Here is a 100,925-nt window from a genome sequence, read left to right on the forward strand (position 1 = left end):
TGAAACTATCATCAATTCCTGTCGTAAAACTACCTTTAGTTGATGTCAGTACGGATCCACTTGATTTACTCGTGGCAGGTTTAGCGCTTCGTATGAAACAGCTTGCACGTACTAGCCCTAAATTCATTGAATTGGTTCATGAACGTCAATTCCGTATTCAAATCGGCACGGATTTAGGTGTTGCACGTCAAATTATTGTAAATAATGGACAGATTGATACTGTTTCAGGCGATGCTGAAAAAGCAGACTTTATTTTGCAATTTGCGGACAGCGAACAGGGCGTAAAAACCCTGATGAAAGGTGACCCAACTGCATTCATGACGGGTATGCAAAATGGCAGTATTAAAATGGAAGGTGATTTTGGTCTACTGGTTTGGTTTAACCAAGTGGCGAAGTTAATTCCACCTAAACTTCCAAAACCGGTTAAAGAAAAAATCAAAATCGCACGTGCGTTTATTAAAGAAAAAACAGGTAAGTAAGATTTACGCCTTGTTCTCCTCCTTTAGGGGGAGAATTTAAAAAAAGCCCTCTTGTGAGGGCTTTTTTTAATGCTTCAGTGGTTATTCAACTTCTAAATTAAAGGTCACTGGACCGTCATTGACCAAATGCACTTTCATGTCGGCAGCAAAGATACCTGTTTGTACATGGTCATATTGGCTCTTGGTGTAATCGACCAGCTGTTCATACAGTGCTTTGGCATCGCTTGGCGGCATGGCAGGGCCAAAATCAGGGCGCAGGCCTTTTTGCGTTTGTGCCATCAGAGTAAATTGAGACACTAAGAGGATACCGCCGCCAGCTTGACTGACATTCCAGCCCATCTTGCCTTGTTCATCATCAAAAAAACGGTATTTCAAGATCTTATCGATCAGTTTTTTGCCCTTTTCTAAATCGTCAGCTTTACCAAGTCCTAAAAACACTAAAATACCGTGATTGATTTCACCCGTGATCTCACCATCGACCACCACTTTGGCTTCCAAAACACGTTGTAACAAGGCCCGCATAAATTCTTCCGAGTAGAAAATTGAACATAGGGCAGGGATTGTAGCAAAGACAGCATTCTTTCGAAGCGATGTTTAGAAAATTTTGGGCTCAACCATTTGAAAATGAACTGTATATTTTTTATGAATCTAATAATACGATTAAATTTATGAAAATAATCTGTTTTATCTATTTATTAAATATCAGTATCTTTGCGGGGCAGGAAAGGTATTTAACAGAGAGATCAAGACGATGTTTAAGCGTTCTTTATTGGTTGCGATGTTAGCAACAGCAACAGCGGCGACTCAAGCAGCGCCATTAACTAAAGACAATGGTGCACCAGTAGGTGACAACCAAAATTCTATTACAGCAGGTCCTAACGGTTCTGTATTACTACAAGATGTTCAACTCATCCAAAAATTACAACGTTTTGGTCGTGAGCGTATTCCTGAGCGTGTGGTACATGCCCGTGGTACAGGTGCTTATGGTGAATTCGTTGCAACTAAAGATTTATCTGATCTCACCATTGCTTCATTGTTCAAAGCAGGTACTAAGACTCCAGTTTTCTTACGTTTCTCGACTGTAATTCACGGTAAAGGTTCTCCAGAAACTTTACGTGACCCGCACGGTTTTGCGATCAAGTTCTATACACAAGAAGGCAACTGGGACTTAGTGGGTAACCAAACTCCAGTATTCTTCATCCGTGATGCGATCAAATTCCCAGACTTCATCCATGCCATGAAGCCTAGCCCAATCAACAACGTTCAAGACGCAAACCGCGTATTTGATTTCTTGTCTAGCCAGCCATGGGCAACCAACATGTTGACTTATGTGTATGGTAACCAAGGCGTGCCTACCAGCTACCGCGAACAAGACGGCTTTGGTGTACATGCGTACAAGCTTTATAACGACAAAGGCGAATATAAATACGTGAAGTTCAACTTCCGCTCTAAACAAGGCGTGAAAGGTCTGAACGTTAAAGAAGCTGCTGAGCAACAAGGTAAAGATTTTAATCACTTGACTAACGATCTTTATAACAACATCAACGCTGGTAAATTCCCGAAATGGGATCTTTATATCCAAGTGTTAGATCCTAAAGATTTAAACAGCTTTGATTTTGACCCGCTTGATCCAACAAAAATCTGGCCGACGAACCTAATTCCAGAAACTAAAGTCGGTACGTTAACGCTGAACCGTATGCCGAAAAACTTCTTCAATGAAACTGAACAAGTGGCATTGGCTCCAGGTAACTTAGTTCCAGGTATCGAGCCTTCAGAAGACCGTCTATTACAAGGTCGTATCTTCTCTTACTCAGATACTCAAATGTACCGTTTAGGCGCGAACCACCAGCAAATTCCAGTCAACCGTCCATTAGTTGCTGTAAACAACAACAACCAAGATGGTTACATGAATGTTGGCGGCACTTCATCAAATGTGAACTACGAGCCAAGCCGTATTGAGCCAAAACCAGCGACTGCGAAAGCGCGTGCGGTTGAAACACCGCTTTCTGGCACAGTTCAGCAAAAAGGCGTGAAAGAGCAAAACTTCAAGCAAGCGGGTGAGCTTTACCGTTCATACTCTGCGAAAGAGAAAGAAAACTTGATCATGAACTTGGCGGCTGACCTTGGCAACGTAAAAGATTCGGAAACGAAACACATCATGCTGTCTTACTTCTACAAAGCAGACGCTGACTACGGTACGCGTATGACTAAAGCAGTAAACGGCAACATCGCAACTGTGAAAGCAAAAGCAGCACAACTGAAAGACTAATTTCGATCAGTCTAAAGGATTGGTAACTAGGGTCTAGAACGTTACCTCAAAAAAGTCCTATGAAGCTCCATACCTTTCCTGCACCCTAGGGGGAGTTTCATAGGCACTCCTTAAATATTCATTTTTATGAAATGAATTATTTCTAATTCAATTCTACATTCGATTTCTGTTGGAGTTCATCATGAAAGTTATGCAGCATTTGACTTTAGCCAGTCTTCTTGCGTTTGGTTCCGCATTCGCAAACGTGGCAATCGCGGAAGATATCTCCCCCGCTAAAGCGTCTGCAAGCGATCAGATGACCTCACAACAGGAATTGATCGCAATATTTTTTGCCGCAGCCAAAACTGGCAATGAAGAAGTGATTAATGAGTTTCTCAAGCATGGTTTTCCAGTCGATGTACGTAATGCCTCGGGTTTTACACCACTGATGATGGCGACCTATTATGGTCATCAAAATATTGTGACTCGTTTGCTAGAACAAGGTGCAGACCGCTGCGCACGTGACAATAAAGGCAACACTGCATTGATGGGTGCCATGTTTAAATTAGAATGGGCGATTGCAAAGCAATTACGCCAAGTGAATTGCGATGCAAATGCCAAAAAAATGGGGCAAAAGACTGCAGAACAGTTTGCGCGTGAATTTGGTCAAGAAGAAAAATATCGACAGTTACTCAAAAAATAGTGAGCTTGATCGCGCTCAGCTTCAGCAAAAAAATTGAAAAAAGTCGATGAATCGCGGTGATTTATAAGTTATTCCACTAAATCAATCGGCTTTTTATCAATAAAGTATGCTTTAATGCAAAGAGTTGATAAAAACTGAAAGTCTTTATGTCTCCAATCATCCAATCCTTATTAGACACAGATCTGTATAAATTCACCATGCTTCAGGTGGTGTTACACAAATTTCCGCAAACCCATAGTGTGTATCACTTTCGCTGCCGTAACTTGGATGATACAGCCTATCCACTGGTTGAAATTTTGGATGATTTAAACATGCAGCTCGACATGCTTTGTCAGTTGAAGTTTAAAGAAGATGAATTGCAGTATTTACGCAGTTTACGTTTTATTAAAAGCGATTTTGTTGATTATCTTGAATTATTTCAGCTTAAACGCCGTTTTATTAAAGCGGGTATTGATGATGAAGGTCGACTCGACATTTGGGTCGAAGGCCCAATGGTTCAAGCGATGATGTTTGAAATCTTTGTTTTAGCCATCGTCAATGAATTATATTTCCAACGTATTCGTACACCCGAAGTTTTAGCCGAAGGTGAGCGCCGTTTACAACATAAGGTTGCCTTGCTGAAGCAGTATGAAGCACGGCAAAATCCAAATGATCCACCATTCTTGGTCTCTGATTTTGGCACGCGTCGTCGTTATAGTTATGCATGGCAAAAGCATGTAATTGAAGAATTAAATCAGGCTTCACCGTATATTTTCCGCGGTACAAGTAATGTTCTGATTGCCAAAGACTTGAACATTACTCCAATTGGTACGATGGCGCATGAGTTCCTACAAGCATTCCAAGCGCTTGATGTTCGTCTACGTAACTTCCAGAAGTCTGCGCTAGAAACATGGGTGCAGGAATACCGCGGTGACTTAGGAATAGCCTTAACGGACGTTGTCGGTATGGATGCGTTCCTACGTGACTTCGATTTGTACTTTGCCAAACTATTCGACGGTTTACGTCATGACAGTGGCGACCCGTATGAATGGGGCGATAAAGCCTATGCACATTACAAAAAGCTTAAAATTGACAGTAAAACCAAAATGCTGACTTTCAGTGATGGCTTGAACATTGAAAAAGCTTGGGATTTACACAATTACTTTAAAGACCGTTTCCAAGTGAGTTTTGGTATTGGCACCAACTTGACCAATGATATGGGACAAACTGCACTGAATATCGTGCTGAAGTTGGTTGAATGTAATGGTCAATCTGTGGCAAAAATTTCAGATAGTCCGGGTAAAACCATGACGGATAATGATACTTTCTTAGCGTATCTACGTCAGGTGTTTGACATCTCTGAGGTTAGCGCTTAAACACAGCATTAGATAAAACTAAAAAAGCCGAATCAATGATTCGGCTTTTTTATATCTAAAATATTGCTAAAGGAATGCAAAAATTCAGAATAATAGTGAAAATGACTTATGCTAAGATCGAATTTAATCGCACAAAATACAACACGAACAACGATGACAGCATCTACACTGAATTTTGGTCTACTGATTGAAGCGGAAGAATTGGTTCCACATCTTGGTAATGAAAAACTACGGATCGTCGATTTGAGTCGTCGTTCGGTTTATGACCAATTGCATATTCCACATGCACTGCATGTGCAGCCGAAACTGTTAGTGCGCCAAGAAGAACAAGCGATGGGGCTTTTACCTGATCAAGCCGGTTTAGAACAGCTCATCAGCTATCTGAGTATCAGTCCAGAACATCATGTAGTAGTTTATGACGATGAAGGTGGGGCATGGGCTGGTCGACTGATTTGGAACTTACATTGCCTCGGTTTTGAAAATACCAGTCTCCTCAATGGTGGCATCCATGCTTGGCTTGGGGCAGGCTTACCGACCTCGTCTGAAATTGAGAAATTTGAACCCGTAAGCCCATTGGTTGAAGTAAGTGCAGAGGCGCGTGCTCAGTATCAAACAGATTATGATGAGCTATTGGCTCGTGTGCAGCAGGAGCAGATCCAAGTATGGGACTGCCGTACCGAAGATGAATATACAGGCTTACGTTTAGCAGCGCGACGCGGCGGTCACATTCCGGGGGCACGACATTTCGAATGGAGTACTGCCCTTAACCGAGAAAATCATTTAAAATTGCATCCTTTAGAACGCACACAACAACGCTTAGAACAATTGGGATTCAATTTAAACGAACCTGTGGTGGTATATTGTCAGTCCCATCATCGGTCGGGCCTAGCTTATATACTAGGACGTTTACTCGGTTGGAATATTCGAGCTTACGATGGTGCGTGGAGCGAGTGGGGCAACCGACTCGATAGTCCTGTGATCACCGGAGAGTTGCCGTCTTGAGCCTTACATCTCAGTTAAAAAAACAAATTTTTATTCAAGCTCAGCGTGTTGTTCCACAGCACAAATTATCACGTATCGTCGGTAAATTGGCTGCAAGCGAAAACCCTGTGGTGAAAAATGCTGTGATTACCGCATTTAAAGCACAGTATGGCATCGACATGTCGATTGCTGAGCAAAGTAATGCCCTGAAATTTAAATCATTCAATGAATTTTTCACTCGTTCTTTAAAAGAAGGCGTACGTGTAGTTGATGCAAATGCCAACAGTGTTGTTTCACCCGCAGATGGTGCGATTTCACAACTGGGTAAAATTGAAAATGGTGACGTATTTCAGGCCAAAGGGCAGAAGTTCACCGTTGAAAACCTGATTGCCGATCCACAATTGGCAGAGCCGTTTAAAAATGGTCAGTTTGCTACGGTTTATTTGTCACCAAAAGACTACCACCGTGTACATATGCCATTTGCAGGAACATTGACAGAAACCCTGTATGTACCGGGTGAATTGTTCTCAGTAAACCAGACCACTGCTGAAAATATTCCGGGTTTATTTGCCCGTAATGAACGTATGGTCTGCTTATTTGATACAGAAGTCGGACGTATGGCGGTTGTATTAGTGGGCGCAATGATCGTGGCAGGTATTGAAACCGTGGCTACAGGTAAAGTTAAACCGACAGGGCGTTTGGAACTCAATCAACACGATTTATTCTTAGAAAAAGGTGCAGAATTGGGCCGTTTCTATTTAGGTTCAACAGCGGTAGTGTTGTTTGAAGAAAACAAAATGCAATGGGATGCGACCTTTAAAGCCAACTCGACTGTGGTGATGGGCGAAGCTTTAGGGCATACCATTTAATGAATTCCCTGTCCCTTTAGGAGAGGGTTAGGGAGAGGTTTTTGAGCTAAGCTGATGTATTCAAAAAAGAATCCCTTCTAACCTCCCTTTATTAAAGGAATGAATAAAAAAAAGCGCCATCAGGCGCTTTTTTTAATTGCAAAATTTAGCGTTTTACGACAATCGAGTCGATACTGCTATGACGTAAAGTTTGCTGTGCAATCACAGCAGCTTCTTGTGAATCATAGGGGCCAGACACGACGCGATACCAAACTTTGCCATTTTCATTACTTTGGATCACATCGGCAGATAAGCCATTTAAAATAATTTCCGCACGACGGGCATCGGCTTGGTCAGGGTCATCATAGCTACGCACTTGCAAAATATAGCTTGCAGGGGCAGGTGTTGTTTCTGTGGCTTCAATACCCGGCTCAGTCGGTGCAGTGGTAGCCGTTTCAGGTGCTTCAACGATCACCACGGTTTCTTTGGTATCTGTTTCAGGCACAGCTTGATCTGGAATCGGGGTGACTTGTTGCTGAGGCAACAGATCATAAAAACGGTAATCTTTATTGGTTTCTTCTTGGTAGTGCTCAGAGGTAATTTGACCTTTCGGTTTTACCGGCTCCCATGGTTTCCATAACATCAAGGCCACCAAGAAACTCAACACGATTAAAATGATCACAAGTGTACCTAACCATGCAGGAATCAATGGTTTTTTAGGCTGATTTGGCCGCTCTGATACACCGCGTTGCGTTTTTCCAAACACGAGGAAACCTCTTTAATTGTAATTGTTACGAACCTAGTGGGAACTGACCCAAAACCAAGTTCTGATTATTATATATTACATGACTGTCATGCTGTTTATGTTTAATTTTCACAATTTCAACATCTTCAAGTTTTCATTTAAAGATGACTGAATATCCATGAAAATACAGGCTCATAAAGAGCCTGTATATGCGTCAATGTATATGGTTCATACATGGACGGATTCTAACGTATAGTAAGAATGGCTTACATTGATTCAGGCGCACTCACACCCAATAATTCAAGACCATTGCGTAAAACTTGCTGTACGTTTACAGACAGTAATAAGCGCGCTTGAGTCAGTTCTGCATCATCACCCAAGACTTTATTTTCGTTGTACCAACCATGGAATAACGCCGCTAATTCTTTCAAGTAGTTACCCACTTGGTGTGGTTCATAGCTGTTTGCTGCACGAATCACAATTTCAGGGTAAGCTGCAAGTTTAGCAAGAACTTCAGTTTCAGCTTCTAACTCAAGTTTAGCTGCAAATTGACGTGCAGCTTCAGCAGAGAATTGAACGTCTGTCGCAGCGGCTTTTTCGAGCATACGGCAGATACGTGCGTGTGCGTATTGGATGTAGTACACCGCATTGTCTTTGCTTTGAGACACAGCAAGGTCTAAGTCGAAGTCAATGTGTTGTTCTGATTTACGCATGACGTAGTAGAAACGAGCAGCATCGTTGCCTACTTCTTTACGTAAGTCGCGTAAAGTCACGAATTGACCTGAACGTGATGACATTTGAACCATCTCGCCGCCACGCCATAGGCTCACAAATTGAACCAAAAGCACCGTCAATTTTTTAGAATCATAGCCAAGCGCATCAATCGCTGCTTTCACACGTGCGATATAACCGTGGTGGTCTGAACCCCAGATATCCACGATATCGGTATAGCCGCGTTGTAGTTTATTTAAGTGATAAGCAATGTCGGATGCGAAGTATGTAGTTTGACCATTACGACGTTTCACAACACGGTCTTTTTCATCACCAAATTCAGTTGATTTGAACCAGATGTTGCCATCTTTTTCGTATAAAAAACCACGTTGATCGAGCATTTCTAATGCTTCATCAATTTTTTCAGTCAAGGTTGCTTCGCTGAACCATTGATTGAAAGTCACGCCAAATTCACCGAGGTCATCTTTAATGTCATCGAGAATGGCTTTCAGCGCAGCTTGATGGAACACACGGTAACCCGCAGCCAAATGGTTTTGTGAATTATGAATCAAACCATCAATGTGTTTTTCTTTATCGCCTGAAACAACGACTTTATTGCCTTCGCTATCGAGTTCAGCAGCATATTGCACATCTTCAGGAACATCTTTGTAGATGTCGGCAACAGGGCGTACATAAGCATCACCATCTTTGTTGATAATGCTTTGTGCGATTTCTTTAACGTAGTCGCCTTGATATGCATTTTTAGGGAAGACCAGTTGTTGACCGGTCAATTCTAAATAACGCAAGTAAGTCGATGTCGCCAAGATATCCATTTGACGGCCAGCATCGTTGACATAGTATTCACGGTCAACTTTAGCACCTGTTGCCTCAAGGAGATTGGCAACGGTCATACCGTAAGCTGCGCCACGACCATGACCCACGTGTAGGCTAGACGTTGGGTTGGCTGAAACGAATTCCACTTGAACACGTTTTTCAGCATTGGCCTGTGTGCGACCGAACTGATCTTTCTGAGCTTGAATTTGGTCTAAGACAGCAAAACGTTGGTCAGCATTTAAAAAGAAGTTAATAAAGCCAGGACCTGCAATTTCTGCTTTGCTGATATCTGCGACTTCTGGAAGATTTGCCAGAATTTTTTCGGCTAAATCACGCGGCTTCATACCTGCAGCTTTAGAGGCAATCATGGCAATGTTTGACGCAAAGTCACCGTGGCTTCGGTCTTTGGTTCGGGTCAAATTGCTAGTATTGTTCCAGTCAGTTGGGAGTACACCTTCAGCTTGAAGGGATTGCACTGCATGATCGAGCGCTGCTTGTATTGCCGTATTCATAATCAGTCGAAAAATAAATGTCGCAGAAAAACGGTAAATATAGCAAATTTCAGACTCTTTAGGTGAACCCATTTGTTGCGAATAAAAAATATTCGATAAAAGTGAAGCATTGCTTATATCGAAGTAAAACGATATAAGTAGTCTAGCGATTCAGGATCACTGCTTGAGTATATGGACATGTCACAACCCACCCCTAAAATTTTTGGCAATGTGCCGAAGTTAGCTGCACGCTGGGCGCTGATTATCGTGCCGTTTATTTTATCCTGTCTCATGAGCGGTATTATTTCGTTTATTAATATGCTCAGAAATTTAGGCTGGTTTGAGGGATTTCTGACACTATGGCTGCATAATTGGATGATTTCATGGGCAATTGCTTTTCCCATTGTACTGATTTTATTGCCATTTGTTCGAAAGTTTACAGGCCTGCTGGTTGATATGTCAGGGCCACAGCCACCTGCAAAATAAGACTGCATGTAAGTCACAGTTGAGTAAAACGGTGACTTACTGCATTTCGCTTTAAATATTTATAGGATATCGCGACAACTTACTGCTTTAGAGAGTAATTCGGCTTTGTTGTTTTGGAAGGTATAGAGTTTTGAGGAATTAAACACTTTAATGACTTTGGCCTGAGCGACAGCGGTTTTAAAGCTTTGGAACTTTTGCTGATGGGCTGTCTCAAACGGATTTCCAAAGTTTTTATTGTCGAGCAGAATTTGAATTTGCCCCACATTTGTATCATGTGCTTTTAGGATCTCTTGGCCATCCGCGTTGCTTATACTGAAAGTTGGGCGCTGAGTGCTGATTTTGCAATTTAATTTGAGGCTCAAGGTGAAATTGTCTGCCGATTTATTTTTGAGGGTAGATGTGCCTTGTTGATCATTTTCAATATAGACCCACTGATTTTTCGGCATATTGGTCAGCAGAGTTTCTAACTGTTGTTGGGTACTTTTGCTGATATCGACAGTGCCTTTTTTATCGATTTCAGGGGCTTTTTCTTTACCGAGCATGCCCATCACTTTGTCGCTGACTGTGCTACTGGTTTTGGAAATGGTCTGGCAAGCGCTTAAGCTACTGATGATTAGAATGAATGGTAGTGTATAGATGGCAGGTAAATGCATAGATTTTATTGTTCTATTAAATTTTCGGATCGGCAAAGTTTAACGGTTCTACGCATAAAGCTCAAACCTGCGGCCAATCTCCTTTGAGGAGGACTGCTGCAGGCGGCTAAAGCAGCCATTCTACACAGGCACGAATAATCCCCAGTGCGAGGCCAATAAAACCACCGACCACGACACCATTGACTCGAATCATATGCAAGTCGCCACCGACTTCGTTTTCGATCTTATCGATCATTTCACGTGAATCCCATTCATGTATACGTTCACTGATAAACCGAATGACTTTTTCGCTATATTGATCGGAGAGATTGATGGCAATATCACTCATTTTTTCATTCAGCAATTGGCGTACAGCAACGTTAGAGACAATATTTTCGCCCACTTGTTGAATGGCGACGCGTAGGTTTTGTGCAATCCCAGAGTCGGGTTTTTCTAAATCAGAACGAATCGCGTCGCATAAAATCACAACAGCGCCGCTTAAAAAGTTAAGCATTTGTGGGCTGTCTAATAAAGCGTCCTTGGTGCTATTCAAACGTTGGCTGGCTACACTTTGATTGTCTGCCAACTCATGCATGAGTTGCTGTGCCATTTCTTCAATTTTTCGACGCCAAGGATGTTCATGGTCAGCAAGCATGGACTCGACACGACTGACCAGTGAATCAATGGTGCGCTGCTGTACATCAATACCAATCCAGCTGGCGCCTTTAGCTAACTTCCATACCCCAAGTTCTTTAAACAACTGGCGTGAAAGGTCGCGGGTTTGTTCTGGATGCTGTGTGACCCAATCATGGGCTAAATCCAGTCCACGTTGCAGGACATCTTGATGGAAGTCATTTTCTAAAACTGCCCGTAGCATTTCACTGGCAAGATGGTTGACTTGCGTATTGCGTACCCATTGCACGCTGTTATTTTGGATAAATTGTCCAATTTGTTCCTGACCGACAAATTCGAAAATTTTCGGTACCGTTTGCTGAATGACTTGGGTCACTTGAGCATTATTGTGCGGATTGGCCAACCATTTCCCGACGGCAAGAGAGAGATCCGTCTCCGCTAAGCTTTTTTCAACCACTTGTGGTGAAAGAAAATTCTCCTGAACAAAGCGGCCCATTGACTCGGCAATGCGTGCTTTATTACGAGGAATAATTTCTGTGTGGTCACGTAAAAATTTAGGAATCGGAATCCGACCAAAGGGATTGCGAAATAAAACGGTTATCGCATACCAGTCTGCCAAACCACCAACCACTCCAGCTTCTGCTGAAAGCATTAAAATATGAATGAGCCAGACGTATTCAGGCAGCAATTTAGCTGCGATCATCAATGCAATCCACGCCAGCACCGCCACCACCAAAGCAATGGTGGCGAAGCGTTTACTGCGTTGCAGACTAGGTGAAACAGCGGGCTGTTCAGTTGGGCTCATCAATGATCGGGTCTCTATGGGTTGACTTATTTAGAGGTGGGCTCAGCGGCTACAGGCAAAGGATTTCCTTGGCTGTCTAAACCATATTTAGCTCCGAGTGACTGCAAAATCAAGCGAGCATCAAAGGCATCCTGAGGGGCTTTGGCACGATCTTTATAGCAAGTAATACTGTAGGAAACTTGAGTCGGATCGAGTGTGACCACCTGTGGAACGTCATAAAACGGGCCTGGCCAAAATCCGGGATGGCGACGATAATAGCCATATGGATAAGGCATAGGGTCTGGGTAAATCACCGCTTGGCGCGGCGGTTTTTGACTCCGATTACTCGGGTCATCCATGACTTTAAAATATTGAAAGCCATTGTGTAGGGTGGTTTGAGCGGCTTTAACCAAGGTGATTTCTTCGGCAGTACCATAGCTCATATTGGGTCTAGCTTGGAAGCTAATCCGATAGCTTTGAGCATTTAATGGTGTCGCAGAATATTGACCGAGTTGTTCAAAGGTCAAAGGTTTTGATGGGGTTGTGGCACAGCCAGTTAAACCGAGTGCTGCGGTTATGGCTGCTGCGATAATGAGTTTGTTCATGCGCATACTCCTGTTTAATCGGTTCATGGCAAGGGGAGATACTGGCCAAAAGCCGTCAATTAAAAGCTAGAATTGGGCTGGGTTAAAAATTCCAATTCCTCTGCTGTAGATGTTCTGCCCAATACCGCATTGCGATGCGGGTAACGTCCAAATCGATCGATAATCACTTTATGCTTTTTTTCAAATTCTAAGTTGATCGGATTGCCCAGTTGCTCAAATAATTTTAACGCGCTTTGATGGATTTTTGTCGATTCGCTATGCATAAAGGGCATATATAAAAATGAGCGCTGTTCAGGGCTTAATTGTAGATCTAAACCCTGCGCGATGGCTTCTTGTGCAAGCGCCAAAGCCAGTGCATCTTGGGCAAAAGCCAAGCCAGAGTCACGGAATAAATTTCGCGAAAACTGATCTAAAACAATAATTTCAGCCAAGCGACCTTCGGCTGTGGTGCGCCATTGCCACAGTTCTGCTTGACTGGCCGCTTGATGGATGTCTTTAAACTTTTTTTCGATTAAAACATCAAAATTATTGCTTTTAGCGAACCAATTAGGCTGATTTTCTGGGTTAAACCAAAATTCGAGAATATCTTGATAATTCATATGTTTTAAGCATTATTAGCATATATTTGTTTATAAAATCACAAATTTCAAATGTCATATAGAGTAAGTTTGTGATAAAAAATTGCCAAAATAAAATCACGGTTTGTCTCAAAACTATACAGTGGGTCATATGCCCACTTCAAATCGCGTTATACTGATATAAACTGATGATTTTATTTTAGTAGTTTCTTCCATTTAAGCGAGATAGCAATGAGTCAACCCGAATCGACCTCTCAAGACATTTTACCGACTTGGGTAGATTCTTCGCTGATTAAAGGAATGTTGCGCGGTATTGAGCGTGAAAGCTTACGTATGCAAAGCAACGGTTTCTTGTCTCAGGCCGACCATCCCCAAGCCTTGGGTGCGGCTTTGACTCATCCGCATATTACGACAGACTATTCTGAAGCTTTGATGGAATTTATCACGCCACCAAAAGAAACTATTACAGAGGCGTTGAACTATCTGCAAGATATTCATGCTGTTGCGCATACGCATTTAGAACATGGTGAAAAACTTTGGCCGTTGTCGATGCCATGCATGTTGGATAAAGATGAAGACAGTATTCGTTTAGCGCAATATGGCAGCTCGAATATAGGACGTTTTAAAACCTTGTACCGTCGTGGTTTAGGGGTGCGTTATGGTCGCCGGATGCAGACCATTTCAGGGGTGCATTATAATTTATCCTTCCCAGATCATTTCTTTGAAGCACTGCAACAACATGAAACTGACGACGCCCTCAAGGCATTGAGCTTACAGGATTATCGCAGTCATCGTTATTTCGGCCTGATCCGTAATTTTATTCGTTTAACGCCATTGGTGATGTTTTTGGTTGGAGCGAGCCCGTCGGTGTGTAAATGTTTTATGACTGGACGAGAACATCAGCTGTTACCGCTCTTAAAAGGCACGCTATTTTTACCTTATGCGACGGCACTGCGTATGGGAAATTTTGGCTATCAAAATTCAGCACAAAAACAGTTAGGGATTCACTACAACGACATGCAGGCGTATTTGGAAGGTTTGCAAAAAGCGGTGCATACCCCGTATGCCGCATTTAGTCATTTAGGTTTAAATGATGAACACGGTGATCCGATTCAAATTAATGACCATGTGTTGCAAATTGAAAATGAGTACTACAGTTTGGTTCGTCCGAAACAAGTGCCGCAGGATGGTGAAACACCGTCTGAAGCCCTGCAAAATCGTGGCGTAGGTTATGTTGAATTACGCGCGGTAGATGTCAATCCTTATAGCCCGATTGGGATCAATGAAGACACGGCAGGCTTGCTCGAAGTGGTGGCTTTGTACTGTTTATTGCAAGACAGTCCAGCGTTGTTAGATGCCGAACAAAATGAAATTGAGAAAAATCAGGCGGAAGTAGTGAACCGTGGTCGTGCGCCAAATGCGGTGATTTTACAGCAAGGTCAGGCAATTCCAATTGAAACATGGTGTCGTACACATGTTGCAGCGATGCAACCGTTGGCTGAATTGCTGGATGATTCTTACAATACAGATATTTACACTCAGGCAATGGCTGTGATGCAATCACGCATCGATGAAGTCGATGAAACATTGTCGGCACGTATGATTAGCGATACTTTAGAACAAGGTGGAACTTGGGGCTTTGGTAGCTTTATGGCCTTACAACATGCTGAAGTGTATGAGCAGCATGTCTTGAACCCTGAAACTGCAGCATACTTTGCACAAGCTGCTGAGCAGTCTCTAGAAAAACAGGCTCAACTTGAGCAAGACTGCACCTTGAGTTTTGAAGAATATTTGAAAAACTTTAGATAAAAAATTTAAGAGGATTTACCATGAAATGGAGTTTCCGCTTCGTGAGTGGTTTGTTGTTTTTAGCCAGCGTGATCGGTATGTCTTTTGCGCTGTTTTTAGAACATGTACAAGGCTTAGAACCTTGTCCGTTGTGCGTATTCCAACGTATTGGTTTGATTGGACTTGGCATCATTTCATTGATTGCATTGATTCACAATCCAGCATCGAATTGGGGTAAACGCATTTACGCATTGTTGGGGACACTATCAATTCTTTGGTCTGCTGGGGTGGCTGCGCGTCATATTTGGCTGCAAAACTTACCGCCAGACAAAGTACCGAGTTGTGGTCCGGGACTGGATTATTGGGTAGAAACGCTGCCTTTAAAATCGGTCTTTGAGCAAGTACTGACGGGTTCTGGTGAATGTGCCAAAGTGGATTGGACGTTCTTGGGGCAATCGTTACCGGTTTGGTCATTGGTGTTTTTTGCGGTATTAACCTTGCTCAGTCTTTGGCAGTTATTGCGTAAATATCCAAGCAAACCAGTGCCACGTTTACGTGATAAATTTTAATTTAGTGATACATAAAAAAGCCCTCAGTTGAGGGCTTTTTTATGAGTCTCAATGGGGGGTACGTTAGGTTAGGGCAATGCCTTCCACACTTTCCAAGTCCATCATAAATTCATAGATATGATCACAAGCTTTATCGTCATTATTTGGATAGAACCAATGCACGATTTGCTCAGCCACTTGCGGATGATGCTGAATTTCGAAATGGTTCAAGCCATAAAAAATTGCTTTATGTGAATCTGGCACTTTCAGTTGATACCGTGCATTTGGGTGTTCTCCTAACGCACTTTTCACACTGACCAAGTAATCTCCAATCACATGTCGCGTTTTATTGCGACGATGTTCATATTCGATGGTCCCTGCCACGAAGTAGGTATTGATATGCGATGGAATCGGGGCTGGTTTACGGTTGTCGTCCATGAGTCCAATACGGACATCATTATGTTCCCAATCATCATCACGTACGCTGCCATAGCGCAAATCTAAAATGCCGTTACTGCGAATATTCACCACGTGGCCCACGATTTTGACCAAAGGGAAACGCCCCAATTGATCTTGCAGATGAAATCCGATACGTTCAAGCACAGCACCATGATGCGGTGAGCCTAAGCAGACTAGATTTTCGACTTGATGAATCCATTGATACATATTTTGTTTGCCATAAAAAATGGCACTACGGGACACTAAGCCCCCCATACTATGACCAATTAAGTCGATACTAGTAATACCCGGGTTGCGACGGACCAAATCTTCTAATGTATTGGCAAGGCTGCGACCATTGGTCGAGATACGACGACCCGTGTTGTAATTTAAATACAGCATGGTGTTGTGGTCACGTTGTGACAGCAATTTTTCACCAATGCCGCCATATTTGGCTGTCGACCATGACAGATGATTCATGCACAGCCCATGAATTAACAGGGTAATACGACCGTTTAATTCGCCTTTTTGTACCGCACCATAATGGTCGTAAATCACCATCGGTAAGGCCATCGGGTTGTGATATTTCAGTAAATAGTCGCCCAAGACCCCATTCAGTGCGCCCACTAAAAAATGTAAAGACGGGGTGAGGGGTTTGTCGTGTAAGCGTGGGAATTTTTCAATAATGCTACGCAGCGTTGGTGCAAGTAAATAATTGCCATAATTGAAAAAAGTGATGTAAGAAAATTCGTAAATCCGTGCAATGGTCGGCTGCTTATGAAAGGCTTTCGAGCCTTGTTCGCTCATTCCAAAAATACTGATTAAAATTTCACGTTGAATGTTTTTGATCAAGTCATGCACGACATCACTAAAACGCATTGTCACGAGTTGTGCCAAACCTTCCAGCACATCTGCTTGACTGGGTGGCGTGCGGTCCCATTTACAATAGGTTTCATGCAATGGTGTTAAGCTAGGCATAATGTTCCTATCCTTACATTCAATGCTATCCCTCGATTGTATTTATTACTGGAATAGCCTGAAGTTTCATTGTTTATTTTATAAAATTCTCACGAACAGCTTTTACAATACCGATAACAGACCTGTCGGTGAATGCCTTTTGTCTGACAATTTTACTAAAAATTCAAATTTAGAAAATGTGACGCAGTTAGCATTTATATGCCACTTTTAAAGCAATTTAAAGATCAATTTGGAATCAAAATGATGAATATTGTGTATTTGCATGGTTTTCAAAGTAACTCAAATTCAGTGAAAGGGCAGATATTGCGGCACTATTGCGCAGACTTAAATGGTGTGCACGTGCATTTGCCAGATTTGAATATGCCACCGCTACAGGTAATGCAGCAGATGTCAGAGCTGATTGAAGGTTTGGATAATGTGGTTTTGGTCGGTAGCAGTTTAGGTGGCTTTTATGCGACGCAGTTGATGACACGCCATCACATTCCTGCGGTGCTCATCAATCCTGCGGTCTATCCATGGCAATTATTTCGTGATTTATTTGGTGAGACGGCATTGCCTTATCAGGTGACTGAAACGTGGTGCTTGGATGATGCACAGCTCAATCAAATGCAGGCTTTGGCTGTATCTAAGGTTGAAAATGCAGATCAACTGTTGGTCTTGCTCCAACAAGGTGATGAAACCTTGGATTATCGTGATGCCACTAGGTTTTATAGTGCGGTTCAAGCCGGCACGGCTATGCTGATCACTGAGGTGGGTGGAACGCATGGCATGGATAACTTTGCAGAAAAAATACCCATGCTCTTGCAGTTTTTGGCAGATGCTGTAAAAAATAAGCGGGCATAAGAAAAGCGAAATCAGTTTAATCATACAAAAAAGCAGCTTTACGACATGAATTGACGCATAAATTGACTAAGAAAATGGCGGCTGATCGCAAGAGATATGCAATTTATTAAAAAAGCATATACTGTAGCGCTCGAAGAAATGTTTTAACCAAAAAGCAGGGAATTTTGCAACGTGACGCAATATACGGCTCAATCACTTGAAGTTTTATCTGGCCTGGATCCGGTACGTCGCCGTCCGGGTATGTATACAGACACTACACGACCAAACCATTTGGCGCAGGAAGTGATAGATAACGCCGTCGATGAAGCGCTTGCAGGTCATGCCAACAAAATTACTGTGACGGTTTATAAAGATGGTTCTTTATCGGTAGAAGACAATGGACGCGGTATGCCTGTTGATATTCATCCTGAGTATGGCCAAAGCGGGATTGAAATTATTCTGACCAAGTTACATGCCGGTGGTAAGTTCAGTACCGATAACTACCAATTCTCAGGTGGTTTACACGGTGTGGGTATTTCGGTGGTGAACGCACTGTCAGATCGTGTTGAAGTGGAAGTTCAGCGTCAAGGTAATCTATATAAAATGGCCTTTGAACATGGCGTTCCTGTGGCACCGCTTGAGGTGTTGGAAGGTAAATGCGCTAAACGTGCAACGGGTACTACCGTGCATTTTTGGCCTGAAGCTAAATATTTTGATTCGCCTAAATTTGCGCTGAAAGCCTTAAAACACAACTTAAAAGCCAAGGCTGTTTTGGCGGCAGGCTTGCAGATTATTTATATCGATCAAATCAACAACGAAAAGATCGAATGGCAATTTGAAAATGGTCTGGTCGACTATTTGATGGATGAGCTGCAAGACCGTGACATCGTTCCTGTTCCTGCATTTGTGGCGACTGGTGAAGCTGAACGTGCTAGTGCTGAATTTGCCATTTGCTGGAACGTTGAAGGCGGCGAACAGATTCAAGAAAGTTATGTCAATTTGATTCCAACTGCGCAAGGCGGTACCCATGTCAATGGTTTACGTTCGGGTGTGACAGATGCGATTCGTGAATTCTGTGAATTACGGAATTTATTGCCACGGAATATGAAGCTGTCTGCCGAAGATGTGTGGGATGGCGTCAACTTTATTCTGTCTTTGAAATTCCAAGAGCCACAATTTTCGGGTCAGACTAAAGAACGACTTTCAAGCCGTGAAGCCTCTGGTGTGGTGTTAAATATTGCCAAAGATGCTTTTGCACTGTGGCTAAATCAAAACTCCGATATAGCCATGCAACTGGCTGAAATGGTGATTGCTAAGGCTGGTCGCCGTTTAAAAGCTGCGAAAAAAGTTGAACGTAAAAAGATCGTTTCAGGTCCAGCCTTACCGGGTAAATTGGCCGACTGCGTGGGCCATACCCTCGAAGAATCAGAACTGTTTATTGTGGAAGGGGATTCTGCAGGTGGTTCTGCCAAGCAAGCACGTGATAAGAACTTCCAAGCGATCATGCCGATCCGCGGTAAGATCTTAAATACTTGGGAAGTGTCTTCTGATGAAGTCTTAGCATCGCAAGAAGTACATGATATTGCGATTGCGATTGGTGTTGATCCGGGCAGTGACGACTTGTCAGAACTCCGTTATGGCAAGATTTGTATCTTGGCCGATGCCGACTCGGATGGTTTGCACATTGCAACTTTACTCTGCGCACTGTTCGTCAAACATTTCCATACTTTGGTTGAGGAAGGACATCTGTTTGTGGCGATGCCACCGCTGTTCCGTATAGATGACAATAAAGATGTGCACTATGCCTTGGATGAAGATGAACTAGAAAGCATCTTAAAGAAATGTAAAACCAAAAATCCTCAAATCACACGATTTAAAGGATTGGGCGAGATGAACGCGAGTCAGCTGCGTGAAACGACTATGGATCCCGATACACGTCGTTTAGTGCAACTGGACTTGGATGACGTACAGTTTACTTCAGGTTTACTCGACAAATTATTGGCGAAGAAGCGCTCTTCAGACCGTAAATATTGGTTGGAACAGAAGGGTAATTTGGCCGATTTAGCGGTTTAAAATTGCAACAAGGAAAAAACCACGCAAGTGGTTTTTTTTTGCTTCAAATTTAGGAAAAGCTGCATGATTTGTGTGCCAAAACACCGTGTTTTTTGAAAAACGTCGCAAAATTGTTCAATTATAGGTCAAATGTTGGATACAAGTTTGTATGCATCTTTGCGGTGATTTTACGATTTTTGAATCGACCCATAAAAAATTAAAAGCAAATTTTATGATTGTAACTATGTGAAAAATAACATTTAAAAATAAATAAAAGCACTCAATCAAAATAAAAAATAAGGCTTGGCACAGTTATTGAATTGCTCTGTTGTGATGAAAGACAACAAATGCATTTTAAAAATGTGAATTACAAGCTTAGGTTGGGAGTGTGAATAATGTTTCAACGCAATGTATTTGCTAAAAGTATTTTAGCGGCAACGATGACTGGGGCGATTGCTTTAACGGGCTGTTCAAAACCTGCAGAAGAAAAAACAGAAAGCGCTACATCAGAACCAAAAGCCGCTGCAGCAAGTGGTGACACCATTAAAGTTGGGATCTTACATTCGCTGTCAGGCACGATGGCGATCTCAGAAACTTCTCTAAAAGATACGGCCTTGATGGCGATTAATGAAATTAATGCCAATGGCGGGGTATTGGGCAAAAAACTAGAACCTGTGGTGGTGGATCCGGCATCGGACTGGCCACTATTTGCGGAAAAAACCCGTCAGTTGATTACCCAAGACAAAGTAGCCGTGATTTTTGGTTGCTGGACGTCGGTATCTCGTAAGTCGGTTTTACCCGTGGTTGAAGAATTAAATGGCTTATTGTTCTACCCTGTTCAGTATGAAGGTCAGGAACAGTCTAAAAATATTTTCTACACAGGTGCAGCACCGAATCAGCAAGCGATTCCTGCTGTTGAATATCTGATGAGTGAAGAGGGTGGTAAGGCAGAACGCTTTGTACTGTTGGGCACAGACTATGTTTACCCACGTACCACCAACAAAATCTTACGTGCATTTTTGAAGTCGAAAGGCATTGCCGATGCAGACATCATGGAAGAATATACCCCATTTGGTCATAGCAACTATCAAACCATTGTGGGCAATGTGAAGAAGTTTGCGGCAGGGAAAAAGACTGCTGTGATCTCGACCATTAACGGCGATTCAAATGTGCCGTTCTATCGTGAATTGGGCAACCAAGGCATCAAAGCTGCGGATATTCCAGTGATGGCGTTCTCTGTGGGTGAAGAGGAATTACGTGGTATCGACACCAAGCCGCTGGTCGGACACTTGGCATCGTGGAACTACTTCATGTCGGTGAAAAATCCAGTGAATACTGAATTCACCAATAAAATGAAGCAGTATGCCGTGGAATACAAACTACCAAATGCCGATAAATTTGTGACCAATGACCCGATGGAGGCTACCTATGTCGGCATCAATATGTGGAAACAAGCGGTAGAAAAAGCTGGAAGCACAGATGTCAATAAAGTGCGTGAAGCTATGGCCGGCCAAGAATTTAAAGCGCCATCGGGCTATACCTTGCAAATGGATGCGTCGAACCATCATTTGCATAAACCAGTCATGATTGGTCAGATCCGTGCCGATGGTCAGTTTGATGTGGTACACAAAACGGCAAAAACCATTGCTGCAGAGCCATGGAGCCCGTACATCCCGAAATAATTCAATCCAAATGCCTACTGCCATTGTGTAGTGGGCATGTTTTGATGTGATCCCTAGATGGGGTTGTTCTATTACTCAATAGGGATGCTTATAAGATGAAAAAATTACGCAATTTCCCGATCCTTTTTCTATTCCTGAGCCAATTATTCTGTCTGCAAATCGTGCATGCAGAAACTGCAGCGAATGTCGTGCCTACGGTGCAATCTGTGCAGCAAGGTGACGCCATTCAGCAATTTGTTCGCGGTAGTTTTACCGAGCGCCGCAGTTTACTGAATCAATGGCCGGGCGATATTGAATCCTTAGATCAGTTGGCCGCATTGGTCGAAAAAGACCAGTTATATAGTGGTCAAAGCGGTCAAACCTATATTTTAGAAACTGACGAAAAATTATTGAGCTATCCTGATTTGCAAACCGTGATGGATTGGCCTGCCGATTTATCTCAAGTCACCTTGGTGAATACCCTTCGTAAAGCCTTAACGTTTGCGCAAGCGAAAGAAAAGCTGCAATCGGATGATTTAAACCAACGTTTGGATGCAATTGATATTTTAGAAAATAACTTGGCTGAGTTGGATGTTAAAAATATTAATCAATTGTATTTAAATGAAAAAAATAACAAAGTTAAAGCCCGTTTAGCGCAGCTCAAAGCACGCTTGGATTATCAAAACCCTGATGTTTTACAAAAAATACAGGCGGCCAAAGTGCTGCAAGATTCTAACCGTCCCGATGTGTTGGCGATGGTGGAACAGGAATTACAACAAGCCAACCTGCATCCTGAGTTAAAAGCCGCACTGACAGAAGCCAAGAGCAATATTAAAACTCGTATTCAGGCCAGTGAATGGACTGGACATGTCTTTTCCGGACTGAGCACGGCCAGTATTTTACTACTGGCGGCGTTGGGCTTAGCCATTACGTATGGTCTGCTAGGCGTGATTAACATGGCGCATGGTGAACTGATCATGATCGGGGCCTATACCACTTATGTGGTGCAAAGCCTGTTTAGGAGTTATCTCAGTAGCTATGTCGACTGGTACTTGATTGCCGCGATTCCTGCTGCATTTATTGTAAGTGCTTTGATCGGCATGTTGATTGAACGTACTGTTATTCGTCCCTTGTATGGCCGTCAATTGGAAACTCTATTAGCCACCTTTGGTGTGAGCTTAATTTTAATGCAAGTGGTGCGCATGGTTTTTGGTGCGCAGAACGTTGAGGTGTCAAATATTTCTTGGCTGTCAGGAGGGGTCGCTGTGACACCGAGCCTGATGCTGCCTTATAACCGCATTGCCATTATTGGCTTTACCGTTGCGGTACTGTTGTTGCTGGTTTATTTACTGAATAAAACCCGTTTTGGTTTATTTGTTCGTGCCGTGACGCAAAACCGTCAAATGGCACAGGCCGTAGGTATCCGTTCTAGCCGCATTGACATGATGGCTTTTGGTTTAGGTTCGGGGCTTGCAGGTCTGGCAGGTTGTGCCTTAGCACAAGTCGGCAATGTCGGTCCTGATCTAGGTCAAAACTATATTATTGATGCGTTCTTGGTGGTTGTGGTGGGTGGTGTTGGCCAAGTATGGGGCTCAGTACTGGCTGCCTTAGGTCTAGGTGTCAGTGGCACTGTGCTGGAAATCGGCATGGGTGCGGTCTTAGCGAAAATTATTCTACTGGTTCTTGTGATTTTGTTTATTCAAAAACGTCCACAAGGTTTGTTTGCCATCAAAGGCCGTTTTGTGGAGTAAGCGCATGAAAATCACTTCGTTATTATCGGATAAACCCTATAGCGGTATGGCGATTGCCGTGTGCTTTGCCATTTTGCTGATTTTACCTTGGTTACATGTATTACCCGCCGATTCAGCACTGCATTTATCAGCGTATTGGGTCACGCTCATTGGCAAAATTATGTGTCTCGCCTTGGTGGCATTGGCCTTAGATTTGGTTTGGGGCTATGCCGGCATTTTAAGCTTAGGGCATGGTCTGTACTTTGCCTTGGGCGGCTATGCCTTCGGTATGTATCTCATGCGTGAAGCGGCAGGCGATGGCTTACCCGACTTTATGCGCTTTTTGAGTTGGACCGAGCTACCGTGGTACTGGATGGGTACTGAACATATCGTGTGGGCATTGGCTTTGGTGGTTTTGGTCCCAGGACTGATTGCCTTCATTTTTGGCTTCTTTGCCTTCCGCTCAAAAATTAAAGGCGTGTATTTTTCAATTATTACCCAAGCCATGACCTTTGCTGCGGCGCTACTGTTTTTCCGCAATGAAACCGGCTTTGGCGGTAACAACGGCTTTACCGGTTTTAAAACCATTTTGGGTATGGATATTACCTCTGCACCAATGCGTGCAACCTTGTGTTTCCTCACGGCACTGACTTTGCTGGTCTGTTTTGTCGGCTTACGCCACCTGATGAATAAACCCTATGGTCGTGTACTCGGTGCAATTCGTGACAGTGAAAACCGTTTGCAATATTTAGGTTACCGCACCTTATGGTACAAGCTCTCTGCATGGGTGTTGTCTGCCGTGATCGCAGGGATTGCAGGCGCTCTGTATGTACCCCAAGTTGGCATTATTAACCCGAGTGAGATGAACCCTGTCAATTCGATTGAAATGGCGGTGTGGGTGGCTGCAGGTGGTCGAGGCACGCTGATTGGCCCGATACTGGGTGCAGGTTTGATCAACGGGATGAAGACCTATTTCACGGTGGCTTATCCAGAGGTATGGCTATTGATTTTAGGTGCGCTGTTTATTGTGGTAACGATATTCCTGCCAAATGGCGTGATTGGGCTATTAGAGCGGTTTAAAAAGGAGCGCAGCGAATGAATGATCAATGGGTTCAACCGCATGGCGGTCATGCCGCAGAAGGTTATGGACGACCGAAAGAGCAGGGTGCGGACTTCAGTCACGGGATTGCCCTGTATTTAGAAAAAGTCAGCGTTTGGTTTGATTCTTTCCGCGCATTAAATGATTTGTCGTTATATATCAAAGAAGGTGAGCTGCGCTGCATCATTGGTCCCAATGGTGCAGGCAAAACCACGCTGATGGATGTGATTACGGGTAAAACTCGCCCAACAGAAGGTTCGGCTTTTTTTGGGCAAACCTATGATTTGGCAAAAATGAGCACGGAGCAAATAGCGGAAGCCGGAATCGGTCGTAAGTTTCAAAAGCCAACCGTATTTGAAAATTTTACCGTGATGGAAAATCTGTTATTGGCTGCACCTAAAGATAAACGGGTGAAAAAGAGTTTTTTCAGCAAACTCGATCCAGATGCGCAAAACGCCTTGGACGAATCTTTAGCACAAATCCGCTTAGAAGAATTGATCCATAAACCGGCAGGGCTGTTGTCACATGGTCAAAAGCAGTGGTTAGAAATAGGCATGCTACTGATGCAACGTCCAAAATTGATTTTGCTGGATGAACCTGTAGCAGGAATGACCGATGCTGAAACAGAGCGTACCGCAGAGCTGTGTTTAGAGTTGAAAAAGAACCATACCCTTGTTGTGGTTGAACATGACATGAGCTTTATTGACACCATCAGTGAAAAAGTCACCGTGTTGGCGCAAGGTGCGATTTTGGCAGAGGGTACATTGGCCGAAGTCCAAGCCAATGAAGATGTCATTGAAAAATATCTCGGACGTTAAGGAGCAGACCATGTTAGAAGTCAAAGACGTCAATCAGTTTTATGGTGGCAGTCATATTTTAAGAGATGTGACATTTGCCGCTCCTGTGGGCGCATGTTCGGTGGTGCTCGGGCGAAATGGTGTGGGTAAAACCACCCTCTTAAAATGTTTAATGGGCATTTTACCGATCAAGTCAGGGCAGATCCTACTGGATGGCAAAGATATTTCTAAGCTAAGTCCAGAACAGCGTGTACGTGAAGGCTTAGCTTATGTACCGCAAGGGCGGGATATTTTCTCGACCTTGACCGTTGAAGAAAACATTTTGATTGGCATGGCAAAATTTAAAGGCGCTAAAACCCGAAAAGTGCCAGAACATCTCTATGAGATTTTCCCCGTATTGGATGAAATGAAACATCGACGAGGTGGAGATTTATCTGGAGGTCAGCAGCAGCAATTGGCGATTGCCCGTGCGCTCGCTTCCGAACCGCGGGTATTGATTTTAGATGAACCGACTGAAGGCATTCAGCCCTCGATTATTAAAGACATTGGTCGTGTGATTCGTCAGTTAGCTGATGGCGGAGAAATGGCGATTGTTTTGGTTGAACAGTTTTATGATTTTGCAGAAGAACTGGCAGATGAATATACCGTGATGGCGCGGGGGCAAGTGATTGCACAAGGTGTCGGTAGTGAAATGCCCGAAAAAGGCATTCGGGAACTGGTGGCGATTTAACTTTAGCTGTTTTTAAAGTGTGGCGGGCTTGTATCAATCAAGCTCGTTACTCTTTTCATTCAATTTACTACGCTCAAAAATCGTTGCTAGTCATGGCAGTTGAATCAAAAAAACGAGTGGCATAAAAAAAATTTGTTTAAGCCATACGCTTAAGTTGTTCTCAGCAGAGTCATTTGAAGCTTCAGCATCTAGTGCTTAAATGATGCTAAGCGGAATACTGAAACTTTAGTAAAAGGCGACTTGGCATCCATCAGTATTCGATCAAATGCGGCCGAATATACAAAATATCTGCTTTATTTTTGTGTGGATTACATTAATCTAAATGTACGACATAACAAGAAGATAAGAATATGGACGCGATATTATATTTGATCCCACCGAATGATTTGGAAACTCTGATTTTAGAAGCAGACACCCCTCAAGATGTCTTGGATTCACCCTTTGTACAACACTCCTTATTTTTAGGGGAAGCGTGGCAAGAGTTGAATCCATTATTAAGCGTGAACAGTGATTCAGTTGCGGCACTGAGTTATGCCATTCAGGCAGAACATCCTTTGTCAGAGCGACGACCGGGACTGAGCCTTGCAGTGCATTACAATACTGTAGTTCGCGTTGCAGAAATTCATCAGGCATTACAACCGTTAAGCGTGGATGAAATCAAAAAACGTTATTTGGTCACGATTGCAGAAAACGCACCTGAGCATGAGCTCAAATTGGCCGAACTAAAACTGTTTTTTTTACAGTTACAAGATCTTTATCGTGATGCGGTGCGTAATAACCTATCGGTGCTGAGTGTGATACAAGATGGTATTCGTTTGGATAAATTACCATAAACACAGCTCAACACGGGCTATAACTGAAGTTGCATCAGGACCAGATCACGCCATTCACCAAACTTTTGTCCCACTTCAGGCATATAACCTGTTTGCTTAAAGCCTAATTTTTTGTGCAGGGCAATCGAGGCGCTATTGCCGTGATCTATGCCAGCGATCATGACATGCATATTTTGGCTTTTAGCATGCTGAATTAGGTGCTCTAATAATTGCTGACCGAGACCCAGTCGAGCATAGTTTGGGTCAATATAGACAGAATGCTCAACAGTATGTCGATAGCCAGCAAAATGACGGAAAGAACCATAGTCAGCATAACCGGCGATTTGCTGTTGATCCTGATCTTCAATCACCACAAATGGAAAATTTTGCTTTTGCAAATCCAGCAATTTCTGTTGAAAAGAGTCAAGGGTATAAGCTTGATCATTCCATGTCGCAAAGCCGTTGAGAACTTCATGATTATAGATTGCGAGCATGGCCGCTAAGTCTTGTAGAATTGCAGGTCGAATGAGAAAAGACATGCGCAAATTTCTGATAAAAATAAAGTCAATTTAAAAACTTAGGCATAAAAAAAGCAAGGTAAAGAACCTTGCTTTTTTCTTCATCGCGTTCTGAGTTGAACTTAGAAGTGGTATTTCACCAACGCGCTGACATCGTTTTGGTCCTGACCTTTCAGACCATATTTGTTGTTCCAAACCGAGTGTTCAACACCTACGTAGAGCTTAGTCTTAGGAGAGATATGCTTACCGATATTCCATTTATATTGGCTTGTCCAGTTTAATTCACTAGCTTGCGCCCCTTTTTCAGCGGTTGACCAGTCAAGGAAAGCATCTACTAGAAAATCTTCAGAGCCGATTTTAAATGGCACAGCATAAGTGATTGTCATTTGATAATCATCTTTAGTACCGGCTGATTTAGAATCGTTATCGGCTTTATAGAAGTTGATGTTTGCATACTGTGTATATGGAATGTCTAAAGCAAAGCCAATACCATACAAGAAGTTATTAAACTCAGAATTTTTGTCGTAGCCGGCATTATGTTCCCAAGTCGTTGCAATAAGAACGTCTTTGATCGGACCCATAGAAAGGTCTTTACCAGAAACTTCACCTAAGCTAAGGCGCGGTGCTAGCTCAAGGTAAGTCGATGCTTCATCATCTTTGTCCCAAGCTTGGTCAACGAAGAAGAATACATCTGAATATTTCAGTTTAGCGGCATATTCAGCTGTGATCGTTTTCTGTTCATTGTTGTCACCATCAAAAGGCACAACATAATTTTCACCATATAAGCCAGTTAAGCTGAAATCTTGCCATACGATAGGTGAAGCTTGAGTGAAAGCAGCAGCAGATGCTAATGCACATGATGCAACGATTTGTGTAAGTTTCATTAAAAAATATCTCCCCCGAGAAGCACTGAAAGCATACAGATTATTAAGCAAAAATAAAGCCAAATTTTACTCAACGGCAAAATTGTTTTGTAATTTGAAGGGGAAATATGCCGTGAATGATCAATGACGGTAAAAGCGAGATTTTAAGTTGGAGTGGAATTGTACAAATAGAAGGTGGGCGTCGAGGAAATGCACAAAAATATGACCCAAATCAATTAAAACAATGCAAATCTACAATAAAGTCTTACTTTTTGTATGGATATTAAAAAAATATCAAAATAGCACTTGCAAAATGTCAATATAAGACCGATATTCGAAGTATAAGGACACGGATCTGCAGACTCTAAAGTGTTCATCATTCAATGTGGAGGACGACGTTCCATACAAAGTTGAAGATGGTCATCGCTGTTAATTAAACAGTAAGTGTAACGTGCCAAGATAATAAGTTTTGCACAAATATTTATAGATATTACAGATAGATATGAGGATGATATTATGAACATAGAAATCCGTACAGATAAAAACATTCCTAATAGTGATCGATTAATTACATACGTTCGTGCAGAACTTAATGAAGAATTTCAGCGCCATAGTGAACGCATTACTCACTTTTCGGTGCATTTAAGTGATGAAAATGGGGACAAGGGCGGTAGCGACGACATTAAATGTATGATTGAAGCGCGTCCTGCTGGTTTGAAGCCTGTCGTGGTCAACCATCGTGGTCATAATGTAGATACAGCTATTCACGGTGCAATTGATCGACTTAAACGTAGTCTTGAACATGTGTTCGAAAAGAAAGAGAACCCACGCAGTACACAACCTGCTTTTGCTGAAGCAGATGACAGCGTAGATGACGAATAAGTCTCAAAATTTAAAAAAGCCCTGCGGGGCTTTTTTTGTGTGTTTTGTATTTTGTGTTACATGAAATTCAAACAAACGCAGCTTTATTCGGCATAATAGATCAAAATAAATTGAAGTGAGCTTTCCCGATGTTAACAGCGCAACAACAGCTTTTTGTGCAAGCGTTAGAAGAACAAGATCTTGCACAGGTGCAACGCCTGTTGGCAGATGGTCTTAATCCAAATTTTATCGACTTTGAAAAAGGACCTGCGGTTTCTGTATGGTCTGATGGTTTATTTAAATGGTGGGAAATGGTTTGCGAAGCGTATGAAGCAGGCCAACCCTTAACAGCAGAACAGAAAACACAACATTTAGACGTACATATGCAAATCTTGGAAGCGTTGATTCAAGCCAAAGCTAATGTGCATTTATGGGATGCAGAAGAAATTTATGGTCCATTATGGGACGCCGCGAGTGCAGCATGTGTCCCTGCGGTACAGCGCTTATTGGATGAAAAAGTGAATCCAAATATGATTGATAGCGATGGTTTAACCATTTTATCGTCGATTAGTGAATTATTTTTTGACTGTGATTTTGACGCGGTAAATTGGTCAGAAGCATTGGAAGAAGAAAAACAAACCTTGGAGCTTTTGCGTAGCCATGGCGCAAAAATGACCAAAGAATTAGCATAATTGTGAGTAAAAACATGACTGTATTTAAAGTTTTAAGCATTGCAACATTATCCGGTTTGAGCATGTCTACACTTGCGGCGGATTTTTCATTTGACCGTCCGGGCGCGGGTATGGGCACAGGCATTACCCCTGTCGGTCGTTTGGCATGGGAACAAAGTTTGCCAGCAGCGAGCTATAGTGAAAGTCGTGATGACAATGGTGAAAAAGTAAAAAACACCACTTTAAATGCAGACATGTTATTCCGTACTGGTTTGGCAAAAGATTTGGAATTGCAACTGGGTTGGCAAGGTCCTGCATGGTCTAAAACCAAAGTTGCGGGTCGCTCAGTTGAAGATGATGGTTTGGGTGATGTCAGCATTGGCCTGAAAAAAGCCATTGATTTGAATGATGAAAAATTATCGATGGCCATTCTTGCAGAAGCCATTATTGCAACAGGCAATCAAGGCTTTAGTGCTGAAGATGACATTTATAGTCTGACTTCAGCCGTGGCTTATGATTATAGCGATACAATTGGGACTTCAATGACCATGCGTTATGAAGTTCAAGATGGTGATTGGGCTGTGAGTGCTATTCCGGGATTGGAATATCAAATTGCGGGTAATTTATCGGGTTTTTCTGAGCTGGTTTATCGCAAAGCAGAGAGTACCGATCAGGAAGTGTCATTAGCATCAGGTTTGACGTTTGCCGTTTCAGATCGCATGCAGTTGGATGCGAGCGTTGGTCTAGAACTCACTGGCGGTCATAAAAATTATCAGTCAGGTTTAGGGGTATCTTACCTGTTCTAAAAGAACACTAAATTTTAAAACGTATAAATACAGACTGAGGATGAATTCAGCTGAATGAAACAATGGACTTATGTTGCGGCAGCGGCTGTGCTGTCGTTCAGTATGGGCGTCTCTGCTCAGGATGCATTACTTTCAGCTGAAGATGCTTTTCCTTTCTCGGTCGCCTCTGAGCGTGCAGATCAGGCGGAGCTGAGTTGGGATATTCCAGCGCATTATTATCTGTATCAGCACAAAATAGAGGTGAAGCAGGGCAATCAAGTTTTAGCTTTGGATTTGCCTGCTGCTGAGGATTTAAAAGACGATAACTATGGTCATACGCAGGTATATTACCAACAGTTGAGTTTTAAAATTCCGACTCAAAAACTGCAGACCTATCAAGTCAGTTGGCAAGGCTGTGCCAAGGATCGGGTGTGTTATCCACCACAGAGCATCAGCTTCGAAACGGATGCTTCTGGCTTGGTCACACAGCAAAATCTTGCCAGTCCAAATAAACGCTTACTCGACTTTGCAGCAGAAAATACTGTCGAACAGCCTATGGCGAATCGTTTAGATCAGCAGCGGGCAGATAATGCTGCACTGGCTTCTAAACGCTATACTGCAAGCGACCAAATGTGGTCTGAAAAATTAGCACAAAGCTCTATATTTTATGGCCTTTTGCTGTTTTTTGGCCTGGGTTTTTTGCTGGCTTTTACCCCATGTTCATTGCCAATGCTGCCGATTTTAACCTCACTAATTGTCCGCGACAGCCGAGGTTTAAAAGCGTGGATGATTGCACTGACTTTTGTCACCAGTATGGCGATGGTGTATGCCATTCTTGGCTTGGTGGCGTCGTCTGCAGGTTTGAATTTCCAGCGTTGGTTGCAACAGCCTTCGACTTTAATTGCCTTTAGCGCGCTCTTTGTAGTTTTTGCCCTGAATTTATTTGGTTTATTTGAACTGAAATTGCCACGCAGTTGGGTCAATCGCTTAGACCAAGCGCAGTCGATGCAAAAGGGCGGTAGTCTCGTTGGCGCTGGAGTCATGGGGATGATTTCAGCATTGCTAGTCGGTCCTTGTATGACAGCACCGTTGGCAGGTGCATTATTATTCATTTCCCAAACCCAAAGTCAGTGGCAAGGTGCATTATTGTTATTCACCCTCGGCTTTGGCATGGGGACCCCGCTATTGTTGGCCAGTGTCCTTGGCTCACGGGTATTGCCTAAAGCGGGTTTGTGGATGAATCAAATCAAGGTGCTCTTTGCTTTCATCATGTTGGCATTAGCTTTGTATTTTATTCGACCATTGATCAGTGAAGCTTGGTTACAGTGGTTATCCCTTGCTCTGGGGTTGGTGTTTAGCGCTTATGTGCTTTGGCGCATTTTATGGCGCAGTACTCAGCTCAAATGGTTGTATATCTTGGTGTTCTGTGCAGCTGTACCTTATATTGTGTACAGTCAATATCAACACAGCCAACGTTTTTTAGTCGAAGAAAATCAAAAACAAAGTGCTTGGCATGTGGCACATACAGCAGAAGAGTTTCAACGTTTATTAAGTGAAATTCCCCAAGGTCAATCCGCGATTATTGATGTCTATGCCGATTGGTGTGTGGCCTGTCAGCCGATTGAACATAAAGTTTTAAAATCGGCAGCAGTGCAACAGGCTTTGGCACCATATTACTTAATTAAGTTAGATTTGAGTCAGTATGATGCAACCCATCAAGTACTGCTCAATCAATGGGATATTTTAGGGCCACCGACCTATTTATTTTTAGATACAGCGCATCAAGAGATACGTGGACTACGCTTGACGGGCGCTTTTAGCGAGAAAGAATTGCTAGCGCAATTGGAAAAATTTAAATCGCGTGGAGAATAAAAATGATGCGATTATATATTGCCAATAAAAACTATTCGACGTGGTCTATGCGACCGTGGTTGGTGTTACACGCGTTTAATTTACCCTTTCAAGAGATCTTGATTCCGTTTTCTGAAGAAGCAGATGGCGGAGCATTCAAGCAACAAATGTTAGCCCTACATGCCAATGGCAAAGTGCCCCTACTGCAACATGACGGTGTGATGATTTGGGACTCATTGGCGATTTGTGAATATTTGGCAGAGCAGTTTCAAGAGCTTCCACTGTGGCCAAAAGATGCTACACAACGTGCATGGGCACGGAGTATTTGCGCGGAAATGCACAGTAGTTTTATGCAATTGCGTAGCTTATGCAGTATGAATCTGCAGGCGGATTATGGTCGTCATGGTCAGAGATTATGGTCTGAACATGCTGAATTGCGTGCTGAAGTGACTCGAATCGAGCAGATTTGGTCGAGTCGTCCTGCGGTGGATGGCTTTCTATGCGGTGAATTTAGTATTGCCGATGCATTTTTTGCACCCGTAGTGACACGTTTACAGACCTTCCAGCTACCTGTGAGTGACAACACACAGCGTTATATGCAAAAGATTTTGCAGCATCCTTCTGTGGTGGCATGGATCACGGCTGCTCAACTGGAACAGCCAGTCCGCCGTATGGAACAGTATCTTCGTTAAAAGCTCAACGTCACGTCTGACCTAGATAAAAGTTTTAAACCAAATGGCTAAAGCTTTGTTGCTCAGTGTACGCCATCACCATATTACGACCACCAGCTTTAGCTGCATATAGCGCTTGATCTGCATGGGTCAGTAATTGTTGTGGTACTAATTCAGGCGTTGAAATCGCAATGCCAAAACTGGCTGTCACATGAATCGACTGACCGTCATGCCCCCAAATTTCAAGCTGTTCAATGGCTTTTCGACAGCGCTCTGCAATGAAAATTGCTTGTTCTAAGTTAGAGTTTTTTAACACCAAAATAAACTCTTCCCCGCCAAAACGCCCAACTACATCACTACCGCGTAAATGTTGGTTTAATACTTGGCTGACGAGAATCAAGGTTTCATCGCCTTTATCGTGTCCGTATTCATCATTGATGCGTTTAAAATGGTCTAAGTCCAACAAGACCAGTGCATATGTATCTGTTTTAGCACTATCGAGCTGTTCCAAACACTGATTGATACTGCGTCGATTAAATAAATTGGTCAGTGGGTCGACTTGACTAAGTTTTTGAATCAAATGCTCTCTGTGACGCCATTGGCTCAGTAAGATTTCAAATAAAGCCAGACAGGTTAATAAAATAGGAACAATGAAAAAGATCATTGAGAAGAGCCAAAAACTATTTTGATAGCCATAGGCATGAGGTTGAAAAATCGGGGCATAGGGAATAATGCCGCGAATACTTAAATACATGCAAATAGATAAAAAAATCGTGGCTGGAATCAGCATGCTATAGACGATTTTTCGTGTAAATAGCACTAATCCAACGGTCACTAGGCTCACATAGGAGATCATGGTGGCTGGGCTCATGACACCAATTAAATAACCATCACGACATAAAGAAATGACGAATAAGCCGACCGAAAGATAAGGTAAAACAAGCTGAATTTTTGGGTTTTCTTTTCCAGCATAGCAAGGCCAAATCAATAGCACCATTAAGCTAAAAAAGACGATGTTGGTCCACAATTGAGAGTGGATGAGATCAAGGTTAACCCACTGCCAAAGTTCAGGTGTAAAAGAAATATATAATTTCCAAATAATCCAAAGCAGATGAATGGCTGAGCCAAGCATCAGCATGAGCATACACTTTTTCAGGATGCTCCAATTCATGACCACTTCATCTTCCAGTAAATACTGGGCGATTCTATTGCGAAGGATCATGTCACGTATGCTTGATTTCACCGTCATCCTGTGTCTTTGCCCTGTTCGAGTTATCAATTTTTTTCTTAAAGTTTATATAGATATCATTTTATAGGCTTACATTAGCATGAAAATTTACACTTGATAACGGTCAAGAACCGCTCAGTAATTTTAAATTTTTTACGAGTTCAAAAAGATTGTTCTAAAAATAAAACATAGTGTCATAAGGATCGGGATTATTCTATTTATGAAAAGTGATTACACTAGGCTCAAGTTAATAACAACAGCTTTAGGTTTTAGTCATGAAAATTTTGCATATTGATTCAAGCATCATGGGCGACGCTTCAGTTTCACGTCAACTCAGCGCTGAAATTGTACAACAGCTACAGCAAAAACATGGTGATGCGGCACAGGTTCAATATCTCGATTTAGCAGTACAGCAGATTCCACATCTCAGCAGTGAAATTTTGATGGGTCAAAATGCAGAACAATCGGCTTTAGGCGAGCAGTTGTTACAACAGTATTTAGATGCCGATGTGGTTGTGGTTGGTGCTGCTATGTATAACTTCGGTTTGCCATCAACTTTGAAAGCATGGATTGACCGTATCAGTGTTGCAGGTCGTACCTTTAAATATACAGAACAAGGTCCAGTGGGTTTGGCAGGTGACAAAAAAGTCTATATTGCCAGCAGTCGTGGCGGTGTGTATGGCGATAACAGCCCTGTAGATTATCAAGAAGGTTTATTAAAAGCCGTGTTTAATTTCACAGGTGTCAGCGATATTGATGTGATTCGTGCCGAAGGTGTCAATATGGGACCAGATATGAAAGCACAAGCAATGGCAACAGCTCAGGCTCAAATTCAAGCCATTTAATAGATTGACATTTCCCTCTTAGGTCAGCATCCGCTGACCTTTTTTTATGGTGACTTTGATCCATTTCAGGGATTATTTTTCAGCGATTAATCCTGATCCAGTCGATGTGCAAAATCGGCTAAATCACTCAGCGCACGCTGTCCTTCTTCAAACCATGGGCTAAACATTTGGAAGTTATGCCACATGCCAGTGTACAACTTGAATTCGACATCTAGGCCGGCTTCTTCTGCTTTGACTTTAAAACGCTGCGCATCATCCAATAAAATTTCTTTAGAACCCACTTGAATATGAATCGGAGGTAGTCCTTTGAGCTCTGCAAAAAAAGGCGAAACCAATGGATCAGCTCGATCGACCGAGCGGGGTACATAATAATCAATACCTGTTTCGAGGGCTTCTATGCTTAACAGCGCATCATGCTTACGGTTATAGCGTAGGGACTCACTGCTCAGGGTCAAGTCTAAAAACGGTGACATTAACACCAAACCACTGACTTGTGGAAGTTGTTCCTGTTGAATTTTAAGGGCTAAGGCAAGCGCCAAGTTTGCACCACAAGAGTCGCCTGACAAAATAATATCTTTGGCTTGAACCCCTTGATCTAATAACACCGCATACACATCAAAAAGGGCATCGAGTGCTTCAGGGAACTGTGCTTCAGGGGATAAAGGATAATCCAAATGTAACACTTGCATTTGCGTGCGTGCCACAACTTGAGTCAGAAACGCCCGATGCGTGTTCATCGAACCCAAGAAAAATGCGCCCCCATGAATATGAAAAATGAGTTGGGTCGATGCCTGTTGTGGTTTGATTTCTTCGGCTTTTAAGCCGGCTAAGCGAATAGGACGAATTTGTACATCGGGGTTTTGGGGAAATGCACGACACATTTGTTCCAAAGCAAACCTTAAAGTATTGGGCGGTAAATTGAATTGGCTCGGCCCACGAATTGTGGTTTTTAAAATGCTTTCTGTAATCAGTTGTTTCGTCAGTGGCGATATCTTCATTGTCTTTCCATCTTTTTCTATTTTTGGAATCGTGTGAGCATATTTACCAACACAAATTACAAGGTTACACTAAACGGTCACATACAAAAATTGATAAATTGTTGTGACTTTTGGATACTAATGTCGTCTATATCAGACCAGGGAAATAAACAAAAATGAAAAAAATTGCACTAGCATTAGGATTGATGAGTTTAGCCGCATTTGCAAATGCTGCAGATCCGCTAAATGGTACAACTTGGAAAACCATTGATGATAAAACCAAGCAGCCAAAAGCGATTGTAAAATTCACTGAGCAAAAAAATGGTACGCTTTCTGCGAGCATTCAGTCAGTTTTGACACCAGGTGAAGAGAACGCTTGTAAAAAATGTGAAGGCCCATATCACAATAAATCATTAAAAGGCTTACGTATTGTGACAGGTCTTAAAAATGTAGGTGGTACAAGCTATGAAGATGGTTCAATTTTGGATCCTCAATCAGGTAAAACTTACAAGTTAAAAGGTCAATTGGCTGATGGTGGCAAAAAACTAGAGCTTCGCGGCTTTATTGGCGTTGCTGCTTTAGGTCGTAATCAAACATGGATTCGTGCCAACTAATTTGACATGATTCAAACAAAAAAAGCCTGACAATGTCAGGCTTTTTTATAGCCTATTTTCAGCCACAATTGAACTAGAGCCGTGCATGAGTGTGATAAAAAAATTTATTTCAATGCACGGTAAGCGCTTTCATCAAAGCCAATCAATAAATCGCTACCTGTATCGAGTACAGGACGTTTAATCATGCTGCTATGCGCTATTAAACATTGAATCAAATTTTCTTCACTGGCTAACGCTGTCTGTTGCTCTTCTTCACTGAGTTTTTTCCATGTTGTGCCTTTTTTGTTGAGAATCACATCAGCGCCTTTGGCATTAAGCCATTTTTTTACGGTTTTAGCATCAATCGCTTCTTTTTTATAGTCATGAAATTCGTAGCTTAGGCCTAATTCGTTGAGCAAGTCGAAAGCTTTTTTCATGGTATTACAGTTTTTGATGCCATAAATTTTAATCATGAAGGTGTCCTTAATTATTCAAACAATAAGATAAAAAATACAATTAAGCATTATCCTACAGGCTAATTCATCAATGCTCAAAGCTCGATCTGGATGTGGATTGAGAAATAAATGTTTTGCTGTAAAAGTCGCATGTAATAAATATTGGGTATTGTCATCAAAACGACATTTTGGTCTTTTAGAATAGCCTACAGAACAAAACGATGCTCAGAAAAGAAAGCGATGCAATAACAAGAAAATTCAGCTTAAGGTTGCACAGTCAAAAGTAGAAAGAAAGCGAGAATAAGAAAATGCTGTGCAGATTGAATTTTTAGCTGTTTTATTTGGGGGATGTTTGAGTCTATAGATGTGGGGACTAGATAAGAGAAAACCCGCATTTAATCATCCTGATCATGCGGGTCTCAATCCAACGTCCATTGTCACATCCTTGAAAACAAGCTAAATCATTTAGTTTGTTTTTATACTTCCTTCGGCGTCCAATCCTTTTATGTCATCCTGACATGTCCCTTTGCCGTGCGACCATAATGCTATGTTCAAGTTATGAGATAAATCCACAAATTCGTCATGTAATGTGAGAAATAAGCTCTAATTGAGTAAACAATCGTTCACTCAATTAATTGTTGGAAGCTTAAATTTTATAATCAATAATCACAGGTGCGTGGTCGCTAAACCATTCATCTTTAAATATCCAAGCATTGACTGTACGTTCTTTCCAGTCTGGTGAACATGCATGGTAGTCGATACGCCAACCCACATTTTTGGCACGCGCTTGTCCTCGGTTAGACCACCAAGAGTAAAGCTCGGCTTCTTTACGTACCTCACGGAAGGTGTCGACATAGCCAAGCTCATCATAAATATGATCGAGCCATGCACGTTCATGTGGTAAGCAGCCTGAAGCCTTTTGGTTCCCAGACCAATTTTTAATATCAATACGTTTATGCACGATGTTGTAGTCACCGCAAACAATCACTGACTTATTTTCAGCACGCCATTGCTTCAAAATTTGTTGATATTCGCCTAAAAATAGGTCTTTGCGCGCCTGAGCTTCTTCACCCGATGAACCAGAAGGCAGGTAGAGCGAGCAAATATGTGCAGTTTGTCCAAGTCCTAAATCGAACTCAGCAGAAATAAAGCGGCCTTGAGTGTCTGCCAATTCAAAACCTAAACCATCTGTCACTGAAACAAAAGGTAGGCGGCTATAAATCGCAGTACCGGAATAGCCTGGGCGTTCTGCAGGGAAAAGGTGTGTAAACCAACCTTCGGGTTTAAATTTATCGGTCCATTGTTCATGGGTAATACGGCTTTCTTGCATGCAGATGACATCGGCATCTGAAGTTGCCATCCAGTCAAAAATACCTTTTTTTTCAGCGGAACGCAGACCATTCACATTAATTGAAACGACACGTAAAATTTTTTGATCACTTGGATAGCTACTCTTTGGTATCATGCTCAGGTTTAACCTCAAACTTAAAAAAATGGAGCACCTCATGACAGCGCAAGCGGCATTTAATCCACAAGCTTTTATCGAACTCGCATTATCACGTGGTGTGCTTAAATTTGGTGAGTTTACTTTAAAATCGGGTCGTGTGAGTCCTTATTTTTTTAATGCAGGTCTACTGAACGATGGTGAAGCCTTATCATTATTGGCTTCTGGCTATGCAGCTAAATTAACAAAATGCGATAATGTGGAAGTGGTCTTTGGCCCAGCTTATAAAGGTATTCCATTTGTAGCAGCAACGGCTGTCGCACTGTCACAAAACCATGGTGTGAGTGTACCTTGGGGCTTTAACCGTAAAGAAGCGAAAGACCATGGTGAAGGCGGTGTGCTTGTGGGTGCATCAGTAGAAGGCAAAAAAGTCTGGATCATTGATGATGTGATCACTGCAGGTACTGCGATTCGTGAAGTAGTGACTATTCTGAAAAATGCCGGTGCACAAATTGCGGGCGTATTGGTGGCGCTAGACCGTCAAGAAAAAGGTCAGGGCGATTTGTCTGCGATTCAAGAAGTACAAAAAGAGTTAGAAATTCCTGTACATGCTTTAATCACTATGAAAGATTTAATGACTTTCTTAGATGCAAAAGGCGAAACTGAAGCCTTGGCGAAAATGGAAGCGTACCGTGTTAAATACGGCATCTAATTTTTCGGGATTTCAAAAGGCAGCTGAAGCTGCCTTTTTTACGTCTTTAAATGATGATTGTTGCATCTAACTAACAAAAAATGTGAAATATTACTTAAAAAGTAGGCGTTAAACGTGAAGAATCAATAAAAAGCCGTCTCAGTGCGCTATTTACTGAAACGGCTTTAGTTAAGGTATTGATGCTTATAGAAAATTTAAAGAATTTCGTATAACGTGTATTATGTTAATTTTAGGAAAGCTTAATAAATCCGTGTTTAAAAATTAAACTAGAAAGATTTTGTATTACTATCAATTTAGAATTCCTCTCTTATAAATCTTATTTAATGACGCTATCTTTTTGTATTGATGAAGCTATTTTATCAATGGTAGTACGAACACGTATTGGTAAGAAATTTGATCTTTTCCATACAATTTGAATAGGATAGTTAGTACTTGAATAGTTAGTAAGTAGGTGTATTAATTGACCACTTTGTATATATTCTTGAATCAACCAGGAAGGTAACCAACCAATTCCTCCATGCATTAGTACATAATCTAATATGCTTTTTATGTCATCCATTTGAACTTTATTTTTTGGCAAATATTTCATAGTTTTATGATGAGAACTTTGAAATATCCACTTTTCAAGCTGCCCATTTTTCAAATATCCAATAGTCTGATGGTTATCTAAATCTTTGATGCTCTCAGGAACCTGGTATCTTTTTAAATATTCAGGTGTGGCACAGAGCCACATTGCATGCTCAGAAATCTTTTTAACCATTAATTGACTATTATCTTCTAAATTACCAATTCTTATCACTAGGTCATAATTATCTTCAATTAAATCAATATAACGATCATTAAAAGAAAGAACCATATTCAAATTTTGATGTTCATCTGCTAAGTCTCTTAATATCGGAACTATGAACTTTTGTCCAAATAATACAGGCATAGAGATACGTATCATTCCCTGAATATTTTGATTATTACTTTCAAATAATGTCTCAGCTATTAATAATTCTTGTACAGCCCGCTGGCTATGTTCATAGAAAATACTACCTTCTTCTGTGAGAGCTAAATGACGTGTATCCCTGTTAAAAAGTACTACTCCGAGCTGTACCTCAAGCTTTGAAATCATCTTACTGACAGCGGAACGAGTCAGATGTAATTTTTCTGATGCTTTAGTAAAACTTCCTTGTTCAACAACACTAATAAATGCCATCAAACTTTTCAGATCATTAACACGCATATTAGTTCCAATTGGGAATCAATGAGTTGATTCATTATCACTTTTGTATCCAATTTATCAATGATAATCTAATTAAAATTCATATTAGGAACCTTACTATGAACAGAATTTTAGTTATCAAATCTAGTTTTATGCAGGAAAAATCTCTAAGTAATCAGCTCATTAATAAATATTTATATAGACGTAAGCAAAGTGGTTATGTTGACCAAATAATTGAACATGATCTAGGAGCTATGAACTTACCAGTATTAAACTTAGAGATATTTAATGCCTTACGTGGAGAGGCGAATGAAAAACCTGAGGTAAAAGCAGCAGTAGCTCTCTCTGATCAATTTATTCAAGAGCTGAAAGATTGTGATCTATTATTGATTGCAGCACCAATGTATAACTTAAATGTACCAACCCAATTAAAAAACTGGTTCGACTTAATTGCACGAGCACGAGTAACTTTTCAATATACAGAAACCGCACCCGTAGGATTAATTAAAGGTGTTAAATCAATTATCTTTAGTTCACGTGGTGGTTTTCATCAAGATCTTCCAACAGATGCTGTTACAACATATTTAATAGCAGTATTAGGATTAATTGGTATTGATAAGGTAGATTTTATATATGCTGAAGGCACTGATATTAAACCATTAGGGAAATCTAAAGCACTTGAATTAGCTTCACAGCAAATTGCTTTACAAACGAACGTAGGATTGTAAGTATATTCTTCCTTATGGCAATGAAATTATAATTTTCTATTGTTCTAAGGTTCCTATTTAACATAATGGCTGTTATACGAATTGAATTTTTTTTCATCTAAGAATATAGTATGATTAACAATGTTAATCATAGGAGCTTAACATGGCTTCAAATGCCTTAGTGACTACTCGTATTAATGAAAATATTAAGCATGAAGCAACGGAAGTTCTCGCATCAATGGGCTTAACTGTCTCAGATGCAGTCCGTTTGTTGTTGACCAAAGTAGCGAAAGAAAAGGCTCTACCTTTTGAAATTTGGCAACCCAGTGCTGAAACTATTGCAGCGATGGAAGAAGATCTAAGCAAAGCAAAGAGCTTCACTTCTGTAAAAGATCTGATGGCTGATCTTAATGCGGACGATTAAGTACACCTCTGCATTTAAGAAAGACTATAAACGTGAGAAAAAAGGGCAACATCGAAATACAGTAGATGCTGATCTACAAACAGTTTTAGAGTTACTACAAGCCGATGAACCTCTACCTGAAAAGTATCGTGACCATGCTTTGGTCAGCAATTGGGTGGGTCATCGTGATTGCCATATCAAGCCTGATCTTGTTTTAATCTATAAGAAAACAGAAGAAGGTGAACTGCTAATTTTAAAATTAGTCAGATTAGGCAGTCATAGCGAATTAGCAATTTGACCTAAAAAACAGTCCTTAATTGAGGGCTGTTTAACATAAAATCTCTTATACGAAACTCTCTTCATCACACTTCTTACATTCCAACATCACCCCTAACTTTTCATTCCGTCCTTGCTCCGTCAAAACCCAAGGGCGGTTTTGCCATGGAGGATCATGTCGGACATGCTGTGTATGACCACAAGCTAAAATGGCATACCAATGATTTTCATCATCCAAGGCAAAATCAACAATGGCTTGCTGCATATCAAACACCTATCTAAATTGAAATTATGCTGAAAAAGAGACGAGAGTTCATGTTGAGCAATCACAACGGCTTGAATATCAAATTGCTAAATAGACTGTGAAATTTGGTTTATTTCTGCCGCACGCTTAGGCCGCGACAATTCTATTTTTCCCGCCATGTTTGGCTTTATACAGCGCTAGATCAGCGCGCTTAATGGTATCTTCATAGGTGCAATCTTCAGGCATGATGGTTGTCACTCCTATGCTCACGGTGACATGCGCGTTATCTATTGAAAACCGACTTAATTCTTTTCTGGAATGTTCATGAATCCGTTTGGCAAACTGGATGGCCTGCTCGCAGCCCGTATTGGGCAAGGCGACCACAAACTCATCTCCACCTAAGCGGCAGGCGCAATCAGTCTTGCGCAGTGTTAAACGAAGAATATCTGCGACTGCTCGGATTGCCTCATCACCGACATGATGGCCTTTACTGTCGTTGATTTTTTTGAGGTTATCAAGATCGAACATCAAGATCGAGGTCTGTATGGAATGCCGTAGGTATGACTCATAATGTAATGCTAAATCATGCTCTAATTTTCTTCGGTTGAAAAGACCAGTTAACTGATCTGTATGGCTGAGTTCCTTCAGCTTGATTTCCTAGTCGTGACACGCTGAAATATTACTTGCGACCCAAAGTACAACGTCTTCTTCATCTACCGAAAAACTGAGAGCTTGGATGCGCACCTCAAACCAAATGGGCTCTTCAGGACCTTAGTCGGGCAGACCTTTTACATCCCTATTGCTCAGCTCATACTCTTCGATGAGTAGATTTCCTGATGCTAGAGCTTGGTCGATCAGTTGCATAAACAAGTTGGCTTTATCTGGCTTGATCACATCTGAAATATAGGTACCAACAAGACCGGAACCATCGTGATAATAACGATTATCGCGCCCGCCAAAAACTGCAACGTATTTTCCACTACGTGATATGACAAATGCAGGGTCTGGTAAAGCATCAAGAATGATAGCCATCTGCTCAATATTGATCCTCAATGAATTCTATTTTTTTATTTACAATAATTAACACAATATCTAAAAAAAATAAAAAATCACGTATTTTTTAACCAAAAATAGGGCTAAGTATATTTGGAAGTAATTAAACAGGTAGCAATGCTTTGGTATTTAATTACGCAGACCTATCACATGATGTGATTAAAGCTTATTTCCATTATTGAGATAAAGCCGATGATAGAAATGTTTTGAATTATCGCCTGCATCACACGAATCCATACATACACATGCAAAATCAGAATAAACAAAAGAAAAATCTCGGCTATACTCGTTCATAAATTGATAATGAACAGAGCACTGAATAATGCGTGTACTTGTTGTGATGGATCCCATCGAAAATGTAAACCTAAAAAAAGATACCTCAATGGCGATGCTATGGGCAGCAGCACGTCGTGGACATGAGCTAGGCTATGCATTACAGCAAGATTTATATATCGATCACGGCAAAGCCTTTGGTTTGATTTCACCGCTAAAAGTTTTTGAAAACTACAACCACTATTACGAACTCGGCGAAAAACAAAAAGAATCAATTGCTGCTTATGACGTAGTTTTGATGCGTAAAGATCCTCCGTTTGACATGAACTTTGTCTACACCACCTATATTTTGGAACAGGCTGAACGCGAAGGCGCATGGATTATTAACAAGCCACAAAGCCTACGTGACTGCAATGAAAAATTGTTTGCGACGCAATTCCCTGAACTTCAAGTACCGACCTTGGTGACCTCGCAGCAAAGCCTGATTCGTGAATTTTTGCAAGAACACGGCGATGTGATTGTGAAGCCATTAGACGGCATGGGTGGTATGGGCATTTTCCGTTTATACCAAGATGGCGTAAACATTGGTTCAACCATTGAAATCCTGACCAATAACGGCACACAGCCGATTATGGCGCAGCGTTACATCCCAGAAATTGTGGATGGCGACAAGCGCATCTTGATGATCAATGGCGAACCCGTACCGTATTGTTTGGCGCGTATTCCGCAAAATGGTGAGGTGCGTGGCAACTTGGCGGCAGGTGGTTTGGGCGAGGCGCGTCCATTGACCGAAAATGATAAAGCCATTGCAGCCAAAGTTGGGCCATTCCTTCGTGAAAAAGGGTTAGTGTTTGTTGGTCTGGATGTGATTGGTAATTACGTGACTGAAATTAATGTCACCAGTCCAACCTGCGTACGTGAAATTGATGCGCAATTTGGCACCTCGATTGCCGATGATTTATTTGATGTCCTTGAGGCAGGTTTAAAAGCTTAATTTTGCACTAGATTTAAAAGAGTCCTCCACGGGCTCTTTTTTTGTCCTGCGCTAAGGGGAGGGGAGCTTAAAAAGCAAAAAACTGTAAGTGAATGCAATTAAAGTGAAAAATTGTCGGATTTTTTTTCAATTCTCATAGATTAATAATAAAACTAGTTTAAACTTTTAAAATAGTAGAAAAAAACAATCATACGCCTGTTGAAAAAAAGTAAATTACCTTTCACGGTCATGCGTTTGTGATTACAATTGTTTGCTTAAAATCGAATATCATTAGCCTCTTTTTAGAATTGAAGAATTAGACAGTGACCGAAGTAACGCAAGTAAAGCCGAAACATGTCATGATGATGGCTGCCGGAACCGGTGGTCATGTCTTTCCAGCGCTCGCTGTTGCCAAAGAGTTGCAACAACAAGGCTGTGAAGTTTCTTGGCTCGCAACGCCAACAGGCATGGAAAATCGCCTGCTTAAAAATCATAATATTCCAATTTATCAAATTGATATCCAAGGCGTGCGCGGCAATGGAGTCGTGCGTAAGCTGATGGCACCGTTTAAAATTCTCAAAGCTACATTGAGTGCCATGCGTTATATGAAACAACTCAAAGTCGATGCAGTTGCAGGCTTTGGGGGTTATGTGGCTGGGCCAGGTGGCTTGGCGGCTCGTGCATTGGGCATACCAGTTATTATCCATGAACAAAATGCGGTAGCAGGTTTTACCAATACGCAGTTGTCACGTGTGGCCAAAATTGTCTGTCAGGCATTTCCAAATACCTTTCCAGCACAAGATAAAATCGTGACCACAGGTAATCCTGTACGTAAAGAAATTACAGAAATTTTAAATCCGTCATGGCGTTACCAAGAGCGTGAAAAAGCTGGGTTGCCATTACGGGTATTAATTGTAGGTGGCTCACTGGGCGCACGTGCCTTAAATGAATGTGTGCCGGCTGCTTTGCAGCAATTAGAACAGCCCCTCAGTGTATATCATCAGTGTGGTCAAAATAATGCTGAAAGCACATTGGCTCGTTATGCAAGCGCACCTGAACATATACAAGTTGAAGTTCAGCCGTTTATTGAAGATATGGCAGCAGCCTATTCTGCAGCGGATTTGATTATCTGCCGTGCTGGTGCGCTAACCGTCACTGAAATTGCGACAGCGGGTGTGGCAGCCGTGTTTGTTCCTCTGCCAAGTGCAGTGGATGACCATCAAACTGCAAATGCCGGATTCTTGGCCAATATCAATGCCGCAAAAATTTGCCCACAAGCGGACATGACCGCAGAAAGTTTAACAGCGTTGTTGAAGCCGCTGATGAATCGCCAACGACTTATGGAAATGGCGGTTAAGGCTCGACAACAGGCACAACCCGATGCGACACAGCACGTGGTTGGTTTAATTCAAGATTTGTAAAATTCGAGTAATCTATGTCTCCATCAACGCCTGCTGATCAAGCGAAAAAGCTCATTAAAGTGCCAGAAATGCGCCGTATTAAACACATCCATTTTATTGGGATTGGTGGTGCGGGCATGTGTGGTATTGCCGAAGTATTGAAAAACCAAGGCTATAAAGTTTCAGGTTCAGATATTAAAGCGTCGAAAACCACGGCTCAGCTTGAAGAAAACGGCATTCAAGTTTTCATCGGTCATGCTGCTGAAAATATTCAAGGCGCCAATGTAATCGTGGTATCAACAGCTATTGATTCTGAAAACCCAGAAGTGAAAGCGGCGATTGAAACCCGTACACCTGTCGTGCGTCGTGCAGAAATGTTGGGTGAATTAATGCGTTACCGTCATGGTATTGCCGTTGCGGGGACGCATGGTAAAACCACGACAACCAGTCTGGTGACCTGCATGTTGGCAGAAGAAAATCTGGATCCAACTTATGTCATTGGTGGTTTGTTGAATCGTACCGGTGTGAATGCTGCATTGGGTGCAAGTCGTTATATCGTGGCTGAAGCGGACGAATCAGATGCGTCATTCCTGCATTTACAGCCGATGGCAACGATTGTCACCAATATCGATGCTGACCATATGGATACCTATGGTGGTAGCTTCGATGTATTGAAAGATACCTTCGTACAATTCTTACAGCGTCTTCCATTTTACGGTTTAGCTGTGATGTGTGGTGATGATGCCAACATCCGTGAAATTATGCCGCGTATTGGTCGTCCTGTCGTGACTTATGGTTTCAATGAAGACAATGACATTCGTGCCGTTGATGTGGCTCAAGAAGGCATGCAATCACACTTTACAGTTTTGCGTAAAGACCGTGAGCCGTTACGTTTAACCATTAACTTGCCGGGTCTTCATAATATCTTAAATGCCTTGGCAGCGATTGGTATTGCAACGGATGAAGGTGTTTCTGATGCTGCGATTGCGCGTGCCTTAGAAAGTTTCAGTGGTGTAGGTCGTCGTTTCCAAGTACAAGGCGAATTTGAAGTTGAAGATGGCTTGGTGAAATTGGTCGATGACTATGGTCACCATCCAAAAGAAGTCGAAGCGACCATTAAAGCGGCACGTGCAAGTCATCCAGATCGTCGTTTGGTGATGATGTTCCAACCGCACCGTTTTAGCCGTACGCGTGACTGTTTTGATGACTTCGTCGATGTATTGTCACAAGTTGATCAATTGTTGTTATTAGAAGTTTATCCTGCGGGTGAAAAACCAATTGTGGGTGCGGATAGTCGTGCATTGGCTCGAAGCATTCGTCTACGTGGTGAAGTTGAGCCGATTCTTATCGATCCAGTAGAAGGCAACTTACAAGCAGTAATGAAAAAAGTGTTACAAGCAAATGACTTGTTATTAACACAGGGCGCAGGTAATGTTGGAGCAATCTCAATCGAACTTGCTCAAAACAATCTCTATGTAAAATGATTACCGCTTGGTGATCCAAAGTTTGTTTAGACCGTAGATAAAAGTTTAAGGATATAAACGTGTCAAATGCTTCAAAATTCGGCAAAGTTGCCGTGTTATTAGGTGGGAAATCTGCCGAACGTGAGGTTTCTCTCGATAGTGGTAAAGCTGTACTTGAAGCATTGGTGCGTTCGGGTGTAAATGCCGAAGCATTCGATCCGCAGCAACGCAGTGTGACTGAGTTGGTGGCTTATGACCGTGCATTTATCGTACTTCATGGCCGTGGTGGTGAAGATGGTCAAATTCAGGGTACTTTGGAATGGTTAAACATTCCGTACACTGGAACGGGCGTTCAAGGCTCGGCGATTGGTATGGATAAAGTCAAAACTAAACAAGTTTGGCAAGGTTCAGAACTACCGACAGCACCTTATCGCATTGTCAGCAAAGATTCAGATTTACAAGAAATTGTAGATTCAATTGGTTTGCCATTTATTATCAAGCCAGTGCATGAAGGCTCAAGCATTGGTATGAGCAAAGTTGAAAAAATTGAAGACTTTGCAACCGCAATTGCAAAAGCGACCCAGCATGATGCAGTCGTGATGGCTGAAAAATGGATTACAGGACGTGAATTTACCATTGTGATTTTAAATGGTCAGGCGCTACCGGTGATTCGTTTAGAACCGCCTGCAGATGTGGCTTTTTACGATTACGAAGCGAAATATAACCGTAACGATGTGCAATATGGTATTCCATGTGGCTTGACTGAAGATGAAGAAAAGCGTCTACAAGCTTTATCTTTACGCGCTTTCCAAGCGGTAGGTGCGAGTGGTTGGGGTCGTATTGACGCGATGCAGGATGCAGAAGGAAACTTCTGGTTACTTGAGGTAAATACCGTTCCGGGTATGACTAGTCATTCTCTAGTGCCTAAAGCTGCTAATGCTATAGGCTATAGTTTTGATGATCTTTGTGTTGCAATTTTGGAACAAACCCTAACAGGTGCGGCGCACTAAATTATGGCTCAACTTCCTGCGTCAATGCGCCGTAAACGTGCAGCAACGACATCGATACATGACAAACCACCGACACGTAAGGAAAAGCTTACCAATGTGGGTGGATGGCTGTTATTGTTTATTGCATGTGTGGTCTTGATTGCTGGGATTTGGGGGCTATATAAAGTCATGACGGATGCACGTGTGGCTGAACTTGATGTGGTGGGGGTGCGGAGCACCCAAGAAAAACAACAAGTCATGTCATACGTTTCACCGATGATGACTGAAAACTATTTTACCTCTGATTTACGTGTCATTCGTGACCGTACTTTAGAAATCTCTTGGGTCGATCGCGTGGTGGTATCGCGTGCTTGGCCAAATGCAATTCGTGTACGGGTGATGCCGCGTCAAGCGATTGCACGTTGGGGAACTGGGCGACTGTTAAGCGACAGTGGTGATGTATTTGCCGAATTAACTCCGACCAATCATCAGAATTTGCCGTTATTGCATGGGCCGACGAGTCAGTCCAAAATGATGATGCGTCGCTATAATGAAATTAATCAATTATTTATACCTGTAGGCATTCGTTTAAAAGAATTATATTTAACCGAACGAATGACTTGGTTTATGCAGTTTGATTCAGGCTTACGCGTGATTGTCGATCAGGATCAGACCATGAGTAAGTTGCAGCGTTTAAGTTATCTTGCACACAGTGACTTAAAACCTGTTTGGCCACGAATTTCTGCCATCGATTTGCGCTACCGAAATGGTTTAGCGATTCAATGGAAAAACTCTGTGCCAGCAAAGTCGGTAAATGGTCAGTTTGTTGTAACCAGTGATGACATAGGCATTGCGAATGCAGCGCCTGTAAAGCCATAATGATCGGCTTTATAAGTAGAGGCTTTAAGCCATAAATTAAACAAACATGTGAATGGTAGTAGTAAATAATGAATGAAGCTGTTCCCTCGGTTGTTGCGATTGACATTGGGACACACAAAGTTTCAGTTTTGATTGGTAAGGTACACGCGCCAGACAATATCCAAGTGGTAGGGATGGCGACCGCTCGTAACCGCGGCATGAATAAAGGGAAAATTGTCAGTCTCGATAAAGTTGTTACCGCAATTAAAAATGCAGTGCAGGAAGCAGAAGATATGGCGGAATGTCGTGTACATTCTGCGTGGATTTCCATTCCAAGTGCTGAACTAAAAAGTTTTTATGCCTCTGGTCGCACTCCAATTGAAAATAATGACCATGCGATTACCACCAATGAAGTGGTGCGTGCTTTAGAACTGGCCAAAGCCAGTCATTTAACGTCTGACCATTATTTGGTGAGTGCTGTACCTTTAGGTTTTGAACTAGATGATGAACCTGAATGGGTGTTAAACCCGATTCGCATGTCAGCACGGAGTATGACAGGACATTATCATTTGATGATGTTGCCCATCAGCACCATGCAGAATTTGGATCGCGCATTAAAAGGTGCCAATATTGGTGTTGAACGCATGGTCATTTCATCATTAGCAACAGCTGAAGCCAGTTTGCTTAAAGATGAAAAAGAATATGGTGTGTGTTTGGTTGATATTGGTGCTGGTACGACCAATATTGCGGTGTATTTAGATGGTCGCTTGGCGATGACACACACTTTGCAACGTGGCGGTGAGCATGTAACACGTGATATTGCTGCTGTATTGCAAACCACAACAGAAGAAGCTGAACGCATTAAGCTGTTGTATGGTTGTGTTGATCTGAAAGTGGTTAAACCTGAAAGTATGATTCAGTTCCAAGGTATTGATGGTCCACAAACCATTAGCCGTATTGAACTGACCGAAATCATTATTGCGCGCTATGAAGAAATCTTTAATCAAGTGCGTAATGAGTTGGTGGATCATGGTGCGATTCATGGTTTATACCATGGTGTTGTACTCACAGGTGATGCCTGCCAAATTGAAGGGATGGTGACATTTGCGCGTCGGATGTTAGGTGTTTCTGCACATTTAGGTAATCCACCTATGCAAGTGTATGCTGATGATCAACAGCAAGCCGCTTTACGTCGTTCACAATACGCGACTGCCGCAGGTCTGTTAATTTTCAGTCAAAGTGAAACACAAGATACGATCGTTGAGCCAGAAGATACGGAAAAACTTTCAGTATTGAATCGGGTAAAACGTGCATGGTCGGGCTTCAATGACACCTTGAAGTCGATCTTTTAAGTTGAAATATTTGGGAATATTGTTGGGAAGTTGTACGGATTATTGCTTGTACTTGACAAGCTGGAACTTGGACAGCATTCTAAAAAACAATTTTTATTAAGATCAAGGCAGTATACGGGCTGAAGTGTCTGCCAATTATGGATTAGGAATTTTTTAGGCATGGCCTCATTTGAATTTTTAGAAGATGATCAAAGCGACAGCAACGGTCAAGCCCGTTTCACAGTATTCGGTGTAGGTGGTGCTGGCGGTAACGCTGTGCAACACATGTTGGAATCAGATATCGAAGGTGTAAAATTTGTTTGTGCCAATACAGACAAACAGGCACTCGACCGTATGAATGCACAATTTAAAATCCAACTCGGTGAGCAAAGTACGCGTGGTTTGGGTGCAGGTGCAAATCCACAAGTGGGTCAAACTGCTGCTGAAGAAAGCCGTGAGTTGATTCGCCAACACCTTGAAGGTACGGACATGGTGTTTGTGACTGCAGGTATGGGTGGTGGTACAGGTACAGGTGCTGCGCCAGTTGTTGCTGAAATTGCCAAAGAAATGGGTATCTTAACTGTAGGTGTGGTGACGACTCCGTTTAACTTTGAAGGTAAACGTCGTCAGCAGTCTGCTGAGAAAGGTATTGAAGCACTTGAGCAACATGTTGATTCTCTGATTATTATTCCGAACCAACGTCTACTTAAAGTATTCCGCGATATTTCAATGAAAGATGCTTACAAAAAAGCAGACGACGTACTGTTAAATGCTGTACGTAGTATCTTTGATCTTGTGGTGCGTCCTGGTCATATCAACCTTGACTTCGCCGATTTGAAAACTGCGATGAGTACACGTGGTTATGCCATGATGGGTGCAGGTTCTGGTCGTGGTGAAAACCGTGCGCGTCAAGCTGCTGAACAAGCGATCCGTAGCCCATTGTTAGATAACGTGACCATCATGAATGCAAAAGGCATTTTGATTAACGTTACAGGTGGCGATGACGTAACCTTCGGTGAAATTGAAGAAATCACTGATGTGGTGAACCAAATTGTGGATCTTGATGAAGGTCAAGTGTTCTACGGTACGGTATTTGATCCAGATGCACGTGATGAAATTAGCGTAACGGTGATCGCAACGGGTTTAACTCGTAATTCTGCCGATTCTGCTGAGCCAGTGAAACGCCCTATCGCACAAGCAACGCGTACAGTCGCTTCTGCACAAGTACCTGTAGATGAAGATGATGTGCCAGCGATTCAACGTCAGCACAATGAAGCAGCAGCTCCAGCTGCGGCAGCGGCGTCAGCATCCAATTCACGCCCTACGCCAATGAGTATTCAAGACTATTTGAAAAATCAGCAACGTAAATAACATAAATTCAATGACTTAAGTGTCTGTTGATTACAAAAGGTAGCTGATCAGCTACCTTTTTGTTTTTTATCAATGGCTAAATATGCTAACGTATAGCGGTTTTGTGAACTGATGATAGAAGACACATGTTGAAACAACGTACCCTGAAACGCATCGTGAAAGCGAGTGGCATCGGACTGCATAGTGGGCAAAAAGTGATGATTAACTTTGTGCCACATCATGCCGATGGGGGGATTGTGTTTCGTCGTATCGACTTAAATCCACCGATTGATATTCCAGCCGATGCTATGCTGATTCAAGAAGCATTCATGTGTTCTAACTTGGTGCAAGAAAATGCCAAGGTGGGTACAATTGAGCACATTATGAGTGCGATTGCTGGTTTAGGGATTGATAACCTGATCGTGGAAGTGTCGGCGTCTGAAGTGCCAATTATGGATGGGAGTGCCGGCCCGTTCATTTATTTGCTTATGCAAGGTGAACTACAAGAACAAAATGCACCTAAAAAATTCATAAAAATACGCAAACCTGTCGAAGCACTGATCGATGATAAACGTGCTGCCTTCCAACCCCATGACGGTTTCCAATTAAATTTTACGATTGATTTTGACCATCCTGCATTTAAGAAAGAATTTCAGTCGGCAACAATCGACTTTTCAACCGAAACATTTGTCTATGAAGTTAGTGAAGCGCGGACTTTTGGCTTTATGAAAGATTTGGACTACCTCAAAGCTAATAATTTGGCTTTAGGGGCGAGTCTCGAAAATGCCATTGGTGTAGATGACAATGGTGTGGTCAATGAAGAGGGCTTACGCTTCTCGGATGAGTTTGTTCGTCACAAAATATTAGATGCTGTGGGTGATTTATACTTGCTCGGTCATCAAATTATTGCGAAATATGATGCCTATAAGTCAGGTCATGCATTAAATAATCAGTTATTACGCAATGTCAAAAGTGATCCAGACAGCTATGAAATTGTAACATTTGATGACATTAAAGATTGCCCAATTAGTTATGTGAATGTGACATAAGTCATTGTCTTATAATAGTGATGTTATATTGTATCATTTGTAAGTGTTAAGTCTGTCACATTCTGAATATTCAAATTTATCTGTTACAACTCGGTGGTTACTTTTTATTGCTTGCCAAACGCAGCATTGCTTGGCTAAGCTTAGGGTCGCTCACAAAGTCAGCAGCATTACGGAGTAAATCCTGAGTTTCTGTACTGAGGGTTCTTGAAATTTTTTCAGGGGAATGGGGCGTTGGAGACGGAGTTCTCAGACGAACTTGAATCTTGTGTAAATCCTTGAATTCGTATATTTGTGATAACTGTGCAATATATTGCTTTTGTAAATAGGCCAACTGACTTATCAGTGCCTGATTTTCACCAGTTAATATAAGTACACCGTTTATATAACAAACGACTTGCCATTGATCCGGTTGGGGTAATAGCGGTTGGACAATTTTCGTAAGCTTCTGCCATGCAGCAACTTGCGTTGAGAGAAACGAAAAGTTTCCTGTTTTTATGTGTTTTCTTGTTGGTTGAAAGACGTTGACAGGTTCTGACATACATATTTCCTACATGTTTATGTCTTAATCTTATGCGCTCCTTTTGGCTGATATCAAGGACGAAATCACACAAGGAACAAAAGAGAACAGTTTATAGAGGTTTTTTATGCATTTACGACGTATTTTATTGGCGTTTTCATTGGCTGCTTCGGCCGCTTCAGTCGCTTTTGCAGATTTAGTTGAATTAAATCAAGCAGATTCATCATCAGATCGTATTGAACAGTTAACTCGCACTTTGTCTCAAGGTGCTTACTCTGAAAGCAATGATATTGATATTCCAGCAGAAACAAAGTTGAATGTTCAAATTCGTGAAAAATCAATTGAACTCAATAATGCGACAATCGCAAAAAAATACGGTTCAAGCAATTCCTCTAAAAACTATTCAGCAAGTTCAAATAATCCATATTCATGGTTAATTGCCCACCCACTTCCAGACATGAAGCGTGTAAGTTCAAACTATGGTGGCCGTACCATGGGTGGCCGTGCGGAGAATCATTCAGGTTTAGATCTTTCTGCGGCTAGTGGCACACCTATTTATGCAACGGGTCCAGGCATTGTAACAAAGTCAGGTTGGGGCACAGGTTATGGTCAATATGTTGAAATTAACCATGGTAATGGTTACCTGACACGTTATGCACATGCATCACGCTTAATTGCACGTGTAGGCGACCGTGTTGCTGCGGGTGAGCATATTGCTAACGTTGGTTGTACTGGTCGTTGTACTGGCCCACATTTACATTACGAAGTAGTGAAAGATGGTCAACGTAAAAACCCATCAACGTATTTAGCGATGTTACCATAAGCACATATAACATCTATATACGAAGCCATTGTCTGAACCTCTACAGACAATGGCTTTTTTATTTATCGCTAATAACTATAAAATTATCATTCTAAAAAATATTGTCTGTATGAAATATGGCGAAAATTGACTCAAAAATGTAAATTTGTGTAATTGTTAATCAATAAGTATTTAGTAAATAAATAACAGAGCTATTTCGTATTCATCTGTGGCGATAACTGAGCCTAGCCAAAATATGGTACTAATAGAGCCATATATTTAGCACATAGGATAGGTGAAGTATGGCGTTTTATGGCGATACAGATGCGCAAGAAACCCAAGAATGGCAGGACGCATTTGATTCAGTTTTACAGCACATGGGAACTGACCGCGCTGCATTTTTGCTTGAAAAACTCTATCAACAAGCGATTGCTAAGCACGTTCCCATTCAGCGACTAAATACTCCTTACTTAAATACCATTTCAGTTGAAGAACAGCCACCTATGCCAGGTGATTCGGATATGGAGCGCCGTATTCGTGCGTTGATCCGCTGGAATGCCTTAGCGATGGTACTGCGTGCCAATAAAACAGGTGATGACTTAGGTGGTCACTTGGCAAGTTTTGCATCATCTGCAACTTTATATGACGTGGGCTTTAACCACTTCTTCCGTGCCAATAGCGACAGCTTTGGCGGTGACATGATCTATTATCAAGGTCACTGTGCACCAGGTATCTATGCACGTTCGTTCTTAGAAGGTCGTTTGACTGAAGAGCACTTAAATAATTTCCGTCGTGAAGTTGGCGGTAAAGGTTTGCCGTCATACCCACATCCGTACTTGATGCCAGATTATTGGCAGTTCCCAACCGTATCGATGGGTCTAGGCCCAATCATGTCGATCTATCAAGCACACATTCAAAAGTACTTGATGAACCGTGGCCTGATCAAAGAAGAAAACCGTAAAGTTTGGGCTTACCTCGGTGATGGTGAAATGGATGAACCTGAAAGTACAGGTGCCATTTCACTTGCAGGTCGTGAAAAGCTCGACAACCTAATTTGGGTCGTGAACTGTAACTTACAGCGTCTAGATGGCCCAGTTCGTGGTAATGGTAAAATTATTCAAGAACTTGAATCATTGTTCCGTGGTGCAGGCTGGCGCGTGATTAAGGTGGTATGGGGTCGTCATTGGGATCCGCTACTAGCAAAAGATGATTCAGGTGCCTTAAAAGCGGTGATGGAAGAAGCGGTCGATGGTGACTTCCAGCGTTATCAAGTGAAAGGTGGTGCGTATACGCGTGCACATTTCTTTGGTAAGTATCCTGAAGCTGAAGAGTTGGTGCGCAACTTAAGCGATGAAGATATTGATAACCTGAACCGTGGTGGTCATGACCCATTCAAAGTGTATGCGGCTTATGCCGAAGCGATGAAGGAAACGGGTCAGCCAACAGTTATCTTGGCAAAAACAGTCAAAGGTTATGGTTTGTCGGAAGAGATTGAAGCAGTCAATAAGACGCATCAAATCAAGAAAATGCAGCTTGAGTCGTTGAAATACGTGCGTAACCGTTTCAACTTGCCATTTACCGATGAACAGCTTGAAGAAGTGCCATTCTACCGTCCAAGTGAAAATTCACCTGAAATTAAATACATGAAAGCACGTCGTGAGGCATTGGGTGGTTATTTACCTGCACGTCGTAAAGAAAGCGAGCAGCTGGCGATTCCTGAATTGTCTGTGTTTGATGCGGTACTCAAAGGCAGTGGCGGTAAAGAGCAATCGACGACCATGTTGATGGTACGTTTGATTTCATCATTATTGAAAGAAAAAGCCATTAAAGATCGTGTCGTACCAATTGTGCCAGATGAAGCGCGTACTTTCGGTTTGGAAGGTATGTTCCGTCAGTTGGGGATCTATGCTGCGCATGGTCAAAAATATACCCCTGAAGACCAAGAACAGTTGATGCATTACCGTGAAGCTAAAGATGGTCACATGTTACAAGAAGGGATTAACGAAGCGGGTGCGATGAGTGCTTGGGCTGCGTTAGGAACCAGTTATTCAACCAATAACTTGCCAATGATTCCGATGTATATGTACTACTCGATGTTCGGTTTCCAGCGTATTGGCGATATTGCATGGGCTGCAGGTGATGCACAGGCGCAAGGTTTCTTGCTCGGTGCAACTGCGGGTCGTACAACACTGAACGGTGAAGGTTTACAGCACCAAGATGGTCATTCACATATCTTGGCAAATACGATTCCAAACTGTATCTCTTATGACCCATGTTTTGGTTATGAGCTGGCAGTGATCGTACATGATGGTTTAAAACGTATGTACGTGAACCAAGAGCGCGTGTTCTATTACTTAACAGTAATGAATGAAAACTACGAACATCCAGCTATTCCTGAAGGTGCTGAAGAAGGCATTAAACGTGGTATGTATCTCTTCGAAGAAGATGAGAAAGCAACGGTTCAGTTGATGGGTTCAGGCGTGATTCTGCGTGAAGTGATTAAAGCAGCGAAAATTCTTCGTGATGAATATCAAATTCATTCAAATGTGTGGAGCGTCACTAGCTTTAACGAATTAGCTCGTGATGGTATGGCATGTGAAGAATACAACCGCCTACATCCATTGGCTGAAGATACGAAAGAAGCTTGGATCTCTCAATTACTTCGTGAAAAAGACGGTATTGTGGTATCGGCAACCGATCACATGCGTGCTTATAGCGAACAAATCCGTGCTTATCTTCCAGACAATCGTCCGTTCGTTGCATTAGGCACAGATGGTTATGGTCGTTCAGATACACGTGGCAACTTACGTAGCTACTTTGGTGTCGATGCCGCACATATTGTGGTAGCAACATTGAAAAAACTCGCGGATGAAGGCGAAGTTGATGCACGTTTGGTTAAAGATGCGATCTCAAGCTTTGAACTAGATACTGACCGTCCAGTGGCATGGGCTCCGCAGGAAACGCCAGAACTGCATGCTGTGGCTGACTACAAAGAGGAGAACTAATCATGCAAATTACGACTCCTGATATTGGTGTAGATAAAGCAACAGTCGCTGAGATTTTAGTGAAAGTCGGCGACAGCATTAGCGTCGATGACAGCATTGTGTTGTTAGAGTCTGATAAAGCCTCTGTTGAAGTGCCCAGCACTTCGGCAGGCGTGGTGAAAAGCATTGCAGTTAATCTGGGTGACAGTGTTGCTGAAGGTGCTGTGCTGATCGAGTTAGAAGCAGAAGGTCAAAGTACTGCTACCGTTGAGCCAGTACAAAATGCAACGGAAGACCAAGCAGAAGAACCAAAACCGGTTGTGGAAGCAGAACAAGCTGTAGCACCTGTTGCAGCCAATGCTACTCAGTCGCAAAGCATCGATGTGCAAGTCCCTGATATTGGCGTAGAAAAAGCTACGGTAAGTGAGATTTTGGTCTCTGTTGGTGATGAGATTGATGTTGATCAAAGTATTATCGTGGTGGAATCAGATAAAGCGACAGTCGAAGTCCCAAGTACTGTATCAGGCCGTGTTGAATCGATCACGATCAGTGCTGGCGATGTAGTGAAAGAAGGCGTAGTGATTTTAACGGTGAAAACGGTGGCTTCATCTGCTGCGGTTGAATCGGCTCCTGTGCAAGAAACTGCACAGCCTGTTGCTGCACCCGTTGTCGCAGAAGCAACACCAGCGCCGTCTATGGCTGCAGCATCTGGACCTGTTGAAATTGCAGTGCCTGACTTAGGTGTTGATAAAGCAGCAGTGGCTGAAATTTTAGTCGCTGTGGGTGATGTGGTTGAAAAAGACCAAAGCATCATCGTGGTGGAATCAGACAAAGCAACGGTAGAAGTGCCAAGCTCTACCGCTGGTAAAATCACCGCGATTCATGTTCAGTTAGGGCAAAGTGTCTCTGAAGGCGTCGCTTTAGTGACGATTGAAGCCGAAGGTCAAGCTGTTGCAGCACCCGCGCCAGTAGCGAAACCTGCACCAGCTGTAGCACAGCCTGCGACAGTTGCACCTAAAGCTGAAAGCAAAGTTGAAGCAGCAGCACCGCAACCACAAGGCGCAGATAAGCTCACCAAAGAGCAAAATGCTGCCAATGCCAAAGTGTATGCAGGACCTGCCGTTCGTAAGCTTGCACGTGAATTGGGTGTGGTTTTGGCAGAAGTCAAAGCATCGGGCCCGCATGAGCGTTTAATGAAAGAAGATTTGTTCGCTTATGTGAAAACCCGTTTGACCACTCCGCAAGCTGCACCTACAGCTCAAGCTGTGGCACAGGTTTCAGGTTTGCCGAAGTTGCCAAGTTTTGATGCTTTTGGTGGTGTGGAAGAGAAAGTTTTGACGCGTTTACAACAAGTGTCGATCCCGCAATTGTCTTTAAACAACTTTATCCCGCAAGTGACGCAGTTCGATGCAGCGGATATTACTGATCTTGAAGCTTGGCGTAATGATTTAAAAGCTAACTTTAAGAAAGAAGGTATTGGCTTAACCATTATGGCTTTCATCATCAAAGCAGTGGCTTATTTGTTGAAAGAAGAGCGTGAATTTGCAGGTCATTTGTCTGATGATGGCAAGTCAGTATTGCTACGCAATGAAATCCATATGGGGATTGCCGTTGCCACGCCTGATGGTTTGACCGTGCCTGTACTGCGTAATCCAGATCAAAAATCGATTAAGCAGATTGCAATTGAGTTGGGTGAGCTGAGTCAAAAAGCACGTGACAAAAAATTGTCGCCGAAAGATTTACAAGGTGCGAACTTTACCATTACCAGTCTGGGTTCAATTGGTGGCACTGCATTTACACCGTTGGTCAACTGGCCACAGGTGGCGATTTTGGGTATTTCACCTGCAACCATGCAGCCAGTATGGAATGGTGAAAGCTTTGATCCACGTTTGATGCTGCCGCTGTCATTGTCATACGATCACCGTGTGATTAATGGAGCGGACGCTGCACGTTTTGCCAATAAACTGACGAAGCTGCTCAAAGATATCCGAACTTTATTGATCTAATCTGACCTGTTTAAGTTTCAAAATGAACCCTGCTTTGGCAGGGTTTTTTTATGGCGTGGTGGTGGTGGACTGACAAAGCCAATCAGGAAGTTCAATGGGTGAAGGGTAGAGCTTTAATGCCGAGTTTGCGTTGAGGTTATAGGTAAGTGGAAGCGTACGATGCGGGTGCGCCGTCGACCAAAGCTTATGTCGTAAATGTTCAAAGCGTTGGAAGTCTTTTAAAAATAAGCCCCAAAACTTTTCATAATGCTCAAGTTCTTGCACATGTTGATGCTGATATGCATGTGTTTGACCGTGTTGGTGCTGAAAGTCATAGCCCATCAGCCAAATACGCTGCGGTTGAAAGAGATGTGCGAGTGAATAGGCTTGAAGGCCGCAATTATTACCATAAACAAAGTACGGTGAATGAAATAACTCCGCTTGCGTATCGATACGCACGGTTTTAAAGTTAATCACTTCATGTTCAGGATATGGACGGTTGTGACCTAAACCACATCCGCTAATGATGTCACCTTGAAAGCAGGCTTTGAGCATGGGTTGATAGTGTAACCACCACGCATAATCTGAATGATGGGCAATTTGAGCCTGAGGAAGTTGAAGAAAACTTTGATTACAGCAAATGATTAGCAGTTTTTTTGAGGGCTGAATGGTGGTTAAGTCAAAACTGAGCTGAGACGGGCCGCCTGCAATGATTAATACATCCTGCACATGCATATAGTGTTGAATAAATTCTTGAAATTTTTGATTATTGTTTTGCATATCAAATTGAGTCATCGAAAATTAAAATTGCGAAAACATGCATTCCTCGCTAGAATAGCATTACTTCATTGGGGAGTAGCCGCTTTTTACGCAAAGTAAAAAGGTGATGGTCAACATATTTGCTCTAAAACGAGCATGGTCATCATAGCAAAGAACCAAATGAGCTCTTCGTAGCTTTCTTTTGTTGGCAAGACCTTTGATTTATCACTCTGCACATTGGCTAGCAGGAGGGATAAGTCATCGGTATATGTTATTGCTAGCCAGAGAAATGCACCATGTTAACCGCTTTCTTCATTTCCCTTGCTGTTGTTGCCCTGTCAGAAATGGGCGATAAAACACAACTACTTGCCTTACTGCTTGCTGCACGTTTTCGTAAACCCGTTCCGATCTTAATTGCAATTTTCCTCGCGACTGTGGTGAACCACGGGGTTTCTGCTGTGTTGGGTCAATGGATTACCACTGTTTTAAGCCCAATCGTTTTATTGTGGATCGTTTCTCTGGGCTTTATTGCTATGGCGGTGTGGATGTTGATCCCCGATCAATTGGATGATGAATCTGAAAGTATCAATAAGTGGCAAAAATATGGGGTTTTCGGCGCCACTTTCGTTTTGTTCTTCTTGGCTGAAATTGGAGATAAAACCCAAATTGCCACAGTCGCACTGGCTGCACGCTTTGACAGTATTGGCTGGGTGACTTTGGGGACGACACTAGGCATCATGTTGGTTAATGCGCCTGCGGTATTTATTGGGAACAAGCTAGCTGAAAAACTACCGATTTCACTGATTCATAAAATTGGCGCCTTGGTATTCTTGTTGATTGGTTTGGTTGCATTGGCACAACACTATTTATTTTAAATACCAATCCCACCATATTAAAAAATACATGAAATCCTGAGTTAAAAACTCAGGATTATTCGCCAATAAATGAGACCCAATTCACTGATATTTCAGATAATATTGACTGAATATTTATTGTAAGTTTCCCTAAATAAATATATGTTATTCACCTATAGAATATATATTTTTTGATAAAAAATTTGGGGAATGGGAATGGCTTTCGAACGCACAACATCACAGGTACTTTATGATGATGGAAAGCATAAATGTATTAGCTTTACCAGTTTGGTAAAAGGCGAGGGCGTACAGGCGAACCAGTTCCTGATTTTGGATAATGAGCGCGCAGCAGTGCTCGATCCGGGTGGTGACTTGACCTATGTCCCACTGACTATGGAACTGAATAAATATACCCGTTTGACCAATCTTGACTATGTGATGGCCTCACATCAGGACCCAGACATTATTACCTCGATGCCACGTTGGTTGGTTTATACCGACGCCAAAGTGGTGGCATCTAAGTTGTGGGCGCGTTTCTTACCACATTTAAACTCTGCATTTATGAGTGACCGCATGAAAGGTAACTGGTTGGATCGTCTGATTGAACTTCCAGATCATGGTCAGGTGATTCCATTAGGCAACAGTCATTTGGTGGCTGTTCCTGCACACTTCCTACATTCGGTTGGTAACTTCCAATTTTATGACCCGATTGCCAAAATTTTATTCTCAGGGGATATGGGCGCATCTATGGTGGATGATGCCTCTAAACCTTTAGAAAATTTTGCCGCTCATATTCCTAAAATGAAAGGCTTCCATCAGCGCTATATGTGTTCAAACAAAGTGATCCGTCTGTGGGTCAACATGGTACGGACGATGGATGTGGAAATGATCGTACCGCAGCACGGCACGCCATTTATTGGTAAAGAACAGATCAATCAATTCTTAGATTGGATCGAAACCTTACAATGTGGTGTCGATTTAATGGATGAGACAGTTTTTACTTGCCCAGTATAATGACTTGAAAATTTCAAAAAATAATTGAGTTTGCAGATAACATTTTTTAATATTTTTCGTCCATAAAATAAGCTTTTAGATGACGAGAATAGATAAAAATGTTGTCTCAAATACCGACTCAGGATGCATGTTTAAGGTGTGGAGCATGTTGTGCCCACTATCGCGTTTCTTTTTATTGGGCAGAAGGGCTAAATATGCCTGAACATTATACGGAACCTGTGACATCGGTGTATTCATGTATGGTGGGTACGAATCAGGCAAATCCACGTTGTATTGCTTTAGGTGGAGAAGTAGGCAAACAGGTGAGTTGTAACATGTATGAGGCACGTAGTTCATCTTGTAAAGAAGTTCAAATCGCCGATGAGCAATGTAATAAAGCACGCATCGCGCATCAAATGATTCCATTGATCAGTATTCCACTGCATGACGCTGAAAATGACGAAGATTTCGATCAAGTCAGTTAAGGCTTTATTTCCAGAATAAATTTATTGAAATCTAAGAGGTAGAGTCTTCGGATTCTGCCTGTATTGCACTGGATGCTGACCAACCCCCAGAGTATTCTTGCTGAAAACAGCATATTCGATGGTAAATATTGAAAACTCCGTAAAGAATTGCCGCAATTAAAATGAAAATTGAACGGAAATTTGTATATAATGGCTCACGGAAATTACCAGCGAGACTGTTATGTTGACCATCGTTCAAGAAGCCCTAACCTTTGATGATGTCTTATTACTCCCTGCCTATTCTACTGTTCTCCCAAAAGATGTCTCTCTTAAGACACGTTTCACACGTGGCATCAATTTGAATATTCCACTTGTTTCTGCTGCGATGGATACTGTGACTGAATCACGTATGGCGATTGCAATGGCGCAAAACGGTGGTATCGGTATCCTGCATAAAAACATGGATATTGCTGCACAAGCTGCAGAAGTTCGCCGCGTGAAAAAATTTGAAGCAGGTATGGTGAAAGACCCAATTACCGTTACACCAGAAACGACTGTACGTGAGCTGATTGCTTTAACTCAAGCAAATAACATCAGCGGTGTACCAGTGGTGAAAGACGGTCAAGTGGTGGGTATTGTTACTGGTCGTGACACTCGTTTTGAAACCAATCTTGAGCAACCTGTTAGTAACATCATGACAGGCCATGATCGTTTGGTGACTGTTCGTGAAAACGAATCAAAAGAAAACATCCAAGCATTACTTCAAAAACACCGTATTGAAAAAGTCCTTGTTGTAAATGACAACAACGAACTGAAAGGTTTAATCACGGTTACTGATTTCCGTAAAGCTGAAAACTATCCAAACAGTTGCAAAGATGACTTAGGTCGTTTACGCGTTGGTGCTGCAGTTGGTACAGGTGCAGAAACACCAAGCCGTGTAGAAGCATTGGTGGAAGCGGGTGTTGATGCGATTGTTGTTGATACAGCACATGGTCACTCTGCAGGTGTAATTGAACGTGTACGTTGGGTAAAAGCCAACTATCCACAAGTTCAAGTGATTGGCGGTAACATCGCGACTGGTGATGCAGCACTTGCATTATTAGATGCTGGCGCAGATGCAGTGAAAGTGGGTATTGGCCCAGGTTCAATCTGTACTACACGTATTGTGGCTGGTATTGGTATGCCGCAAATCTCTGCGATTGACAGCGTTGCCAATGCACTAAAAGATCAAATTCCATTGATCGCAGACGGTGGTATCCGTTTCTCTGGTGATATGGCAAAAGCGATTGGTGCAGGCGCGAGTACCATCATGGTAGGTTCATTGATGGCGGGTACGGAAGAAGCACCGGGCGAAGTTGAATTCTTCCAAGGTCGTTACTACAAAGCTTATCGTGGTATGGGTTCATTGGGTGCGATGGCAGGTGCAACAGGTTCTGCTGACCGTTATTTCCAAGACTCAAAAGCCGGCGCTGAAAAACTTGTACCAGAAGGTATTGAAGGTCGCGTACCGTACAAAGGTCCAATGGGTAACATCGTTCATCAAATGATGGGTGGTTTACGTTCATCTATGGGGTATACCGGTTCTGCGGTGATCGATGACTTACGTAAAAATGCACAGTTTGTCAAAATTACTGCGGCAGGTATGTCTGAATCTCACGTACATGACGTGACTATTACTAAAGAAGCACCAAACTACCGTGTTGGTTGATATTTAGTAGCTTTTAGCCGAAAAGGCCGTCATTAATATGACGGCCTTTTTGTTTTTGGTGTAAAGTATTTGCAGTAAAAAGTGATGATTAAGATCACCATTAAGAAGTGAGTACAACATGAGTTATTTTGGTACAGATGGCATTCGTGGCAAATTCGGTGAATTGCCTATTACCCCTGAATTTGCATTAAAACTAGGATTTGCCGCAGGTAAAGTATTAAAACAATACAGTAAAAAAGCAAAGCCCATCGTTGTACTAGGTAAAGATACCCGATTATCGGGCTATATTTTAGAGTCAGCATTACAAGCTGGTTTAAACGCAGCAGGTGTTTATGTTCATTTGTTGGGTCCATTACCTACACCTGCAATTGCCCATTTAACTCGTGCATTACATGCTAGCTTAGGCATCGTGATCTCGGCGTCGCATAACCCTTATTTTGATAATGGGATTAAGTTCTTCTCGAGCGAAGGTAAAAAATTGCCAGATGAAATTCAAGAAGCCATAAACAAAGAACTTGAAAATGACTTGGTGATCGAAGACCCTGCAAACTTAGGTAAAAGTGTGCGTGTAAAAGATGCCAATGGTCGTTATATCGAGTTTTGTAAATCAACCTTCCCGTACCATTTTGACCTGACAGGCTTAAAAATTGTGGTGGACTGTGCCAATGGTGCAGCCTATAGCGTCGGCCCTTCGGTGTATCGTGAACTCGGTGCAAAAGTGATTGCGCTGTTTAACGAACCGGATGGTTTAAACATCAATAAAGACTGTGGTTCGACACATCCTGAGTTTTTACAAAAAGCAGTGGTTGAACATCAGGCAGATTTAGGGATCGCTTTTGATGGTGATGCCGACCGCGTGATTATGGTCGATAAAAACGGTCAGCAAATTACTGGTGACCATATTCTGTATATTTTAGCCACTCAAGCGAGTCAAAAACCTGCGGGTATCGTGGGTACCGTGATGAGCAATATGGCGCTTGAAATTGCTTTAGATCAAGCCAAAGTGCCGTTGCTTCGTGCCAAAGTTGGTGACCGCTATGTTCTACAAGGCCTAGAAGAAAAGGGCTGGGTAACGGGCGGTGAACCATCAGGTCATATCTTGACTTTGGACAAGAGCACCACAGGTGATGCGATCATTGCTTCACTTCAGGTGTTAACGGTGATGGTTGAGCAAGGTAAAGCTTTGCATGAATTGGTGGAAGGGTTTGAGTTATTACCAAATGTCTTGGTGAATGTTCGCTTGGCTGCGATGTTTGATCCCTACGCCGTACCTGCACTGGTGAGCGAGTTTGAAAAAGCTGAAGCTCAGCTTAAAGGGCGTGGTCGCATCTTGATTCGTAAATCAGGCACAGAGCCGGTCATTCGTGTCATGGTTGAAGGTAATGACCTTGAAGAAGTCACCGCATTGGCAAATCATTTGGCTGAGGCTGTTCGTGCCAATGCAGCTTAAATCAAGAGGGGAAATTGCATGAATGATGTGATTAAGGACTTAAGTGAACTGCGTTTAACTTATCAAAAAGGTGAGTTGCATGAAGATCAGGTGAACCGTGATCCGCATGAGCAGTTTTTATTATGGTTTAACCATGCCTTAGAAGCACAATTGCATGAACCCTATGCCATGTCTTTGGCGACGGCAAATGCCCAAGGTCGTCCGCACGTGCGGACGGTCTTGTTGCGCGGTGCGACCCATGCAGGTTATGACTTCTACACCAACTATGACAGTCAAAAAGGCAATGATCTGCTCGATAATCCTTATGCAGAATTATTGTTTTATTGGCAAGAGCAGGAACGTCAAATTCGGGTCAGTGGTCGTGTGGAAAAGATATCTCTAGAAGAATCGACAGATTATTACCATAAGCGACCGCGTGATAGCCAAATTGCAGCGCACATTAGCACCCCACAAAGTGGTGTTATTGCCAGCCGTGAAGAATTACAACAGCGATTCCAAAATTTGCATGATCAAGTGGAAAGCAAAGACGTATTGGCGAAACCTGAGTTTTGGGGTGGCTATCGTTTAGTTCCGGATTATTATGAATTTTGGCAAGGCCGTCCGAATCGTTTACATGACCGCTTGAGTTATAAACTACAGGATGGTCAATGGGTTTTACAGCGACTGATGCCATAAATGTCTAAACTTTTAATTCAACAAAGACCCTATTTGACGCGCCCTGAAGATATTCAGGGCGTTGCCCCGTTTATTGCTGATTTATTGGCACGTCGCGGGGTTTCTTCCGCACAAGAGCTGGAATTGAAGCTTAAGCACTTACATGCGCCAAACTTAAAGGGTTTAGAGCAAGCGATTGAAATAATCGATCAAGCAATTGATACTCAAAAGAAAATCGTCATTGTTGGTGATTATGATGCCGACGGTGCGACCAGTACTGCATTGATGGTCTTGGCACTACGTGATATGGGCGCGGATGTTGAATATCTAGTTCCAGATCGTTTTAAGTATGGTTATGGTCTGACACCTGCCATTGCCGATTTGGCCTTCGTGAGCTTTACTCCAGATGTGCTGATTACGGTCGATAATGGTATTTCGAGTCATGCCGGTGTAGCACAGGCGCAGGCGCATGGTATGCAGGTGATCATTACCGATCATCACCTGACCACAAAGGAAACACCACAAGCAGAAGCGGTGGTAAATCCCAATCAGCTGGGATGTGAATTTCCAAGCAAAGCCTTGGCTGGCGTGGGTGTTGCATTTTATGTGTTGGCAAATTTGGCCAGTATGCGCAAAAAAAATGCTAAATCCACAGCCAACCTCAGCCAATATTTGGACTTGGTGGCCTTAGGTACTTATGCCGATGTTGCAAGTCTAGATCTGAATAATCGGATTTTGATCGATGCTGGTTTGAAGCGGATACAGCAAGGATTATGTCGTCCAGGGATCAGTGCATTATTGGATATTGCCGGTCGTGATCCTGCACAGTTAAAAGCACAGGACTTGGGCTTTGTGGTCGGCCCACGACTCAATGCAGCTGGGCGTATGGAGACTATGGATATTGGGATTGAGTGTCTGATTGCGGCGGATTTAAGTACCGCTTATCCGATTGCGCAGCAGTTGAATCAACTCAATATTGAAAGACGCCAAGTCGAAGGGCAGATTAAACAGGAAGCTCTGGCTGAGTTAGAACATATTCAGCTTGATCAGGATAACTTACCTGCAGCCTTGATCATGTTTGAGCAACATTGGCATCAGGGCGTGATCGGGATTGTGGCAGGACGTTTAAAAGAGCAATTTCATCGACCTGCAATTGTTTTTGCTGCCGATGAAGATGGTCTACATATTAAAGGTTCAGCACGTTCGATTGAGGGTATTCATATTCGAGACAGTATTGAGCGTATTGCTGAATTACATCCGCATTTGGTGAGCCATTTTGGTGGACATGCCGCAGCGGCAGGTTTGACCATTCTGAAAGAAAATTTTACTGAATTTAAAGTCGCTTTTGAAAGCTTAATTGCAGCTCAGGATGAAGACTTATTTCAAGCGACCATTTGGACCGATGGTGAGTTGGCTGATACAGCGCTTAATGTTGATACTGCGGATTTGTTGCAACACCTCAGTCCATGGGGACAAAAATTTCCTGCTCCTGTATTTGAAGGGCAGTTTAAAATTGTCGATTATCGCTGGCTGAAAGATGTACATCTTAAACTAAAATTGGCTTTGGAAAATGGTCAGATGGTTGAGGCAATTGCATTTAATGCTGCTGAAAAATATGAATTTAATCCAATGCAGGATCATGTACGTTTGGTCTATGAACTGGATAAAAATGAATTTAGAGGAAATGTCAGTTTACAACTTCGAGTCTTACATTTAGTTCAATAAACGCATATAAAAAACCGCTCCTTTGAGCGGTTTTTTATATTGGTTACTTCCGGTGATTAGAAGCGGTATTTCGCTGCTACACCAAACTTGTTGTAATCGTTGTTGCCGACTTCACCGAAGCCCACACGACCTTCAAGGCTGACTTGCGGGGTAAAGAATTTACGTGCACTTACACCGAACTCGGTTTGATCATTAATATCGTTGCTTTGATAATCAGCACCAACACTTAATGTTTTGTCAATGAAGTAGTCAGCTGCTAGATTGAATTCATCTAAGTCACCGAATGCTGCACCGGCTTCAAAGTTAATGTCTTTACCATTGCTTAAAGTAGTCACATATTTGGCACGAAGTGTTGGATCGACACCATCATCATGATCTGTATCCCAACCTTTCACACCAGCGGCGATCAATAAGCCTGGAGCAGGAAGATAACCGACTTCAGCGCCATAGGTTGTTAAGTCGTTGTCTAGGTCATCATTGTCTTTTAAGTCGTGACCGTTCACGTTACCACTTAAATAGAAATCTGAATTTGGTACGAAGTACTCAGCACCAACACCGTATTTGTGTGCTTCAGCGTCACCAATTTCATCATATTGATATTGTGCGCTTACGTTACTTGCGCGGTCTAAGAATGCAGCTTCTGCAAGTGGTGCATTACGTGTTTGAACTGGATTGAAATAGTATGTGCCGTCTACACCGAAAGAGCCGCTTGAACTACCGTTGTCTGGATCGATTAGACCAGCAGATGCACCAATTTCTGCTTGATACGCGTTTGCTGTACCTGTAATGGCTAAAGCTGAAAGTAATGCTGAAGCGATTGCTAATTTTTTCATGCGGATGCTCCCCTCTGGAAAGTTGTTGGCTAATATTTAATACATTTTTTGTTACAACTTTCAGTCTAGAGCAATTTTAAAGATGGTCAATCACTGCAAAGTTGCAGATCTGTGTACTTGGTAAATTTGTGTAATTTTAGTAATTTAAGATATTGAAAAATATATAATTATTATTAATGTTTTGTTTTATTAAAACTGTGTAGATATTATGAATTTGTAGATTATTTGGTCAATAACTCGACTTTTTTTAAAGTAAATATTACATCCAAAAGAAAAAAGTACCGCAAAATTGAGGTGCTTTTTTATGCATATTTCTAATTCAAACGAAATTAGAAACGGAAAGTTGCATTGATGTTGAACGCTTGAACGTCATCACCAAAACCAACTTGACCACCGATTGCTAGGTTCGGGTTTAGGAAGTATTTTGAACGAATAGCGAAGTAATCCGTGTCTTCATCACCATCATCAACGATGTTATAAGCTGCACCTACGCTAAAAGCTTGGTCGAAATAGTAGTCTGCACCAATCGTAACAGCATCTACATCACCAAAAGCGCCATCGGCTTCAAGGTTGATGTATTGGCCATTGTTCAAAGGTGCAACATATTTTGCTTTTACAGCAAAACGGTTGTCTTCGTCATCACCATCGCCAGTATAGCCATCAATACCTGCAGCAAGTAATAGGTTAGAAACAGGTAGGTAACCTACTAAAGCTTTATATGTTGTGCGGTCAGCATCATCATCTGCACGAAGTGAAATTCCAGGGGCTTTAAACTCAGATTCACCTTCCCATTTTTGATATCCGATCGAACCATTTAAGTAAAATTGTTCAACAAAATATTCTACGCCCACATTAAGCGTATGGTATTGGTCTTCGTCTTTTGCAGTGCCTAATATTGTATTTTCAAGTAAAGCTGCATATTCATTGCTTTTCACAATATTGTAGCCATAACTAGCATAAACATTGCTGTTGTGACCAAGAAAAGCAGCTTCATTTAATGGGTCTTTACCAGTTTGTACTGAATCAAAGTACAAAGTGCCTTTTACATCAAATGCATGATCTGAATCTGTAAAGTCATCATCCCAATCCAAGTATAGCCAGCGTCAATTTGGCCGTCATAAGCAAAAGTTGATGAAGTGATAACAGCTAATCCTAGTGCAAGTAATGTTTTATTCATAAAACCCTCGAAACATTATTGTTGTAAATAAAATGTAATAAATAGTAAAGCGAGCGTATTGTTCATATTATGTACATTAAAGTCAATGATTTGGATGATCAATCTGGCTGAAACTGTGCAAATGCTCTGTGATATAATAGGCGGCTATTTAAGCCAAATTTTTTGATTGAGAGTAATTCACGTGGAAATTAATCCGTATCTATTACAGCTAAAAGACTTAAACGACCGTGGTCAAACATTACGGGGGTATCTTTGACTACGATCTGAAAAAAGAGCGTTTAGAAGAGGTTCTACGTGAGCTGGAAGACCCAGCAATTTGGAATGATCAAAGCCGTGCGCAAGCAATGGCGAAAGAAAAAGGTGAACTCGAAAACGTCATTAACGTGCTCGAAGGGCTTTCAACTCAACTAGAAGATGCCCAAGCGATGCTGGATCTTGCGGTTGAAGCAGAAGAAGAAAGCTTACTTGCGGATGTGCAAGCAGAGTTAACTTCAGCGGAAGCAGAACTTGCGAAATTAGAATTCCGTCGTATGTTCAGTAATCCGATGGACCCGAACCCATGCTATGTCGAAATTCAAGCAGGTTCAGGTGGTACTGAAGCACAGGACTGGGCATCGATGTTACTTCGTATGTATCTACGTTGGATTGAACGTCATGGCTTTAAAGCAGAAGTGATGGAAGAGTCTGATGGTGATGTGGCAGGGATCAAGTCTGCAACGATCCGTGTAGAAGGTGAGTATGCATATGGTTGGTTACGTACAGAATCTGGCGTACACCGTTTAGTCCGTAAGTCACCTTTTGACTCGGGTAATCGTCGCCATACTTCATTCTCAGCGGTTTTTGTATCGCCTGAAATTGATGACAATATTGAAATTGAAATCAATCCAGCTGATGTACGTACTGATACCTATCGTGCATCTGGTGCGGGTGGTCAGCACATTAACAAAACAGACTCTGCGGTACGTTTAACTCACGCTCCAACAGGGATTGTGGTGGCATGTCAGAACCAACGTTCACAGCACGCCAACCGTGACCATGCATGGAAACAGTTACGTGCAAAATTGTACGAACTTGAAATGCAAAAACGTAATGATGCGGCACAAGCGTTGGAAGACACCAAGTCAGATATCGGTTGGGGTAGTCAAATTCGTTCATACGTTTTAGATGACTCGCGCATTAAAGACTTACGTACCAGTGTAGAAAGTTCAAACACTGGTGCAGTGCTTGATGGTGATTTAGATAAGTTTATTGAAGCCAGCCTCAAACAAGGTTTGTAATTTAAATTTATATAGAAAACAAGGTTCTATCTGTTTTTGACTGACATATCTAAAAAAATCGATATAAAAATCGAAAAAATACGATATAGTGTATTCAAGATGCTGAATAGAACTTTGTTGTCCAAATTTTTATTTAATTAAACCCGTTTAAATTATGGATATTGATTTAATTTTTAAAGCACTTGCCAATCCGACTCGACGTCAAATCTTGGAATGGTTGAAAACACCAGAACAGTTTTTGTCAGAAGAACAATGTGGCGGCTTTAATCGTGGTGTATGCGCTGGCAATATCGAAAAACTCGGTAATGTTTCGCAGTCTACGATGTCTAATCATTTGTCTGTGTTACAACAGGCGGGCTTAATTCAAGCCGAGAAATATGGTCAATGGTCGTATTTCTCACGCAATGAAGAACTCATTCAGCAATATATCGATTATCTGCAAAACTCACTTTAAATCGTATTTTACATTTGAAGTGTCAGGCGAGACATATATGGCTGAACTCAATACTCCTCTCATTTTGGGTGATTTACACCTCAAAAATCGCGTTGTAATGGCGCCACTAACCCGTAGTCGTGCAACTATTGACCGTGTTCCAACGCCGATGATGGCTGAATATTATGCACAGCGTGCAAGTGCTGGATTAATCATTTCAGAAGCAACAGTCATTTCAGAAGCCGCTAATGGCTATTTGCAGACGCCGGGTTTATTTACCGATGCTCAAGTTCAGGGCTGGAAATTGGTGACCCAAGCCGTACATGAACAGCAAGGTTTAATTGTGGCACAATTGTGGCATGTCGGACGTGTCTCACATCCCGATCTTTTGAATGGTGATACACCAGTTTCTGCCAGTGCGGTACAACAGGCGGGTTATGTCAGTCTGCTTCGCCCAAAACGCGAATATGTCGTGCCACGTCCATTAGAGATTGCAGAAATCAAAAGCATTGTTGAGCAATACAAGCAGTCTGCAATTAAAGCCAAAGAAGCCGGTTTTGATGGTGTGGAATTGCATGCGGCCAATGGTTATTTAATCGATCAATTCCTACAAAGCAAAACCAATTTACGTGAAGATGAGTATGGTGGTTCTGTAGAAAACCGCGCACGTTTATTGCTTGAAGTGGTGGATGCGCTGATTGAAGTGTGGGGGGCAGGTCGTGTAGGTGTGCATCTTGCGCCGCGTGGTGATGAACACGACATGGGCGATCATGATCCACGTGAAACCTTTGGCTATGCTTTAGAGCAGTTGGGGCAGAGGAAGATTGCATTTTTCTTTACCCGTGAATATCTGGCGGATGACAGTATTAGTAATTATCTGAAACAGCGCTCAAATGGTGTGCCATATATTGCCAATATGCGTTTAAGCCGTGAAGATGCTGTTGATTTATTGACCTCAGGTAAAGCCGATGCGGTGTCTTTTGGTAAAGCTTATATTGCCAATCCAGATTTGTTTGAACGTTTGCTAGCGAATGCTGCACTGAATGAATTGCAGTTGGAAAATATGATTGGAACAGATGTAGCCGAAGGCTATATTGATTATCCAAGCATGAAAAATAAATTTGGTTCAGGTCGTTCAACCTATTAATCGACACTTGAATACGCATTATCCATTAACATGTGGATAATGCTCTGATATATTCTGCCGATTCAAACCGTTTTTGAGCGTAATAATTTGACTACTCCTTTTTGGTATAACGCAGCTTTGGCGCTGATTAAGCCGCTATATCAATGGCGCATCAAAAAACGTGCTGAAGATTTCCAACTATATCAGCAAGAGTGTCTTGAGCGCTTTGGGCCATTTCAGCCAGTTAAAAACCGTAATGCAATTTGGTTTCATGTGGTTTCCGTCGGAGAAACTAACGCTGCGCAGCCGCTGATTGAACATTATCTCAAAGCAGGTCATCCGGTCTTAGTTACCAATACCACCAAAACCGGACAAGCGCGTGCGAAACAATTATTTTTAAAAGCACCGTATGAATCGCTATTTCAGGCCGTGTATCTGCCAGCAGATCAAAAAAAATTAGTCCGTCGTTTTATCGAAAAATATCAACCGAAAATGTTGGCTCTAGTCGAAACTGAACTCTGGCCAAATTTGATGATTGAAGCCGATCAGGCCAATGTTCCGTGTTTATTGATTAATGCCAGATTATCTGAAAAATCGGCGAAGGGTTATAGCAAAGTCCCGAGTTTGACGCAGCCGATGCTAAAGAGTTTGAAACAATTATTGGCGCAAGATCAGGCAACTTTAGCGCGATTTATTGAGTTGGGTGCAAACCCGCATACCAGTCAGGTCGTCGGTAGTATCAAGTTTGATATTCATGCGCCCGATAGCTTTGTGCAACAAGCAGCGCAGTTGCGTCAAGATTGGGATTTGCAAGGCCGTAAAATCATCACCATTGCCAGTACGCATGCGCCCGAGGAACAAAAACTACTCGCAGCGCTGCAGCCGATTTTGCAACAACAGCCTGAGCTGTTATGTATCGTCGTACCACGTCATCCTGAACGCTTTGATGACGTTTTTGTAGAAGCGCAGAAACTGAATTTACGCACACAGCGCCGCAGTTTAAAGCAAACGATTCAGCCTGAAACGCAGGTATATTTGGCAGATAGTATGGGTGAATTGTGGTTGTGGTTGGCTTTGAGCCAAGCGTGTTTTGTCGGTGGTTCGTTGAATGAACCGGGTGGTGGGCATAATATTTTGGAGCCCATTACGTTACATGTCCCGACAGTATTAGGTCAGCATTATTTTAATTTTCAAACCATTGTGGATGAGTTTGTAGCGGCCCATGCGGTTGTGGTTGTGCGGGATTTTGAGCAGGCGGCCAGTGCATTGGTTGACATCATTCAAAATACTGCGAAAGCTCAGGCTTTAAATGATGCAGCGCAGCTGATTATGCAAAAAAATACCGGGTCGCTGCAAAAGCATATTCAGGTGATTGATCAGTACCTTTGATTTTTCAACCATGATTTAAATTGGTTGATGCTTTAAATAGATGAATGAATAGGCTCGACAGAGTCTTACATTTAAGATTTGAAGAAAGGGGTTAGCCTTCGGTTGGAGGTACTCTTACGAAACGTCGTTTCTCATTCGGTAAAATGAGATGCGAAGCTTCGCAAGGAAGCCATTTTGCGGTGCAATGCAGCTCACGACAAAACGCGTCGAATTTTTATGTCTAACAAATAATCGCTGAAACTCGAGTGATTCTATTGAGTGTTGCCTTGAACCGTTGTGGATGACGTTTTCGCGTATCCAATTGCACTGGGTAAGAGAATTTTTATGAACATCGTCCTGCTTGACCCACGTCAAACTGAATCTAAACTGTGGAGTATCAGTGCCAAACGCCAAATTGAGCATTTAAAAACCCATGTCGATGTACAAGTGGGCGATACACTCAAAGTCGGGATTCGGGAAGGAAAGCGTTATTTAACCCAAATCATCAGTATCAGTGATGAGCGCATTCAACTTAAACCCTTACAAGAAGAAGAAGTACCTGCAAAGCATCCGGTGACTTTAATTGTGGCAATGCCTCGTCCGAAAGTGTTGCGCCGTCTGATCATGGATGCCGTCACCTTAGGTGTAGAAAAAATCATTTTGCTGCACAGTTATCGCGTGGATAAAAGCTATTGGCAGACACCATTTTTACAGCAGCTCGATCACTATGTGACGTTGGGTTTGGAGCAGGCAGGTGACACCATTGCGCCCAAAATTGAACTGTATAAACGCTTTAAACCCTTTGTGGAGGATGTTTTACCGAGCATGATCTCTTCGGACTATCCCGCTTATGTGGCGCACCCTTATGTCGAAGATGTGATGCCTGCAGGGATTCAACATGGATGTACGATCATTATTGGGCCTGAAGGTGGATTTATCCCTTATGAGGTCGATTTGCTCATAAAAAACGGTTGCCAAGCAGTCAGCTTAGGCAACCGAATTATCCGTACAGAAACTGTGATTCCGTACGTTTTAGGGCGATTATTTAGCTGTTGAAGCTTCTGTCTCAGCTTGATCACCACGGTAAACTTTCACTTCCTGTACAGGGTAAGGAATTGAAATACCATTTTGATTGAATGCTTGGATAACGTGTTCTTGCACTTCACTGATCGAGTTCGCAGTGGTGGTTTCTGTGGTATCTACCCACCAACGGACATTCAGATTGACTGAGAAATCAGCCAAAGCATTCACGTTTACGGTAAACGCAGGTTGGCTCAAAATCGTTGGGTCTTTGTCCAAAATAGCCAAAACAATATTTTTAGCTTTTTGAATGTCATCTTCATAACCAATACCCACCACAAATTCACAACGACGACGTTGATAAGCGGTATTCACCGTTACCGCACTGGTGTAAACCGTCGCGTTTGGAATCACGATACGACGACCATCTGGAGAACGTAGGAAGGTTGCACGGATCTGAATATCTTCAACCGTACCTTCCATGCCTGACACAATAATGTCGTCACCGATTTTGAATGGTTCACCGAGGAGAATCAAAATACCCGACAGTAAGTTCTGGAAAATATCTTTAAACGCGAAACCGATTGCGACCGAACCAATCCCCAATGCACTCATGAGCTGACCCGGTGTGAACCCAGGAATCGCAATGACCATTGCAATTAGGAAACCGAAGAACATAATGGCTGAGCTACCCACACGGTTCAGGACCAAAACTAGATTTTGTTTTGAGTAAGAGCGGTCAGTGAGCGCTTTACGAACAAAGAATCTAAAGAGTTTAGACAGTAGATAGAAGATCGTAAAAACAATTAATGCGATACAAATATATGGCAGGCGTTCCCAAAATCCATCGACAAATTTATCGATCGTTGAGTATGCATCATTATATTTAGAGGTATGTTCTAGCACGGTTTGTGCGGTTTTTTCTGTTGCCTCTTGCAAAAGTTGAGTCGTGCCTTGAGTGACATCACTCAAGGCATTTTCTTTTTCAGCCACGAGTTTTCCAAATGTTTCGATTTTTCGCTATTTTGCCTGAAATTAGTGGCGAAAATAACCCTCATTTACAGGCTTGCGAACAGATGTATCAAAATTCAGACAGGCTCAAATTCGGTTAGTGGCTTAGAAATATTCAGTGCCTTGTTGAATGATTTCTGTTGGCGATTCAATTTCTCCGCTACCCATCATATACGAGGTGATGCTACCTGTAGCCAAGAGCGACAAGACACTGATTAAAATCATCAACCATGCCAGAATTTTTTCCCAAACTGCAGCAGGGCGTGGCGCGCCGTATTGATTTACGGTCGGTGTGCCTGAGGCCAATAATAAATACAGGATAAAGAATAGATTGATCACGGGGATAAATAAAAGTAGTAGCAACCAACCGGCTTTATTGAGGTCATGCAGTCGACGGACGACAAAGACACAATAGAAATAGATATAGAGAATAATAATTGCCAAATAGGCGAGGCCAGATACCCCGGTGAATATGCCAACAAATTGCTCATTTAACGCCATGGTATTGATGTTAAAAATACCCACAGCAAGGCTTAAAGCGATTATGGCAAAAAAGCTGATGATATTGAGAAAGCCATACCAACCAATCATGCTCAGTCGACCAAAACGTCCATCAGGTTTCAGGGGATTATCCGATTTATTGGTCGTCTGACGGGAAAAGAAAGAAGAGTCATTGGTATTCATGCTTGGGTCAACTCAACGTATATGAAAGAATAAAAAAGCGGAGTGCTGAGTAAAATTACCTTTGCAGTATAGGTTTAATTGAACCGGTCAGATACTGAATTAAAACATGTTTTTGTTGAAATTTTGCTTATAGATGTGCTTTAAATGGGAAAGAATAATACGACCAAAGCATGATTGCTGCGATTAAAAATTAATCGTCATACTGCTGTGATGCAGGAATTATAAAAGTAGAAATGTGGCATGGCATCTCGTGATGAGATGAATCAGATCAAGGAAAATACAATATGAAAGAGATCTATCCAGTACCTGAAAGTTTCAAAAAAACCGCACGCATCAACGAATCGGAGTACTTTGAGCGTTATCAAAAATCGATTGAACAACCAGATGAGTTTTGGGCGGAGCAAGCGCAAAAGATCGATTGGATCAAACCGTTTACCCAAGTTAAAAATACAAATTTTAAGCAAGATGATTTTAAGATCGAGTGGTTTGCTGACGGTGAATTGAATGTCAGTGCCAACTGTCTCGATCGACATTTAAAAGAACATCCACATAAACCGGCCATTATTTGGGAAGGTGATCATCCTTCACGGCATAAAATTATTTCTTTTGAAGAACTGCATGATGAAACTTGCCGTTTTGCCAATGTGTTAAAAAAACATGGCGTGGGCAAAGGCGACCGTGTGGTGTTGTATATGCCAATGGTGCCCGAAGCGGCAATTGCGATGTTGGCCTGTACCCGAATTGGTGCAGTACATTGCGTAGTTTTTGGCGGTTTCTCACCAGACTCATTGGCAAGTCGTATCGATGACAGTCAGGCGAAAGTCGTGATTACTGCGGATTGTGGGATGCGTGGTGGCAAGCCCATTCCACTCAAAGAAAATGTCGATCTTGCACTCGACATTGAAGGCACATCTTCGGTTCAAAATGTCATTGTGGTACACCGTACAGGTAACCCGATTGAAATGAAGTCTGAGCGTGACCTGTGGTATCACATGGAAATCATGTCGGTCAATGATATTTGTCCACCTGAACCTATGAATGCCGAGGACCCGCTATTTATTTTGTATACATCAGGTTCGACAGGAAAACCGAAAGGTGTATTGCATACCACAGGCGGCTATTTAACCTATGTGAATTGTACCTTCCGTGAAGTTTTTGACCTTAAACAAGATGATGTGTTTTGGTGTACTGCCGATGTTGGTTGGATTACGGGACATTCTTATGTGTTGTATGGGCCATTGTCGAATGGCACCACGACCGTGATGTTTGAAGGTGTACCACAATATCCAAGTTGGGCTCGGACCGGACATATTGTTGATAAACATAACGTCACTATTTTATATACGGCACCGACTGCAATCCGCGCCATGATGCGAGAAGGGGATGCCTTTGTCCGAGAAAGTGACCGCAGTAGTCTGCGTTTACTAGGTTCGGTGGGTGAACCGATTAACCCAGAGGCATGGAATTGGTACTACACCGTGGTAGGTGAAAGCCGCTGCCCAGTGGTGGATACATGGTGGCAAACAGAGACGGGTGGTTTCATGATTACGCCATTGCCGGGAGCAACCGATTTAAAACCGGGTTCAGCGACGCGTCCATTCTTTGGTGTACAACCTGCGATTGTCGATGCTGAAGGCAATGAGCTTGAAGGCGCCGTAGAAGGTAACTTGGTGATTAAGGATTCTTGGCCGGGACAAATGCGAACCATTTGGGGTGATCCTGAGCGCTTTATTGAAGCCTATTTCTCCACTTATCCGGGGACGTATTTTACAGGTGATGGCGCACGTCGTGACGAGTCTGGCTATTATTGGATTACGGGTCGTGTGGATGACGTCTTGAACGTTTCAGGGCATCGATTGGGAACGGCTGAAATTGAAAGTGCGTTGGTTGCACATGATGCTGTGGCAGAGTCTGCGGTGGTGGGTATGCCGCATGATATTAAAGGACAGGGGATTTGCGCCTTTGTGACCTTACAAGCAGGGACAGCTGAGACGGATGAGTTACGTCAGGAACTGGTGGCTTGGGTACGCAAAGTCCTTGGACCAGTGGCAACGCCAGATGCATTGCATTGGGCGCCGGCCTTACCGAAAACCCGTTCTGGTAAAATCATGCGCCGTATTTTAAGAAAAATTGCGGCCAATGAATTGGACTCTTTAGGCGACACTTCGACCTTGGCAGAGCCTCAAGTGGTTGAACATTTGATTGCGACGGTTTATCCGAAGTCATAAGCAACTTGAGCGTGAGTGATAGCGTTCTGATGAAAGTTCACTATCGCTCATGCGATGGGTTATAAAGGTAATATTTAACGTCCTTTCCCCTAGAAAAGTTGATTAGGATGAAGGGCCGTTCATGATGCATTTTATCCATCGTACATACGACGGATAACAAAGACCAAGCCATGAGTCGCCTGAATGTTGGTGACTTAGATTTCATGAGATATAGATTTTACAGATATAGACTGCAGGCATTGAGATAAGCTGAATGCCTGCGCTTTGTTAAGCTAAAACGGTAACAGAATAATCAGTTAGACATATGAACGCTTCAACTCCATTGACTCAAGATCCGATCGATATTGCCCAAAAACTGGCGGCAGAATTTGCCACGACGGCTGCTCAGCGTGATAAGCAGGGGGGAAATCCCAAAGCTGAACGTGATTTGATTCGTCAAAGTGGTTTGCTTGCACTGTCCATTGGACAACAATACGGTGGACAGGGTGCAGATTGGCAGACGATTTTTAAAACCATTCAAACCATTGCTCAAGTGGATAGCTCATTGGCGCATGTTTATGGTTTCCATCATTTATTAATTGCAACGGTACAGTTGTTCGCGCAGCCAGAGCAATATGGCCCGTGGTTTGAACAGACTGCACGTGAGCATTTATTTTGGGGCAACACCCTAAACCCTTTAGACCGCCGTACTACAGCGACGCAACTGTCTGAACATGAATATGTGTTTCATGGCGATAAAAGTTTTTGTTCGGGTTCCATGGATTCAGACATTTTGCTGTGTTCTGGCTTCAATGAAGATGGAAAATTATTGATCGGGGTGATTCCTACAGCACGTGAAGGCGTCAGTTTTCTCGGCGATTGGGACAATATGGGACAACGTCAAACCGACAGTGGAAGTAGCCATTTTGAACAAGTTAAAATTTCCAAAGATGAATTACTACTGAACCCGGGGCCTTTGAGTACACCGTATTCAAGCTTACGTCCGTTGATTGCACAGTTGATCTTTGTGCATATGTTTTTAGGGGTGGCAGAAGGGGCTTTTGAAACAGCAAAACAGACGGTTCAAAACCAAAAAGCATGGTCAAAATCATTGGTTGAAAATGCAGTGAATGACCCATTTATTCAAAAGCATTTTGCTGAGTTTTATGCGCAATTAGAAAGTGTACGTTTATTGGCAGATAAAGCGGTTCAGCGTTTGCAATGGGCTTGGGAGATTGGTGAAGCTTTGACGGCGGAACAACGTGGAGAAGTCTCTATTGCGATTGCAACAGCCAAAATCGCAGCCACCAATAGCTCGCTATACATTACGCAAAATATTTTCCAAGTGATGGGCGCACGTGCCACAACTGCCAAACTAAATTTAGATCGCTTCTGGCGCAATGTACGTACCCAGACCTTACACGATCCGATTGATTATAAATATCAGGAGGTCGGTGAATGGGTGCTCACAGCGAAAGTGCCAGATCCAAGTTTTTATTCTTAAACGTATATTGCACATGAGCCAATAAAAAGCCTCCGAAAGGGAGGCTTTTTTGCAATGTGCTGACAGTCGATTTAACGCTGATGAATATTTTCTAAGGTATCGACTAAGGTTCGCGTTGTTTGATCAATCTCATAATTCACGGCATCACCGACTTGGACATCTTTCCATGTGGTGAGACGCAGTGTTTCAGGAATGAGATCGATTGAAATTTCACTATTGGCACGATCAACACGGTTCACAGTCAAACTACAACCATTGAGCCCAATAAAACCTTTGAGAAAGAAATATTTAATATTGCCTGCCGGAATGTGAATATCGAGATGAAAGGTTTCCCCGCGATGCTCTAAGTTTTTGATCGTGGCTGTGCCTTCGATATGACCATATAGATTGTGACCACCATTTTCTGCTCCAACTTTGGCTGAGCGTTCGACATTGACTTCATCACCGGCCTTGAGTGCTTTTAACGTGGTGAGTTGATTGGTCAAATCAGAGACATCAAAATGCACTTGGTTGGCTGCCAAATCAATATGTGTAGCCGTTAAACACACCCCATTAATCGCCACACTTGCCCCGATAAAGACATCATGAAAAAAATTCTGATGATTTGAAATCACCAAGGTTGTGAAGCCATTACCTTGACGAATCTCTAAGACTTTTTCTAAACCTTGCACGATGCCTGTATACATGGGAGCGTCTCTAAAATGATTTGCGTTTTCTGTATTGTAGGGACAAAACGACCGATCGGCTATGCCTTAGAGTGACCATTTCAGTACAGTGTTTTGATCTCTAACAGTTCGATCTTGGCAATATCTACAATGCTCGGAATGTTTCAATTGCAGTTAAGCGAGACTGCTTTATATCGACGATCGGTTGAGGGTAATTCAATTCCAGTTGAGGATTTTTGGCAAAGGGTTGGTGAATTTGTTTGGCATCCAAATCTGCCAGTTCAGGTAGCCATTGACGTAAATAATCCCCGTTCGGATCAAATTTCTGAGATTGGCTGATCGGGTTAAAAATCCGAAAATAAGGTACAGCATCTGTACCCGTCGAGGCGCACCATTGCCAACCGCCATTATTGGCTGCTAAGTCACCATCGACAAGGTGCTGCATAAACCATTGTTCCCCCAACCGCCAATCGATCAGTAGATTCTTACTGAGGAACATGGCACAAATCATCCGCACCCGATTATGCATCCAACCCGTAGCCAGTAGTTGACGCATCCCTGCATCGACGATCGGAATGCCCGTCTGGCCGTATTGCCACGCAGCAAAGTCTTGTGGTGCATGGCGCCATTTTATTTTTAAGGTTTTGGTTTGAAACGGCTGGTGCTGAGAAACTTGCGGGTAGTCAAATAAAATGTGCTGGTAAAATTCACGCCAAAGCAGCTCATCGAGCCAAGTTTGTTGTCCTCTGTGGTCGATCTGGAAATAGCCGCCTTGTTCACGAAACAGGGCTTGCAGACATTGGCGAATAGACAAGATGCCCAAGTTTAAATACATGCCAATTCGACTGGTTCCATTGAGCGCAGGAAAGTCCCGATCATCAGCATAACGATGCAGATGTTGTTCAATAAATTCATCTAAGCACTGTAGTGCGTGATCTTCTCCAATCGGCCAAAGCTCGATTTGAGTGGCTAACAGCGATGTGGGATAAAAAGGACTTAAATCAAATTGATTTTGCCACAGCGAATGCGGTTCGAGGGCCGCTTGGGCTTCAATAGCGGGATAACAAGTAGGCAGACTTATGCTTAATTTTTCGTAGCAATTTTTCTTAAATGCACCGAAAACTTGATAAGGATGTCCAGATTGATTGCGAATACTGCCAACAGGAAACAGGGTGCGGTCATGGTACAGCTCAACAGAGATGTGCTGCTGTTCTAATAACTGTTGTACTTCGCGATCTCGTTTAAGTTCATTCACACCGTGTTCAATATGTGCATGAACAGTGCGTACATTGAGCTGAGTGCATAGGCTTAAAAGCTCAGTGGCGATGTCTGACCAATGGGGAATATGCTGAATAATCAGTGGAATATTTAGTTCAGCCAATTGCTGTCGCAAAAGTTCCAGCTGGGCAAGATAGCGATGGATTTTAATGGGGGCATCATCATGCCTTGTCCATTGTTCAGGAGAAAGCGCAATAAAGGCAATCGTTGGACCAGACTGTGTCGCCTGCCACAGTGCGCTATGGTCATGTCGTCTTAAATCTTGTCGAAACCAAACCAGTTGCATGTTTATTGCCTCTTGTTTTGTTGGAAATATCACAGGAATTACGGGGTGTCTATTGGTGATAAAATCATCTAAAAAATATCGATTTTTATAAAAAACCATATAATATCTATGGTTTAAGTTAACCGATTGCGCACAATCCTGTCAGCTTAAGCGTACAAGCAACGAAGTTTTTAGACGCTATGCGTGCTTTTAAATTTTACCTAAGATGAACTTATACAGGAACAGGACGTTCCGGAACATAAAACAATAACAAAGTGTTCACCATCAGGACTGTGAAGCAAGACAGGAGTCATGCTTAAGTATCCATATAGAAAAAGCCCGACAGGATGTCGGGCTTTTTCTTTGTCTACAGATCCGCTCATGTTCTAGAACTAGAGCATGTCTTTAAATTGGACTGGAGATAAAAAATCCCCTAAGCCGAGCCTTAGGGGAGGAAAGTGAAGTGAGCCGGTTGTGATTATTATGCTGATTACATGAGCTGTGACTGCATCAACAATTATGCTGATTTAGCCTGCACAACTTGCTGCTGTTGAGCTTCCAGTTCACGAACCAGTGGCAACACTTTTTCGCCAAAGTATTCCACTTCTTCAATGAAGTGGAGAAAACCTGAGAGAACCAAATCGACACCTACACTTTTGAGTTCCACAATGCGTTCGGCAATTTGTTGTGGCGTGCCAATCAGATTGGTTTTAAAGCCGTCGTTGTATTGAACCAAATCTTCAAAAGTAGATTTTGCCCAGTTACCTTCGCCTTCTTTTGTGGATGCACCTGCTTCACGAGTTGCATCGCCAAAGGCATTGACCGCTTCAGTATTAGCATTGTCGATAATAGCTTGAAGCACCGCTTGGGCTTCTTCCTCAGTATCTCGGGCAATGATGAAGGCATTCACCCCGATTTTGACCTGATGGTTATTGGCCTTGGCTTTTTCACGAATATCATCGATCTGCTTTTTCAACTCAGCAGGGCTATTGCCGTTGGTGAAGTACCAATCGGAAACACGTGATGCCATGTCACGTGCTGCACGTGAACTGCCACCTTGGAAGATTTCAATATGCGGTTTTTGCACCGGTTTCGGAGATAGAGTGTAGTCTTTAAATTGATAGTATTTACCATCAAAACTAAAGTTATCCTGCGTCCAAACGCCTTTTAGGCTACGAATGAATTCTTCAGAGCGCGCATAGCGTTGATCATGCTCGGGCCATTCTTCACCAATCGCATCAAACTCACCACGGAACCAGCCACTCACAACATTGATTGCAATACGGCCATTGGTAAGATGATCAATGGTCGCCAATTGTTTTGCAGCCAGAGCCGGTTTCCAAGGGCCGGGTAAAATCGCTGCAATGACTTTGAGCTTTTCGGTTTTGGCCAAAATACCATGACTGAAACTCACCGATTCATGTTGATTTTCGGCGTTATAGCCTGCGGTAAAACGAATTTGACTCAGCGCATAATCAAAGCCACTTTTTTCTGCAGCTTGTGCCAAACGCACGTTATAGTCATAGCTCCAATCGGTACGCTGTTCAATATTACTGACCACCAAACCACCACTGACGTTTGGTACCCAGTACGCAAATGTAATGTTTTTTTCTTGTACTGACATTTTGCAAACCCTCGGGATCGAATTGTTATGCTGTGGTGTTTAGGCCACTTGCGTTTTTGGCTTTTTACTATGCAGTCGAGCTTCAGCGGCATCCAAACTTGGAACGGCTGCAGAAGGAAGGACTTCTTCTTGCTCGATTTGCTTATTAATGCCCAAGTTTTGGTTGGCTTGTTGAGACTTGGCTTTCACCACTTCAGCACGCTGACCTTTGGCTGGAGCCCATTCCAAAATCGGAAGCGCACGTGCTACGGCTAAAGTAATGCGGTCACGGAGTAATTCACTATGAATGGTGTATTCAGGGGTGAAATCACGGTCTGTTGCATAGACTCCGATTGGTAATGTTTGTGCTTGGAAGAAACTGAACAATGGACGCAGTTGATGTTCAAGCACTAAGGCATGGCGTTCAGAACCACCTGAAGCTGCAAGCAAGACAGGAACATCGACCAATGCAGTTTGTTCGACAAAGTCAAAGAAGTGTTTAAACAGGCCTGTAAATGAAGCACGGTAAACGGGTGTTCCAACAATCAGTGCATCAGCAGCTTCAACAGCAGCAAGGTCATCTTGTACACGTTGTGGCAATTGGTTACGGTAAATCGCGCCACCTAATAAATTGCCAATTTCACTAAACTTAATAAAATGCACATTGATTGGAGTCGCATCACCGAGTTCATCAACAATGGCTTGCACCAAAGCTTCAGTTTTAGATGGATTGTTTAGACCACCTGACACAGCAACAATATTCAGGGGTTTTTGTAGATTAACTTGAGACATTTTTTAAACCTAAAAGTGTGGTTTCTCGGAATGCCTTTTATTAACCCCGATGGGTGGATCACTGTAAAATAACGAAAATCAGAAAAGTTATCTGATTTTTAGATATGTTGGAAAAACCAGAAAATTCGTGAAATTTCAAATTTTAAACTGTTGATATTTCAACATATAATGCTTAGATATAAGCATTTTTACTGTGTTGATAAATTTTATATGAAAATATGATTAGATTTAAAGATTTATAGAAAATGCGAAAAAAGACGCATTTTAGGTGAAAATCTACATTTTAAATGCAAAAAAATAAGTTCTTGCATATCCTTCACATAGCATGTGTGGTTAGAATAGGGTCATTGTGCACAAGATCTCTCACGTTGCTTATGAATATTTTAATCGTTGATGATCACCCGCTGTTTCGTCATGCTTTAATTCAGGCGGTTCGTTATAGTTTGCCTCAGGCGCAAATTCATGAGACTGCAGCAGTCAATGAATGCTATGAACGTCTTGAAAATGGCCCTGAGCCTGATCTTGTGTTATTGGATTTAAACTTGCCAGGTGCTTCAGGCTTTTCTGCCTTGGTGCATATTCGCGCACAATATCCATCGATTCCAATCATTGTGGTCTCTGCGCATGAAGAAGCGTCGATTATCCAACGTGCAATTGCACATGGTGCGATGGGTTATATTCCAAAATCTGCGCATCCAAGTCACATTGGTGAAGCGATTCGCCAAGTGCTTGAAGGTGAAATTTGGTTGCCACCAAACCTACCTGCCAACATGAACTTTGACCCACGTGCTGCAGATGAAACAGCATTGGCAGAACGTATTCAGTCTTTAACACCGCAACAATTCCGTGTGTTAATGATGGTGGCAGAAGGTTTGTTGAATAAGCAAATTGCCTATGAGTTGGATGTGTCTGAAGCAACTATTAAAGCGCATGTAACGGCAATTTTCCGTAAGTTGGGCGTACAAAACCGAACCCAAGCTGTATTGGCAATTAATGCACTGAATATTGAAGAAAAAAAAATCTAAGGATTTTTTCCATAAAAAAGACCTCCAAGATGGAGGTCTTTTTTTTCTGTTTAAGCACTAATGCTGGCGCTAGATCATTTCGTTGTAAATGCTGTTAGGCCTTTACATGTGGTTTAAAAGCAATAGAGCAATGCAACTTAACAATGACTTAAACAAACCACTTCAACTTAAGCAATATAGTCTTGCTTAGGCGTCAGATCGGTACAGTACAAAGGGTTGAGCGCACATTGCAATTCATCAATTTGTTCATCGGTCACATAGCCGCGCGCTTTGAGATAATCCGCGACACGGTCATCACGTAAACTCAGGAAAGCCGCATCATAAACGCCCAAATCCACAAATAGAGCTGCAGTTTCTAAACTGTTAAAACGGTCCAGATAGACATCATTGTCATACATCAGGAAGATATGGTCTTGCTTGGAGTTGGCATCGACATTTAAACGTTGAGCCAATTCAAATGGCGCCGTTTTAATAAACAGTAAATCGGATAATTCATCAAACTGTGTTTTATCCAGCTGGTTTTTGTCGGTTTTGACTTTACCGAGCCACGCTTTAAATACCAAGACCGCACCACCACGCAGTAGCATGCTCCAAATCTGATGACGGGTGTCCAAACCTAAGCTATTGGATTCTGCTTCTAAATTTTGCAGCAGTAGATCTTCTTGTTCTGCCAGTCGATCGAATAAGCCAAGACCTTGGGGTTTGTAAGCATTCGGTACAAAGACATCAAAATTCAGTTCGTCAAATACCTGTAACGCAAGAGGAACGGCACTGCGATAGAGCGTTTCCAACGCTTCGACTTGCACATCACTTAATTTGCTGTACTTAAATAATTGACGCCAATCGATCTCTGGCAAAATGGCATTGGCACCATACTGACGATGAAACTGTAGATTTTGATCAAAACCATGCGGCATTGTTTCTGAAATATTCACAAGATCACTCCTAATATGCGGGGGAGATCAGCTTCTCAAGTGTTGAGTTATGACGCTTCTTGAATTGGCTTGAAACTGATCAACTTCTTATGAATATTTTTAAAACGAACGGCGGCAGCTAAATATAAGACTAAAGTTTTAGTTTTTATTTTAACCTATAAAATACTGAGTTAAATCAAATAGATTTTTAATTGTAACTAAGTGTACAAGTGTTCACTCATGCATTCGATATCTTTTGCCATAGGCAATCAAAATTTGATATTTATGGCTAATAAATAGACGAAATATCGGGGTGATTTTGAATGATCTTGCCGCTGAGAAAAATTTTTTTGCCAGTTAGGTAAGTTTAAGTAAGAACAAGGTAAACAAAAGCCCATTTCATGTGAATGAAATGGGCTATTTTTCACAGAGCGATGTCATGTAACAGCGCTACTGATTTGAAATCTTCAAACCAGATAACCATGAACGGAGTGAAGCCGGTTTCAACGGTTTTTTCAGTAAGACGATGTTTAACTCTTTTAGACGTTGCGGTAATTCAGGATCAGAATCTGCGGTAATCAGCGCCACAGGGACATTTTCCTGACGGTTATCTAAAATAAAGTCGAGACCGATCTTATTATTATTTAAGTGTTGGTCAACCAACCAAACTTGAATATTTTCTTGTTGAATCAACTCCATGGCCTGTTCAGGTTCAGTGGCTTTAAAGACTTGATAGCCCCATTTGGTCAGTAAGGTCGACATCCCTTCCAAAATCGTTTCATCATTGTCTAAGCACAGAATCTTATAGGCTTTGGTTTTCAGCGGAACGGCTTGAGTCGGTGCAGCGACCACTTTTGGCGCAGCGACTACAGGGACTTCAATCATAAAGCATGAACCATGACCAAGTTCTGAGAACACATGTACTGGGTAGTCGAGTAAGCTGGTCATGCGTTGCACGATGGCTAAACCTAAGCCCAGACCCTGTTCACCCCATGGAGAGGTGTGTCCACAGCGTTCGAACTCTTGGAACAACTTAATGCGCTGTTCTTCCGCGATCCCAGGACCTGTATCCCAAACGCCAATACGAATATGCCCCGGACGTGCTGAACGTAGCACACCCACCACAACACGACCACGCGCCGTATAGCGTAGGGCATTGCTGACGAAGTTTTGGATAATACGACGAATCCACTGTGGGTCCGTGTCAATCCAGAACTGAGCATCGTGTACGGTCAGTTTGATATTACGCTGTGCTGCAATCGATTTAAATTGCAGTTCAAGATCACTGAGTAAGTCATGCAGCGGATAGGGCTGACGTTTCGGTTGAATGGTTCCGCCTTCGAGTCGTGCAATGTCCAAGAGGGCAGAGAGCATACTTTCCGCACCATGCAGCGCACGATCAAGTTGCTGAAGCGTTTTACGATCATCATCATTTTGTACGCTTTGCTCGAGGGCGGTACTAAACAGGCGCGCAGCATGCATCGGTTGCAATAAGTCATGGCTTGCGGCAGCGATAAAGCGGCTTTTCGACATATTGGCTTTATCAGCTTGCTCACGTGCCAATTGTTGTTCAGACAGGGCGTCTGCCAACTGTTGGGTACGGTCTTGTACACGCCCTTCAAGCAAGGCTTCATTTTCACGGAATGCGGTAATATCGGCAAAGGTCGTGACGAAACCACCGCCTTCGATTGGGTTGCCGCGCATCTGAATCACACGACCATCTTTACGAATCCGTTCAAATTCGTGTGCGCTGCCGACTTGCATCCAATGCATGCGTTTACGCACATGTTCTTCGACTGAACCGGGACCACATTCGCCGCGTTCAGCGTTATAACGAATCAAGTCTGAAATTGGGCAACCGACATAGACAATGTCTTTTGGATAATCAAACAGTTTGAGGTATTGATTGTTCCATGCCACCAAACACATATTTTCATCAACCACGGACACACCTTGAGTCATATGGTCGATCATGGTCATGATCAGGTTTTGGTTAAAGCGCTGCCACTGTGAGGCTTGGTCGAGAATATTGGCGACCTGACCGAGTGCTAAACCATTATTGACCATGGCTGTGGTGAGTAAGGTACGGGCAGATGCCGCACCGATGGTGCCGGCAAGATACTGTTCGGTAAAACGCCACCACATGCCGTTGGCGCTGCTATTTTCATTTAAAACGACATTGTTTTGTGCGCAGAACTGGTTGAAGGCACGCATGGTTGGACCTTCACCGGTAATGCGTTTTGCCAAAGTAATCAGATCACCTACTTTTAAGCGCGCCACATCATGGTGAATATAACTGATGTCATTCGATGTACTTTGAGCAGGAAGGGGCTTGGTTTCATAATAAAAGAAACTTTCGGCCTGAATTTGCTCGGCAACACTTGGACGGAAGACGCGGGAAATCCAAATATAGAGGGTGATATTTAAACCGAGTGCCCAAACTACGCCATGGGTAAGTGGATCGAAAGATTCAAACCCTAAAAGTGCTTCAGGACGTAACCAACTCAAGCCTAGCGGACCCTGACTTAAAAGATTTTCGGTAAATGTTTTAAATTGTTCAGGTAGGCTACGCAATACGGTTGGTAATAACAGGGTATAAGCCCACATGCCAAAACCGACCAACAGACCCGCATATACACCTTGCTTGCTTCCGCCACGCCAATACAAACCACCAATTAGCGCCGGTGCAAACTGAGCCACAGCACTGAAGGCCAATAGGCCAAATACCGATAATTGGTCAATGTCATTGAAGAAATGGAAGAACAAGAAGCCCAATAACATGACCGCTAAAATACACACACGACGTGTGAATTTCAGTACGAGTGGTAGGCGTTTGTCATGACGTGACAATAAGCGTGTACGCCACAGTGCAGGCATGATCAAGTCATTACTGAGCATAATCGACAAAGCCACTGAAGACACCAACAGCATACCTGTCGAAGCTGAAAACCCACCGAGAAAGGCAAGTAAAGTCAACCAGTCTTGGTTATAACTTAAAGGCAGTGAGAGCACAGCAACATCGGGGATTGCCAAGTAGGCAGGTGCTGCATGCAGCGCCCAACTGGCAATCGGGATGATCGCGATAATGGTTAAAATCAGATAAATGGCAAACCAACGACGAGCACCACGAATATGCTTTTCATCTCGCAGTTCAACCACCGCGACATGGAACTGACGTGGTAGACAAATAATCGCTAAAGCAGCCAATAATGTTTGAATCCAAAAGCTTTCTGGCACACCTTTGAGCTGGACATCTTTAAATGTACTGCTAATGTCATGGCTGATTTGCGCCATGTTTTCAGGTGATTCAAAAACAAAGAAAAATGCGACTGCAAGTAGTGCAAACAGCTTGACGAAAGACTCAAATGCCACAGCCAACATTAAGCCGCCGTGCTGTTCAGTATTGGCAATCTGTCGTGTCCCAAACATCATCGCCAAAATCGCCAATACACCGGTCAAAAACAGCACACTATTGGTGGTACCTGTCAGACCAGCGGTCGGTTCTAAAATGACCGTTGCACTTAGGGCAATCGCACGTAGCTGCAAGGCTAAATAGGGAATAATGGCAATCACGGCAAGGATCGTGACCAGTGAAGCTAAGGGGCCACTTTTACCATATCGTGCTGCTACAAAGTCGGCAATCGATGAAATGGCATGATGCTGACGGACACGCCCTAAACGTCGCCAAATATCATAGCCGAGCGCAACAAATAGCAGCGGTCCCAGATATATTGGTAGGAAAATAATGCCCTCACGAACGGCGGCACCCGTTGCGCCATAAAATGTCCAAGATGAACAATACACCCCTAAAGTTAGACTAAAGAGAAGCATTCTGCCGCGAGTACTGAGCCTGCTGGCATGCTTTTCACCAAAGAATGCACATACAAAGAGTAATGCGATGTAAAGGGCCAATACCCCGACGATAAGCCAACTATTCATAGAGCCTGCAGCATATTAATTCTCGCTTAATGATAACGCATCCATAGGCTTAGGAAGGTTATTGCTCAAAATTTAACGACCAAAGTCTAAATTACAAGAGATAAGGAACATTGGTAAGTTTAGCTTCGAAATAATTCGAATTAGAAAATTGCGCGCCAAGGTTCGGCGTAAGGAGAATATTATGGATGAGAGACAGGTAGAACAAATTCTACAGAATCCAAAATTTAAGGAAATGGTCAGCCGTAAAAGTAAGTTGAGCTGGACTTTGACGATCATCATGTTGGTGGTCTATGTCGGCTTTATGCTCCTTGTGGGCTATAACAAAGAGTTCTTGATGCAATCCGTGAGTGGTGGTGTGACCACGATTGGTATGCCATTAGGTCTAAGCATTATCGTATTGTCATTCTTACTGTGTGGTGTTTATTCGTATATTGCAAACAACAAGTTGGATGCATTAAACGCAGAAGCAATGCGTGAAGTAGAAGCAATTACTCAAGAAAAAGGACCGCACTAAGATGAAATGGAATTCATTGAAAGCAATAGTATTAGCGGCTCCTGCTCTGCTCATGTCAAGCATGGCAATGGCTGGACCAGATTTAGGTGAAGCACAGCAACAAGCGACCAACTGGCATGCGATTATCATGTTCGCAATTTTTGTTGGCTTGACTTTGTTTATTACCAAATGGGCAGCGAAGCAAACCACCAACACAGCTGACTTCTATACAGCGGGTGGTGGTATTTCGGGTTTCCAAAATGGTTTAGCGATTGCCGGTGACTATATGTCAGCAGCATCGTTCCTCGGTATTTCCGCAATGGTATTCAGTTCAGGCTTTGACGGCTTGCTGTATTCATTGGGCTTTATGGTGGGTTGGCCAATCGTATTGTTCTTGGTGGCTGAGCGTCTGCGTAACTTAGGTAAGTTCAACTTATCTGACGTGGTGTCATTCCGTCTAGCTGAGAAACCTGTCCGTACCCTTGCAGCAGTAAGCTCGCTTGTGGTTGTAGCGTTCTACCTGATTGCACAGATGGTGGGTGCAGGTCAGTTGATTAAACTGCTATTCGGTTTGAACTACAACATTGCGGTTGTGATCGTTGGTCTACTGATGATGGCTTATGTAATCTTCGGTGGTATGTTGGCAACAACTTGGGTACAGATCATTAAAGCAGTGATGCTACTTTCTGGCGCAAGCTTCATGGCATTCATGGTCATGAAAGGCGTGGGCTTCAGCTTCTCTGAAATGTTCACTCAATCGATTCAAGTTTTCTCTAAAGTACATGACGTATCTTTAGCTGAAGCTGCAAACATTATGGGTCCAGGTAAACTTGCAGCCAACCCAATTGATGCGATCTCTCTAGGCCTTGCATTGATGTTCGGTACAGCAGGTCTTCCACATATTTTGATGCGTTTCTTTACTGTAAAAGATGCTAAAGAAGCGCGTAAATCTGTGGTTGTAGCAACAGGTTTCATTGGTTACTTCTACCTACTGACTTTCATCATTGGTTTTGGTGCGATCCTTTATGTTTCAAACAACCCACAATTCCTTGATGTAGCGAAAATGGCGGTAACTGGCAAGTTAGAACTTGTTGGTGGTAACAACATGGCTGCGGTTCACTTGTCTGATGCATTGGGCGGTGACTTGTTCATGGGCTTTATTTCAGCGGTAGCATTCGCAACAATTCTTGCAGTAGTTGCAGGCCTAACATTGTCTGGTGCTTCAGCAATTTCACATGACTTGTATGCAAACGTATTCAAGAAAGGTCAAACTACACCTGAATCTGAACTTCGTATGTCTAAAATCGCGACTTTAGGTCTTGCGATCTTCGCAATGATTTTAGGTATCTTGTTCGAGAAACAAAACGTTGCATTCATGGTCGGTCTTGCATTCTCTGTAGCTGCATGTGCAAACTTCCCAGTGCTTGTATTGTCGATGTTCTGGAAAGGTTTAACGACGCGTGGTGCAGTGATTGGTGGTGTGGTTGGTCTAGCAACTGCTGTGATTCTAATTGTATTGTCTAAAGCAGTTTGGGTAGATACATTCGCAATCTCTGAAACACCAATTAACCCATTCAATGGTCCTGCTATCTTTGCAATGCCATTGGCATTCATCTGCTGCTGGTTGTTCTCTGTAACTGATAATTCAGCACAAGCACAAGCTGAGCGTAAAGCATTCGATGCACAGTATGTACGTTCACAAACTGGCATTGGTATCTCTGGTGCTTCAGATCACTAATCTGAATCGCCTAAAAAGCCCCTAATAAGGGGCTTTTTTTATATTTAGTGAATGATATGACGCAGAGGTTTGTAGACAAATCTCTGTCCTATTTGCGTGTATAATTTTCTCCATTGATCGACATTTTCCAATGGCCTTGATCATCTTGATAAGGCGAGCGCTGAATGGTGAATTGTTGAGAGAAATTATCCTGACCGATGCTAAAGCTCTGATCACCAAAACTGCTCAAATGGGCTTTTATTCGCGACTGTTCAGCACCACTGAAGGTTTGGTTGGCAATACTTTTTTCAGTATGTTCTTGATGGTAATACGTCACTTCGCCCGACGATTTGATCACTAATTCACTGTGGTTGTTTTGCCAAATCCCCACATAATTTTCATGGCCTTTGAGGAGCGGACTGTTTTGTGTACAGGCAGAGAGCATGAGCAGACAGAGGGGTGCAAATACGAGATGTTTTTTCATAATGAAATCTACCACGTAGGAGATTCCTTTGAATATGTGCCTGAAAACTGAAACTTACAGTAGGTTTTTTGAACCTCTTTGGTAATAAGAAACCCAGCTAGAACAGTGCTCATATGGATGCTTTTTTAGATTAAGATCAACAAATTTTTGCATTAAAAAAAACTCACTTCGTGCTAATTTAAAATCAATCAGTTGATGATGCTTCAGATCGATCATTTCAGCGCATGAAAAAAATATAGAGATTGAAAATAATGCAAGGTTTTGTAGATTTTTGGAAAAGCTTTAGACTTTTACCCTCAGCATGGCTGTTACTGGTGCAGTTTCTGATCTTGGTTTTAACCGCGATTACCCGAGAAAGTCTGTCTTTTCGTGCGCTAATTTGGGTACTTGGGGTGTCGGTACTATTGATCATTGCCAAAGTGATTCGCCAAACTCCAATGTTTACGATTCTAGGACTGAGTTTTGTTGGCTGCGCCGTATTGTTTTCTACTTTGATTATGCTCGGTGTAAATCATCCCAATATTCAAATTATTGCGCATGGTTTTGAAGCATGCGCATATTTTAGTGCAGCCTATGGCTTATTGCGCTATATGTTTGCCGATCGCTATTTAACCAAAGATGAACTTTTTGCAGCAGGGGCAGTATTTACCCTCATCGCATGGGGTTTTGCTTTTCTCTATAGCATTTGTCAGCTAATTTATCCGGATAGTTTTGTGAATCCTGCAGAGCCGGGCATGCAGTCGTGGTTAGATTTATTATTTTTAAGTTTTAGTTTGCAGTCTGCCACGGGCTTGTCGGATCTCATGCCTGTGAGCGCGCCTGCACGGGTGTTGGCTATGCTTCAAATGTTCTGTGGGGTGATGTATTTGGCTCTCATCGTTTCACGTTTAATAGCATTGCAATATATTGCCCATTTACCGGAACGCCATGAGCCCAAAGACAAATAATGGCAGAATAAAAAAGGACGCAAATGCGTCCTTTTTGGTATTCAGTATCTAATATGAATTAGAAACGGAATTTAGCATTTACGCCAACAGTTTGAGTGTCAAGCGCTACAGCATCTTCAAATGCATCGTTTTTAGCTTCATAGTTAGCATTTACATAGCTAGCACCAACTGAAACAGCTGGAGTAACGAAGTAGTTTACGTTAGCAGCTAAAGCTTTGTCAGGAGAACCAGCATAGCTAGATTCCATGTAAGAAACGCCAACGCTTAGTTTAGGGTTAAGGTAAAGTGTAGTGCCTAGGTTGTAAGCAGTAGATTCGCCATAAACTAAACCAGAATCAAAACCGATTGACATGTTAGTGCCATCGATTGGACCTACATATTTAGCACGTGCAGTGATTGCGTCTTGATCTTCAGAAATTGTTAACGTTTCAAGAGCTGCTTTAGCAACACCATTTGAAACAATGTTGAATGCATCTAAAGAAGCTTGATCAGCAACGCTTGTATAACCAACTGCAACTAAGAAGTTAGGTTTAAGAAGAGCACCAACTTCTAAAGCATAACGGTCGCCATTGTCATCAGCATTACCAGTTTTGCTATCTACGATAGTGTGGTTATAAGAAGCACTTGCATAAGCAGGTACTACTTTAGTTGGAATGTAAGCTTCACCTTTCACGCCATATACGTGAACAGCATCGCGTTCACCAGCTTCACTAGTTTCGCCATAGCTATAAGCAGCAGAAACATTAGATGCATGGTTTAGGAAAGCAGCTTCAGCTAAAGGACCTTTTGTAGAGTCAACGTTTTTAAGGTAGTAAGTACCTTGAACAGCGCCTGTGAAGTCTTTGTCGTTTGCAGTGTTGTCGATGTATTCTGCTTGGCCTTGAACTTCAAATTGGTAAGCTTGAGCACCGGTCATGGCTAATAATAAAGCAGTGGCTAAACCGAGTTTTTTCATGATTTTCTACCAGTTGTTACAAATGGATTAAACATTGAGCATTGTATTGTAACAATATATTAAGTCAATGATCCTAAAGGTTATTATTCAGTCTCTGACTCAGATCTTTATTTCATAATAAGAAATTCAGTTTTTACTCTAACTAATAAGTCACTGAAAAAAAATCATTGAGAACAATTAAGTAAGTTTGATTAAATTCTTAATTAAAAAAATACATTTGAAAAAATACACAACTTTTCAATCTAAAATAACAATTATTATTGTTATTTTAATTCAAAATAACATTTATTGTAGTGGGTAAATTCTAACGCTTTTCACGCATTTGAGGTAATAAATCGGGACTTTGACTGCTGAATTGTTGGGCTAAAATCACTTATTTGTATATTAAATAGACATTTTTGTTGTGAGTTTGAGGGATATGTCACTTAAATATGTATCTTTGTGATATTTTTAATATCCTAGTGAAATACTTGGCTTTACATCAGGTTTTATTTGATTCATAATTTGCCAATCGAGTCGTCACACGGTTTAAAAGTGTGACTTTGACCCTGATTCTCCATTATTGTTTTTTATTCGCCCAGCTTTCCCCAAGGTTGGGCTTTTTTTTGTTCAAAAATGCAACTTTATATTAAAGATAAAATATAGAGCAAATATCTCGTAGAAATAAATGCACTTTTATGGTGCGTTAATAATTCTATTTATCTTTCAATTAAAGTGATATAGACAAAAAAAATCCTGATTTTCAAGGAAAATCAGGATTTTTTAGCCAAAATTTTCGGGAAACTAAAATATTCTGCTGAGGAAGAAATCTAGTGTGCCCTAATACGGTGCATTCTGCACCAATTTATTGCAATTGTAAATATTTATTTAAACAAGTTAATAAAAAATATTTCGCTTTGAAATATGCTGCTGTTTTTTAGCAAATTATCTCGTTCTAAAGTGATATAAATGTGACAGATTAAGCACATTTATATAGAATTTAGAGCTATAAATGTTCACTTTACAAATTAATAAATTATTGGTCATTAATTTAAATATTCCCGCGTTTAGTTGAGAAGTGGGTTGGGGTATGCAACAAGTGTGGGGCATAAAATAGATGGAAACATTACGAACAGAGCATATTAGTAAGCGCTTGCAACTTGCGATGCTAGTAATCGTCTTGTCTATCGTATTTATCAGTGTTCCATTGATTGTGAGCAGCAATCAACATTACCTCAAAAGTGCCGAAGCGCTGAAAGAAATTCAGATGCTGAAAATGGTGGCAGATTTAAGCAACCAAATTTCCCGTGAACGTGCGCCAGCTAACAGTGCAATGTCGAGTCAAGGTGAACAGCGCGAGCAAAAAATTATTGAGTTGGCTGAATATCGTCAAGGCGTTGATCGGCAATATCAAGATACACTGAAAGTTTTAAAAGAAACGGGCTTTGCACCGATCGCCCAGCAGTTAGAGTCCAATTTATATCCATATTTGTTGCAGGGTCGCAAAACGGTCGATCAATATATTGCGCTGCCGACACAACAGCGTGAAGCTAAAAAATTGGATCATGCCATTTTGGCGATGTTCCAAGCTTGGGATCAAAGCTATATTGCCATGCAGAAATTGGTCAATCATTCACATGGTAAAGATACCCGTGTATCGAATTATTACACGCTGATTTTATTACTGGCAGAATTACGTGATCAGGCGGGAAGAGTCGCATCAAATATTATGGCTGCGGTATCATTTCAACAGGAAATTCCAGAGCAAAATTTAGCGCGGAGTTTACAAACCCAGCGTCAAACACGCTATCTATGGGAATTGATCAATGTCGTGCAGTCTGAACATGACAAAACTCCCGAGTTTAAACAGTTACATCATGCGGTAAGGACGGAATTTTTAGATAAAGGTTTGCCAATTATTGATGGTTTGACTCAAAAAAGTCTTCAACATCAGCGTTATCACATGGATGGCACCCAGCTCACTGATGCAATGGTCAACAAATTTGTCACAGTGGTGGAATTGCAAAGTTATATTTTAGATTACAGTCTCAAAGTAGCTGCGGATGAACAACGTGAAGCGCGAAATAAATTGATTTTCATGCTTTTTGTCTCGCTCGTGTCATTACTGACTGCATTATTAACGATGTTCTATGCCAAGAAATGGGTGTTTGAACCTTTAATTCGTGCTCGTAATCAGTTATTTAAACTGGCTCGGCACCGACAAATGGATCAAGGCGTGATTGAACCTGCCAAAGTAGGTTATCTCAGTTTATTTGATGCCATTCAGCATATTGAAAACATGTTGGAACAGCGTGATGCCTTTGAATTTCAGCTTAAACATATTGCCAATACTGACTCACTCACCAATGTCGCCAATCGTTTTGCCTTAGATGAATATATTAAATTTCGCGACAGCCAAAATTCAGGCTTTTTACATACAGCACTGATCGTGATTGATATTGATCACTTTAAACAGGTGAATGACCGCTATGGGCATATTGTCGGCGATTTGGTGATTCAACATGTTGCCAATCAATTACGAAAACATATTCGTTCATCCGACTTGGTGGTGCGATATGGTGGAGATGAGTTTTTAGTCCTGATCGAGGGGATTAATATGCTCAAAGCCCAACACATTGCCGAAACTATACGGCACGATATTCAGCATGTGAATTTTAATTTGGCAGAGGACGAAGCCGATCTCATTGTGACTGTGAGTATTGGAGTGGCAGTGGGGGCCGAAAACTGGATCGATTTATTAGAGCGAGCAGACCAAGCATTGTTTAAAGCCAAAGCTGCGGGGCGTGATCGTGTTTCAGTCTAAACGCAGCTTGGCAGATTCATATAGTTAGCCAAAAAAATGAATTAATCTTCATCTTTATATAATTTATTGCAGGCTTGTTGGTTCATTTGACTACCATCTACATTCCAACACTGGGCTTGGGTAATTTTGCCTAAATCGTACTGAAGCACCGCTTCAGGTTGCCCATTGTCATACCAAATTTTATAACTGTTATGACGAACGCCATTACGATAATAACCTTGGCGTTCTAGTTTGCCGTTTTCAAACCACATTTTCAGCTCGCCAATCAATTTATTGTTTTGAAAATTGGCATAGGTCCACGGTTTACCATTACTGTACCAGCGTTGGCGCAGGCCATGCTCGATCCCATTTTTATAATTTTGAGAAAAAGCCAGTTGGCCATTCGGATGCCAAATTTTGTAATCCCCCTGCGACTCACCATTGATGATGCTACTTTCTTGTTCTTTTATCCCATTGGCAAACCAAAACTCAAGTTTGCCCTCGTACTCCCCATTTTTATAAGTAATGCGGCTACGGGGTTTGCCGTTGGGGAAGAAACTTTCAAATACGCCTGAGCCTTGAATACCATCTGGAAAGTGAATGAGATGTTCACATTCACCATTTTTAATTTTGCTGTTGCTCAGAAAGATGGTGGTTAGGGCATTGCCATTGGCATAGACATATTGATTTTCAAAGATTCCTTTGTGTGGTGTCGGGGTACTGAGGGCTTTACACTGCGGCTTATCTTTCCATGGGCTAAGATCGGGGTCTTCTTGCGAGACAAACAGCACCATGTATTCGTTTAGATAGCCATCGGCAAAGCTATATATTGGACATAATAAGAGGCTGAAACTTAAGATAAATTTATTCATTGTTAGTATGCTTTTATATTTTAAAAAGTTAAAAATTATTCGTTGTTGAGTCCACGATAGGCGTCATCATAAGGATGTTTTGTTTAAAAATAAATAGTCGATATGCTGAGTTTTCGACAGATTGAAGACTGTTGAAAAGTAAACAATTCAGGTTTGAACTTCATCTTATACTATGGACTTTAAACACCATAAAAATAGTGCAATGAAAAAAATATATCTATCGTTGATGACGGTCTTGAGTTTGACTGCATGTACAGCTAATGAAGGCATGTTGGATTCATCTCAACACTTAAAACAAACCACTCAAGCCAATTTAGAAAATTCACGGGTGAGTGAGATTCCGTCTTTATTTAATCAAGCACAAACACAGGCAGTATTTGTCACATTTGATGGTCAGCGTTTAAGTCATTATGGCAATGACTTACAGCGCGCCCACACTGAATACATTCCTGCATCTACCTTTAAAATGTTAAATGCTTTAATTGGTTTGCAGCATCAGAAGGCGACAGCCACTGAAATTTTTAAATGGAAAGGTGAAAAACGTGCTTTCCCCTCATGGGAAAAAGACCTGACTTTGGGTGAAGCTATGCAAGCGTCTGCGGTGCCTGTATATCAGGAACTGGCAAGGCGAATAGGTTTGGCGTTAATGCAACAAGAAGTCAACCGAGTCGGTTTTGGTAATGCCAATATTGGCAAACAGGTGGATAATTTTTGGTTGGTTGGGCCGTTAAAGATTACGCCTGAACAAGAAGTCAAATTTGCGTATCAGCTTGCGACAGAGAAATTACCGTTTGATGTCGCGGTACAAAAGCAAGTCAAAGATATGCTTTATATTGAAAGCCGTGGCGATGCAAAGTTGTATGCCAAGAGTGGTTGGGGTATGGATGTAGAGCCGCAAGTTGGGTGGTATACCGGTTGGGTAGATGATGGTCATGGCAAGATTACAGCGTTTAGTTTGAATATGCAGATGGCAGCAGGGGATGATGTGGCAGAGCGTAAGCAGTTGACGTTGGATGTATTGGATAAGTTGGGTGTGTTTCATTATTTACGTTAATTTTTTGAATTTTGAATTTTGAATTTTGAATTTTGAATTTTGAATTTTGAATTTTGAATTGGCACGTCCTCGCTTTGCATTAGGTTTTAGCTTCCATTGCGTAGGATTTATCTTACTTTTGAAAGCACAAAAGTAAGCAAAATGCTTTTGTTTGACTGAGGGCACATCCGTGCTGCCCCAGTCAAACAGGCGACATCCATGTCGCCGTCATGTGATTGAATTTCAGTTTTGATCTTTGGTTTTATCAATTAAATAGTTAATAAAGTTTGTGCATGCAACGAGCATAAATTTAGCATCTATATAAGTTAAATTCGATTCTTCAAGCATGGCATGGCGGATACCGTCTCCATCAGAAGTGTACCCATAGAGTTGACTTAAACTTTTCTTTAATGCTTCATGCAATCCATATTTATCTTCAATAAGTTTTAAAGCTTGACCTAAACTTGCTTTATCATTTTTCGTGATGATCTTACAAATAGATTCGACGGAACTAATGGACTCTTTAATTGAATTTCGATAATCAGGATTTTGACGATCTGACATCAATTTTAAAGCTTGATTTAAGTGCTGCTGAACACCTGAATATGAATTGGTGCTTTTTAATGTTTCTTCGATGGATTGGATTTCTTGTTCGGAGGTAATAGGAGTTATTTCATTACCAATTAAGCGATAGGCACTATTCTCTCTTTCTAAAATATTGTTGATTGAATGTATGAAATCTATTTTTTGCTTTATTAAAGAGGGTGGATAATTTTGTAAAGTTTCTTCGAGGAAGCTATAAATTTCATGCCAGTTTGTACTAAAAAAATATTCCCGAATTTGTTTTAGAGTATCAGCTGTTAAAAGGGGAATGGAATCAGTAGGTTTTTTAAAAAAGTTAAAGTAATAATTAAGCCTCTTTCATAAATCAAAAAACGAACAGTCTCTTGCTGATTATTTGTACCGAAGAATTTTAAATATTCATGCATAATCTGCGGATGAAATACA

93 protein-coding genes, 1 pseudogene and 1 riboswitch (1 of these 95 only partly in view) are annotated in these 100,925 nt (G+C 42.2%); of the genes and pseudogenes, 59 read left to right on the plus strand and 35 right to left on the minus strand.

Annotated features, from left to right (window positions below; translation table 11 throughout):
- Positions 1–479: the 3' portion of an SCP2 sterol-binding domain-containing protein gene (locus tag AC25JC_RS09215; RefSeq protein WP_078190615.1), read on the plus strand. 1 nt of this gene lie to the left of the window's left edge; only the last 479 of its 480 coding nucleotides appear in the window; only part of the start codon is in view: it crosses the left edge, with 2 bases visible at positions 1–2; it ends in the stop codon at positions 477–479.
- Between the two features lie 81 nt (positions 480–560).
- On the opposite strand, the gene dtd is transcribed toward AC25JC_RS09215, so the two are convergent.
- On the minus strand, positions 561–1,001 hold the full coding sequence (gene dtd, locus AC25JC_RS09220; protein WP_078193255.1) for a D-aminoacyl-tRNA deacylase: 441 nt from the start codon (positions 999–1,001) through the stop codon (positions 561–563).
- Between the two features lie 229 nt (positions 1,002–1,230).
- On the opposite strand from dtd, the gene AC25JC_RS09225 reads away from it, so the two are divergent.
- The 5 genes from AC25JC_RS09225 (at position 1,231) to asd (ending at position 6,635) form a co-directional block, all read left to right on the plus strand.
- Positions 1,231–2,748, plus strand: a complete 1,518-nt coding sequence (locus AC25JC_RS09225; protein WP_486923907.1) for a catalase — start codon at positions 1,231–1,233, stop codon at positions 2,746–2,748.
- A 181-nt stretch (positions 2,749–2,929) separates the two neighbouring features.
- On the plus strand, positions 2,930–3,430 hold the full coding sequence (locus AC25JC_RS09230) for an ankyrin repeat domain-containing protein (protein ID WP_486923908.1): 501 nt from the start codon (positions 2,930–2,932) through the stop codon (positions 3,428–3,430).
- A gap of 146 nt (positions 3,431–3,576) precedes the next feature.
- Positions 3,577–4,785, plus strand: coding sequence for a nicotinate phosphoribosyltransferase (gene pncB, locus AC25JC_RS09235; RefSeq protein ID WP_180036025.1), 1,209 nt, complete (start codon positions 3,577–3,579; stop codon positions 4,783–4,785).
- Between the two features lie 153 nt (positions 4,786–4,938).
- Complete coding sequence (locus AC25JC_RS09240) at positions 4,939–5,787, plus strand: sulfurtransferase (RefSeq protein WP_180107848.1); 849 nt, start codon at positions 4,939–4,941, stop codon at positions 5,785–5,787.
- A complete protein-coding gene (gene asd / locus AC25JC_RS09245; RefSeq protein ID WP_078193251.1) occupies positions 5,784–6,635 on the plus strand; it encodes an archaetidylserine decarboxylase in 852 nt (283 codons plus the stop codon). The genes AC25JC_RS09240 and asd overlap by 4 nt, the downstream gene beginning before the upstream one ends.
- Positions 6,636–6,780: 145 nt before the next feature.
- Here the strand turns inward: asd and AC25JC_RS09250 are convergent, their stop codons facing one another.
- Both AC25JC_RS09250 and argS read right to left on the minus strand, forming a co-directional pair.
- Complete coding sequence (locus AC25JC_RS09250; protein WP_180041413.1) at positions 6,781–7,380, minus strand: SPOR domain-containing protein; 600 nt, start codon at positions 7,378–7,380, stop codon at positions 6,781–6,783.
- Between the two features lie 245 nt (positions 7,381–7,625).
- Positions 7,626–9,416 (minus strand): arginine--tRNA ligase, encoded by a 1,791-nt coding sequence (argS, locus tag AC25JC_RS09255; protein ID WP_486923909.1) that lies wholly within the window; start codon positions 9,414–9,416, stop codon positions 7,626–7,628.
- A gap of 177 nt (positions 9,417–9,593) precedes the next feature.
- On the opposite strand from argS, the gene AC25JC_RS09260 reads away from it, so the two are divergent.
- On the plus strand, positions 9,594–9,881 hold the full coding sequence (locus AC25JC_RS09260; RefSeq protein WP_372491143.1) for a DUF2798 domain-containing protein: 288 nt from the start codon (positions 9,594–9,596) through the stop codon (positions 9,879–9,881).
- A 59-nt stretch (positions 9,882–9,940) separates the two neighbouring features.
- On the opposite strand, the gene AC25JC_RS09265 is transcribed toward AC25JC_RS09260, so the two are convergent.
- The 4 genes from AC25JC_RS09265 to AC25JC_RS09280 all read right to left on the minus strand — a co-directional run bounded on the left by AC25JC_RS09265 (position 9,941) and on the right by AC25JC_RS09280 (position 13,134).
- A complete protein-coding gene (locus tag AC25JC_RS09265; protein ID WP_486923910.1) occupies positions 9,941–10,534 on the minus strand; it encodes a hypothetical protein in 594 nt (197 codons plus the stop codon).
- Positions 10,535–10,640: 106 nt separating this feature from the next.
- Positions 10,641–11,951: a DUF445 domain-containing protein gene (locus tag AC25JC_RS09270; protein ID WP_486923911.1), complete on the minus strand. Its 1,311-nt coding sequence runs from the start codon at positions 11,949–11,951 to the stop codon at positions 10,641–10,643.
- Positions 11,952–11,977: 26 nt separating this feature from the next.
- A complete protein-coding gene (locus AC25JC_RS09275) occupies positions 11,978–12,535 on the minus strand; it encodes a CC0125/CC1285 family lipoprotein (protein ID WP_078193246.1) in 558 nt (185 codons plus the stop codon).
- Between the two features lie 59 nt (positions 12,536–12,594).
- Positions 12,595–13,134, minus strand: a complete 540-nt coding sequence (locus tag AC25JC_RS09280) for a DUF924 family protein (protein ID WP_078190604.1) — start codon at positions 13,132–13,134, stop codon at positions 12,595–12,597.
- Between the two features lie 210 nt (positions 13,135–13,344).
- Here AC25JC_RS09280 and gshA point away from each other — a divergent pair, with 210 nt between their 5' ends.
- Both gshA and AC25JC_RS09290 read left to right on the plus strand, forming a co-directional pair.
- Complete coding sequence (gene gshA, locus AC25JC_RS09285) at positions 13,345–14,922, plus strand: glutamate--cysteine ligase (protein WP_486923912.1); 1,578 nt, start codon at positions 13,345–13,347, stop codon at positions 14,920–14,922.
- A gap of 20 nt (positions 14,923–14,942) precedes the next feature.
- Positions 14,943–15,470: a disulfide bond formation protein B gene (locus tag AC25JC_RS09290; RefSeq protein ID WP_078190602.1), complete on the plus strand. Its 528-nt coding sequence runs from the start codon at positions 14,943–14,945 to the stop codon at positions 15,468–15,470.
- 63 nt (positions 15,471–15,533) lie between these two features.
- On the opposite strand, the gene AC25JC_RS09295 is transcribed toward AC25JC_RS09290, so the two are convergent.
- Positions 15,534–16,865, minus strand: a complete 1,332-nt coding sequence (locus AC25JC_RS09295; RefSeq protein WP_486923913.1) for a PGAP1-like alpha/beta domain-containing protein — start codon at positions 16,863–16,865, stop codon at positions 15,534–15,536.
- Positions 16,866–17,108: 243 nt separating this feature from the next.
- Between AC25JC_RS09295 and AC25JC_RS09300 the strand changes: the two genes are divergently transcribed.
- The 8 genes from AC25JC_RS09300 (at position 17,109) to AC25JC_RS09335 (ending at position 26,589) form a co-directional block, all read left to right on the plus strand.
- Positions 17,109–17,708 carry a YqiA/YcfP family alpha/beta fold hydrolase gene (locus AC25JC_RS09300; protein ID WP_486923942.1) on the plus strand — a complete coding sequence of 200 codons (600 nt, stop codon included), beginning with the start codon at positions 17,109–17,111 and terminating at the stop codon, positions 17,706–17,708.
- A gap of 171 nt (positions 17,709–17,879) precedes the next feature.
- The gene (gene parE, locus AC25JC_RS09305; RefSeq protein WP_486923914.1) at positions 17,880–19,760 is read left to right on the plus strand and encodes a DNA topoisomerase IV subunit B; all 1,881 of its coding nucleotides are present in this window, start codon (positions 17,880–17,882) and stop codon (positions 19,758–19,760) included.
- 374 nt (positions 19,761–20,134) lie between these two features.
- The gene (gene urtA, locus AC25JC_RS09310) at positions 20,135–21,421 is read left to right on the plus strand and encodes an urea ABC transporter substrate-binding protein (RefSeq protein ID WP_180049711.1); all 1,287 of its coding nucleotides are present in this window, start codon (positions 20,135–20,137) and stop codon (positions 21,419–21,421) included.
- 95 nt (positions 21,422–21,516) lie between these two features.
- Positions 21,517–23,151: an urea ABC transporter permease subunit UrtB gene (gene urtB, locus AC25JC_RS09315; protein ID WP_486923915.1), complete on the plus strand. Its 1,635-nt coding sequence runs from the start codon at positions 21,517–21,519 to the stop codon at positions 23,149–23,151.
- 4 nt (positions 23,152–23,155) lie between these two features.
- Positions 23,156–24,229, plus strand: a complete 1,074-nt coding sequence (gene urtC / locus AC25JC_RS09320) for an urea ABC transporter permease subunit UrtC (RefSeq protein WP_168379684.1) — start codon at positions 23,156–23,158, stop codon at positions 24,227–24,229.
- Positions 24,226–25,047 (plus strand): urea ABC transporter ATP-binding protein UrtD, encoded by an 822-nt coding sequence (gene urtD, locus AC25JC_RS09325; RefSeq protein WP_168379685.1) that lies wholly within the window; start codon positions 24,226–24,228, stop codon positions 25,045–25,047. Before urtC ends, urtD begins: the two co-directional genes overlap by 4 nt.
- Positions 25,048–25,057: 10 nt before the next feature.
- Positions 25,058–25,756 carry an urea ABC transporter ATP-binding subunit UrtE gene (gene urtE / locus AC25JC_RS09330; RefSeq protein ID WP_068532840.1) on the plus strand — a complete coding sequence of 233 codons (699 nt, stop codon included), beginning with the start codon at positions 25,058–25,060 and terminating at the stop codon, positions 25,754–25,756.
- A 350-nt stretch (positions 25,757–26,106) separates the two neighbouring features.
- Positions 26,107–26,589: a DUF1877 family protein gene (locus tag AC25JC_RS09335; RefSeq protein ID WP_486923916.1), complete on the plus strand. Its 483-nt coding sequence runs from the start codon at positions 26,107–26,109 to the stop codon at positions 26,587–26,589.
- A 17-nt stretch (positions 26,590–26,606) separates the two neighbouring features.
- Here the strand turns inward: AC25JC_RS09335 and AC25JC_RS09340 are convergent, their stop codons facing one another.
- Positions 26,607–27,107 carry a GNAT family N-acetyltransferase gene (locus AC25JC_RS09340; protein WP_486923917.1) on the minus strand — a complete coding sequence of 167 codons (501 nt, stop codon included), beginning with the start codon at positions 27,105–27,107 and terminating at the stop codon, positions 26,607–26,609.
- A gap of 101 nt (positions 27,108–27,208) precedes the next feature.
- Positions 27,209–27,970, minus strand: coding sequence for an outer membrane protein OmpK (locus AC25JC_RS09345; RefSeq protein WP_168379688.1), 762 nt, complete (start codon positions 27,968–27,970; stop codon positions 27,209–27,211).
- A 495-nt stretch (positions 27,971–28,465) separates the two neighbouring features.
- Here AC25JC_RS09345 and AC25JC_RS09350 point away from each other — a divergent pair, with 495 nt between their 5' ends.
- The 5 genes from AC25JC_RS09350 (at position 28,466) to AC25JC_RS09370 (ending at position 32,809) form a co-directional block, all read left to right on the plus strand.
- Positions 28,466–28,831, plus strand: coding sequence for an HPF/RaiA family ribosome-associated protein (locus AC25JC_RS09350; protein ID WP_111885127.1), 366 nt, complete (start codon positions 28,466–28,468; stop codon positions 28,829–28,831).
- A 128-nt stretch (positions 28,832–28,959) separates the two neighbouring features.
- Positions 28,960–29,502, plus strand: coding sequence for an ankyrin repeat domain-containing protein (locus AC25JC_RS09355; protein WP_078190592.1), 543 nt, complete (start codon positions 28,960–28,962; stop codon positions 29,500–29,502).
- 14 nt (positions 29,503–29,516) lie between these two features.
- Positions 29,517–30,287, plus strand: coding sequence for a transporter (locus AC25JC_RS09360; RefSeq protein ID WP_486923918.1), 771 nt, complete (start codon positions 29,517–29,519; stop codon positions 30,285–30,287).
- A gap of 54 nt (positions 30,288–30,341) precedes the next feature.
- Positions 30,342–32,138, plus strand: coding sequence for a protein-disulfide reductase DsbD (gene dsbD / locus AC25JC_RS09365; protein ID WP_486923919.1), 1,797 nt, complete (start codon positions 30,342–30,344; stop codon positions 32,136–32,138).
- A gap of 2 nt (positions 32,139–32,140) precedes the next feature.
- Positions 32,141–32,809, plus strand: a complete 669-nt coding sequence (locus AC25JC_RS09370; protein ID WP_486923920.1) for a glutathione S-transferase family protein — start codon at positions 32,141–32,143, stop codon at positions 32,807–32,809.
- A gap of 34 nt (positions 32,810–32,843) precedes the next feature.
- On the opposite strand, the gene AC25JC_RS09375 is transcribed toward AC25JC_RS09370, so the two are convergent.
- On the minus strand, positions 32,844–34,037 hold the full coding sequence (locus AC25JC_RS09375; RefSeq protein WP_180024635.1) for a GGDEF domain-containing protein: 1,194 nt from the start codon (positions 34,035–34,037) through the stop codon (positions 32,844–32,846).
- Between the two features lie 254 nt (positions 34,038–34,291).
- Here AC25JC_RS09375 and AC25JC_RS09380 point away from each other — a divergent pair, with 254 nt between their 5' ends.
- On the plus strand, positions 34,292–34,861 hold the full coding sequence (locus tag AC25JC_RS09380; RefSeq protein ID WP_180078552.1) for an FMN-dependent NADH-azoreductase: 570 nt from the start codon (positions 34,292–34,294) through the stop codon (positions 34,859–34,861).
- Positions 34,862–34,947: 86 nt separating this feature from the next.
- Here AC25JC_RS09380 and AC25JC_RS09385 read toward each other — a convergent pair whose 3' ends face one another.
- Complete coding sequence (locus tag AC25JC_RS09385) at positions 34,948–35,859, minus strand: alpha/beta hydrolase (RefSeq protein ID WP_486923921.1); 912 nt, start codon at positions 35,857–35,859, stop codon at positions 34,948–34,950.
- 155 nt (positions 35,860–36,014) lie between these two features.
- On the opposite strand from AC25JC_RS09385, the gene AC25JC_RS09390 reads away from it, so the two are divergent.
- A complete protein-coding gene (locus AC25JC_RS09390; protein ID WP_078193227.1) occupies positions 36,015–36,452 on the plus strand; it encodes a DUF2147 domain-containing protein in 438 nt (145 codons plus the stop codon).
- 104 nt (positions 36,453–36,556) lie between these two features.
- Here the strand turns inward: AC25JC_RS09390 and AC25JC_RS09395 are convergent, their stop codons facing one another.
- Entirely contained in the window at positions 36,557–36,904 is a 348-nt protein-coding gene (locus tag AC25JC_RS09395) for a Spx/MgsR family RNA polymerase-binding regulatory protein (protein WP_180116156.1), read from the minus strand.
- 628 nt (positions 36,905–37,532) lie between these two features.
- On the minus strand, positions 37,533–38,351 hold the full coding sequence (locus AC25JC_RS09400) for an exodeoxyribonuclease III (RefSeq protein ID WP_180116155.1): 819 nt from the start codon (positions 38,349–38,351) through the stop codon (positions 37,533–37,535).
- A gap of 40 nt (positions 38,352–38,391) precedes the next feature.
- Here AC25JC_RS09400 and pyrE point away from each other — a divergent pair, with 40 nt between their 5' ends.
- Positions 38,392–39,042 carry an orotate phosphoribosyltransferase gene (gene pyrE, locus AC25JC_RS09405; protein ID WP_180116154.1) on the plus strand — a complete coding sequence of 217 codons (651 nt, stop codon included), beginning with the start codon at positions 38,392–38,394 and terminating at the stop codon, positions 39,040–39,042.
- A gap of 316 nt (positions 39,043–39,358) precedes the next feature.
- On the opposite strand, the gene AC25JC_RS09410 is transcribed toward pyrE, so the two are convergent.
- Complete coding sequence (locus AC25JC_RS09410) at positions 39,359–40,270, minus strand: LysR family transcriptional regulator (protein ID WP_078194112.1); 912 nt, start codon at positions 40,268–40,270, stop codon at positions 39,359–39,361.
- A 98-nt stretch (positions 40,271–40,368) separates the two neighbouring features.
- Here AC25JC_RS09410 and AC25JC_RS09415 point away from each other — a divergent pair, with 98 nt between their 5' ends.
- From AC25JC_RS09415 to AC25JC_RS09425, 3 genes are all read left to right on the plus strand, one after another.
- Entirely contained in the window at positions 40,369–40,977 is a 609-nt protein-coding gene (locus AC25JC_RS09415) for an FMN-dependent NADH-azoreductase (RefSeq protein ID WP_180116153.1), read from the plus strand.
- A gap of 142 nt (positions 40,978–41,119) precedes the next feature.
- A complete protein-coding gene (locus tag AC25JC_RS09420; RefSeq protein WP_168370261.1) occupies positions 41,120–41,380 on the plus strand; it encodes a type II toxin-antitoxin system RelB/DinJ family antitoxin in 261 nt (86 codons plus the stop codon).
- Positions 41,367–41,657, plus strand: a complete 291-nt coding sequence (locus AC25JC_RS09425; protein WP_180116152.1) for a type II toxin-antitoxin system YafQ family toxin — start codon at positions 41,367–41,369, stop codon at positions 41,655–41,657. Before AC25JC_RS09420 ends, AC25JC_RS09425 begins: the two co-directional genes overlap by 14 nt.
- A gap of 45 nt (positions 41,658–41,702) precedes the next feature.
- On the opposite strand, the gene AC25JC_RS09430 is transcribed toward AC25JC_RS09425, so the two are convergent.
- From AC25JC_RS09430 to AC25JC_RS09440, 3 genes are all read right to left on the minus strand, one after another.
- Positions 41,703–41,900, minus strand: a complete 198-nt coding sequence (locus tag AC25JC_RS09430) for a DUF3565 domain-containing protein (protein WP_180101671.1) — start codon at positions 41,898–41,900, stop codon at positions 41,703–41,705.
- A gap of 126 nt (positions 41,901–42,026) precedes the next feature.
- Positions 42,027–42,533, minus strand: a complete 507-nt coding sequence (locus AC25JC_RS09435) for a GGDEF domain-containing protein (RefSeq protein ID WP_373456151.1) — start codon at positions 42,531–42,533, stop codon at positions 42,027–42,029.
- A 117-nt stretch (positions 42,534–42,650) separates the two neighbouring features.
- Positions 42,651–42,911 (minus strand): hypothetical protein, encoded by a 261-nt coding sequence (locus tag AC25JC_RS09440; RefSeq protein WP_306441869.1) that lies wholly within the window; start codon positions 42,909–42,911, stop codon positions 42,651–42,653.
- Positions 42,912–43,254: 343 nt separating this feature from the next.
- On the opposite strand from AC25JC_RS09440, the gene gshB reads away from it, so the two are divergent.
- From gshB to lpxC, 8 genes are all read left to right on the plus strand, one after another.
- Entirely contained in the window at positions 43,255–44,199 is a 945-nt protein-coding gene (gene gshB / locus AC25JC_RS09445; protein ID WP_180116151.1) for a glutathione synthase, read from the plus strand.
- A gap of 302 nt (positions 44,200–44,501) precedes the next feature.
- Positions 44,502–45,599, plus strand: coding sequence for an undecaprenyldiphospho-muramoylpentapeptide beta-N-acetylglucosaminyltransferase (gene murG / locus AC25JC_RS09450; RefSeq protein WP_180109616.1), 1,098 nt, complete (start codon positions 44,502–44,504; stop codon positions 45,597–45,599).
- A 14-nt stretch (positions 45,600–45,613) separates the two neighbouring features.
- Positions 45,614–47,062, plus strand: a complete 1,449-nt coding sequence (murC, locus tag AC25JC_RS09455) for a UDP-N-acetylmuramate--L-alanine ligase (RefSeq protein WP_078190576.1) — start codon at positions 45,614–45,616, stop codon at positions 47,060–47,062.
- A 59-nt stretch (positions 47,063–47,121) separates the two neighbouring features.
- Positions 47,122–48,051: a D-alanine--D-alanine ligase gene (locus AC25JC_RS09460; RefSeq protein ID WP_111884461.1), complete on the plus strand. Its 930-nt coding sequence runs from the start codon at positions 47,122–47,124 to the stop codon at positions 48,049–48,051.
- A gap of 3 nt (positions 48,052–48,054) precedes the next feature.
- Positions 48,055–48,909 (plus strand): cell division protein FtsQ/DivIB, encoded by an 855-nt coding sequence (locus AC25JC_RS09465; protein ID WP_180116149.1) that lies wholly within the window; start codon positions 48,055–48,057, stop codon positions 48,907–48,909.
- Positions 48,910–48,977: 68 nt separating this feature from the next.
- A complete protein-coding gene (gene ftsA / locus AC25JC_RS09470; RefSeq protein ID WP_111884462.1) occupies positions 48,978–50,240 on the plus strand; it encodes a cell division protein FtsA in 1,263 nt (420 codons plus the stop codon).
- A gap of 159 nt (positions 50,241–50,399) precedes the next feature.
- Positions 50,400–51,590, plus strand: coding sequence for a cell division protein FtsZ (gene ftsZ, locus AC25JC_RS09475; protein WP_180116148.1), 1,191 nt, complete (start codon positions 50,400–50,402; stop codon positions 51,588–51,590).
- A 125-nt stretch (positions 51,591–51,715) separates the two neighbouring features.
- Positions 51,716–52,618 carry a UDP-3-O-acyl-N-acetylglucosamine deacetylase gene (lpxC, locus tag AC25JC_RS09480; RefSeq protein ID WP_078193215.1) on the plus strand — a complete coding sequence of 301 codons (903 nt, stop codon included), beginning with the start codon at positions 51,716–51,718 and terminating at the stop codon, positions 52,616–52,618.
- Between the two features lie 97 nt (positions 52,619–52,715).
- Here the strand turns inward: lpxC and AC25JC_RS09485 are convergent, their stop codons facing one another.
- Positions 52,716–53,156: a DciA family protein gene (locus AC25JC_RS09485; protein WP_111884464.1), complete on the minus strand. Its 441-nt coding sequence runs from the start codon at positions 53,154–53,156 to the stop codon at positions 52,716–52,718.
- A gap of 106 nt (positions 53,157–53,262) precedes the next feature.
- Here AC25JC_RS09485 and AC25JC_RS09490 point away from each other — a divergent pair, with 106 nt between their 5' ends.
- The 3 genes from AC25JC_RS09490 (at position 53,263) to AC25JC_RS09500 (ending at position 58,927) form a co-directional block, all read left to right on the plus strand.
- Positions 53,263–53,958, plus strand: a complete 696-nt coding sequence (locus tag AC25JC_RS09490; protein WP_180008772.1) for a M23 family metallopeptidase — start codon at positions 53,263–53,265, stop codon at positions 53,956–53,958.
- A 281-nt stretch (positions 53,959–54,239) separates the two neighbouring features.
- Complete coding sequence (gene aceE / locus AC25JC_RS09495; RefSeq protein WP_180024620.1) at positions 54,240–56,942, plus strand: pyruvate dehydrogenase (acetyl-transferring), homodimeric type; 2,703 nt, start codon at positions 54,240–54,242, stop codon at positions 56,940–56,942.
- Positions 56,943–56,944: 2 nt separating this feature from the next.
- The gene (locus AC25JC_RS09500) at positions 56,945–58,927 is read left to right on the plus strand and encodes a 2-oxo acid dehydrogenase subunit E2 (RefSeq protein ID WP_180116147.1); all 1,983 of its coding nucleotides are present in this window, start codon (positions 56,945–56,947) and stop codon (positions 58,925–58,927) included.
- A gap of 48 nt (positions 58,928–58,975) precedes the next feature.
- Here the strand turns inward: AC25JC_RS09500 and AC25JC_RS09505 are convergent, their stop codons facing one another.
- Positions 58,976–59,686, minus strand: coding sequence for a methyltransferase type 11 (locus AC25JC_RS09505; protein ID WP_233944693.1), 711 nt, complete (start codon positions 59,684–59,686; stop codon positions 58,976–58,978).
- Between the two features lie 58 nt (positions 59,687–59,744).
- A riboswitch (yybP-ykoY riboswitch) is annotated at positions 59,745–59,888 on the plus strand.
- Between the two features lie 73 nt (positions 59,889–59,961).
- On the opposite strand from AC25JC_RS09505, the gene AC25JC_RS09510 reads away from it, so the two are divergent.
- The 7 genes from AC25JC_RS09510 (at position 59,962) to recJ (ending at position 67,513) form a co-directional block, all read left to right on the plus strand.
- Positions 59,962–60,540 (plus strand): TMEM165/GDT1 family protein, encoded by a 579-nt coding sequence (locus AC25JC_RS09510; RefSeq protein WP_486923922.1) that lies wholly within the window; start codon positions 59,962–59,964, stop codon positions 60,538–60,540.
- Positions 60,541–60,735: 195 nt separating this feature from the next.
- The gene (locus AC25JC_RS09515) at positions 60,736–61,533 is read left to right on the plus strand and encodes an oxygen-binding di-iron domain-containing protein (protein ID WP_078190564.1); all 798 of its coding nucleotides are present in this window, start codon (positions 60,736–60,738) and stop codon (positions 61,531–61,533) included.
- Positions 61,534–61,631: 98 nt separating this feature from the next.
- Positions 61,632–61,997 (plus strand): YkgJ family cysteine cluster protein, encoded by a 366-nt coding sequence (locus AC25JC_RS09520; protein WP_180084433.1) that lies wholly within the window; start codon positions 61,632–61,634, stop codon positions 61,995–61,997.
- A gap of 220 nt (positions 61,998–62,217) precedes the next feature.
- A complete protein-coding gene (gene guaB, locus AC25JC_RS09525; protein WP_078190562.1) occupies positions 62,218–63,684 on the plus strand; it encodes an IMP dehydrogenase in 1,467 nt (488 codons plus the stop codon).
- Between the two features lie 118 nt (positions 63,685–63,802).
- Positions 63,803–65,134, plus strand: a complete 1,332-nt coding sequence (gene glmM, locus AC25JC_RS09530) for a phosphoglucosamine mutase (RefSeq protein ID WP_486923923.1) — start codon at positions 63,803–63,805, stop codon at positions 65,132–65,134.
- 18 nt (positions 65,135–65,152) lie between these two features.
- The gene (gene pdxH / locus AC25JC_RS09535; protein ID WP_180002691.1) at positions 65,153–65,809 is read left to right on the plus strand and encodes a pyridoxamine 5'-phosphate oxidase; all 657 of its coding nucleotides are present in this window, start codon (positions 65,153–65,155) and stop codon (positions 65,807–65,809) included.
- Complete coding sequence (recJ, locus tag AC25JC_RS09540; RefSeq protein WP_486923924.1) at positions 65,810–67,513, plus strand: single-stranded-DNA-specific exonuclease RecJ; 1,704 nt, start codon at positions 65,810–65,812, stop codon at positions 67,511–67,513.
- Between the two features lie 56 nt (positions 67,514–67,569).
- On the opposite strand, the gene AC25JC_RS09545 is transcribed toward recJ, so the two are convergent.
- On the minus strand, positions 67,570–68,346 hold the full coding sequence (locus tag AC25JC_RS09545) for a putative porin (protein ID WP_486923925.1): 777 nt from the start codon (positions 68,344–68,346) through the stop codon (positions 67,570–67,572).
- A 329-nt stretch (positions 68,347–68,675) separates the two neighbouring features.
- Positions 68,676–69,437 (minus strand): putative porin, encoded by a 762-nt coding sequence (locus AC25JC_RS09550; RefSeq protein WP_486923926.1) that lies wholly within the window; start codon positions 69,435–69,437, stop codon positions 68,676–68,678.
- A 267-nt stretch (positions 69,438–69,704) separates the two neighbouring features.
- On the opposite strand from AC25JC_RS09550, the gene prfB reads away from it, so the two are divergent.
- The 5 genes from prfB (at position 69,705) to AC25JC_RS09575 (ending at position 74,783) form a co-directional block, all read left to right on the plus strand.
- A protein-coding gene (gene prfB / locus AC25JC_RS09555) for a peptide chain release factor 2 (RefSeq protein ID WP_111884474.1) occupies positions 69,705–70,800 on the plus strand; the annotation gives its coding sequence in 2 pieces (ribosomal slippage) (positions 69,705–69,776 and positions 69,778–70,800; 1,095 coding nt in all).
- 154 nt (positions 70,801–70,954) lie between these two features.
- A complete protein-coding gene (locus AC25JC_RS09560) occupies positions 70,955–71,254 on the plus strand; it encodes an ArsR/SmtB family transcription factor (protein ID WP_078190555.1) in 300 nt (99 codons plus the stop codon).
- A 37-nt stretch (positions 71,255–71,291) separates the two neighbouring features.
- Entirely contained in the window at positions 71,292–72,380 is a 1,089-nt protein-coding gene (locus AC25JC_RS09565; RefSeq protein WP_486923927.1) for an alkene reductase, read from the plus strand.
- Between the two features lie 87 nt (positions 72,381–72,467).
- Entirely contained in the window at positions 72,468–73,748 is a 1,281-nt protein-coding gene (locus AC25JC_RS09570) for a 3-deoxy-D-manno-octulosonic acid transferase (protein WP_486923928.1), read from the plus strand.
- 324 nt (positions 73,749–74,072) lie between these two features.
- Complete coding sequence (locus AC25JC_RS09575; protein WP_486923929.1) at positions 74,073–74,783, plus strand: 16S rRNA (uracil(1498)-N(3))-methyltransferase; 711 nt, start codon at positions 74,073–74,075, stop codon at positions 74,781–74,783.
- On the opposite strand, the gene AC25JC_RS09580 is transcribed toward AC25JC_RS09575, so the two are convergent.
- Positions 74,769–75,740 carry a mechanosensitive ion channel family protein gene (locus tag AC25JC_RS09580; RefSeq protein ID WP_078193200.1) on the minus strand — a complete coding sequence of 324 codons (972 nt, stop codon included), beginning with the start codon at positions 75,738–75,740 and terminating at the stop codon, positions 74,769–74,771. The two genes, AC25JC_RS09575 and AC25JC_RS09580, sit on opposite strands and share 15 nt — an antisense overlap.
- Before the next feature lie 123 nt (positions 75,741–75,863).
- The gene (locus AC25JC_RS09585; protein ID WP_486923930.1) at positions 75,864–76,442 is read right to left on the minus strand and encodes a DUF805 domain-containing protein; all 579 of its coding nucleotides are present in this window, start codon (positions 76,440–76,442) and stop codon (positions 75,864–75,866) included.
- Positions 76,443–76,726: 284 nt separating this feature from the next.
- Between AC25JC_RS09585 and acs the strand changes: the two genes are divergently transcribed.
- Positions 76,727–78,670 carry an acetate--CoA ligase gene (acs, locus tag AC25JC_RS09590; protein ID WP_486923931.1) on the plus strand — a complete coding sequence of 648 codons (1,944 nt, stop codon included), beginning with the start codon at positions 76,727–76,729 and terminating at the stop codon, positions 78,668–78,670.
- A 304-nt stretch (positions 78,671–78,974) separates the two neighbouring features.
- On the plus strand, positions 78,975–80,153 hold the full coding sequence (locus tag AC25JC_RS09595) for an acyl-CoA dehydrogenase family protein (protein ID WP_486923932.1): 1,179 nt from the start codon (positions 78,975–78,977) through the stop codon (positions 80,151–80,153).
- Between the two features lie 71 nt (positions 80,154–80,224).
- Here the strand turns inward: AC25JC_RS09595 and AC25JC_RS09600 are convergent, their stop codons facing one another.
- The 4 genes from AC25JC_RS09600 to msuE all read right to left on the minus strand — a co-directional run bounded on the left by AC25JC_RS09600 (position 80,225) and on the right by msuE (position 84,756).
- Complete coding sequence (locus AC25JC_RS09600; protein ID WP_180084424.1) at positions 80,225–80,839, minus strand: riboflavin synthase subunit alpha; 615 nt, start codon at positions 80,837–80,839, stop codon at positions 80,225–80,227.
- 124 nt (positions 80,840–80,963) lie between these two features.
- Positions 80,964–82,382 (minus strand): cryptochrome/photolyase family protein, encoded by a 1,419-nt coding sequence (locus AC25JC_RS09605; RefSeq protein ID WP_486923933.1) that lies wholly within the window; start codon positions 82,380–82,382, stop codon positions 80,964–80,966.
- 496 nt (positions 82,383–82,878) lie between these two features.
- Complete coding sequence (sfnG, locus tag AC25JC_RS09610) at positions 82,879–83,985, minus strand: dimethylsulfone monooxygenase SfnG (protein WP_486923934.1); 1,107 nt, start codon at positions 83,983–83,985, stop codon at positions 82,879–82,881.
- A gap of 39 nt (positions 83,986–84,024) precedes the next feature.
- Positions 84,025–84,756 carry an FMN reductase gene (gene msuE / locus AC25JC_RS09615; protein ID WP_078190544.1) on the minus strand — a complete coding sequence of 244 codons (732 nt, stop codon included), beginning with the start codon at positions 84,754–84,756 and terminating at the stop codon, positions 84,025–84,027.
- A 374-nt stretch (positions 84,757–85,130) separates the two neighbouring features.
- On the opposite strand from msuE, the gene AC25JC_RS09620 reads away from it, so the two are divergent.
- The gene (locus AC25JC_RS09620) at positions 85,131–85,781 is read left to right on the plus strand and encodes a response regulator (protein WP_078190543.1); all 651 of its coding nucleotides are present in this window, start codon (positions 85,131–85,133) and stop codon (positions 85,779–85,781) included.
- Positions 85,782–85,948: 167 nt separating this feature from the next.
- Here AC25JC_RS09620 and AC25JC_RS09625 read toward each other — a convergent pair whose 3' ends face one another.
- Together AC25JC_RS09625 and AC25JC_RS09630 are read right to left on the minus strand one after the other, a co-directional pair.
- A complete protein-coding gene (locus AC25JC_RS09625) occupies positions 85,949–86,716 on the minus strand; it encodes a hypothetical protein (RefSeq protein WP_486923935.1) in 768 nt (255 codons plus the stop codon).
- A gap of 429 nt (positions 86,717–87,145) precedes the next feature.
- A complete protein-coding gene (locus AC25JC_RS09630; protein WP_078193193.1) occupies positions 87,146–90,634 on the minus strand; it encodes a hybrid sensor histidine kinase/response regulator in 3,489 nt (1,162 codons plus the stop codon).
- 181 nt (positions 90,635–90,815) lie between these two features.
- Between AC25JC_RS09630 and AC25JC_RS09635 the strand changes: the two genes are divergently transcribed.
- A complete protein-coding gene (locus AC25JC_RS09635; protein ID WP_078193192.1) occupies positions 90,816–91,148 on the plus strand; it encodes a DUF485 domain-containing protein in 333 nt (110 codons plus the stop codon).
- 1 nt (position 91,149) lies between these two features.
- Entirely contained in the window at positions 91,150–92,865 is a 1,716-nt protein-coding gene (locus tag AC25JC_RS09640; protein ID WP_111884487.1) for a cation acetate symporter, read from the plus strand.
- A gap of 88 nt (positions 92,866–92,953) precedes the next feature.
- Here AC25JC_RS09640 and AC25JC_RS09645 read toward each other — a convergent pair whose 3' ends face one another.
- Positions 92,954–93,328 carry a hypothetical protein gene (locus AC25JC_RS09645; protein ID WP_486923936.1) on the minus strand — a complete coding sequence of 125 codons (375 nt, stop codon included), beginning with the start codon at positions 93,326–93,328 and terminating at the stop codon, positions 92,954–92,956.
- 251 nt (positions 93,329–93,579) lie between these two features.
- On the opposite strand from AC25JC_RS09645, the gene AC25JC_RS09650 reads away from it, so the two are divergent.
- Positions 93,580–94,275 carry an ion channel gene (locus AC25JC_RS09650; RefSeq protein WP_180008803.1) on the plus strand — a complete coding sequence of 232 codons (696 nt, stop codon included), beginning with the start codon at positions 93,580–93,582 and terminating at the stop codon, positions 94,273–94,275.
- A 58-nt stretch (positions 94,276–94,333) separates the two neighbouring features.
- Here the strand turns inward: AC25JC_RS09650 and omp33-36 are convergent, their stop codons facing one another.
- Complete coding sequence (gene omp33-36 / locus AC25JC_RS09655) at positions 94,334–95,230, minus strand: porin Omp33-36 (RefSeq protein ID WP_180066450.1); 897 nt, start codon at positions 95,228–95,230, stop codon at positions 94,334–94,336.
- A gap of 1,096 nt (positions 95,231–96,326) precedes the next feature.
- Here omp33-36 and AC25JC_RS09660 point away from each other — a divergent pair.
- Positions 96,327–98,033 (plus strand): GGDEF domain-containing protein, encoded by a 1,707-nt coding sequence (locus AC25JC_RS09660; RefSeq protein ID WP_486923937.1) that lies wholly within the window; start codon positions 96,327–96,329, stop codon positions 98,031–98,033.
- 41 nt (positions 98,034–98,074) lie between these two features.
- Here the strand turns inward: AC25JC_RS09660 and AC25JC_RS09665 are convergent, their stop codons facing one another.
- Positions 98,075–98,884 (minus strand): toxin-antitoxin system YwqK family antitoxin, encoded by an 810-nt coding sequence (locus AC25JC_RS09665; protein ID WP_486923938.1) that lies wholly within the window; start codon positions 98,882–98,884, stop codon positions 98,075–98,077.
- A gap of 202 nt (positions 98,885–99,086) precedes the next feature.
- On the opposite strand from AC25JC_RS09665, the gene blaOXA reads away from it, so the two are divergent.
- Positions 99,087–99,938 carry a class D beta-lactamase gene (blaOXA, locus tag AC25JC_RS09670; protein ID WP_486923939.1) on the plus strand — a complete coding sequence of 284 codons (852 nt, stop codon included), beginning with the start codon at positions 99,087–99,089 and terminating at the stop codon, positions 99,936–99,938.
- Between the two features lie 222 nt (positions 99,939–100,160).
- On the opposite strand, the gene AC25JC_RS09675 is transcribed toward blaOXA, so the two are convergent.
- The gene (locus AC25JC_RS09675) at positions 100,161–100,481 is read right to left on the minus strand and encodes a hypothetical protein (protein WP_486923940.1); all 321 of its coding nucleotides are present in this window, start codon (positions 100,479–100,481) and stop codon (positions 100,161–100,163) included.
- 66 nt (positions 100,482–100,547) lie between these two features.
- Positions 100,548–100,796, minus strand: a pseudogene (locus tag AC25JC_RS09680) (AbiJ-NTD4 domain-containing protein); the annotation flags it as partial.
- Positions 100,797–100,925: the final 129 nt, after the last annotated feature.

Source organism: Acinetobacter sp. P37 (assembly GCF_057480965.1).

Coding starts and splice junctions, on each gene's coding strand:
- dtd (WP_078193255.1), bottom strand. CDS start 1,001: ATGCGGGCCTTGTTACAACGTGTTTTGGAAGCCAAAGTGGTGGTCGAT.
- AC25JC_RS09225 (WP_486923907.1), top strand. CDS start 1,231: ATGTTTAAGCGTTCTTTATTGGTTGCGATGTTAGCAACAGCAACAGCG.
- AC25JC_RS09230 (WP_486923908.1), top strand. CDS start 2,930: ATGAAAGTTATGCAGCATTTGACTTTAGCCAGTCTTCTTGCGTTTGGT.
- pncB (WP_180036025.1), top strand. CDS start 3,577: ATGTCTCCAATCATCCAATCCTTATTAGACACAGATCTGTATAAATTC.
- AC25JC_RS09240 (WP_180107848.1), top strand. CDS start 4,939: ATGACAGCATCTACACTGAATTTTGGTCTACTGATTGAAGCGGAAGAA.
- argS (WP_486923909.1), bottom strand. CDS start 9,416: ATGAATACGGCAATACAAGCAGCGCTCGATCATGCAGTGCAATCCCTT.
- AC25JC_RS09260 (WP_372491143.1), top strand. CDS start 9,594: ATGTCACAACCCACCCCTAAAATTTTTGGCAATGTGCCGAAGTTAGCT.
- AC25JC_RS09265 (WP_486923910.1), bottom strand. CDS start 10,534: ATGCATTTACCTGCCATCTATACACTACCATTCATTCTAATCATCAGT.
- AC25JC_RS09270 (WP_486923911.1), bottom strand. CDS start 11,951: ATGAGCCCAACTGAACAGCCCGCTGTTTCACCTAGTCTGCAACGCAGT.
- AC25JC_RS09275 (WP_078193246.1), bottom strand. CDS start 12,535: ATGAACAAACTCATTATCGCAGCAGCCATAACCGCAGCACTCGGTTTA.
- AC25JC_RS09280 (WP_078190604.1), bottom strand. CDS start 13,134: ATGAATTATCAAGATATTCTCGAATTTTGGTTTAACCCAGAAAATCAG.
- gshA (WP_486923912.1), top strand. CDS start 13,345: ATGAGTCAACCCGAATCGACCTCTCAAGACATTTTACCGACTTGGGTA.
- AC25JC_RS09290 (WP_078190602.1), top strand. CDS start 14,943: ATGAAATGGAGTTTCCGCTTCGTGAGTGGTTTGTTGTTTTTAGCCAGC.
- AC25JC_RS09295 (WP_486923913.1), bottom strand. CDS start 16,865: ATGCCTAGCTTAACACCATTGCATGAAACCTATTGTAAATGGGACCGC.
- AC25JC_RS09300 (WP_486923942.1), top strand. CDS start 17,109: ATGAATATTGTGTATTTGCATGGTTTTCAAAGTAACTCAAATTCAGTG.
- urtA (WP_180049711.1), top strand. CDS start 20,135: ATGTTTCAACGCAATGTATTTGCTAAAAGTATTTTAGCGGCAACGATG.
- urtB (WP_486923915.1), top strand. CDS start 21,517: ATGAAAAAATTACGCAATTTCCCGATCCTTTTTCTATTCCTGAGCCAA.
- urtC (WP_168379684.1), top strand. CDS start 23,156: ATGAAAATCACTTCGTTATTATCGGATAAACCCTATAGCGGTATGGCG.
- urtD (WP_168379685.1), top strand. CDS start 24,226: ATGAATGATCAATGGGTTCAACCGCATGGCGGTCATGCCGCAGAAGGT.
- urtE (WP_068532840.1), top strand. CDS start 25,058: ATGTTAGAAGTCAAAGACGTCAATCAGTTTTATGGTGGCAGTCATATT.
- AC25JC_RS09335 (WP_486923916.1), top strand. CDS start 26,107: ATGGACGCGATATTATATTTGATCCCACCGAATGATTTGGAAACTCTG.
- AC25JC_RS09340 (WP_486923917.1), bottom strand. CDS start 27,107: ATGTCTTTTCTCATTCGACCTGCAATTCTACAAGACTTAGCGGCCATG.
- AC25JC_RS09345 (WP_168379688.1), bottom strand. CDS start 27,970: ATGAAACTTACACAAATCGTTGCATCATGTGCATTAGCATCTGCTGCT.
- AC25JC_RS09350 (WP_111885127.1), top strand. CDS start 28,466: ATGAACATAGAAATCCGTACAGATAAAAACATTCCTAATAGTGATCGA.
- AC25JC_RS09355 (WP_078190592.1), top strand. CDS start 28,960: ATGTTAACAGCGCAACAACAGCTTTTTGTGCAAGCGTTAGAAGAACAA.
- AC25JC_RS09360 (WP_486923918.1), top strand. CDS start 29,517: ATGACTGTATTTAAAGTTTTAAGCATTGCAACATTATCCGGTTTGAGC.
- dsbD (WP_486923919.1), top strand. CDS start 30,342: ATGAAACAATGGACTTATGTTGCGGCAGCGGCTGTGCTGTCGTTCAGT.
- AC25JC_RS09370 (WP_486923920.1), top strand. CDS start 32,141: ATGATGCGATTATATATTGCCAATAAAAACTATTCGACGTGGTCTATG.
- AC25JC_RS09375 (WP_180024635.1), bottom strand. CDS start 34,037: ATGACGGTGAAATCAAGCATACGTGACATGATCCTTCGCAATAGAATC.
- AC25JC_RS09380 (WP_180078552.1), top strand. CDS start 34,292: ATGAAAATTTTGCATATTGATTCAAGCATCATGGGCGACGCTTCAGTT.
- AC25JC_RS09385 (WP_486923921.1), bottom strand. CDS start 35,859: ATGAAGATATCGCCACTGACGAAACAACTGATTACAGAAAGCATTTTA.
- AC25JC_RS09390 (WP_078193227.1), top strand. CDS start 36,015: ATGAAAAAAATTGCACTAGCATTAGGATTGATGAGTTTAGCCGCATTT.
- AC25JC_RS09395 (WP_180116156.1), bottom strand. CDS start 36,904: ATGATTAAAATTTATGGCATCAAAAACTGTAATACCATGAAAAAAGCT.
- AC25JC_RS09400 (WP_180116155.1), bottom strand. CDS start 38,351: ATGATACCAAAGAGTAGCTATCCAAGTGATCAAAAAATTTTACGTGTC.
- pyrE (WP_180116154.1), top strand. CDS start 38,392: ATGACAGCGCAAGCGGCATTTAATCCACAAGCTTTTATCGAACTCGCA.
- AC25JC_RS09410 (WP_078194112.1), bottom strand. CDS start 40,270: ATGCGTGTTAATGATCTGAAAAGTTTGATGGCATTTATTAGTGTTGTT.
- AC25JC_RS09415 (WP_180116153.1), top strand. CDS start 40,369: ATGAACAGAATTTTAGTTATCAAATCTAGTTTTATGCAGGAAAAATCT.
- AC25JC_RS09420 (WP_168370261.1), top strand. CDS start 41,120: ATGGCTTCAAATGCCTTAGTGACTACTCGTATTAATGAAAATATTAAG.
- AC25JC_RS09425 (WP_180116152.1), top strand. CDS start 41,367: ATGCGGACGATTAAGTACACCTCTGCATTTAAGAAAGACTATAAACGT.
- AC25JC_RS09430 (WP_180101671.1), bottom strand. CDS start 41,900: ATGCAGCAAGCCATTGTTGATTTTGCCTTGGATGATGAAAATCATTGG.
- AC25JC_RS09440 (WP_306441869.1), bottom strand. CDS start 42,911: ATGGCTATCATTCTTGATGCTTTACCAGACCCTGCATTTGTCATATCA.
- gshB (WP_180116151.1), top strand. CDS start 43,255: ATGCGTGTACTTGTTGTGATGGATCCCATCGAAAATGTAAACCTAAAA.
- murC (WP_078190576.1), top strand. CDS start 45,614: ATGTCTCCATCAACGCCTGCTGATCAAGCGAAAAAGCTCATTAAAGTG.
- AC25JC_RS09465 (WP_180116149.1), top strand. CDS start 48,055: ATGGCTCAACTTCCTGCGTCAATGCGCCGTAAACGTGCAGCAACGACA.
- ftsA (WP_111884462.1), top strand. CDS start 48,978: ATGAATGAAGCTGTTCCCTCGGTTGTTGCGATTGACATTGGGACACAC.
- ftsZ (WP_180116148.1), top strand. CDS start 50,400: ATGGCCTCATTTGAATTTTTAGAAGATGATCAAAGCGACAGCAACGGT.
- lpxC (WP_078193215.1), top strand. CDS start 51,716: ATGTTGAAACAACGTACCCTGAAACGCATCGTGAAAGCGAGTGGCATC.
- AC25JC_RS09485 (WP_111884464.1), bottom strand. CDS start 53,156: ATGTCAGAACCTGTCAACGTCTTTCAACCAACAAGAAAACACATAAAA.
- AC25JC_RS09490 (WP_180008772.1), top strand. CDS start 53,263: ATGCATTTACGACGTATTTTATTGGCGTTTTCATTGGCTGCTTCGGCC.
- aceE (WP_180024620.1), top strand. CDS start 54,240: ATGGCGTTTTATGGCGATACAGATGCGCAAGAAACCCAAGAATGGCAG.
- AC25JC_RS09500 (WP_180116147.1), top strand. CDS start 56,945: ATGCAAATTACGACTCCTGATATTGGTGTAGATAAAGCAACAGTCGCT.
- AC25JC_RS09505 (WP_233944693.1), bottom strand. CDS start 59,686: ATGCAAAACAATAATCAAAAATTTCAAGAATTTATTCAACACTATATG.
- AC25JC_RS09510 (WP_486923922.1), top strand. CDS start 59,962: ATGTTAACCGCTTTCTTCATTTCCCTTGCTGTTGTTGCCCTGTCAGAA.
- AC25JC_RS09515 (WP_078190564.1), top strand. CDS start 60,736: ATGGCTTTCGAACGCACAACATCACAGGTACTTTATGATGATGGAAAG.
- AC25JC_RS09520 (WP_180084433.1), top strand. CDS start 61,632: ATGTTGTCTCAAATACCGACTCAGGATGCATGTTTAAGGTGTGGAGCA.
- guaB (WP_078190562.1), top strand. CDS start 62,218: ATGTTGACCATCGTTCAAGAAGCCCTAACCTTTGATGATGTCTTATTA.
- glmM (WP_486923923.1), top strand. CDS start 63,803: ATGAGTTATTTTGGTACAGATGGCATTCGTGGCAAATTCGGTGAATTG.
- pdxH (WP_180002691.1), top strand. CDS start 65,153: ATGAATGATGTGATTAAGGACTTAAGTGAACTGCGTTTAACTTATCAA.
- recJ (WP_486923924.1), top strand. CDS start 65,810: ATGTCTAAACTTTTAATTCAACAAAGACCCTATTTGACGCGCCCTGAA.
- AC25JC_RS09545 (WP_486923925.1), bottom strand. CDS start 68,346: ATGAAAAAATTAGCAATCGCTTCAGCATTACTTTCAGCTTTAGCCATT.
- AC25JC_RS09560 (WP_078190555.1), top strand. CDS start 70,955: ATGGATATTGATTTAATTTTTAAAGCACTTGCCAATCCGACTCGACGT.
- AC25JC_RS09565 (WP_486923927.1), top strand. CDS start 71,292: ATGGCTGAACTCAATACTCCTCTCATTTTGGGTGATTTACACCTCAAA.
- AC25JC_RS09575 (WP_486923929.1), top strand. CDS start 74,073: ATGAACATCGTCCTGCTTGACCCACGTCAAACTGAATCTAAACTGTGG.
- AC25JC_RS09585 (WP_486923930.1), bottom strand. CDS start 76,442: ATGAATACCAATGACTCTTCTTTCTTTTCCCGTCAGACGACCAATAAA.
- acs (WP_486923931.1), top strand. CDS start 76,727: ATGAAAGAGATCTATCCAGTACCTGAAAGTTTCAAAAAAACCGCACGC.
- AC25JC_RS09595 (WP_486923932.1), top strand. CDS start 78,975: ATGAACGCTTCAACTCCATTGACTCAAGATCCGATCGATATTGCCCAA.
- AC25JC_RS09600 (WP_180084424.1), bottom strand. CDS start 80,839: ATGTATACAGGCATCGTGCAAGGTTTAGAAAAAGTCTTAGAGATTCGT.
- AC25JC_RS09605 (WP_486923933.1), bottom strand. CDS start 82,382: ATGCAACTGGTTTGGTTTCGACAAGATTTAAGACGACATGACCATAGC.
- sfnG (WP_486923934.1), bottom strand. CDS start 83,985: ATGTCAGTACAAGAAAAAAACATTACATTTGCGTACTGGGTACCAAAC.
- msuE (WP_078190544.1), bottom strand. CDS start 84,756: ATGTCTCAAGTTAATCTACAAAAACCCCTGAATATTGTTGCTGTGTCA.
- AC25JC_RS09620 (WP_078190543.1), top strand. CDS start 85,131: ATGAATATTTTAATCGTTGATGATCACCCGCTGTTTCGTCATGCTTTA.
- AC25JC_RS09630 (WP_078193193.1), bottom strand. CDS start 90,634: ATGAATAGTTGGCTTATCGTCGGGGTATTGGCCCTTTACATCGCATTA.
- AC25JC_RS09635 (WP_078193192.1), top strand. CDS start 90,816: ATGGATGAGAGACAGGTAGAACAAATTCTACAGAATCCAAAATTTAAG.
- AC25JC_RS09640 (WP_111884487.1), top strand. CDS start 91,150: ATGAAATGGAATTCATTGAAAGCAATAGTATTAGCGGCTCCTGCTCTG.
- AC25JC_RS09645 (WP_486923936.1), bottom strand. CDS start 93,328: ATGAAAAAACATCTCGTATTTGCACCCCTCTGTCTGCTCATGCTCTCT.
- AC25JC_RS09650 (WP_180008803.1), top strand. CDS start 93,580: ATGCAAGGTTTTGTAGATTTTTGGAAAAGCTTTAGACTTTTACCCTCA.
- omp33-36 (WP_180066450.1), bottom strand. CDS start 95,230: ATGAAAAAACTCGGTTTAGCCACTGCTTTATTATTAGCCATGACCGGT.
- AC25JC_RS09660 (WP_486923937.1), top strand. CDS start 96,327: ATGGAAACATTACGAACAGAGCATATTAGTAAGCGCTTGCAACTTGCG.
- AC25JC_RS09665 (WP_486923938.1), bottom strand. CDS start 98,884: ATGAATAAATTTATCTTAAGTTTCAGCCTCTTATTATGTCCAATATAT.
- blaOXA (WP_486923939.1), top strand. CDS start 99,087: ATGAAAAAAATATATCTATCGTTGATGACGGTCTTGAGTTTGACTGCA.
- AC25JC_RS09675 (WP_486923940.1), bottom strand. CDS start 100,481: ATGTCAGATCGTCAAAATCCTGATTATCGAAATTCAATTAAAGAGTCC.